The following is a 113,532-nucleotide window of genomic DNA, read 5'->3' on the forward strand; positions in this document are numbered from 1 at the left end:
GCCTCACCCAGTTCGGGGCCGACCAGTTCGTCGTCCAGTCGATGGCGACGCCGGGCATCGGCTGCGTCGTGACGAGCTCGGAGGACCCGCTCTTCGGCCCCGTCGTCACGTTCTCCGTCAGCGGCCCGCCCACCGACCTGCTCGACGACGTCGGCTACCGCATCCCTCCGCTCACAACGAGCGACGTCTCCGACCTCGTCAGCTCCATCAAGGCGTGGCCGCTGCTCGACGGCAGCCACGGCACCGCCGCCGATCGCGCCGCCATCGAAGATCTCGTCTCGCGCGTCGCGATCCTCGCCGACGAGAACCCCGAGATCGCACACCTCGAACTCAACCCGGTGAGCACCAACCCCACCGGCCTCGACGTTCTGGGCGCCCGCATCACTCTGGCGCCGCACTCGCTGCGCCAGGATTCCGGGCGCCGGGCCATGACGTGAGGTTCGGGCGTCCGACACGCGCCGGGGGCGACGAAGGTGGGATGATGGCACGCATGTCTGCCACCCTGCCCGCCGACCTCGTCCGCGACATCGAGAAGGCCGGTTACTTCCCGGCTCTCGTCAGCGACGTCGTCACCACGGCGCTCGCCGGTGACGAGGTGCGTCACCACCTCGTGCACCTCGAGACGACGTTCGACCAGGACGAATTCCACCGCCACATCACGGTTCTCGCGCTCACGCCGCACAAGCTCGTCATCGCGCACGCCGACGATCACGCCGACCCGCGCACCCACGGGCACGGCTCGGGTCACTCGGCCGTCACCGCGACGTCGGAGGCCGTGGCGCTGTCGTTCGTGCGCGGCGTGACGCTGACGCACGTCGTCGCCGACGCCGAGACCTACCGCCCGGGCACGCTCGGGCGCGAGGTGACGCTCACCGTTGGATGGGGGACCGTGAGCCGCGTCGATCTGCTGCCCGCCACGTGCGGCGACCCGCAGTGCGACGCCGACCACGGCTACGACGGCACGATCACCGGCGATGACATCAGCCTGCGTATCTCCGCTGACGCCGAGGGTGAAGGCAGCCTCAACCAGGCCATGAGCTTCGCCAACGCCCTGTCGGCCGTCGTCGGCCGACGCTGACCGGGCCCACTCCATGAAGGCACCCCGGTACGACACCGAAGGCCTTGCGTCCGTTCTGCCGTCGGTTGCGCGCACGCTCGCGCCCGCCGCGTTCGAGGGGGAGGGACGCAAGCTGCCGCAGGCGAAGGCGGGCATCGTCGTGCTCGCCGACGGACTCGGCGCGCGGCTCCTACGCAAGCGCAGCGCACACGCGCCGTTCCTCCACGAGCACCTCGACCACGTCCAGACGCTCGCCGCAGGCTTCCCGACGACGACCGCCACCTCCATGGGCACGTTCGGCACCGGCCTGCCGCCGGGGGCCCACGGCCTCGCGGGTTACCAGGTCGTCGACCCGGCCACCGGCATGCTCTTCAACGAGCTGACGTGGCAGCGCGGCCCCGAGCCGCGCGTCTGGCAGCCGAACGCCACCGTCTTCGAACGCGCCGACCAGGCCGACCTGCGCCCGGCGATGATTGGACCGGACTACTTCGAAGGCTCCGGCCTGACGAACGCCGCCCTGCGCGGCGCGGTGTTCTACGGCGCCGAGGCGCTCGAGGACCGCATCGACGCAGCGCTCGCCGCCGTCCGGCGTGGCCACCGGCTCGTCTACCTCTACTGGGGCGAGATCGACAAGGCCGGCCACGTGCACGGCATCGATTCGCCGCAGTGGGCCGCCGAACTCGAAGCGTTCGACCGCGGTTTCGAGCGCCTCGCCTCCCAGCGTCCGGTCGGCACGTCCCTCACGCTGACGGCCGACCACGGCATGGTCGACGTGCCGCTCGACGCCCGCGTCGACATCGCCAAAACCCCCTACCTGCGCGACGGCGTGCGCACCGTTGGCGGCGAGATGCGCGCGCTGCACCTCTACGTCGAGCCCGGCGCGCGCGACGACGTCCTCGCCGCCTGGCGCAAGGAGGTCGGCAGCGACGGCCACGTGCTCACCCGCGAGGAGCTGAGCGACCTCGGCTGGGTCGGCGCTCTCGACGCCGGCACGGCGGAACGCTTCGGCGACGTCGTCGTGTCGATGCGTGCGGCCCGCGGCTACGTCGACTCCCGGGTCATGAGCCAGCAGGTGCTCGCCCTCGTCGGCCAGCACGGCGCCATGACGCCGCAGGAACTCGACGTGCCCTTCCTCCACCTCCCGCCGCGCTAAGGTGACTGCCCGTGGCTGAGCTCGTTTTCTTCACCGGCACGATGGACTGCGGTAAGTCCACCCTCGCGCTGCAGATGGACCACAACCACGCGGCCCGCGGGCAGCGCGGCATCGTGCTGACCCAGCACGACCGCGCCGGTGAGGCCGTCATCTCCTCGCGCCTCGGCCTGCGTCACGAGGCCATCGAGGTGAGCAACGAGGTCGATCTGTGGGATCTCGCCGTCTCCGCGGGCGTGACGCTCGGGGGCCTCGACTACGTCATCGCCGACGAGGTGCAGTTCTACCTGCCCGAGCAGATCGACCAACTCGCGCGCGTCGTCGACGAACTCGACGTCGACGTCTTCGCGTTCGGCATCACTGCGGACTTCAAGACGCAGCTGTTCCCCGGCTCGCGGCGCCTGTTCGAACTCGCCGACCGCACGCAGCTGCTCCAGGTCGAGGCGCTGTGCTGGTGCGGCAAGCGCGCCACCCACAACGCCCGCGTCGTCGACGGCACCATGGTCGTCGAAGGCGAGCAGGTCGTCGTCGGTGACACCGGTGACCAGACCGAGACGCCGCTCGTGGAGTACGAGGTGCTGTGCCGTCGTCACTTCATGCGCCGCATGACGTCGCACGCCGCCCGCGCCATCGGCGCCGAGCAGATGCCGTTCGACCTCGACGTGTGCCCCGTGCCGCCCTCGACCTTCACCGATCATTCCCGCGGCGCGGCCGGCTGAGGCGAGCGATGAACGAACGGCACGAGCGAGAGGATCGGCGGGAGCGCGTCGGGGCAGCGCCCCACCGTGGACGCGCCGAACGCCTGCGCAGTGCCGGAGTCATGGGCGGGCGTGCAGCACGCGGCGCCTACCGCCTGAGCGCGGGTGCCACGAAGACGACGCTGCGCGCCGCCCGCCGGGCGAGCAACGCCCAGGGCGCGGGGGAGAGTGGCCTCGGGCGCCTCATCGAGGTGCACGCCCTCTCCAACGCCGGCGATGCCGCCGTCATGGTCGGGCTCGCCGGCACACTGTTCGTCTCCGCGCAGCCCGGCGAGGCGAAGGACCACGTCGCGCTGTTCCTCGTGCTCACGATGCTGCCCTTCGCCATCGTGGCGCCGCTCATCGGCCCGCTGCTCGACCGCTACCGGCACGGGCGCCGCTGGGCCATGGGCGGCACGCTCGCGCTGCGCGGCTTCCTCTGCTGGGTGCTCGCCGACGCCATCGAGAAGGGCTCCACCTGGCAGTTCCCTACGGCCCTGGCCATCCTCGTCTCGAGCAAGGCCTACCTCGTCACTCGATCATCGGCCACGCCACGGCTGCTTCCGTACGGCATGACGCTCGTCAAGGCCAACAGCCGCATGAGCCTCGCCGGCGTGGCGGGAGCGACGATCGGCGGTCCGCTCGCCGGTGGAGCCGCGGCCCTGTTCGGCGCGACGTGGGCCTTCCGTGCCGCGTTCCTGCTCTTCGTCGTCGGCACGGTGCTCGCCATTCTGTTGCCGCCTGACATCGATTCCGAACGCACCGACTCACTGCGCTCCGGACGCGCCCAGGTGCGCCTGCCGAGCGTCATCGTCTCTGCGCTGCGCGCCAACGTCGGTCTGCGCTGGATCAGCGGCTTCCTCACGATGTTCATGGCCTTCCTCATGAAGACCCATCCGCTACCTGGATGGGAGGATCGCGCCACGACACTACTGGCGCTCGTCGTCGGCGCCGCAGCGCTGGGTAACGCGCTCGGTACGGTGCTCGGTTCGCTCGTCAAGAACTTCGCGCCGCGCACCGTCGTCGTGGGCTCGCTGTTGGCCGACGCAGTGGCCATGGTGGTCTGTGCGGTGCACTTCACCCTCGTGACGGCCATCGTCGTCGGCCTCGTGGCCGGTCTCGGTCAGCAGTTGGGCAAGCTCGCCGTCGACTCGCTCATCCAGGATCACCTCGCCGAGGCCGTGCGCACGAGCGCCTTCGCGCGCTCCGAGACGGTGCTCCAGCTCGCCTGGGTCATCGGTGGCATCTACGCCTGCGTCGTGCCGACCGACGCGACGATCGGCCTGTACTCCGCCGCCGTGCTCCTCGTCGGGTGGGCCGTGCTCGTCATGCTGTGGAACGCCGGGCGCGGACCGACGTGGCCGCGACGTCGCGGCTACGGCAAGGACGATGACGGTCGTGGCGCCCGACGTGGTGGCGCCTTCGCCGACACCGTGACCGAGACCTCGGACGACGCCTTCACCCGAGCCCCTGACGACCTGCCGACGACTCCGCGCACGCGGCGCTGGCACCGCGACGAACCGGCAGAAAGCCCGCGAGGCGAGCGCTATCGCGACGATGATCGGTACAACCAGGACGACGACCGGTACGACGAGTTCGGCGGCAGTTCCCGCGGCGGATATGACCCGTACGACGCGTGGCAGGAGAACCGCCGGACGCTTCCGGTGCCGACGTCGGATTCCCGAAACACCGGGGAGCCGCGCGACGATCGCACGCGCCGCATGCCCGAGCAGGAGCGCCGATCGTCGTCCTACCGGCCGCAGTGGGATGGCGACGACGGCTGGGATCGCCGCGACCGCTGACGCCTCGCAACGACGAGCTACCGAACCTTCACGCCGACAGACACCGCTCGGTAAACCTCCACGCGAACGCCGAACGCCCGACCTCAGCGCACGGGGCGCGAGGTCGGGCGTTCTCCTGTCCGTCAGGTCTGGCGCAAAGGCTCAGCCCTGAAAGTCACTTCTTGGGGCCGCGGCCACCGAACATGATGTCGTCCCAGCTCGGAACGCTCGGGCGGCTGCTCTTGCGCGACTGGTTCGCACGCTCGGGCACCGAGGTGCGCTTCTGGGTGCTCTTCTTCGCGGGAGCCGAAGCCTCAGCGGGTTCATCGACCTCGTCGAAGAGCGAATCCGCCTGAACGACCTCGTCATCGGCGGCGGAGCCTGCGGCCTTCGTCTCAGCGCTGTCGTCGACTGCGTCCTCGACGTCGGCCTCGGCAACGTCGTCCGCGTCGTCGAGGTCGGCCTCGTCGAGCGCGTCGTCCTCGACGTCGTGCAGCTGGTGCACGTCGCCACCGTCGTGGAAGCCGGGCAGCTCGCCGAAGAGCGACTCGTCCTGCTCGGCGTCGTCGTCGTGCAACGCCGCGCGCACGGAAGCCTGCTCGAGGTTGGCGCGCGAGCGGCGGCTCTTGCGGCGACGCGAACTCGTCGACGTCGACTTCTCCGCCGCCACGTCGTCGGACTCGTCGGCAGCGTGACCATCGGCGTCGGGCTCGTCAGGCGAAGGCGCGTCGGCCGTCTTGCGCGTCGGCAGCGCCGCCACACCGGCCGTCGCGCGGCGCGTGGTGTCATCGTTCTTGTCGGCGTTCGCGTTGTCGGCGTCGCTGTCGGAGGCGGCGTGCAGTTCCTCCGGACGCGGGTGGCTCGGCGCCGGGGGAGGCGTCGTGCCGAGGTCGAGACGCTCGACGCGCGTGACGTCGGGGGAGCCGCTCGTGACGTTCGGCAGCGCCGTCGGGCGAGACGCGTTCGAGCGACCCGAACCCTTCGACCGGCTGCGGCTCGCCTGGCGCGCACGCATCGAGGCGGTGAGGTCGGCGGGCTTTCCGGCGTCGTCGCTTGAGCCGAGCGTCGCACCGAGGTGGGGAGCCTGCGCGTCGTCGAGACCGCCCTCGGCCTCGACGTCGTAGACGGACGCAGGGCGTGCGGCGCGAGCGGAGCCGCCGGCCTTCTTGCGTGCGACGGCCTTCTGACGCTCGGGAGCCTCCTCGTCAGCAGCGGCGATCTCGTCGCCACCGAGCCAACGGGCCTCGTCGTCGACGGTGCGCAGTGCGCGGTTCACCGGGTCGAACAGCCACGTGGCCTCACGCTGGCGACCACCGGCGGGGAAGCGCACGGTGACGGTCCAGTGGGCGTCGTCGTTCTTCCAGCTGTCCCACACGACGCGCTCGGCCTCGACGCCGCGCTCGGCGAGACGACGGTCGGCGCGCTCACGCAGCGTCGTCGTCTCACCGCGCCCGTACAGCTGAACACCCTGCGCCAGACCGGAGACGTAGTCGCGCTCGGCGCGGATCGGGCCTTCGTAGCGCTGCACCTTCTCGAGCGTCCACCCGGCACGCTCGGCGATCTCCTCGAGCGGCACCCCGCCGCGGATGAGGCCCTGCACGTCGCGCGGACGCAGCGGGTTCTCGGCCTTCGCCTGGCCGTCGGCGGACGCCGGCTCGCGGCGGTCACGTCGGATCGTGGTGCGCAGTTCGTCGGTGATGGGAAGGGTGAAGCGACCCCCGTCGTCGTCGGCGAGAAGGAGGCCGCTGCCGTCCTCCGAGACCCCGATCAAACGCAATTCCTGCACGACGCAACTCCATCCGTTACCAGTTGTGTAGCCGCTACTGTGCCATTATCGCCCGCCTGATGCAGGGACGGCGCGCCGCCCGCGGTAACGTGTCGCTGCCATGGTGCTCACGCAAAGCGGCTCTCTGCAGCTCCTCCTCGACCTCATCGGCGTGTTCGTCTTCGCGCTCTCCGGTGGGCTCGTCGCCGTACGCAAGAGGCTCGACATCCTCGGCGTCGTCATCCTCTCCGGAATGGCCGGACTCGGCGGCGGTGTGCTGCGCGATCTGCTCATCGGTCAAACGCCGCCCGTCGGCGTCAGCGACTGGCGCCTCATGGGCGTCTGCGTCCTCGCGGGCCTGTGTGCGTTCACGCTCCACCCCGAGATGAGCCGTATCGCTCGACTCGTGCGCCTCCTCGACGCCGCCGGCCTCGCGCTGTTCTGCGTCGCAGGCTCGATCAAGGCCCTCGCCTACGGCGCCGGTGCGACGACGGCGATCTTCGTCGGCGTCCTCACCGCCATCGGCGGCGGCCTCATGCGCGACGTCATCGTCGGGCAGGTGCCCGAGGTGCTGCGCCGAGAGCTCTATGTCGTGCCGGCTCTGCTCGGCAGTTCGCTCGTCGTCATCGCGCACGAGACGCCGTACTACACGGTGCCCGTGCTCTGGGGCTGCGTCTTCGTCGCCTTCGCCCTGCGCATGATCGCCGTGGTGCTCGACCTCAATGCCCCTCAGCCCCTTCGAACTGGAGACCGGTCATGACCGACGCCAACCCGCTCGAACCGTACGACGCCGTCCTGCTCGCGTCGTTCGGCGGACCCGAGAAGCCCGACGAGATCATGCCGTTCCTGCGCCGCGTGACGGCCGGGCGCGGCATCCCCGACGAGCGTCTCGCCGAGGTGGCCCACCACTACGAGGAGCTCGGCGGGCGCAGCCCGATCAACGACCAGAACCGGGCCCTCATCGCCGCGCTGCGCGCCGAACTCGACCGTCGTGACATCACGACGCCGATCCTGTGGGGCAACCGCAACAGCGAGCCCTTCCTCACCGACACCCTGCGCGACGCCCACGGCGAGGGCATGCGCCGCATCGTCACCGTGACGACGAGCGCGTACGCCTCCTACAGCTCGTGCCGTCAGTACCGCGAGGACCTCGCGGCCGCGGTCAACACCCTCGAGGACGAGGGCCTCACGGGCTTCGAGATCGACAAGATCCGCCAGTTCGCCACCCACCCGTCCTTCGCACGGGCAAACGTCCGCCTCGTCACCGACGCCCTGCGTGAGTTCGCCGGGGTGCCCGACGAGCAGGTGCAGGTCGTCTTCGTCACGCACTCGATTCCGCTCGGCATGGACGACACCTCCGGCCCCGGCGACGGTGACGGCAACCTCTACTGGCAGCAGCACGACGAGCTGGGCGCCGCCATCCTCTCGGAGGCGAACGCAACGCTCTCGCGTGACCTCGAGGGCGCGCTCGTCTACTGCTCGCGTTCCGGCCCGCCGTCGCAGCCGTGGCTCGAGCCCGACATCAACGACCACCTCGAGCATCTCGCGGAGCGCGGCGTGACGCACGTCGTCGTCGCGCCGATCGGCTTCGTCTCCGACCACGTGGAGGTCGTCTACGACCTCGATACCGAGGCCGCCGAAACCGCCGAACGCCTCGGGCTCGTCATGCGCCGCGTGCCGACCGTGGGCACGGACGACGAGTTCGTGCACGGCCTCGTCGACCTCGTCGAGGAGCGCGCGGCCGAGGCCCGTGACGAGTCGCCCGAGTGCCCCGCGTGGCCGGGCGAGGCCATGCCGTCGATCTGCGCCCCGGGCTGCTGCCCGAACCTGCGCGCCGCCAAGCCCGCTCTGTGCGGTCGCGACTGAGGTCGTACCGTCAAAGCGCACCTTTGCGAAGGAGAACCCGATGGAACGCGACACCGACGCACCGCTCGCCCTGCCCGAGTGGCTGGACGCCGAGGAGCTCACTCGTCTGCGCGATCTCGCGACGGCCATGGCTGACGACGCCGCGCGCCTCGTCGTGACGGAACGCCCGCGTTCCCTCGGGGTCGAAGCGACGAAGTCGAGCGAGGTCGACGTCGTCACCGTCATGGACCAGCGCAGCGAGCAGTTGCTGCGCGAGCGCATCGACGCCGAGCGTCCCGACGACGCGATCCTCGGTGAGGAGGGCGGCGCGAGCGAGGGCACCTCGGGTCTGACGTGGGTCGTCGACCCCATCGACGGCACCGTCAACTACCTCTACGGTCACCCGTTCTTCGCGGTGTCCGTGGCTGTCTGCATCGGCGACACGACGCGTGAGGGCGCCTGGCTGCCCGTTGCGGGCGCCGTCAGCGCACCGTTGCTGGGGGAGACCTACGCCGCGGCCCACGGCCAGGGTGCCCACCTCGTCACGGCCGACGGACGACGCGAACCCCTCGTCGTCAGCGACTGCGAGCGTCTCGAGCTCGCTCTCGTCGGCACCGGTTTCGGGTACGAAGCGGCCAAGCGTGAAGAGCAGGGCGCTGCCGTCGCGCAGCTGCTGCCCAAGGTGCGTGACATCCGACGCGGCGGGTCCGCGGCACTCGACCTGTGCTTCGTCGCGTCGGGCCGGCTCGACGGTTACTACGAGTCCGGAATCAACGCGTGGGACCAGGCCGCAGGGCAGGTCATCGCCACCGAAGCACGCGCTGCGATCGGGGGCGCACCGGGCGGCGAGATGGGCAAGGCGATGGCGATCGCGACGGCTCCCGGCATCTTTGCCGACCTCACGGATTGCCTTTTCCCCGAGGCGCGCTAGTATGCGGGCACAAATCGGGTCATCCGCGCGTTGCAGCGGGGGATCAGCGGTGAGCGCCACAAGCGCGACGCCGCACACTCATCGAAGAAAGAGTACTGATGGCAACTGACTACGATGCCCCGCGCAAGAACGAAGACGACGTCAGCGAAGACTCGATCGAGGAACTGAAGTCCCGTCGGGTCGACAAGTCCTCGAGCAGCGTCGACGTCGACGAGACCGAGCACGCCGAAGGCTTCGAGCTTCCCGGCGCCGATCTGTCGGGTGAGGAGCTCTCCGTGCGCGTTCTGCCGCGCCAGGAGGACGAGTTCACCTGCAGCAAGTGCTTCCTCGTTCACCACCGCAGCCAGCTCGCTGAAGAGGACGGCGGCCTTCCGGTCTGCCGCGACTGCGCCTAAGGCATGGACAACGCACCGAGCAGCGACGACGACGGACATCTCACCGTCCCCATCCGACGCCTCGATCCGGGGCTGGAGGTGCCGACGTACGCCCACGCGGGTGACGCCGGTGCGGATCTGCGGGCACGGGTCGGCCTGACGCTCGCGCCCGGTCACCGCGCGCTCGTTCCCACGGGTATCGCCGTCGCGATTCCTGAGGGATACGCCGGCTTCGTCCACCCCCGATCGGGGTTGGCCGCTCGCCACGGCATCACCATCGTCAACGCGCCCGGTGTCGTCGACGCCGGCTACCGAGGCGAGATCCAGGTCAACCTCGTCAACACCGACAGCCGCGAGTCGTTCACCGTCTCCAGGGGGGACCGCATCGCGCAACTCGTCGTGCAGCGGGTGGAGAAGGCGACGTTCGTCGTCGTCGACGACCTCGACGACTCGTCGCGTGGCGCCGGTGGGCACGGTTCGACCGGCGGATTCGCGGCCACGCAGGCTCGCGCCGAGAAGGAGACTGACTGATCATGGCCATGTTCCGACGTAAGAAGGACGACGCAGCCTCGCAGGTCGAGGGCGACGAGAAGGTCGACCTCAGCGAGGACACCGACGAGACGGCCACCGAGTCGGCGGACGTGACGTCCGAGGAGCTCACCCCCGAGGAGCGCCGCCGCCGTTCGCGCCTGCGCCCGCGTGAGGACGTCGACCTCTCCAACGGCCCGTTCGACGTCGACGACGCCCCCGAGGGCGATCGCATCGACTTCGGTGCGCTGCTGCTCGCGCCCGGTGAGGACGTCGAGCTTCGCCTCGACGTCGACGAGAGCACGCAGGTGCTCACCGGCATGACCGCCGTCATCGGTGAGGGCGGTGCCTCTGCGGTTCAGCTGCAGGTTTTCGCCGCGCCCAAGACGAGCGGCATCTGGTACGGCATCCGCCGCGAGATCGCCGAGTCGATCCTCGCCGGTGGCGGCACGGCCGACGAGGTCGACGGCGACCTCGGCACCGAGCTGCACGTGCGCATGCCCAGCCAGGGCCCCGACGGCCGCACCACCTTCTCGCCGGCACGCTTCATCGGCGTCGACGGCCCGCGCTGGTTCCTGCGCGCCGTGCTGTCGGGCCACGCGGCCCTCGACGACGACGCCGCGGAGCGCGCCATGGAGTTCGTGCGCACCGTCGTCGTGCGACGCGGCGGTGAGGCACGCGCGCCGCGCGAACTGCTCGAACTCACCCTGCCGCCGGAGCTGCTCGCCCAGGTGCGCGAGCAGGAGCAGTCCGCCGGTGAGAGCGATCCCGCCGTCAGCCCGCTGGAGCGTGGCCCGGAGATTACCGAGACGCGCTGATGGAGCAGATGCTCGCGAAGCTGCGCGCCCGTTTCCTCCCCGGCCCGTCGGGGGAGGAAGAGGCCGCGGCCCAGCGAGCACGAGAGGCCTCCCGCTACGCCCTCGCGCCTGCTCGACGCCGGGTGAGGATCGAAGGGCGCGTCAGCGAGGTCACCGTCAGGCCGCGCTCCGAGAGTGTGCCCGACCTCGTTGTCGATCTCGACCCGTTCGACACCTCGGTCCAGCCCGCGTCGCTCGTCATGCTCGGTCGCCGTGAGGTCGTCGGTATTCACGTCGGCGCCGCGCTTGCCGTCGAAGGGCTCCTGACGACCGTGAAGAACCGGCCCACGATCTTCAACCCCGCCTACGAGCTCCTGCTCGAGAACGAGGAATCCCAGTGACCGAGAACCACCAGCCCCCGGCGAACACGGTCGAGGCCGTCATCCGCGAGCGCCTCGCCGTCGCGGTCGGCGGGTGGCGCGGATCGCTCGAGGCGGCATTGCCGACGGTCGCGTTCGTCGCGGTGTGGACCGCGACGAAGAACCTCAACCAAGCGCTCATTGCCGCGGCGGTCGTGCTCGCCGTCGCGCTCGTGCTGCGCCTCGTGCAGCGTCAGACGGTGAAGTTCGTCGTCGCTGCGGCGTTCGCCACGGCCTTCGCTGCGTTTCTCGCGAAGCGTTCCGGCAATGCGTCCGACGTCTTCCTGCCCGGTCTCATCCAGGCGGGCGTCATGCTCGCCATCAGCATTGCGTCGATCGTCGTGCGCTGGCCGCTCGTCGGTTTCATCGTCGCGGGCGGCGACCCGAACCTCAAGGACGACCCCACCGCGTGGCAGCGCAGCCGCGCCATGGTGAAGGTCTGCACGCGCCTGACGTGGGTGTTCGCGGCCCTGTTCGCCGTGCGCCTGGCCGTCATGCTGCCGCTCTACCTGGCCGACCAGGTGACGATTCTCGGCGTCGCCAAGATCGCGCTCGGTTGGCCGCTGTACCTCGCCGCCCTCGCCCTCATGGCGCTGTTGCTCCTGCGCGGTGAGACCCCGCTGGACACCCACGACGCGCTACTGCACGACGACCGCGAAGGCCACGAACGTCTCGAGCACGAGGCGCGCGAGCACGGCGCCTGACGCCGCTCGCCCGCAGTGCTGAGCGACCTCAGAAGTTGCGGTCGCTCAGGACCGTCTGCACCTCGTCGCGACGCCGTCCCGTGAGCTTCGCCGCGAGGGTGCGCTCGGCGTCACGCGTGGCGAGGAAGAGCAGTTCGTCGAGTGCCTGGAGGCTCTCCTCGGGCACCGGCGCCATCGGCAGTTGGTCGCGGATGATGCCGACGAGCACGCACTCCGGCGGAAGGGCGAGATCGGCCACGCTACTGCCGCAGTAGGGGGAGTCGAGGGGGAGCGTGAGCTCCACCATCGTGGCCTTGCCCTGCTGGAACTCGAAGAGGCGCACGAGGTCGCCGACGCTGACGGCCTCCTCGACGAGCGCCGTCATGAGGCGCGGGGTGGAGACGGCGACGTCGACGCCCCAGCCCTCGTCGAACATCCACTCGTTGCGCGGGTTGTTGACGCGGGCCACGGTACGCGGCACGCCGAACTCCGTCTTCGCGAGCAGGGAGACGACGAGGTTGACCTTGTCGTCACCCGTGGCGCAGACGACGACGTCGGCGTGCTCGAGCTGTGCCTCCTCGAGCGTGGCCACCTCGCACGCGTCTGCGAGGAGCCACGTGGCGTCCGGGATGGCCTTGACGCGCTCCTCGCGGGCGTACTTGTCGATGACGAGCAGGCTGTGTTCGTTGCTCAGCAGTTCGCGGGTGATGGATCGGCCGACGCTTCCGGCCCCGACGACGACGATGCGCATGACGTGCCTCTCAGTGCTCGCGCGCGAGCGGGTTCGTGAGGTCGGTGTGAGGGCCCTGCGAGAGCAACGCCTCGACGAGCTCCCGGCGGGCCGATTCGACGACGAAGTGCACGATGTCGCCCTCCTGGTGGACGAGGCCGGCGCGGGGCAGGATGCCGGTGCTCAGGCGCGAGACGTACGCGACGCGCGAGGCGGTGACCTGCTCGAGTTCGTCGTAGGCGTGCCCGATCCACGCGGTGTGGACGGGGATCTCGAGGATGGCCAGGGTGCCCGACTGATCGTGGTGCACCGCGGTGCTCTCCTGCGGCGCGATGCGCCGCAACACCTGGTCGGCGGTCCAGCGAACGGTGGCGACCGTGGGGATGCCGAGGCGCTGGTAGATCTCGGCGCGGCCCGGGTCGTAGATGCGGGCGACGACGCGCTCGACGCCGTACGTCTCGCGTGCCACGCGGGCCGAGAGGATGTTCGAGTTGTCACCGCTGGAGACGGCGGCGAACGCGAACGCCTCTTCGATGCCGGCGGCGACGAGCGTCTCGCGGTCGAAGCCGACCCCGACGATGCGGCGTCCGAGGAACGAGCTCGGCAGGCGGCGGAAGGCGGATTCGTCGCGGTCGACGATGGCGACGCTGTGGCCGGTGTCCTCGAGCGTGCGTGCGAGGGAGGAACCGACGCGGCCGCAGCCCATGATGACGTAGTGCACGAGGTGACCCTATCGAAGGTGAGGCCCTGCTGCGTTGCGTGTTCCGGGGCATCCGGGGAGGGTGAACGACATGGCAACGTCACGTTCTGCACCCGGTCGCCGCTCTGGAATGAACCGTCGCAAGGTCCGCAAGGGCCGCCCGATGGAGGGCGAACGGCTGGAACTCGCCGTCGAGGGCGTCGCGCACGGCGGGCACTGCGTCGCCCGCCACGAGGGCCGCGTCGTCTTCGTGCGGCACACGCTGCCCGGCGAGCGCGTCGTCGCGCGGATCACCGAGGGCACGAGCGAGTCGAAGTTCCTTCGCGCCGACGCCGTCGAGGTGCTCGACGCCTCGCCCGATCGCGTCCCCGCGCCGTGCCCGTTCTCCGGCCCCGGCATGTGTGGCGGCTGCGACTGGCAGCACGTCGCCCTGCCCGCGCAGCGCGCGCTCAAGACGCAGGTGGTGCGCGAGCAACTGCAACGCATCGCCAAGATCGACCTCCACGAGGTGGCCCCCGACTTCACCGTCGAGGAACTGCCCGGCCACCCCGACGGGCTGCGCTGGCGCACCCGCCTCGAACTCGCCGTCGACGACGGTGTTGCGGGCCTGCGCGAACACCGCTCACACCGGCTCGTCGAGATCGACGACTGTGTCGTCTCGGACGAGGGTTTCACCGCGGCGCTGCGTGACCGCTTCGACTCCTCGGTCGCGGGCCTCGACCTCGTGCGCCCCTCCGTCGGCGACATCGTCGGCATCGAGCTGCCGCAGCCCAAGGGCGAGAAGACCCCCGCGGTGCGCGAGATTGTCGACACCGCCCACGGCAGCGCCGAGTTCGACGTCAGCGCCCGTGGGTTCTGGCAGGTGCACCCGGCGGCTGCCTCCACGTTCCTCGACGTCGTCCTCGACGCCACCGACCCCCAGGAGGGGGAGCGGGCCGTCGACCTGTACTGCGGCGTCGGCCTGTTCACGCGCGCCCTCGCCGACCTCGTGGGCCCGAGCGGTTCGGTGCTCGGCGTCGAGGCGGATGCCGAGGCGATCGAGTACGCCCGCACGAACATGGGCGGAGCCCGCCACGTCGACCTCCTTGCGTCCGACGTGGCGAAGGCCAACCTCGGAACCGGCGCCGACGTCGTCGTCCTCGACCCGCCCCGTGCAGGTGCGGGCCGCGACGTCGTGGCGACGATCGCCGACCTCGCGCCCCGCGTCGTCACCTACGTCGCGTGCGACCCGGCCGCGCTCGCGCGTGACCTCGGCTACTTCGCCGAACGCGGCTACGACGTCGACGCTCTTCGCGGCTTCGACGCGTTCCCCATGACGCAGCACGTCGAGTGCATCGCGGTGCTGCGACCCCGCGGTGAGGCGAACGCATCCTGAGATCGTCGACATCGGGCTCGCCCACTGGGGCGACATGACGGGCTCGGCGACCTACGATCAAGGCAGGAGAACGGCCTCGGCAAGGGCAGGTGGCAAAGTTAGGTTTGCCTTTGCTGAGGGGCGTTCCCAGCGTGTGATTAAGTTATCTTGACGTCAAGATAAATGACGCGGGACGCGGGCCCGAGGGGCGCGCTCCCAGGCAACAGACGAAGGAGTCGGCGTGAGTCAGAGCACGGACAGCTTCGGAGCAAAGGGCACCCTTGAGGTTGGCTCGAACAGCTACGAGATCTACCGCATCAACACGGTCGAGGGCCACGAGACCCTGCCGTACAGCCTCAAGGTTCTCCTCGAGAACCTGCTGCGCACCGAAGACGGCGCGAACGTCACCAAGGAGCAGATCTCCGCTCTCGGTGGCTGGAACGAGAAGGCCGACCCGGACACCGAGATCCAGTTCACGCCCGCGCGCGTGATCATGCAGGACTTCACCGGTGTTCCCTGTGTCGTCGACCTCGCCACGATGCGTGAGGCCGCCGGTGAACTCGGCGGTGACACCAACAAGGTCAACCCGCTCTCGCCGGCCGAGCTCGTCATCGACCACTCGGTCCAGATCGACGCCTTCGGCACGAACGACGCGTTCGAGAAGAACGTCGAGCTCGAGTACGAGCGCAACAACGAGCGTTACCAGTTCCTGCGCTGGGGCCAGGGCGCCTTCGACGACTTCAAGGTCGTCCCCCCGGGCACCGGCATCGTCCACCAGGTCAACATCGAGCACCTGGCGCGCGTCGTCATGGAGCGCGAGGGCGTGGCCTACCCCGACACCTGCATCGGTACCGACAGCCACACCACGATGGAGAACGGCCTCGGCGTCCTCGGTTGGGGCGTCGGCGGTATCGAGGCCGAGGCCGCGATGCTCGGCCAGTCCGTCTCGATGCTCATCCCGCGCGTCGTCGGCTTCAAGATCACCGGTGAGATCCCCTCGGGCGTCACCGCCACGGACGTCGTCCTCACGATCACGCAGATGCTGCGCGAGCACGGTGTCGTCGGCAAGTTCGTCGAGTTCCACGGTGAGGGCGTCGCCTCCATCCCGCTCGCGAACCGCGCCACGATCGGCAACATGAGCCCCGAGTTCGGCTCCACCTGTGCGATCTTCCCGATCGACGACGTCACGCTCGACTACCTGCGCCTCACGGGCCGCAGCGACGAGCAGGTCGCCCTCGCCGAGGCGTACGCCAAGGAGCAGGGCATGTGGCTCGACCCGAGCGTCGAGCTGCGCTTCTCCGAGGAGCTCGAGCTGGATCTGTCGACGGTCGTCCCGTCGATCGCCGGCCCGAAGCGCCCGCAGGACCGCATCCTGCTGTCCGAGGCCAAGCAGCAGTTCGTCGCCGATCTCGACAACTACGTCGTCAACGGCAACAGCATCGAGGACAGCTCGGTCGACGAGGAGCTCGAGGGCACCTTCCCGGCGTCCGACTCGGTGAACACGAGTGCCGACCAGGTCTCCGACCCGCGTTCGGCCCCGACGAACTCGCCGATCTCAGGCAAGAGCGAGCGCCCCTCCAAGCCGACCACGGTCAACCGTGACGGTGGCAGTTTCGAGATCGACCACGGTGATGTCGCCATCGCCTCGATCACGAGCTGCACCAACACCTCGAACCCGTCGGTCATGCTCGCGGCCGGTCTTCTCGCGAAGAACGCCGCCGACAAGGGCCTCAAGGTCAAGCCGTGGGTCAAGACGTCGATGGCCCCGGGCTCGAAGGTCGTCACCGAGTACTACGAGAAGGCGGGCCTGTGGCCGGCGCTCGAGGCTCTCGGCTACCACCTCGTCGGTTACGGCTGCACCACCTGCATCGGTAACTCCGGCCCGCTGCCGGAGGATGTCTCCGCTGCGGTCAACGAGAACGACCTCGCCGTCGTCTCCGTCCTTTCGGGTAACCGCAACTTCGAGGGTCGCATCAACCCCGACGTGAAGATGAACTACCTGGCCTCCCCGCCGCTCGTCATCGCCTACGCGCTGGCCGGCACGATGGACTTCGACTTCGAGAACGAAGCCCTGGGTCAGGACAAGGACGGCAACGACGTCTTCCTCAAGGACATCTGGCCGAGCGCGCAGGACGTCGACTCGACGATCGCCTCCTCGATCAACCGCGACATGTTCCTCGAGCAGTACAAGGACGTCTTCGCCGGTGACGAGCGCTGGCAGGGTCTCGAGACCCCGGCCGGTGGCACGTTCGACTGGGACGACCAGTCCACGTACGTTCGCAAGCCCCCGTACTTCGAGGGCATGAAGATGGAGCTGACCCCGGTCACCGACATCAAGGGCGCTCGCGTGCTCGCCAAGCTGGGCGACTCGGTCACCACCGACCACATCTCCCCGGCCGGCAACATCAAGGCCGACAGCCCCGCGGGCAAGTACCTCGCCGAGCACGGCGTCGACCGCAAGGACTTCAACTCCTACGGTTCGCGCCGCGGTAACCACGAGGTCATGGTGCGCGGTACGTTCGCGAACATCCGCCTGAAGAACCAGCTCCTCGACGGCGTAGAGGGTGGCTTCACGCGCGACTTCACTAACAACGGTGAGCAGAACACGATCTACGACGCCGCGATGAACTACGCCGAGGCCGGTACGCCGCTCGTCGTGCTCGCCGGCAAGGAGTACGGTTCGGGCTCGTCGCGTGACTGGGCTGCGAAGGGTACGCGTCTGCTGGGCGTCAAGGCCGTCATCGCCGAGTCGTTCGAGCGCATCCACCGTTCCAACCTCATCGGCATGGGCATCCTGCCGATGCAGTTCCCGGCCGGTAAGACGGCTGACGACCTGGGTCTGGACGGCACGGAGACCTTCGAGATCACCGGCATCGAGGCCCTCAACGAGGGCACGACGCCGAAGACGGTCAAGGTTGTCGCCACGAAGGACGGCGGCGAGACGGTGGAGTTCGACGCGGTCGTCCGCATCGACACCCCCGGCGAAGCCGACTACTACCGCAACGACGGCATCCTGCAGTACGTGCTGCGCAACATCGTCAAGAGTGCGTGACGCGGTTACAGCAGGTAGCTGAACACCGTCGGCCCGGTTCCCTTCAGGGAGCCGGGCCGACGGCGTTGTCGACTTTCTCGGGTGAAGGCCGACCGGGACGGCGCTTCGGAAGAATGTGCGCGGTCCGACCCATCCGATCGCAGCTGGGCTTCGAACGCCGGGCATGAGGAACAACCAACGTCAGCAGGGGGAGTGAGTGCGGTTCACGTCATCCGCGCGTGCGGCCCGTGCCGCGTCGCTCGCTCCTGTGCCGGATCCGTCAGGTGCTCCGACGCGTGCTGAGGAACTCGTCCAACGTTGCGCGCGAGGTGATGACACCGCGTTCGCGCAGCTGTACGACGACACGAGTGCCCGCGTCTTCGGTCTCATCGTGCGCGTGCTGCGCGACCCGGCGCAGTCCGAGGAGGTTCTCCAGGAGACCTACCTCGACATCTGGCGCCACTCGGCTCGCTGCGACGCGAAGCAGGCGTCCGCCATGTCCTGGATGATGACGATCGCGCACCGGCGGGCCGTCGACCGGGTGCGTCACGCCGAGACGGCGAGCGCCCGGGAAGGGCGCTACGCCGTCGAACAGCGCGAGGTCGCGTTCGACTCGACGAGCGAAGCCGTCGTGAGCAGCCTCGAGGCCGAGCGCGTGCGGCGCGCGATGGCGACCCTCACCCCGGTTCAGCGCGAGGCGCTCGAACTGGCCTACTTCGGCGGACACACCCACACCGAGGTGGCCGCCCTGCTCGACCTGCCGCTCGGAACGGCGAAGACACGCATCCGCGACGGACTCATCCGCCTGCGCGACACCATGGGAGGTGAACGATGAAGCGCGACGTTCGACCGGGCGACGCCTACGGACTCATCGGTGCGTACGCGGTGGACGCCGTGACGCCCGAGGAGCGTGAGGCCGTTGAGGCCTACCTGCGCGATCACCCCGAGGCGCGCGACGAGGTGCGCTCCCTCCAGGAAGCCGCGGCAACGCTGCCCGCTCCCGAGATGACACCGCCTGCTCACGTGCGCAGCGAGCTCCTCGCTCAGGTGGCTCGCACCCGTCCGCTGCCACCCGTCGTGCCCGTCGCCGCGGAGCGTGCGAAGACGCCGCACGCGGCCCGGCGAGCAATTCTGTGGCTCGGTGCTGCCGCCGCAGCCATCGTCATCGCGGTGGCCGGGGTACGGATCGCGAGCGACGACGCCGGCTCCATGCCGGCACCAGTCGCGGAGGTCATGCACGCCGACGACGCCCGTGAGTCGGTCATCGACATGGGCGAGCACAAGATCACCGTCACCCGTTCGATGGGTATGGACAAGGCCGTCGTCACGTCGACGACGATGGGGCGCGCCCCGGACGGCATGGCGTACCAGATGTGGGTCAAGGACTCCTCCGGGAAGATGGTCTCCGGTGGCCTGCTGCCCGAGCCGGAGAAGGACGGGCTCATCGCCATGCCGTTGCACGGTGACGCCGGCACCGCCCGCGAGGTCGCCGTGTCGATGGAACCGGCCGGCGGTTCGGCCCAGCCGACCTCGAAGATGCTGGGTTCGGTGCAGCTGTGACGGCCGCGCACCTCGGCAAGGGGCAAGCAGCGTTCGTCGGCCTGGCTTCGACGATCGCTGGCGCGGGGGCAGGACACCTCGTCGCGGCGATCACGGGGCCGAGCTCTTCGCCGCCGTTCGCGGTCGGTTCGGCCGTTGTCGATGCGGCTCCGACGTGGCTGAAGAACTTCGCCGTGGCGACCTTCGGCACCGCTAACAAACCCGTCCTGCTCGCTTCCGTGGCGGTGGTCACCGGCCTGCTCGGCGCGCTCGCGGGGCTGCTCGCTCGGACGCGGCTCGTGCGCGGCGTTGCGCTGCTCGGTGTCCTCGTCGCGCTCGCCGGCCTTGCCGCGTGGGCCCGGCCGGGCGGGGGAGTCTTCGCCGTCATCCCGTCGCTCGCGACGGCCTTCGTCGGGGTAGGAAGCTTCGTGGCGGTGATGTCGTCGGCGTCCGGTTCGTCGAACATCGCGCCTGGCGTGGCCTCCGGTGACGTGACGCGCCGGACGATGCTGAGCGCGGGAGCCCTTGCCGGGCTCGGAGCCGTGGCCGCGGGCATGGGACAGAAGATCGGCTCGCAGGTGACGCAGATGGTGCGCGCCCTGCCGCGCCCGAGCCACTCGCTGCCCGCCATGCCGGCCGGGCTGGAGCGCACCGTGAGGGGAGTGACGCCGCTCGTCACCCCGAATTCGAACTTCTATCGCATCGACACCGCGCTCGTCGTGCCCAACGTCGACGCGGGCGGGTGGCGACTCGTCATCGACGGCGACGTCGAGAAGGAACTCGAGTTCACCTACGACGACATCCTCGCCATGCCGCTCGTCGAGGCCGACGTCACCCTCACCTGCGTGAGCAACGAGGTGGGCGGCGAGTACGCGGGCGGCGCCCGCTGGCTCGGCGTCCCGGTGCGCGACCTGCTCGCCAAGGCGCGTCCGCGCAGCGGCGCCGACCAGGTGCTCTCCGTCTCCGACGACGGGTGGACCTGCTCGACGCCGATCGAGGCCTTCCAGGACAAGAACCGTCAGGCTCTCCTAACCGTCGGGATGAACGGGGAGCCGCTGCCGCGCGAGCACGGTTTCCCCGCGCGTCTCGTGACGCCGGGCCTCTACGGCTACGTCGGGGCGACGAAGTGGGTGACGAAGCTGACGGTCACCACCTACGCCGAGCACCGCGCGTACTGGACCGACCGCGGCTGGAGCGAGAAGGGTCCGATCAAGCCCTCGACGCGCATCGACACACCCCGCGCCGGCCGCACCATCGACGCCGGACGCGTGGCGATCGGCGGCGTCGCGTGGGCCCAGCACCAGGGCATCGTCGGGGTCGAGGTGCAGATCGACGACGGCGAATGGCAGACGGCGAAGCTCGGCCCGAATGTCGGTATCGACTACTGGCGGCAGTGGTGGCTGTCCTGGGACGCGCCCAAGGGGCAGCACACGATCAAGGCCCGTTGCCGGTACGCCGACGGCAAGGTGCAGACATCGCAGGAAGCCGAGGTGACGCCCGACGGCGCCTCGGGATGGCACACCGTCTCGGTCGGTGTGAGGTAGGCCACACCCCGTCTCCCATCCATTCGGGTGAGAGGGCCGAATGCCTCATGCACACCGTTTGCGAGAGAGAAGGAACCATCATGAAGCGCCTTGCCGCCATCACCCTGTCCGCCTGCGCCGTGTTCGGCGTTGCCGCCTGCAACAACGACGGCCAGGGCTCCGGCAACTCGTCGTCGAACATGCCGACGAGCACCGAGATGAAGAGCGACATGAAGAAGGACATGAAGAGCTCCGACTCCATGACGTCCTCGGCGAACTGACCTTCGCCCGCCGAACGACGGCCAACTTACTCGAAGTAGCGACGCGGATTGTCCACCAGGATCGTGTGGATGTCCGCGTCGCTCACGCCGCGCTCGCGCAGCGCAGGGAGCACGTCCTCGCTGATGTGCCGGAAGTTCCAGTTCGGTTGGGCCTGGGGGATGAGTCCCTCGGGGAACCAGTCGATGAGGCACGACGCGTCGTGGGCGATGACGACCTTCTCGGCGTAACCGCGACGGCACAGCTCGACGATCGTGTCGACGCGCTGCTCGAACGGCAGGAGAACGTCGATGCCGAAGCGGTCCATGCCGAGGTAGCTTCCGGCGTCGGCGAGCTTGCACAGGTAATCGAGGTCGGTCGAGTCGCCGCTGTGGCCGATGACGACGCGACCGAGGTCGACGCCCTCCTCGGCGAGCACACGCTGCGCCACGAGTCCGGATTCGCTGCCCGCGTGGGTGTGCACGGTGACCGGAGCCGACGTCTCGGCACTCGCCGCGCCGACCGCCCGCATGACGCGCTCGACACCGGGCGTCAGGCCCTTCTCCTCGATGGCGCACTTGAGGAACGCAGCGCGCACGCCCGTGTCGGCGATGCCCTCGCGCAGGTCCTTGAGGAACAGTTCGGTCATCGGCTCCGGACCGCCGAAGAGGGTCTTCGGGCCCGTGTAGTGGAACTGGAACGGCACGTCGTCGTAGGTGTAGACGCCCGTCGCGACGACGATGTTGAGGTCGGTTCCCTCGGCCACCTTCTGGATGCGCGGGATGTAGCGCCCGAGCCCGAGCACGGTCGGGTCGAGGATCGTGTCGATGCCGAGCTCTTTGAGCTCCTGCAACTGGCGGGACGCATCGGCGACGCGGGCGTCCTCGTCCCACTCGCTGTAGTTGACGCGGTACTCCTCGCCGAGCACGAAGACGTGCTCGTGGACGAGCGTCGCACCGAGGTCGCCGGAGTCGACGACCCCCTTGACGGTCTGGACGTCAGTCATCGTTCTTCTCCTCGTCGTGGGTCCACTCGATGGCGCGCTTGAGGATCTTTCCCGTCGCGCCCTTGGGCAGTTCGTCCGCGAACCGGTACAGGTGCGGCACCTTGTACGCGGAAAGCCGTTCCTTGAGCCACGCGCGCAACGCCTCCGGGTCGGGGTACGCGTCAGGTCGCAGCACGACGACGGCCCCGACCTCCTCGCCGTATGTGTCGTCGGGGATGCCGACGACGGCCGTCTCGACGACGTCCGGGTGCTCGTAGAGCACCTCCTCGACCTCGCGGGGGTAGACGTTGTAGCCGCCACGAATGATGAGGTCCTTCGCGCGATCGACGATGCGCAGATACCCGTCGGCGTCGAGCGCGCCGAGGTCTCCGGTGCGGAACCACCCGTCGACGAGGTCTGCCTCGGTGGCCTCGGGGCGGTTCCAGTACCCCTTCATCACCATGGGGCCGGTGATGAAGACCTCGCCGACCTCGTCCAGGGCGACGGGCTGCCCGTCAGCGCCGCGCACCTCGACCGCGCCACCTGGCAGAGCGATACCCGTCGTGCCGACGCGCTGCTCGATGAAGGGGGAGTGGTACGTCGCCGCGCCTGTGGTCTCCGTGAGGCCGTACCCCTCGAGGATCGTGCAGCCGAAGCGGGTCTCGAACGCGCGGATGACCTCCACCGGCAGGCTCGCGCCGCCGGAGGCAGCCAGGCGGAGATTGGCGAAGTCAGCGGGGCCGGAGTCGCCGGCGACGTGCAGGAGGTAGTTCCACATCGTCGGAACGCCCGCGACGATCGTCAGTTCGTGGTCGCGGATCATGCGGACCATGGCCTGCGGTTCGAACGGGCTCAGCAGGGAGAGACTCGCACCGCCGACGAGGATCGTGTTCATGCAGATGCACTGACCGAAGACGTGGAACAGCGGCAGGCCGGTGCCGAAGGCATCCGTCGGCTCCAGTTCGAGCTGGCGAATGAAGATCTCGGCCGTCTCGAGCAGGTTCGAGACGGTGAGCTGGACGCCCTTGGGCTTGCCGGTGGTGCCCGAGGTGTAGAGCAGCACCGCTGTCTCGGAGGCGTCGCGCTCGAGAGCCTCCCCGAGGGGCGTCTTGCAGGTGACCGGAGCGTCGGGTTCGAGGCGTCGCACCTCGATGCCGGCCTCGGCACCTGCCCGTTCAGCGGCTGTGGAGGCGCCATGCCAGGCGACGACGAGTCGGGCGCCGGAATCGTCGAGGACATAACGGATCTCGGCCGGAGTCGATATGACGTTGAGCGTCACGACGATGATGCCAGCGGCCTGGGCGCCGTAGTACACGGCAGCGAACTCGGGCACCGACGGCGCGATGAGGACAACGCGGTCGCCGCGCTCGAGGCCGGCCTCACGCAAGGCGCCGGCCCACTCAGCGACGTGGGAGCGAAGCTCCTCGTAGGACCAGCTCTTCTCGAGGCTTCGGACGGCGGGACGGTCAGGGTTGCGGGAAGCGTGTGTCCAGATGGACGCGGCGACGTTGGGCATGGAGCACCTCGTGATGGGCGGGGGTGATGCGGGTCACGCTACCCATTGCGAGGCGCCATGTGGGCTAAGGCGTCGCGGCGGTTTCCCGACCGGCCTCCGGCGCGACCTCCACCAATCCGTCCGTGGGTCTCCACTGCCATGGCGTGCCGAGTTGATCGCGAAAGCGGATGGTCGTGACGTCGTACTTTCGTGCGAACGTGAGCGGGAAGAATGCGCTTTCGTCGGTCACCAGCACCGGTCTGCCCCACGCCGATCCTCCTGTGACGGCGTTGCTTGGCACGAAGTAGAGCCCCGGCGGCACGGTGACGATTTCGATGTCCTCGCCGCTTGGATGGTTGTTGCCCACCGTGGCGATCCTGACGTCGTGGAAGACGGCGCTCGTCGATCCGCGGTTGGAGACCACGACGCCGTACACCTTCGCCCCGTTCGTGCTGATCGACGGGTCCTCGGTGTAGGCCCACCACGCCTGCAGGTGGCTTGCGAGTGCTCGTCGATCACGGTCGTCTTCCCGTGAGGCTGCGGTGCGTGCGGCGTCGATCGTCTCCGTGCGGGTGCGTTCTGCAGTGTCGTTCGCCGATTGCGCGACCTTGAGGGATCGGGCGCTGAGGGCCAGGCCCGCCAGTGCGGCCGCCGCGGCCGTGACATCCGCGACGCTTCCCAGTTCGATGTTCGCACTCATGGATCGAACGTAGGTCGGCGTAGCGCAGGCGTGGGGCGCGGCGGCGGTAAGGTTTTGGTCAGAAATCAGTAAGACTGGCCGGTTTGCTTCCCGCGGCAGGCGCCTCCTCTCGCGCATCGGTGGCTCACACGATGCGCGAGCTGATCTCCACTCCCGGGTTGACGGTTTCAAGAGCTTCGGTGAGCGCCGCCCGGACCTCGCGGGCTCGCTGCTCGCCGTCGCCTGGGTCGACGTCGAGAACGTCGCAGATGAATACGGCGTCGGTCGTCTGCTCCGTCAGGCGCGTGCGGTAACACTGGCGCCAGTTCCACCGGCGGCAGGTGACGCCGGCGTCGTCGCGCCAGACGACCTCGCCGGGCTCGGGGTGTTCGACCGTCTCGGCGCCCGAGGCGAGCGTGCCGAACTCCTCGTCCCCGGTCGCGCGTACGAGGCGCAGGGGCCCGTCGTAAGCGGCCAGGTTCTCGCCGCCGAGCGGCGTCTGGAAGCGGACGGAGACGGCGTTGTAGGCGTCTGTCAGCGCGTTGATGCGCGGTAGGGCGTCGGCGCGACGCATGAGCGCCTCCGCGGAGTTGCGGGTGCGTTGGGGCTTGGCACCGAAGGCGCGGAACGCCTCGCGCCATGCGGCGATGTGGGGGAGTTCCTCGACCTTCGTGTGCTCCAGGAGCGGGCGCACGTGTTCCTCAGCGGCGAACAGCAGCGTTTCGCTCGCCTCGTTCGACTCGCCCCCGCGCAACCCCTCGGCGACGACGAGCACTGCCCGGTAGTCCGGACGAAGATCGCGGACGGTGTCGTCGATGGAGGCCTGCTCGAGCCATGCGTCATAGGTACCCATGCGGCCATTGTGCACGCCCCCGCGCCAACGATCGCGGACGCAGACGTGGGGCGAACCGTCGGCAATGACGGTCCGCCCCACGTCAGGAGCTGCGCGAGTCAGGCGCGCGGCGTGAGCTTCAACGTGATGGTGTTGCCCGGTCCGCTGACCTGCTTCGTCACGAGCTTGTTGAGCGTTCCGCCGGTTCCGCAGCCGGTGAAGCTGGGAATGGTGAAGTTGCCGCTCAGGGTGATGGGGTCGAAGCCGCCCTTCATCGTGCCACTCACCGGGATCTCGACCGGCGCCGACGTCTTGCAGTTCTTGCCCACGAGGTTGATGAGGCCGTGACCGGCGGGGGAGAGATCCTTGATGTGCAGGTACGCCTTCTGCGTCTGCGTCACCTTGTGCGTCGTGGCGTCGATCGTGCCCGTCGCCTTGCCGACCGGCTCGACCGCAATCGTGGCGTAACCGATCTGGAGGCCGCCGAGCTTCACCGGCGTCTTGAGGTCCTTGAGCATGAGGTCGGAGCTCAGCGTGCCCTTCTCGACGTGAACGGTGGAGAAGCTGAAACCGGTCGTCGACGAGCTCTGGTTCATCTTCTTGACGTTCGTCGTGGCGGCGACGTCGTAGCCGAGGTTCCAGACGGTGTCCTTCGGCTGCGATTCGGCAGCCTGAGCGCCGGTGGACGTGAGGGTCGTCGCGCCTGCGAGAGCTGCTGCGGCAACGGCGACGGACGTGGTGCGGCGTGCGGAGAACATATTCTTCCTTCGGTTGACTATGTGGTCCACGCCTCAAGTTACCAATGCGTAAGTTGCCGCGTGGCGACTTCGGAGAATCGGGTGCGAATCGCCGTCGGCACCGCATTCGTGGACAGGCGCGAGCCGTCGGCGTGAAGCACTCGTACCCTGAGCCGATGACGATGGGGCGCGACGATCTGCAGGCCGTGACGGCCGGTCTCGCGTGCGCCGTCGTCGGCTTCACGAGTTCGTTCGCCGTCGTCCTCGCGGGCCTGCGGGCCGTCGGTGCGACGCAGGCGCAGGCGGCGAGTGGCCTGCTCGTCCTGTGTCTGACGATGGGGCTCGGCTGCATCGTGTTCAGCCTGCGCACGCGGATGCCCGTGACGATGGCGTGGTCGACTCCGGGCGCGGCGCTCCTCGCGACGACCGGCGCTGCCGCCGGCGGGTTCGCCGGAGCTGTCGGAGCATTCGCCGTCTGCGGCATGCTGCTCGCCCTGTGCGGTGCGGTGCCGTGGCTCGAGAAGCTCGTCGAACGCATCCCCGCTGCTCTCGCCAGCGCCATGCTCGCGGGCATCCTCCTCACGATCTGCGCGAAGCCGTTCGTCGACCTGCCCCGTGCTCCGTGGCAGATCGGCTGTGTCCTGCTTGCCTGGCTCGTCACGACGGCGTTCGCGCGGCGGTGGGCGGTGCTGGCCGCGCTCGCCGCGGCGCTCATCGTCATGGGCGTCGACGGAGCCTTCTCGCGAACGGGGGTGACGACGCTCGCGCCCCACCTTGAGTTCGTCGCGTCCCACCTCGACGCGACGGCGATGGTCGCCATCGCGCTGCCGCTCTTCCTCGTGACGATGACGAGCCAGAACCTGCCGGGCGTCGCAGTGCTCGCGTCGTTCGGGTACCGCCTCGGCCTGCGCAAACCGCTGCTCTACACGGGCGCGGCGGGCGTTGCCGGTTCGGTCGCCGGCGCTCACGCCATCAACCTGGCCGCCATCTCCGCGGCGCTCGCGTCAGGCCCCGAAGCGCATCCCGATCGGGATCGTCGGTGGATCGCGGGTGTCGCGTGCGGCGTGGTCTACGTTGCGTTGGCGCCGGCGTCGGCCGCCGTTGTCGCAGTGGCCCTCTTGGCGCCGCAGGGGTTGCTCGCGGCGGTTGCTGCGGTGGCGCTGTTCGGCACCTTCGCCGCAGCTGCTGCGTCGGCACTCGAGCCCGTCGCGACGCGCGAGGCGGCCGCGGTGACGCTCGTCGTCGCCGGTTCGGGCGTGACGCTGGGTGGCGTCGGCTCTGCCTTCTGGAGTGTGATCGCCGGCCTGCTCGTGCTCGGGGTGGGTGCGGTGGCGCGGCGTCGGGCCACTCCGAGCAGTTAGAACGTATGTTCGGAAAATGGCGTACGCTGACGCCATGTCCGATGTCGTGCAGGGCGGCCCTCCGGGGTGGCCGAGGGGAGTGCCGCCGCCAGGAGCGCCGGGGTGGGAGCAGGCTGCCACGCAGTGGCTCCTCGACCAGTGCCCGGCCGACTTCCGCGCCTACGACGCGTGGCGTCGGCATCCGGTGGCGCTCGCCTGGGTGGCCACGTGGCACGTCGACGCGCAGCTGAACGCGATGCGCGAATCGTACCGACGTATTCGGGTCGACCTGGCCGACGAGCTGCCCCCGCGCGCCGTTCCGCAGGTGATGGAGCACCTGTCGGCCGAGGGGCTGCGGCTGCGCGCCACGGCGCACGCCGTGCGTCTCGTCCACGAGGCGATGCGGGGCAAGACGTTCGTGCCGCGGTTGTGACGGGGAGGAGGTGACTCTTCGGTAACGTCCGAACGTCATGGGGGTGTGCTCGCATGGAACCTTGCAGGCGAACGACCTAGACTCAAGAGACTGCACTCTCGAAAGGCTGATTCAGACGTGACCCTGCTGGAAACCATCTCGGGGCCGGACGATCTCAAGCGCATCCCGGTCGACAAGCTCGATGACCTCGCGGCCGAGATCCGGCAGTTCCTCGTCGATTCCGTCTCCAAGACGGGCGGCCACCTCGGCCCCAACCTCGGCGTCGTCGAGCTGACGATCGCCATGCACCGCGTCTTCGACTCGCCGCGTGACACGTTCGTCTTCGACACGGGTCACCAGAGCTACGTGCACAAGCTGCTCACCGGACGTCACGACTTCAGCAAGCTCAAGAAGTCGGGTGGCCTTTCGGGTTACCCGAGCCGTGAGGAGTCCGAGCACGACGTCGTCGAGAACTCGCACGCCTCCACCTCGCTGTCGTGGGCCGAGGGCATCGCCAAGGCGCGCCGTCTGCGCGGCGAGGTCGACCGCCACACGGTCGCCGTCATCGGCGACGGCGCACTCACCGGCGGCATGGCCTGGGAGGCGCTCAACAACATCTCGGCCGACCCCGACCTGCCGCTCGTCATCGTGCTCAACGACAACGAGCGCTCGTACGCGCCGACGATCGGCGGCATGGCGCAGCACCTCGCGATGATGCGCACGATGCACACCTACGACCAGGTGCTCGACTGGGGCAAGAGCCGCCTGCAGAGCACCCCCAAGGTCGGTAACAAGATGTACGAGGCGCTGCACGGTGTGAAGCGCGGCCTCAAGGACATGGTCTACCCCGACACGGGCGTCTTCGAGAGCCTCGGCATCAAGTACCTCGGCCCCATCGACGGCCACGACGAGCAGGCCGTCGAGACGGCCCTTCGTCGGGCGCGCGACTACGGCCGCCCCACGCTCGTGCACGTCATCACGCAGAAGGGGCGCGGCTACAAGCCCGCCTACTCCGACGAAGCCGACCAGTGGCACGGCATCGGCAAGTTCAACCCCGAGACAGGGCTGCCGTTCGAGGTCTCCGGGCGCATCTGGACCGACGAGTTCAGCGACGAGATGGTGGCGCTCGGCGGCGAGCGTGACGACGTCGTCGCCATCACCGCGGCCATGCTCATTCCCGTCGGCCTCGACGACTTCGCGAAGAAGTACCCCGAGCGCGTCTTCGACGTCGGCATCGCCGAGCAGCACGCCGTGACGATGGCCTCCGGGCTCTCCTACGGCGGTCTGCACCCGGTCGTCGCCGTGTACGCCACGTTCCTCAACCGCGCGTTCGACCAGCTCCTCATGGACGCCGCGCTGCACAAGCAGGGTGTGACGTTCGTGCTCGACCGCGCGGGTGTCACCGGTTCCGACGGCGCCTCGCACAACGGCATGTGGGACATGTCGATCTGCTCGATCGTGCCCGGCCTGCACCTCGCCGCGCCGCGTGACGGCGCCCAGGTGCGCGAGCAATTGCGCGACGCCGTCGCGATCGACGATGCGCCGAGCGTCATCCGCTTCCCGAAGGGTGACGTCGGTGAGCCGCTCGTCGCCGAGCGTCGCATCGGGCGCCTCGACGTCATGAAGGACGCCGAGAACCCGGACGTGCTCGTCGTGGGTGTCGGTTCGATGGTCGGTGTCGCGCTCGACGTGGCGCAGACCCTGGAGTCGGACGGACTCGCCGTTCAGGTTGTCGACCCGCGGTGGGTTTTTCCGGTCGCCCCGGAGCTCGTCGAGTTGGCTGCTCGCGCGAAGCACGTCGTCGTCGTGGAGGACAACCTCGTCGAGGCCGGTGTCGGTTCGGCGTGTGCGCGCTCCTTCCGTGAGGCCGGCGTCGCTGCGGGCGTCGACACGTACGGCATCCCGAAGGAGTTCCTCCTGCACGCCTCGCGTGGTGAGGTGCTCACCGAGATCGGCCTGACGGCGGACGCGATCACCGCTGACCTGCGCCCCCGCCTGGCAAACGGCAAGGACGTCGCCTGAGTGGCACGGTACGACGACCTTCCGCCGCTTCCCGGCGCACTCGTCCCCGGCCCTGCCACCGAGGTGTGGGCGAGCAAGGATTGGATGTGGGACGCGAGCCGCTGGATGGACGAGGTGCTCGAGCGTCGCGGTGTCACGCGTGACGCGACGACGCCGAAGCAGCCGACACTGACGCCGTGGTTCACGCGCCTCGTGGCCGACACCGATCACGGGCGCGTGCGCATGGTGGCGGGCCTTCCGGAGACGACGTCGGAGTCGGTGCTCATGGGGCACCTGGCCACCGTTGTGCCCGACGCCGTGCCGTCGATCTGGGCCGCCGACCGAGAGCGTCGCTGGTTCCTTATGCCCGCCGAGAGTGGCAGCCTGCGTGAGGCGGAGACCGAGGAGTCACGCCTCAGCCTCATGTCGGGGGTGCTGCGCCGCTACGCCGGAATCCAACGGGCCTCGGCTGCCGTCGCCGACGACATGGTGCGCGACGGCGTCCTCAAGCTGACACCCGGCGACATCGTCAAGCAGTGGCGGCGGCTCGGGTTGTCGCCGAACCACTGGTCGGCGCTGTCGTCCACGGCGCGCCGCCTCGAAGAACTCGGTCTTCCGCTCACGGTTCAGCACGACGACCTGCGTTCCGGCACGGTTCTCGCCGACGGCACCACGGCGGGTCTGACGAAGGCCCGCATCACGGAGTGGATGCACGCGTACGTCGGTCATCCCTTGCTGTCGTTGTACGAGCCGCTGCGCGCCACGACCGAGGGCCTCGACGACGCCGCTGCCGCCGAGGCGCGGGCGCGATTGCTGCGGGCGTACTCCAGCGGGTGGGGCGATGCGCTCGGTTCGAGCGTCCTGCACCGCGCCGTCGACGACGCCCTGCTCCTGGGTCGCATGAGCCGCGTGCTCAGCTGGCGCCGGGCGCTGACGCGAGCGAGCGACGCCGAGTTGCGTTCGTGGGGCCGCACGGGTGCCGCACTCATCCGCGAGGTAGACGAGATCCTCGAGGGGCAGCGCCAGGCCTGACGCCCCGGCCGGAGGGATACCGCGGGCCATGGAGACGCAAGAGAGTGCGAAATCTTCCCTTCTTGTGCCCAAGCCGGGCCCTTATACGCAAGAAGGGAAGAATTCTTCCCCTCCTGCGCGACGGCCCTGGACCCCGCTCAGTTGGCGGGCACGCCGGGCCAGTCACCCCGCGCGACGAGGACGTCCTTGAGGGTGTCGGCTCGGTCGGTGACGAGGCCGTCGACGCCGAAGTCGAGCAGCCGCTCCATGTCGGAGCGCTCGTTGACGGTCCACACGTGCACCTCGACGCCGGCCGCGAGCGCGGCGTTGAGCAGCGCCCGGTCGAGCACGCGCACCCGTCCGTGGCGCTCGGGGATCTGCAGGGCGTCGATGCCCTTCGCGAGCCGCCTGAACAGCATCCGCCCCACGACGGGAACGTGGGCGCTCACCCACAGCGCCGTCATGAGTTCCTGCCCGGGCGAACTGCGTACCGCTCGGCTGAGGCCCGAGAGCACCGCCCGCCGGCGCTTCTCCGAGAACGACGCCACCCGCACCCGATCGTGCGCTCCGTGCTGCTCGATGCACGCGGTGAGTGGCTCGATCGCCCCGGCAGCCTTGACGTCGATGTTGACGCACAGCTGCGGGTGACGCGTGAACAGATCGTCGAGGCGGGGGATCGGCTCGACGCCGTTGATGCGAGCCTTCGAGACCACAGACCACGGGAGCTGCGCGATGACGCCGCGGGCGTCCGTCGTCCGGTCGAGCGTCTCGTCGTGGAACGCGAGCAGCACCCCGTCGGCGGTGGCGTGCACGTCGGTCTCCACCCAGCGATACCCGAGCCTCACGGCCGCGTCGAACGCGGACATCGAGTTCTCGAGGGTGTGATCGTCGCCGCCCGAGAAACCTCGGTGGGCCAGTGCTTCGGGGAATGCGTGCAGGGCCATGACGAGAGGCTATGCCATCGCCGACAGGCGAGAGCTGCCACATGAGACGAGCCCGCCCCGTCACCGAGTGGTGACGGGGCGGGCTCGTCGTCGAGGCGACTCAGCGCGTCAGGTTCAGTTGCTGAACTCGTCGTCGCGGAAGCTCGTGATGTCGGCGCCGAGCGCGTTGAGGCGCTCGTCGAGCTCCTCGTAGCCACGGTTGATGACATAGATGTTGCGCAGGATCGACGTGCCGGGGCACGCGAGCATGCCCAGCAGGATGACGACGCCCGGGCGAAGCGCAGGCGGGCACATCACCTCGGCCGCACGCCACTTGGCGGGACCTTCGATCATGACGCGGTGCGGGTCCATGAGGTGCACCGTGGCGCCGATCTTCGTCAGCTCGTTGAGGTAGATCGCGCGGTTCTCGTACACCCAGTCGTGGATGAGCGTCTGGCCCTCGGCGCACGCCGCAATGACGGCGAAGAACGGCAGGTTGTCGATGTTGAGGCCGGGGAAGGGCAGCGGGTGGATCTTGTCCGTCGGCGCCTTGAGCGGGCCCGGCTTCGTCGTGAGGTCGACGAGGCGCGTCTCGCCGTTGGCGGACGTGTACTCCTCGGTGATCTCGTAGCGGAAGCCCATCTCCTCGAGAATGGCGAGCTCGATCTCCATGAACTCGATCGGCACGCGCTTGATCGTGATCTCCGACTTCGTCACGATCGCCGCGGCGACGAGCGACATGGCCTCGATCGGGTCTTCGCTCGGGAAGTACTCGATGTCCTTGTTGATCTCGCCGACGCCCTGGATCTCGAGGGTCGTCGTGCCGACGCCCTCGATGGAGACACCGAGCTCGCGCAGGAAGAAGCACAGGTCCTGCACCATGTAGTTGCTCGAGGCGTTGCGGATGATCGTCTTGCCCTCGTAGCGAGCGGCGGCGAACAGCGCGTTCTCGGTGACGGTGTCGCCACGCTCGATGAGGACGATCGGCTTCGTCGGGCGCACCGAGTTTTCGACGGACACGTGGTAGTAGCCGTTCGACGCCTCGACGGACATGCCGAACGCGCGCAGCGCGTGCAGGTGGGGCTCGACGGTGCGCGCACCGAGGTCACAGCCGCCGGCGTTCGGCAGTTCGAACGTGTCGAACTCGTGCATGAGCGGGCCGAGGAACATGAGAATCGTGCGGGTGCGTCGCGCGGCGACCTCGTCGATCGTCGACAGGTCGATCTTCTCCGGCGGCGTGATCTCGAGGTCGCTCGAGTCCGGCAGCCAGCGCGTCTTCACACCGATGGAGTTGAGCACCTCGGTGATCCGGTTGACCTCTTCGATGCGAGCGAGGTTGCGCAGCGTCGTGCGTCCCTTGTTGAGCATGGCGGCACACAGGCAGGCGACCGCAGCGTTCTTGCTCGTGCGGACGTCGATCGAACCGGAGAGCTGCTTGCCGCCCTCGATGCGCATGTTCAGGGGGAGGTTGCTACTGGCCACGGTGATGATCTCCGAATCGAGTGCTCTGCTGATCTTGGTCAGCATTTCCATGCTGAGGTTCTGGCCGCCCTGCTCGATGCGGGCGACCGCGCTCTGCGAGGTGCCGACCTGCGCCGCGAGGGCGCTCTGCGTCAGACCGCGTTCGAGCCGGGCTTCACGGATGGTGCCACCGATCCGTACAAGCTGCTGTTGAACCATGCTCTCCATGCTATATCTCATGTATGAGATAAAGAACCGTCCACCGCGTGGCGTTCACCACGTGGCGTATTTCTCGACGATACCCGTTCACTCCTCGCGATCAACCGTCCGTCTTAGAACGGCGAGTCGCACGCGCTCGAGGACACACAGAACGCGCGGGGAGAGCATCTGTGCTCTCCCCGCGCGTTCTGTTGCGCGAAGCGGGATCAGCCGGCGACGCTGGCAGCGCCCTTCGGAAGGAAGCGCTGGCCGGTGACCTTCTCGGAGATGCCGAGGCGGTCGAGCAGCGGCGTCACGCCACCGTTCCAGAACGGGAAGCCCGCACCGGTGATCATCGCGAGGTCGATGTCCATCGGAGCCGCGACGACCTCCTCGTCGAGCATGCGACGCGTCTCGTCGGCGAGGGCCTCGAGGGCGCGGTCACGCACCTGCTCGGCGGTGAGCTCCGTGGAGCCGGTCTTCTCGAACTGAGCGAAGACCTCCTCGTTGAGCTTGCCGTCCTTGCCGTAGAAGCCCGGGATCTTCGCCTCGACGACCTTCGCCAGGTTCGGCGAGACGTAGAAGCGATCCGGGAACGCACCGTGAAGCGTCTCGCTGTTGTGCAGCGCGATCGCCGGGCCGACGAGCGACATGAGCATGAACGGCGGCATCGGCGTGATGCCCGCGAACGCCTTCTCGACGGTCTCGACCGGCGTGCCCTCGTCCGCGATCCTGCCCGCCTCGCCCATGAAGCGGCCCAGCAGGCGGTTGACGACGAACGACGGCGAGTTCTTCACGAGGATGCAGGTCTTCTTGAGCTGCTTGCCCGTGGCGAACGCGGTGGCGAGCGTCGCGTCGTCCGTCTTGTCACCGCGGATGATCTCCAGCAGCGGCATGACGGCGACCGGGTTGAAGAAGTGGAAGCCCACGACGCGCTCGGGGTGCGCGAGGTCCTCCGCCATCTCCGTCACCGACAGCGACGAGGTGTTCGTCGCGAGGACGCACTCGGGCGTGACGATGGCCTCGACCTCGGACCACACCTTCTTCTTGACGCCCATCTCCTCGAAGACGGCCTCGATGACGAAGTCGGCGTCGGCGAAGCCGTCCTTGCTCGTCGAACCCGTGACGAGACCCTTGAGGCGGTTGGCCTTGTCGGGGGAGACGCGCTTCTTCTCGAGGAGCTTGTCGATCTCGGCGTGCACGTACTCCACGCCCTTGTCGACGCGCGCCTGGTCGAGGTCGGTCATGATGACCGGCACGTCGAGGCGGCGGATGAACAGCAGCGCCAGCTGGCTGGCCATGAGGCCGGCACCGACGACGCCCACCTTCGTCACCTTGCGTGCGAGTGCCTTGTCCGGCGCACCGGCGGGACGCTTGGCGCGCTTCTGGACGAGGTCGAACGCGTACAGCCCGGCGCGCAGCTCGTCGCTCATGATGAGGTCGCCGAGGGCCTCGTTCTCGCCCTCGAAGCCCTGCTCGCGCGTGTTCGTGCGGGCAGCCTCCACGAGGTCGATCGCACGCAGCGGAGCGGGGGCAGCGCCACCCGTCTTCTGCATGGTGAAGGCGCGGGCCTTCTCACAGGCGGCCTTCCACGTCGACTCGTCCTTGTCGAGCTCAGGGCGCTCGACCTTCTTCTCGCCCGAGATGACGTCGGACGCGAAGCGCAGCGAGTCCTCGAGGAACGTGACCGGCGCGAGGAGCTCGTCGGCGACGCCCAACTCGAACGCCTGAGCACCCGTGGCCATCTTGTTGTTCGACAGCGGGTTGCTGATGATGAGCTGCAGCGCGTTCTCGACACCGATGAGGTTCGGCAGCAGGTACGTGCCGCCCCAGCCGGGCACGAGACCGAGGAAGCACTCCGGCAGCGAGTAAGCCGGAACGTCCGCGGACATCGTGCGGTAGTCGCAGTAGAGCCCGATCTCGACGCCGCCACCCATGGACGCGCCGTTGACGAACGCGAACGTCGGGATGTCGAGGTCGGCGATCTTCGAGAAGACGCGGTGGCCCTGCTCGGCGATCTCGACGGCCTGCTCGCGGCTCGTGATGGCGGGGATGCCCGTCAGGTCGGCGCCGACAGCCATGATGAACGGCTTGCCGGTGACACCGAGACCGACGATCTCGCCCTTGGCCGCACGCTCGGCGGCCGTGTCCAGCTGAGCCTCCAGCTCGGCGAGGCCGAGCGGGCCGAAGCTGTTCGGCTTCGTGTGGTCGAAGCCGTTGTCGAGCGTGATGAGGACGAAGGTGCCGGACGTTGTGCCGTCGTGACGCGGGAGCTGGATGTCCTGCGCGTGGGCGTGTGTGACGACCTCGTCGTGAGCCTGGTTCTTCGATGCGTCGTTCATCAGGCCACCTTCTCCTTGCCGTAGTCGGGGTGGTTCGGGTTCTCCCAGATGACAGCGCCACCCATGCCGATGCCGATGCACATGGCCGTGAGGCCGTAGCGGGCCTCGGGCTTCTCGGCGAACTGGCGCGACAGCTGCGTCATGAGGCGCACGCCGGAGCTGGCGAGCGGGTGACCCGTGGCGATGGCGCCACCGTAGGCGTTGACGCGCTCGTCGTCGGCGTCGATGCCGAAGTGGTCGAGGAAGGCGAGCACCTGGACGGCGAAGGCCTCGTTGAGCTCGAACAGGTCGATGTCGTCGATCGTGAGACCGGCCTGCTTGAGAGCCTTCTCCGTGGCCGGGACCGGGCCGATACCCATGACCTCGGGGTCGACGCCGACGAAGGAGTAGCCGACGAGGCGCATGCCGACGGGCAGGCCGAGTTCCTTGGCTTTCTCCTCGGAGGCGAGGATGCAGGCCGTGGCGCCGTCGTTGAGACCGGCGGCGTTACCGGCGGTCACGTTGCCGTGGGCGCGGAACGGCGTCTTGAGACCGGCGAGGTCCTCGACCGTGGTGCCCGGACGCGGCGGTTCGTCGGTGGTGGCCAGGCCCCAGCCCTTCTCGGCGTGACGCGTGGCGACGGGCACGAGGTCCTGCTGGATCTTGCCCTCGGCGTAGGCCTTGGCGAGCTTGTTCTGCGAGCCGACGGCGAACGCGTCGCAGCGCTCCTTGGTGATGGCCGGGAAACGGTCGTGCAGGTTCTCGGCCGTCTTGCCCATGACGAGGGCACTCGGGTCGACGAGCTTCTCGGCGACGATGCGCGGGTTCGGGTCGGTGCCCTCACCCATGGGGTGGTGGCCCATGTGCTCGACACCGCCGGCGATGGCGATGTCGTAGGCGCCGAACGCGATGCCGGACGCGGTCGTCGTCACGGCCGTCATGGCGCCGGCGCACATGCGGTCGATGGCGTAACCGGGAACGGACTTGGGCAGACCCGACAGGAGAGCGGCCATACGGCCGATCGTCAGGCCCTGGTCACCGATCTGCGTCGTGGCGGCGATGGCCACCTCGTCGACGCTCTCGGGCGGGAGGTTCGGCTGACGACGCATGAGTTCACGGATGCATTTGATGACCAGGTCGTCGGCGCGGGTCTGGGCGTACATGCCCTTCTCACCGGCCTTGCCGAACGGCGTACGAACACCGTCGACGAAGACGACCTCATGGAGCGTGCGGGGCACGTTGCCTCCCGAAGTTAGACAAAGCTGACTAGGCCAGGCTAACCCGTTCGGTTACCCGTGAGTACGCGGGTCGATCAATTCGTCGGGTGATCGAGCGCGGCTTCGGCGAGAAGCGGCGCGACGATGTCGCACTGCCAGGGGCGTGCGCCCCCGGCGGCGAGGGCTTCACGCCATCCGGCTTCGCTCTGATCGGCGGGGGGCGACCAGATGGTGCGACGCAGAAGATCGGGCGTCAGCAGGTTCTCGACGGGCACGTTGCGCTTCTCGCTGAACTGCTGGAGGCCGTAGCGGACGTCGTCGAGACGACCAGCGGCAGCTGGGTTGCGATCGGCCCACGCCCGGATCGGCGGGGGAGCGTTCGTACGCATCGTGAGGGGCGGCAGCTCGCGCTGCGGCAGGGCGTCGGCGTTCTTGAGCGCGTTGAGCCAGCGCTCGCCGTAGCGCGCGAGTCCACGGTGCGCGGGGCGCGGACGGCGGCGTCGGGCCGAGCCGTCACCGACGCGTGGGCGGATGGCGGGCGGGCCGACGAGACCGGCGAGGTCGTTGGGGTTGCGGCGGGCCAGATCGATGATGAGTGCGTCGGGCAGCACGCGACCCGGCGTCGTGTCGCGGCGCTGGGCGATGTCCTCGCGCGTCTGCCACAGCGAACGCACCCGGGCGACCTGGCGCGGATCGCGCAGCGCGTGTAGACCGGACGTGCGACGCCAGGGGTCCTTCTTCGGCGTCGGGCCCTCGAAGTCGAGCAGCGCCTCGAACTCCTGACGGGCCCATTCGCCCTTGCCCTGGGCTTCGAGGTCGGCGGCCAGGGCGTCACGCACCTCGACGAGGCGCTCGACGTCGAGCGCGGCGTAGACGAGCCAGTCGTGGGGCAGCGGACGCGTCGACCAGTCAACGGCCGAGTGCTCCTTGGCGAGCGTGACGCCGACGTAGTGCTCCGTGACGGCGGCGAGCCCGACGCGGGCGAGGCCGGCGAGGCGGCTGCCGAGTTCGGTGTCGAACAGCGACTTGGGGTAAAGACCGAGGGCCTTGAGGCAGGCAAGATCCTGCGTTGCGGCGTGAAGAACCCACTCGGCCTTGCCGATGGCGGCATTCAGGCTGCTGAGATCGCTGCACGGCACCGGGTCGATGAGCCAGGTGCCCGAACCCTTGCGCCGCAGCTGGACGAGGTAGGCGTCGTTTCCGTAGCGGAAGCCTGACGCGCGTTCGGCGTCGATGGCGACGGGCCCGGAGCCGGCGCGGATGGCGGCGCAGCACTCCTTGAGGCGCGCGGCCGTCGTCACGATCTCGGGAACGCCGTCAGCCGGTTCGGCGAGCAGGGGATAGCTCGGCTTGTCGTCGGTCGGCTGCGCGTCCTCGAGCGACGCGTTATCGCCGGCGGGGGAGTCGGACGTCATCAGAAGCGCCCCGGCAGGGCGGACACCCCTTCGGGCAGCGGCGGCAGGCCGGCGACCGTGCACATGAGCGTGGCCCAACCCTGCAGGTGGGCGGCGATGTCGTTGCCGTCCGGGGTCCACGACGCACGCACTTCGAGCTCGACGCTCGAGGGACGCTCGGCGAGGCCGGCGAAGCTCTCGTTGACGACGCGGGTGACGGTGCCGGCTTCCGCGGTATACGTGGCGCCGGCGTCCTTGAGGGACTCGACGAGCCAGGACCAGCCGACAGCGCCGAGCGCCGGGTCTGTGGCCATCTCGGATTCGAGTTCGGCGCGAGCGAACGTCACGACGCGCCAGGTGCCGTGCCAGGCCTCGGGGCCCGCGGGGTCGTGCAGAAGGACGAAACGTCCGGTGCCGAGAACGGCGTCGTCGTCACGCGGGTCGACGACCTCGGCGGAGAAAGCGACGGCGTGGGGAGCGATACGGCGCGGTGGGGGCACCTCGGTGAGGGAGAGTTCGGGACGCACCCGCGCGGCCTTGACGGCATCGACCACGTCGGCGAAGTGCTCGGCGTCGTCGCGCTTCAATGTCTGCATCCCCATGGCCAGAAGATTAGGCCGGAAAGGGGCGAATTCACGGGAGGCACGCCGCGCGTCCTACCCTGCGCATGTGGTGACGTTCCTGGCCCTTCTCTCCTCCGCCGTCTGGGGTAGCGCAGACTTCGCCGGAGGCGTTCTGACGAAGCGGATGCATCCGGTCAAGGTCGTCACCCTGTCTCAGCTCGGTGGCCTCGCTGCGGCGTTCGTGTTCTTCCTGTCCGTGAGTTTGTGGGGCTCGCACGGGGAATCGCCCGTCACGGCGTGGGCGCTCTGGGGCATCGCGGCGGGGCTCAGTGGCGCGGTGGGATTGCTGTGCCTGTACGCGGCGCTGTCGACCGGGACGATGGGCGTCGTCTCGCCCATCACGGCCCTCGGTGCCATCGTGCCCGTCACGCTCGGTCTCCTCCGTGGCGACGCGTGGACGACGATCGTCGGGGTGGGCCTTGTCGTCGCCCTCGTGGGTGCGGTGCTCGCGAGTGGCCCCGAACTATCGGGTGAGGTGGGCCGCAGGCCGGTGACGCTCGCCGCGATCGCCGCCGTCGCGTTCGGGCTGTCCCTGTACTTCATGGACGGAGGGGCGCGGCACGACCTGTCCGGCTCCATGCTCGCCATGCGGTGCGGCAGCCTGTCGCTGCTCATCCCCACGTTCCTCGTCCTGCGTTCACGGAACGCGGCCCGCGAACCTCTGACGCCTCGTCTCCTTCTTGCGTTGCCGCTGCTCGGCATCGGCGACCTCGTCGCGAACCTGTTGTTCGCCGCAGCCTCGGCCCAGGGGCAGGTCTCGATCGTCGCCGTGCTGGGCTCGCTCTACCCGGTCGCGACGCTCCTGCTCGCCCGCGGCTTCCTCGGCGAGCGACTGCGCGGGGTTCAGCTGGCGGGCGTGGCACTCACCGTCGTGGGCGTGTGCCTCGTGTCGATCTGACGGCTCAGGCCGACCGGTCGCTGCGCGCGACGAACAGTTCGAGCGACTCGTCGTAGTAGCGCTCGGTGCGTCCGAGGTGCGTCATGCCGAGACGCTCGGTCACCCGTCGTGAGGCGACGTTGGCCGGGTCGGTGACGGCGACAACCCGGTCGAGGCCACCGGCCAGCGCCGCGTCGAGAACGGCGCGGGCCGCTTCCGTGACGTAGCCGTGCCCGGTGGCTGTGCTCGTGGCGCGCCACCCGATCTCGACGTCCTCCGTCGCCGCGTTCGTGTACCCGGCGGAGAAAGGGATCGGTTTGAGCAGGATGGCCGCGACGGGCGCGCCCTCGGCCTCGACGCACCACCAGCCGCGTCCCGGGGCGGTGTTGCCGTCGATCCGGCGCAACCACGCGGCCGCGTCCTCGCGGGTGGTGAGAACGGCCGACGGGATGAACCGGGCCAGATCGGGGTTCGCATGGAGCTCGAGAGCGAACTCGAGGTCGGCGTCGTCATCGGGCACGAAGCGGCGAAGGACGAGGCGTTCGGTGTGCAGGGTTTCGGCGGGGGAGGCCATGGCTTCACCCTGTCAGATCGACCGGGGTCCTCCGGGTGGTTCGCCGCTGCCGAAGCCGGGTGCGCATGAGAGGATTTCGAGCGTGAGCGAAACGAATGTCGACCCGCGTAACTCCGTCCTCGTCAAGGCTGCCCGCGGCGAAGAAGTGCCCTACACGCCCGTGTGGTTCATGCGCCAGGCCGGCCGTTCGCTGCCCGAGTACCGCAAGGTGCGCGAGGGAGTCGGCATGCTCGAGTCGTGCCGCCGCCCCGACCTCGTCACCGAGATCACGATGCAGCCCGTGCGTCGTCACGACGTCGACGCCGCCATCTTCTTCAGTGACATCGTCGTGCCGCTCGCAGCTGTGGGCGTCGACCTCGACATCGTCGCGGGCGTGGGCCCGGTCGTCGCGCAGCCGATCCGCACGCGCGCCGACCTCGACCGCCTGCCCGAGCTGACGCCCGACGCCGTCCCGGACATCACCGACTCGGTCAAGCTGCTCACCGCCGAACTCGGCGGCACGCCACTCATCGGTTTCGCGGGTGCACCCTTCACGCTCGCCTCGTACCTCGTCGAGGGCGGGCCCTCGAAGAACCACGAGAACACCAAGGCGCTCATGTACGGCGACCCGGAGCTCTGGAACGACCTGTGCGCTCGTCTCGCCCAGATCTCCGGTGCGTTCCTGCGCGTGCAGGCCGAAGCCGGCGCCAGTGCCGTCCAGCTGTTCGACTCGTGGGTCGGCAACCTCCCGCTTGCCGACTACCTGCGCTTCGTCCAGCCGCACTCACGTCAGGCGCTCGCCGCCGTCGAGGGGCTCGACGTGCCGAAGATCCACTTCGGCGTCGGAACCGGTGAACTGCTCTCCGCCATGGGCGAGGCGGGTGCCGACGTCGTCGGTGTCGACTTCCGCGTCGACCTCGACGCCGCCCGCGAACGCACCGGCGGTCAGTACGCCCTCCAGGGCAACCTCGATCCTGCGCTGCTCTTCGCTCCCTGGGAGCCCCTCGAGGCCAAGGTCGACGAGATCGTCGCCGCGGGCCGTCGCGCGAAGGGCCACATCTTCAACCTCGGCCACGGCGTCCTGCCGAGCACCGACCCCGACGTCATCACGCGCGTCGTCGCCCGCGTTCACGAGATCTCCGCTCGCTGACGCTCCGGCACATGCGTGCTCCGACGTTGCCCGGCACCCTCGTCAGCCGGGGTGTGTGCGGCTCGGTGCTCCTGCTCCTCGCGGGGCTCGTTCTCAACGAGCTGCCGCCGAGCCCGGTGCGCTTCCTCGTCGCGCCGCTGCAGTGGTTGGGCACGAACGCGCCAGGACGCTTCCTCGCCCTCGTCGTCACGTTGATCGGCGTCGCCTTGCTCACGCACGCATGGGTGAGCCTCGTGCGGACCCCGGCGGAAGGATCGGCCGACGAACGCATCCGTCACGTACGGGGCGTGACGATGCGCTGGATGGCACCCCTGCTCATCGCGCCGCCGCTCTTCTCCCACGACGGGTGGAGCTACATGGCCCAGGGCGCCGTTGCGGCGTCCGGGCGTGACCCGTACACGATCTCCCCGGGCGAGATGCCCGAACTGCTCACCTCCATGGTCGACCCGATCTGGCGCTACACCCCCACGCCGTACGGGCCGATCCCCATCATCTGGGGTGCTCTGACGCGCGAGGTGTTCGGCGATCCCACGCTCCTGCTGTTGCTCCAGCGGGTGCCCGCCCTGATCGGGCTCGCCCTCACTGCGTGGGCCGTTCCGCGCCTCGCCCGCCACCTCGGCATCGACCCGGCGAGGGCGACGGCGCTCGCGATCGCGTCACCGTTCGTCCTCGTCCACGCCGTCGGCGGGCTGCACAACGACGCGCTCGTCATGGGCCTCGTGGCCGCGGCGCTCGTGTTCGCCGCCGAACGCCGGTGGGTGCTCGGCGTCGTGCTCGTCGGTCTTGCCGCTGCGGTGAAGTTCACGGCCGTCGTGGCGGTCGTTCCCGTCGTTCTCGTCTCCTTGCCCGGGGCGGTGCGGGCACCCGGACGATTCCTCAGGCTCGCTGCCGGCGGCCTCATCGCCGCCGCCACCGTCGCGGCAAGCGGCATTCCCTACGGGCTCGGGCTCGGATGGGTCAAGGTGCTCAGCGTGCCGGGCGTCGTCGTCACCCCGGCGTCCGCGCCCACCGCCGTCGGCGTCGTGCTCGAATGGCTGCTCGCACAGACCGGCAGCGGCCTCGAGATGTACGCCGTGCCCGTCGTGCGTGCGCTCGGCATGGCGCTCGCCGTCGCCTTGGTCATCGTCCTGGCGCTCACCAGGCCCACGGGTGACCTCACGTCGGGACTCGCAACGTGCATCGGGGTGTTCGCTGCGGTGGTGCTCCTCGCACCGGTCCTGCAGTCCTGGTACGCACTCGCCGTTGTGCCGGCCGCAGCGCTGTTGCTGCTCGAGCGTCGTCGCACCCGCAGGGCCATCTTCCTCGGAGCGGCGCTCGCGTTCCTCGCGCCCCTCGATTCGGAGATGGCCGGCGGATCTCTCCTCGCGGCCGGTCTCGTCGTCCTCGGACTGACGATCGTGCGGGGCGTCAGGGCCGGCGACTCGCGACCCGTCGCCGACGCCTGACGCCGTTCAGCTGCCTCGGTAAAGCTCAGTCACCCTCGGGGTATGTGGCGTTCTCTTTCCCCGGGCCCTCAGGCGCTTTGGCACCCTCGGCTCGGTGCCCGTCCAACTCGACCGTGAACCACGGGAGGAAGAACTGCACGAGCGGGCCGATCAGCAGCGCATAGAGCACCGTTCCGACGCCCACGCCACCGCCGAGCAGCCAGCCCGAAGTGAGGACGACAACCTCGATGCTCGTGCGCACGAGGCGGACGCTGAGGCCCGTGATGCGGTGCAGGCCCGTCATGAGACCGTCGCGGGGCCCGGGGCCGAGTTGGCTTCCGATGTACATCGCGCCGCCGATGGCGTTGACGAGCAGGCCGACGGCGAAGAGCGCCGAGCGCGCCACGATGGAGTTCGGCTCGGAGACGAGCGCCATCGTCGCATCGAGCACGAAACCGAGCCACACCGCGTTCGCCACGGTGCCGAGCCCGGGCCACTGACGCATGGGGATCCACAGCAGCAGCACGATGAACGACACGACGATCGTGACCGTGCCCATCGACCAGCCGGTGTGCAGGCTGGCGCCCTGGTGGAAGACGCCCCAGGGCTCGAGGCCGACGTTCGCTCGCACGAACAGGCCCATCGCGGCGCCGAAGAGCGTCAGGCCGAAGAAGAGTTGCGGCAGTCGACGACCGAGCTTGCCGGCACGCAGTTGACCCATCGGCGTCAGATTGGCCAGCTGGCGCGATCCACGCGAAGGACGCGCGGCCGCGTCGGGCTGAGGTTGGGTCGTCGACATGGTGCTCATGAAACCAGAGTGCAGCAGAAGTGGCCTTGTCTTGAATAGCCAATTCGGACACAGTGGCCCCATGGAACGCAGGATCGGGGCGAATGCCCTCGCGCGCCTCGTCGGCCCACCACCCGAGCGAGGTTCGGCGTACGCCTGGTTGAGCGACCGCATCGAACGTCTCGTGGCCGACGGCCGGTTGACGCACGACACCCGCCTGCCGAGCGAGCGAGATGCTGCCGTGGCGCTCGGCCTGTCGCGCACGACGGTCACTCACGGGTACGCACTGCTGCGCGAGCGTGGCTTCGCCGAAGCCCGCCGCGGCTCCGGAACGCGCGTGCGCATCCCCGGTGGCCCCGTCTCGGGCGGTGGCGAACCCGTGAGCGGCGTGCTCGGCGGGTTCGATGCGCAGGGAGGAATCAACCTCACCAACACAGCTCCGGCCGCAGTGGGCGGCCTCGCCGAACGGTTCGCGGAGGCCTCGCGGCACCTGGCGGCGTACACCCACGAAGGCGGGTACTTCCGCGACGGCGTGCCCGACCTTCGTGATGCCATCGCTGAGCGCTACACCGCGCGGGGCGTGCCGACGACGCCCCATCAGATCCTCGTGACGACGGGCGCTCTCGCGGGTGTGGCCGCTACGGCGTTGGCGTTTGTTTCGCCTGGTGACGCCGTGGCCGTCGAGCCGTCGGGCTACCCGAACTCGCTTGCGTCGCTGCGAAGCCGTGGCGCGCGGTTCGTACCCGCCGTCGAATCAGTCGACGAGCGTCGTCTCGATGTGCGGGCCACGGCCGAAACCTTCGCGCGCCGTGCGCCGAAGGCGATGCTCGTCATCCCGGACTTTCACAACCCGACGGGCCGGTTCATGGGGGAGGAAGACCGCCATGACCTCGCGCGCCTGTGGGCGAAGCACGGCACCGTCGGCATCGTCGACGAAACCCTGGCCGACCTGTGGCTCGACGCGGCGCCGCGCGTTCGCCCCATGGCGGCGTTTGCTCCCGAGTGCATCACGGTCGGGTCGGCGAGCAAAACGTACTGGGGCGGACTGCGCCTCGGATGGGTGCGCGCGCCGCGCCGCTACATCGGTGCCATCGCGTCGGCGCGCGTGACGCTCGATCTCGGAGCGCCGGTGCTCGAACAGATCGTTCTCGCCGGCCTGCTGCGTGATCAATCGGGCCTCGACGACGAGCGTCGCGCAGAGCTGGCCGGTCGACGAATTCTCCTGCGCGACGCCATAGCCCGGGCCTGCCCGGGGTGGAGTTGTGATCTTCCCGACGGCGGCCTGTCGCTGTGGTGGAGGCTGCCGGGTGCGCAGTCGAGCGAGATCGTGCGGCGAGCTGCCGCGCGCGGTCTCACCCTCACTCCGGGCAGTGCCTTCTCCCTCGACGGACGTGGCCTCGAAGGGCGACTTCGGACTCCGTTCACACTGGCCGAGGACGATCTGCGGCGCGCCGCAGACGTTCTCGGTGAGGTCAACGCCTCACTCGCCTCCCGCACGTAGGGTGACGTCGCTGCACGAGGAGAGCGGAGCGCCCGAGATGACAGGTGGTTCAGCGATGTCGGCTGACGAAAGGCGCTGGGCGCCGGTGCAGGGCGACGAGGTCGCCACGCTGCGCGGGATGCTCGAGCACCACCGCGACACGCTGCGGTGGAAGTGCTCCGGCCTCGACGACGAGCAGTTGCGTCGGGCCCTGCCCCCGACGGACATGACGCTCGCCGGGCTGATGCTGCACCTCACGATGGTGGAGGCAGGTTGGTTCAACCTCACCTTCGCGGGCGGCATCGAGCGCCCCGATTGGCTCGCGCACTCCCACGGAGCCGGTGTGGACTGGGCGTGGGAGCACGCGGCCGATCACTCCCAGAAACAGCTGTGGGAGTGGTTCGACGACGCCGTCGCGGTCAGTGACCGTATCGTCGACGAAGCCCTCGCCCACGACGCCGGTCTGGACGCTCTCGCCGTCAACCCTCGGGAGGACGAAGGAACAGTGAGCCTCCGTTGGATCCTCGTGCACATGATCGAGGAGTACGCGCGGCACAACGGTCACGCCGATCTCCTGCGTCAGGCCGTCGACGGAAGTACGGGGGAGTAGCCGCACCCGTCGCTCCCTGGTGGGTCGCTGCCGCCCGAGTCGGGACCAACGTCACGACTTGCCCCCAACGCGCCGCCCCGGCGACCCCCACCCGCGCTGGGAGTGGGAAACTGGGAGCATGAAGTCGGTCGCGATCGTCGGTGGTGGAGTGAGCGGTCTCGTCGCCGCGTGGCATCTCGCGACGACGGCGCCCTCGTGGAAGATCACCGTCTTCGAAGCCGACGAGCGCGTGGGCGGCAAATTGCGCCAGGAGGAGATCGCCGGGCACCGCGTCGACGTCGGTGCCGAGTCGGCCCTCTGGCGCCGCCCCGAGGTAGTCGACCTGCTCGCCGAGCTCGGCGTCGAGGCCGTTCACCCCCAACGTTTCCCGGCCCTCCTGTGGTCCCGCGGCTCGCTCGAGGCGCTACCTGCCGGCACACTCATGGGCATTCCGTCAGACCCCGAGTCGGCCCGCGGGCTGCTCTCCGACGACGAGGTGGCTCGTGCCGCCGACGAGCGTCCGGTCGAGATCTCGGTGCCCCGTTCCGAAGCCGGTGACAGCGCAGATGACCTGGCCGACATCAGCGTCGGTGACGCTGTCGAGCAGGCCCTCGGCGCCGCCGTCGTCGACCGCATGGTCGAGCCACTGCTCGGCGGGGTCTATGCAGGCAACGCCCGCGAGCTCTCGGCCCGTGCCTGTGTGCCTCCGCTCTTCAAGGCCCTGCGCCACGGCCAGCGCCTCACCGAGGCCGCCCGGGCCGCTTCGTCGGCGGTCTCGTCGAACGACACACGGCAGGTGTTCGGGGCGCCCACTGACGGCATGGGATCGCTGCCCGAAGCGCTTCGCGCCGGTCTCGCCGATCGCGGCGTGGACGTCGTCACCGGTGCGCGCGTCACCGAGCTGCGCCGCTCGCTCGGCCATCGCGGCACGTGGCACCTCGAAGTCGAACGGGACGGTCTGCCCGAACCGCACGAGGCCGACGGCGTCATCGTCACGACGGCGGCGCCCGCAGCCGCCCGCCTGCTCGCGGCCATCGCGCCCGAAGCCTCGGACGCGCTCGGCGGCATCGAGTACGCCACCATGGCGATCGTCACCTACGCCTTCCCGGCCTCCGTCCACGCGAGCCTTCCCGAGGGAACGGGCTTCCTCGTCCCTCCGGTGGACGGACGCACGATCAAGGCCTCGACCTTCTCCAGCGTCAAGTGGCCGTGGCTCGCCGAGGCCGCGCCGGACGTGGCCTACGTACGCGTGTCGATGGGGCGCCATCGCGACGAGGCCGTCCTCGATCATGCCGACGACGAACTCCTTGCCCTCGGCTTGGACGACCTAGGCGAGGCGACCGGTCTCGACCTTCCCGCCCCGCTCGACGCCCACGTCCAGCGCTGGGCGAACGGTCTGCCGCAGTACGCCCTCGGCCACGTCGAGCGTGTCCGACGCATCCGTGACGACCTCACGCGGCTGCCCGCCCTCGACGTCGCCGGGGCGGCCCTTGACGGCGTCGGCATCCCCGCCTGTGTCGCCACGGCGCGCGCCGCCGCCGACCGCGTCCTCGACGACCTCGCCGCTCAAGACGCGCTCGCCTGAGCCCCCGAACCTGTTCCGAACAAGCACGCACCCGAAGGAGAATCACGGTGACCACCCCGCAGCCGGAGAACCCGCAGAACCCCGAGAAGACGAGTTCGCGCCCCGAGCCGAAGCACGTCACGGTCGACCGCATCAACGCTTCCCGCATCTACGCGATGTGGTCGGTCTTCACCATCGTCGACAAGGTCGACGGCGACCGTGAGGCCATCGCGCGTGAGGCAGACGAGTACCTCGACTCGCTCGCGGGCAAGGGCGTGACCGTGCGCGGCACGTACAACCTCTCCGGCTTCCGCGCCGAGGCCGACCTCATGATCTGGTGGCACGGCGAGTCGATCGACGAGCTGCAGAAGGCCTACTCGGGCTTTCTCGCCACCGACCTCGGCCGTCACCTCGAGCCGTACTGGTCGAACGTCGCGATGCACCGGGTGGCCGAGTTCAACCGCGGCCACATTCCGGCGTTCATGGCCGAGGAGACGCCGCGCAAGTACATCTGCGTCTACCCGTTCGTGCGCAGCTACGACTGGTACCTGCTGCCCGACGAGGACCGCAAGAAGATGCTTCACGACCACGGCATGGCCGCCCGTGAGTACCCGGACGTGCGCGCCAACACGATCGCCTCGTTCGGCATGGGTGACTACGAGTGGATCCTCGCCTTCGAGGCAGACGAGATGTACCGCATCCTCGACCTCATGCGCGAGATGCGGTACACGGAGGCTCGTCGTCACGTGCGCGAGGAGACGCCGTTCTTCTCCGGCCCGCAGATCACGATGAGCGAGTTCGTCGCGCGCATGCGCTGACCCGCCGAGCCTGTTCAGCACGACAAAGGCGGCGGGTACCGGATCAGATCCGGTACCCGCCGCCTTCGTGCGTCAGCCGATGGTCACTCGGTTTCCTGGGCGACCGTGGCGTTCGTGTTCAGCCACCACGTGTAGTGGTCGAGCACGTCGTGCGCGATCTCTTCCTTGGAGTAGGTGAGCACGTCGTACGCGCCACCGCCGGGGACAACGACCTCGAGCTGGCACGAGATGTCGTCCGCCTCGATCATGCGCGCGCCGTAGGACGCGACCTTGATGCTGCGGATCTGGCTCGTGTAGTGGAAGTCCTCGGCGCGCGGGTCGGCCGCGTGCACGGTGAGGGTCACCGAACGGCGTAGCTGCTTGGTCGGCTGCGCCAGGTGCTCGAGCTCGGCGTTGACGCCTCGCTCACGCAGTTCGGCGACGACCTCCTCGAGAGCCGGGACGACGACCTCGTCCATGCGTTCCTCCGTGGCCTTCGCAGACACACTGCCGAACTGACGCGCGAGGCGGTTCTTCCACGAGCCGTTCGCGGTCGGCGGCGCACCGATCGTGCCCGAGCGCAGCGAGTCCAGCATCGCGCTGGCGTGCCGCTGTTCGCCGGTCAGCGCACGGTGGATACCGATCATCACGAGGATCATGACGAAGGCGAACGGCAGACCCATGACGATCGTCGCGTACTGCAGCGCGGTGATACCGCCGACGATGAGCATCGCGATGGTCAGCACGCCGGTCGCGGCGGCCCACAGGACACGCACCCACGGCTTGGCGTCGGTCTCGGCGTCCGGCAGGTCGGAGCTGAGGTTCGCCATAACGAGGGCGCCGGAGTCGGCGGACGTCACGTAGAACAGCAGGCCGACGAACGTGGCCAGACCGATGATGAACGTTGCCGCCGGGAACTGCTGGAGCAGCTGGTAGAAACCGGATTCCGGCGTGTTGACCGCGGCGTCGCCGAAGGCCTTGTCACCGTCCATGATCCGCTTGATCGCGGTGTTACCGAACATCGTCACCCACATGACGATGTAAAGGAACGGGATCGTCAGCGTGCCCACGACGAACTGGCCGATCGTGCGGCCCTTCGAGATGCGGGCCAGGAACATGCCGACGAAGCTTGCCCAGGCGATCCACCAGGCCCAGAAGAACAGGGTCCACAGGTTCATCCACTCGCCCGGGTAGTCGTACGCCATCGTGTCGAGCGTCATGCCCGGGAAGAGGTTGACGAAGTCACCGACGTTCATCGTCGCCGCGCGCAGGAGGAAGCGGGTGTCGCCGAAGACGAGCACCCAACCCGCGAGGAACAGCGCGAGGAGGACGTTGAGCTGGCTGAGGATGCGGATGCCCTTGTCGATGCCCGACGTCGCGGAGATCGTCGCGGTGACGACGGCGACGACGACGAGACCGATCTGAGCGGGCACGCCCTGGTCGATGCCGAACAGCAGGTCGAGACCGACGTTGAGCATGACGACGCCGATGCCGAGGCTGGTCGCCACACCGAAGATCGTGCCGAGCACCGTGGCGATGTCGACCGCGTTGCCGATGCCGCCGTTGATGCGCTTGCCGAACAGCGGGTAGAGCGCCGAACGCACCGCGAGCGGCAGGCCCTTGCGGTGGGCGAAGTAGCCGAGGGCGATACCCATGAGCGTGTACATGCCCCAGCCGGTGATGCCGTAGTGGAACAGGGTCCACACCGTGCCCTCACGCGCGGCGTCGAGCGTTTCGCCCTTGCCCTGCGGCGGTGCGAGGTACTGCGACGCAGGTTCGGCGACGGCGAAGAACATGAGGTCCGTGCCGATGCCGGCGGCGAACAGCATGCTCGCCCAGGCGAACGTCGAGTACTCGGGACGGTCGTGGTCGTGCCCGAGACGGATGCGACCAAAGCGCAGCGCCAGGTACACGACGAAGAACAGAACGATCGTCGCCAGGGCGATGTAGAACCAGCCGAACCAGCCACCCATCCACTCGACGACCGTGCCGAGCTGGCTCTCGGCCCCCTTCGGGTCGATGAGGGCCCACCCGGCCACGACCGCGATGAACACGGCCGTGGTCCACAGGACGACAGGCTTGATCCGGGCTTCGCCGGGTGTTTCGACCTCGGCGTCGGGGGCGGGCGTCACCGAGCTCATCGCGGCTCTCCCACGATGGCGGCAGCGCTCGGGATCTCGCTCTTGGCGTCCCAGGCGTCGTTGCGCGGGTCGCCCTCGGGGTAGAGCGGCATACCGGCCTTGGCACGGTAGGTGGGCGGGTTCTCCGGAGCGAGCATCGTGTTGCCGGCGATGAGGTCGGCGGCACGCTCGGCTACCATCATGACCGGCGCGTAGATGTTGCCGTTCGTGATGCTCGGGAAGACCGACGCGTCGGCGACCCGCAGGCCCTCGGTGCCGTGCACGCGCATCGAGTTCGGGTCGACGACGGACATCTCGTCGGTGCCCATCTTGGCCGAGCACGAGGGGTGCAGGGCCGTCTCGGCGTCCTTCGCGATCCAGTCGATGATCTCCTCGTCCGTCTGGACGGCGCTTCCGGGGGAGATCTCGCCACCGTCGAACGGCGAGAGCGCGGGCTGGCTGAGGATGTGGCGCGCGGCGCGCACGACCTCGACCCACTCGCGGCGGTCGCGCTCGGTCGACAGGTAGTTGAACAGGATGCTCGGGTGCTTCTTCGGGTCGTTGCTCGTGATGCGCACGTGGCCGCGCACGTCGGAGTTCATCGGGCCGATGTGCACCTGGTAGCCGTGCTCGTGACCGCCGCCCGTGCCGTCGTAACGCACTGCGACCGGCAGGAAGTGGAACATGAGGTTCGGGTACTGAACCTCTTCGTTCGTACGGATGAAGCCGCCCGCCTCGAAGTGGTTCGAGGCGCCGACACCGGCGTTGGCGAAGAGCCACTGCGCGCCGATGTAGGGCGCCTTCCACTTCTTGAGCCAGGGCTGGATGGAAACCGGCTGCACCGACTCGTGCTGGAGGTAGACCTCGAGGTGGTCCTGGAGGTTCTCGCCGACGCCCGGCAGGTCGACGCGGGTCTCGACGCCCGCGGCCGCGAGGACCTCGGGGTTGCCGACGCCCGAGAGCTGCAGCAGCTGCGGCGTGTTGAACGCGCCACCACACAGGATCACCTCGCCGGCTTCGACGGAGTGCTTGCGGCGACCGCCGCGCACGAAGTCGACGCCGGTGACGCGGTTGCCGTCCCAGCGCAGGTTCGTGACGAAGGCGAGCGTCGCGATGTCGAGATTCTTGCGGTTCTTGACCGGCCACAGGTAGGAGCGGGACGCGCTCATGCGCGAGCCGTTCTTCGTCGTGTGGTCGAAGGGTGCGAAGCCCTCCTGGCGGTAGCCGTTGACGTCATCCGTCGGGGCGTAGCCGGCCTGCTGGGTGGCCTCGAAGAAGGCCTGGAACAGGGGAGAGGTAGCCGGGCCGCGCTCGAGCGTGAGGGGACCGGAACCGCCGCGCCAGGCGTCGGCGCCCGCGAGCGTCGTCTCCATGCGCTTGAAGTAGGGCAGGCAGTGGGCGTAGTCCCAGTCCTCCATGCCGGCGAACGTGGCCCACTTGTCGTAGTCGCCTCGGTTGCCGCGCTGGAAGATCATGCCATTGATGGAGCTGGAGCCACCGAGCACCTTGCCGCGGGTGTGCGCGACGCGCCGACCACCCATGAAGGGCTCCGGGTCGCTCTCGTAGCGCCAGTCGTAGAGCGGGTTGCCGCTGGGGAACATGAGCGCGGCGGGCATGTGGATGAGCGGGTCGATCTTGAAGTCGGCGCGCCCGGCCTCGAGCACGAGAACGCTCGTGTTCGAGTCGGCCGAGAGGCGGTTGGCCAGCGCGGAGCCGGCCGAGCCGCCACCGACGATGACGTAGTCGTAACGCTTCTTCATCGAGATAAATCTCCTTGTGTTCTCACATGGTCGTCCTCGAACGAACCCTGCCCCACAGAGTTCGTTCGAGGACCTGAAAGCGGATGGTTGGTTCGACGGGGCGAACCTCACCGGGAGCGATATGTGTGCTGCTCGGCCCGAGGCGGGCGGGGCAGGTCAGCTCTCGCGGCCGCTGAACCAGTCGGCCGGTGCGGGGTCGATGTTGTGCCAGATGTGCTTGGTCTCGAGGTACTCGCCGAGTCCGTGCTCGCCGAGCTCGCGGCCGATACCGCTCTGCTTCATGCCGCCCCACTCGGCCTGCGGCACGTAGGGGTGGTAGTCGTTGATCCACACGGTTCCGTGACGCAGGCGGCGCGCCATGCGCTCGGCACGTCCGGCGTTCTGCGTCCAGACTGCGCCGGCCAGGCCGTAGATCGTGTCGTTCGCGATGGCGACGGCGGCGTCCTCGGTGGACTTGGCGTCGTCGCCGGAGAACGTCTCGACGGTGAGCACGGGGCCGAAGGACTCGTCGTGGACGCAGCGCATCGAGCTGTCGCAACCGTCGAGGATCGTCGGCAGGTAGTAGGAGCCCTTCGCGAGCTCGCCCTCGCCGCGCTTGCCGCCGGTGAGCAGCTTCGCGCCGTCCTCGATGGCTTCCTTGACGTAGGTGTCGACCTTCTCGAGGTGGGCTTCGCTGATGAGCGGCCCGGTCTCGGCGTTGTCGTCGAACGGGCCGCCGAGGCGGATGAGTTCGGCGCGGCGCACGAGTTCGGTGACCACCTCGTCGTGGATGGACTCCTCGACGACGAGGCGCGTTCCGGCCGAGCAGACCTGGCCGGAGTCGAGGAAGACTGCCGTCAGGGCGTTGTCGATGGCGGCCGGGATGTCGGCGTCGGCGAACAGGACGTTGGGGTTCTTGCCGCCGAGTTCGAGGGCGATCTTCTTGACGGTCGGTGCGGCCGCTGCCATGATCGCGCGGCCGGTGACGAGGCCGCCGGTGAAGCTGACGAGGTCGACGTCCTCGTTCGTCGTCATCTCGGATCCGACCGTGGCGCCGGGGCCGGTGACGAGGTTCGCGACGCCGGCGGGCAGGCCCGCCTCGGCGAGGGCGTCCATGAGCCACATCGAGCTCTGCGGCGTCAGCTCGGCGGGCTTGAGGACGAAGGTGTTGCCGGCAGCGATGGCCGGGGCGATCTTCCAGGCCGTCTGCAGCAGGGGGTAGTTCCACGGCGTGATGAGTGAGCAGACGCCGACCGGTTCGGTGACGACGCGGCTCGCGACGTTGGGCATGCCGGTGTCGACGACGCGGCCGGCCTCCTTGTCGGCCAGAGCGGCGAAGTGACGGAAGACGCCGATGATGTCGTCCATGTCGTACTGGGACTCGACGAAGCGCTTGCCGGTGTCCTGCGACTCGACTCGGGCGACCTTGTCCCTGTCGCGCTCGAGCAGGTCGGCGAGCTTGTCGAGAATGGCGCCGCGCTCCTTGGCGGGCGTCGCGGACCAGGCGCCGTCGTCGAACGTGCGGCGGGCGGCCGCGATGGCCTTCTGCGCGTCCGCCTCGGCGCCTTCGCTCACCGTGATGACGTGGGATCCGTCGGCGGGGCAGGTGATCTCACGGTTCTCGCCGGATGCGGCCTCGACCCACGCGCCATCGATGTAAATGCTGGGCACGGTCACTCCTTCACTGATCGTCGTGATGAACGCTCGTTCTAGACCAACGATAACGCACGTTATATTCTGGCACCGTGGAACCCCGCAAACCCGTTCGCGAGCGCCTGCTCGACGCTGCCGACGCGCTGCTGTTCGTCGAGGGTGCCTTCGCCACGCCCGTCGACACGATCCTCAAGGCCGCGGGGGCGTCGCCGCCCAGCCTCTACTCGCACTTCGGGAACAAGGAAGGCCTCATCGCGGCGGCTCTGCGTCGTCGGTACGAGGTGTGGAAGCAGGTCTGGGACGACGAGATCGCCGCAGCCCCGGACGACGCAGGGCGCGTGCTCGCGCTGTGGAACGCGTTGCGCACCTACCAGTCCGAGCGGATGACGGAGCGCTGGTGCGCTTTCACCGGTACGGCTGCGGCGTTCCCCGACCCGGCGCCGGAACTGCGGGAGATCCTCGACCTCGAGACGGCGCTGTTGCGTGACCGGCTGCTCGAGACGGCCACACCGATTGCCGGTGAACGAGCCGAAGCGTTGGCGTCTGCCCTCATGGTGACGTACGCAGGAACGATGGCGCTCATGCTGCGCGAGCCGTACGAGAAAGCGATCGACGAGGGGCGCGCCGGAGCGGCGTCCCTGTGCGCCGCCTTCGCCTGACGACGATGTCTGATTCTGTAGACGTTGCGCGTCGTTTGTGACGCCGAACGTCTACAAAATCGGCTGTTCGCGATCGACGTGGAGGGGATGGCTCAGCCTTTAGCGTGTGTGACGTGACACACGTGGAAGGGGACGGTGTGCCCGAGGAGAACCCGCTCGCCGCTGAACTCGACGAGCACCGCGCCCGGATCGCCGATGGGGCCCGCCCCGGGGCCATGGCCAAGCGCGCCGCAACCGGCCACCGCTCGGTGCGCGAGAACATTCGAGATTTCGTGGGCGCCGGAACGTTCCACGAGTACGGCTCGGCGACGATCGCCGCCCAACGCTCACGCCGCGACCTCGACGACCTCAAGGCGTCGACGCCCGCCGACGGCATGGTGACGGGTGTGGCGCGGGTACCGGTCGACGGCGGTGAGCTGACCTGCGTCGTGCTCGGGTACGACTACACCGTTCTCGCCGGAACGCAGGGCTACTTCAACCACAAGAAGACCGACCGCGCACTCGAGGTCGCGCGCGAGCGCCGACTGCCGGTCGTGCTCTTCGCCGAGGGCGGCGGCGGGCGTCCCGGTGACGTCGATGCGATGCTCGTCAGTGCCACGGGGCTCGACCTCGGCACCTTCGCGGCGCTCGGTGCGCTCAACGGCCTCGTCCCGACGGTCGCCGTCGTCACCGGCCGCTGCTTTGCCGGCAACGCAGCCATGGCGGGCACGTGCGACATCATCATCGCGACGGCCGACAGCTCGATCGGTATGGCGGGCCCCGCGATGATCGAGGGTGGCGGACTGGGCCGCGTCGCGGCAGACGAGGTCGGGCCGATGAGCGTCCAGGCCCCGAACGGGGTCGTCGACCTTGTCGTCGACGACGACGCGCAGGCCGTCGAAGCGGCGCGCGACTACCTCTGGTTGCTCTCCGGACTTCCTGGCACGGGCGAGGCGCCCGACCAACACGTGCTGACGACGCTCGTGCCCCAGCGCCGCAAGCTCGTCTACGACATCCGCACGGCCATCGAGACGCTCGCCGACGACGGCTTCGTCCTCGAATTGCGGCCCGAATTCGCGCCGAATGCTGTCACCGCGCTCGTCCAGATCGGCGGACGCACCTGTGGCGTCATGGCCAACGACTGCGGTGTGCTCGGCGGGGCCATCGACGCGGCGGCCGGCGACAAGTTCGCGCGCTTCATGCAGTTGTGCGAGGGCTACGGCATCCCGCTTGTCTCCCTCTGCGACACACCGGGATTCATGGTTGGCCCCGACGCCGAGCGCGAGGGAACGGTTCGGCACGTGAGCCGGATGTTCGTCGCAGGTGCGCGCCTCACGGTGCCGACGATCGTCGTCATCACCCGCAAGGGCTACGGCCTCGGCGCGATGGCGATGGCGTGCGGGGGCTTCCGACGAACGTCCGCCACACTCGCCTGGCCGACGGCGGAGATCGGAGCCATGGGACTCGAAGGAGCGGTGCGGCTCGGCTTCGCCAAGGAACTGGGCGCCATCGAAGACCCTGCGGCTCGTGAGGAGCGGTTCGAGGAACTCGTCGCGCAGCAGTACGAGCAGGGCAAGGCGCTCAACGCGGCACGCCTCGACGAGATCGACGAGATCATCCACCCCGCCGAGACCCGTGAGCGCATTCTTCAGCTCATCGGCGGATTCCCGGGCGAGCGCTCGACACGGCCGCACATCGACACCTGGTGAAGGAGCACAACATGGGGAAGAACACGATGACACTGGAGGCCTACCTTGACGACGTCAGGGCGCGGCAGTCACGCCACCGCGGGTCGGGGTGGAGCGACGAGGTCGACTACCCGATCGGTCGGGTGACCTTGCCCGCACACGTTGAGCACTGGGCGGGGGAGCGACCGGATCGGGTCGCCCTCGTCGAGGGCCCGACGACGATGACGTACCGCGAACTCGACGACGCCCATCGTCGTGTCGCCGGGTGGCTTCGGGAGCACGGCGTGACGAAGGGTGACCGAGTTGCAGTGCACCTGGGCAACCGACACGAATTCGTTGTCACGTTCCTCGCGGTGTTGCGTCTCGGCGCGGTGCACGTGCCGGTGAACCCGATGTTCAGCGCCCACGAGGTGGCCCACGAGCTGCGCGACAGCGAGGCACGGATCATCGTGACGTCGTCGGTCACCGAGAAGCCGGCGCGTGACGGTGCGGCGCAGGTGGAGCACGAGTGCGAGGTCGTGGTGGTCGACGATGGCTCGTCCCGGATGACCGATGGGCCGCGCGTGGATGAAGACGCAGGGGAGTGGAATGCCCTCGCGGCGCTCAACTACACCGGTGGCACGACGGGTCTGCCGAAGGGTTGTTGTCACTCGCAGGGGGACATGGTCTACACAGCGGCGAGCACCGCACAGGCGAACGGCCTCGATGCCCACGGTGACTTCACGGCGTTGTGCTACCTGCCGATCTTCTGGATCGCCGGGGAGGATCTCGGCATCCTGCTCCCTGTCGTCCTCGGCGGTACGAGCGTTCTCTTGTCGCGGTGGAACGCCGACGCCGTGCTCGATGCCATTGAAGAGCACCACGTCCAGGTCATGGTCGGCACGGTCGAGAACTATCTCGAACTCATGGCGCGCGACGACATCGGCTCGCGCGATCTGTCGTCGCTCACCGATCCGCAGGCCGTCTCGTTCGTTCGCAAGATGACTCCTGAGGTGCGTGCCTCATGGACGGCTGCCGTCCCGGACGGCGGTGTGCTTCGTGAGGCCGCCTACGGCATGACGGAGACGCACACGATGGACACGAGCCCCTACGGGCTGCACGCAGACGACATGGACCTGCGTGCCGAGCCCGTTTTCTGCGGCCTGCCCGTGCCGGGAACCGACATCGCCGTCGTCGAATTCGGCACGCAGACACCGGTGCCCGTGGGCGAGACGGGCGAGATCATCGTCCGCAGCCCGTCGGTCACGAGTGGCTACTGGCGCAACGAGGGAGCCACCCGACGTCAGCTTGTCGACGGATGGCTCCACACCGGCGACAACGGACGTATCGACGACGAGGGCTTCGTGCACTATCTCGGACGCGACAAGGAGATGATCAAGGTCAAGGGGATGAGCGTGTTCCCGGCCGAGGTCGAGATGGCGGTGGCGGCTCATCCTGCCGTCGTAGCGTGCGCCGTCGTTGCAAAGCCCGACGACGAGACGGGGGAGCGCCCGGTCGCGTTCGTCACGGTCACCGAGGCGGTCGATGCCGACCGGCTGCGTGAGTTCGCTGCTGAGCGCTTGGCTGCCTACAAGGTTCCCGAGATCCGCGTCATCGAGGCGATGCCCATGACGCCGACCGGCAAGATCCGCAAGAACGAGTTGGGCGCACAAGGCTGAACCATGCTCGCCCACACAGATCGGGCCCTTCCACTGTGCACGTGGAGGGGCCCGATGTGTCGTGGTTGTTCAGTTCTCGTCGGCGGGCTCCAGCGTCATGCTGATCGAGTTGATGCAGAAGCGCTCGTCGGTCGGCGTCGGGTAGCCCTCGCCGCGGAAGACGTGGCCGAGGTGGCTGTCGCAGTTCGCGCACCGCACTTCGGTACGCACCATCCCCATGCTGCGGTCCTCGAGGAGCGTGACGTTCTCGGCGTCCTCGGGCGCGTAGAAGGACGGCCATCCGCAGTGGCTGTGGAACTTCTCCTTGCTGGTGAACAGCGTTGCGCCACAGGCACGGCAGCGATACGTGCCCGCCGTCTCGGTGTCGGTGTACTCACCCACGAACGGACGCTCGGTGCCTCCCTGGCGCAGGACGGCGTACTCCTCGGGCGTCAGCTTCTCGCGCCACTGCTCGTCGGTGGTGTCGTTCATGGTGCGGGGCAGGTCGCTCATGTCGCTCCTTCGCGGGTGGGGTGCAAAGTTCAACGTCGGGCGCTGCCCAGACCTTCCCGATGTTGCCTGGGAAACGCGGCATCGGTGACGCGGCGACCGCTCATCATCGGCTTAGGGTGGCGAACATGAGCGCTGCAGCCGTCGTCCTCGAGGTTCCCGGACCGGACGACGAGGTCCGCAAGGTCAAGGTCTCGAGTCCCGATCGCCTCGTCTATCCCGACGACGGGGTGACGAAGCTCGACGTCGTCGAGTACCTGCTCGCCGTCGCGGAGCAGTTCCTGCGATGGAGCGGTGACCGGCCCATCGCATTGGAGCGCTACCCGAAGGGCCTCGGGGAGAAGCCGTTCTTCTCGAAGAACCCGCCGAAGGGCGCACCCGCCTACGCGCGTTCGGTGATGTGCACCTACCCCAGCGCGCGGGCGCACGAGCAACTCGTGCTCGACGAACCGGCGATGCTCGCGTGGTGTGCGCAGATGAACACGGTGACGTTCCACCCGTGGCCGGTGAAGGCCGAGGACAACGACAACCCGGACGAGTTGCGCATCGACCTCGACCCGCAGCCGGGTCGTGACTTCACGGACGCCGTCGAAGCGGCGTTCGCGCTCAAGGAACTCATGGAGTCGCTCGGGTGCACTCCGTTCGTCAAGACGTCCGGCAACCGCGGTGTCCACGTCTACTCGCGCATCGCGCCGACGCACGAGTTCCTCGACGTTCGCCACGGCGTCATCGGAATAGCACGGGAGCTAGAACGGCGTTTGCCTGACCTCGTGACGACCGAGTGGTGGAAGGAGTTGCGCGGCGAGAAGGTGTTCGTCGATTTCAACCAGGCCAACCGCGACCGCACGATCGCCGCCGCCTACTCGCCGCGCCCGCTCGCCGGGGCGCCGGTGTCGATGCCGGTGATGTGGTCCGAGCTTCGCGACGTGAGGCCGAGCGACTTCACGGTCCGAACCGTGCCGGAGATCGTCGCCGAACGCGGGGATGCGTGGGCGCCCACCGGCGGCGCCTCGATGAACGATCACGTCGGCGATGTGGCGGCTGCCATCGCGCTGTGGGACGCCGACGTCGAGCGTGGCCTGCCCGAGATGCCGTTCCCACCCGACTACCCGAAGATGCCCGGTGAGCCTCCGCGCGTCCAGCCGAGCCGCGCGAAGAAGGCGCCCACCACCGACGCCTGATGCGGCGCCACGACTGTTGGGCAGGGTTTCCTGCGGTTGGGTAGTGACCGCCTCGGCCCAGCCGCAGGGAACTCTGCCCAACGCGGTTGCGCGGCCCGTCGGGCACCGCCCAGCCGCGCGAATCAGCCGATCGTCATGTCAAGCCAAATTGACATCTACGTGACGTGGCTCCTACCATTATTGGATGCCGAAGATCAGCAAGCCGTTGCCGCAGGAGCTTCGCGGCATCTCCGAGAAGTCCGTCGAAGAGGCCGCAGCCCGCATCATGGAGGGCTTCCGGGTGCAGACGCACCTGTTCACCAAGGACGAGCTCGAGGGCCTCGCGATGCTAAACAACCTCATGAGCGACACCATCAAGTGGGTCGTCGCCGAGCGTCGCGCCAAGGGCGACTCCTGGTCGCAGATCGGCTCCAGCCTCGGCATCAGCAAGCAGGCCGCGCAGCAGCGCTTCGGCAAGAAGGCGCCGGCGCCCGTCGTCGACGAGGATGTCGCCATCAGCGCCTGACGGCGTCGCCTCTCAGGACGAGCGCAGCACCCGTCCCAGGTCATACGCGGGTGCGCGGTCGACCTGCTCCATCGTGCACGACTCCGGCTCACGGTCCGGGCGCCAGCGCAGGAACGACACGGCGTGACGGAAGCGGTGGCCCTCCAACTGATCGAACGCCACCTCGACGACGCGTTCCGGACGTACCGTGACGAACGACACGTCCTTCGACGCGCTGAAGCGTGAACGGTCCGTCTCACCCGTCACCGCGTCACCCTCCTCGTCGCGCACGACGAGCGGCTCCAACTCCTCGACGAGTTCTTCGCGCCGCTTGGCGGTGAAGGCGCTGATGCCTCCGACGTTGTAGAGCTTGCCGTCGTCCGCGTAGAGGCCGAGCAACAGCGACCCCACGCCGGACCCGCTCTTGTGCACGCGGTAGCCCACGAGCACCGCCTCCGCAGTGCGCTTGTGCTTCACCTTGATCATCGTGCGCTTGTTCTGCTCGTACGCACCGTCGTCGGCCTTTGCCACGACGCCGTCGAGTCCGGCGCCCTCGAACTCCTCGAACCAACGCTGCGCCTCGGCAGGGTCGTCGGTCGTGCGGGTGAGGAACAGCGAATCCGAGTCCGGCAGGTCGGCGAACACCGCCTCGAGCCGTGCGCGGCGCTCGGTGTAGGGCAGGGCAGTGAGATCCTCGTCGCCCAGTGCGAGCAGGTCGAAAGCGATCACCTGCGCGGGCGTCTCGGTGGACAGCTTCTCGATGCGCGAGGCCGCAGGGTGAATCCGCTGACCGAGCGCGTCCCAGTTGAGGCGCTGCGCGCCCGGCTCGCCGCTCGTCACGACGATCTCCGCGTCGAGAACGATCCGCTCCGGCAGAACCCCGAGCAGGTGCTCCACCACCTCGGGGAAGTAGCGCGTGAGCGACTTCGTGCCGCGTGACTGCAACTCGACCTCGTCGCCGTCCCGCGCCACGATGCAACGGAATCCGTCCCACTTGGGCTCGTACGTGTAGCCGGCGTCGGTGGGCACGCGCGTCGCCGCCTTGGCCAGCATCGGCGCGACGGGGAGATCGAGAGGCAGATCCATGCCGACCATTCTCGCGCGCCGGTGAAAGGATGGGAACGTGCAACGTCCATCTGCTCGCCGTTCCCTGGCCATCGGCGCGATCGTCGGTGGCTCCCTCGCTGCCACGACCTCGCTCGCGTCCGTGGCCGTTGCCGCGTTCTTCGCGCGCAAACTCGTCACGCCGGAGCGCGAACGTCCGGATGACGCAACGGTGCTCACCGTCAGACACGGACGCGACGGACGTGTCACCTCCGCGGTCTTCGCCCCGACCGTCGAGTCCCGGGCCCCGGGCCGCTATGGGCTGTTCTGGGACAACGAACGCGGTCACGCCCGAATCGGCGAGGTGCTCGGCGAGACCGAGCACGGCGACATCATCCGTCGCGTCGACTCGGTCACCCGCGGCGACCTCGAACCCGGGCGCGCCCGGTGGAGCGGCTGGTACGTCGACGGGTCACCCCAGGACGCCTACGGCATCGAGACCGAAGACGTCGTCCTCGAAACCGAGTACGGGCCCGCGCCCGCATGGGTGACACACGCCGGGGACGGTCAGCGCTGGGCCGTTCTCGTCCACGGGCGTGGCGCGCGTCGCGGCGAAACCCTGCGTGCCGTACCGGTGCTTCACGACCTCGGTATCACCTGCGTTGTCACGAGCTACCGCAACGACTTCGAGGGCCCGCCGAGCCTCGACGGGCGTTACGGCCTCGGACTCACCGAGTGGAAGGACGTCGAGACCGCCGTTCAGTACGCCCTCGCGCACGACGCCACGAGCGTCGATCTGCTCGGGTGGTCCATGGGTGGCGCCATCACCATGCAGTTCCTCGCGCGCTCCGATTTTGCGCCGTTCGTACACAAGGTCGTTCTCGACGGTCCGGTGCTCGACTGGGCTGATGTCATGCTCCACCACGCGCGTGCCAATCGCGTGCACCCCAGCCTCGCGACGCTGTCCGGGTTCCTCCTCGGAAGCCGCACGAGCCGGCACACCATCGGGGTGAGCGAGGCCGTCGACATCAAGCTGACGAACTGGGTCGAGCGCGCCGACGAACTCGTCAAGCCGATGCTCGTCATCCACTCCGTCGACGACGAGTTCGTGCCGTACGGGCCGAGCGCGGCCGTCGCTGCGGCGCGCCCGGATCTCGTGCGCTGGGAACGTTGGGAGGTCGCGCGACACGTGCGCGAGTGGAACACCGACCCGGAGCGCTGGGAGAGCGTCGTTCGCGACTACCTCGCCTGACGAGCCAGGGCTCTGCCCACCTCAACGGACGCCGAGGCCTTCTGCGCGCGAACGAGAGTCGGCGAATCACCGCACGAGGACGACGCCGGTTGAGCGCCGAACCATAGCGCGACACGTCGCGTTCTGTGATGATGACAACCATGGGCAAGAACAAGGACAAGGCGTCCGCCGACGCCGACACGAAGTCGAAGAAGCGTGACGACGAACTGACCTCGAGCGACAAGAAGAAGGTCGCCGATCAGGCATCGGAGAAGGCCGCGAAGGCCAAGGCGAAGGCCGAAAAGGCTCCTGCCAAGAAGAAGGGCAGCGCCAAGAAGGCCTCGTCGAAGCCCGCCGCCGAAGCCGCGAAGAAGGCCAAGAAGGACGAGGCAGTCAAGGCCGCGAAGAAGGTCGGCAAGGACAAGTCGACGAAGAAGTCGAAGAAGAAGCACAAGGCGCAGCTGAGCGACTTCACCTCGGCGCTCAAGGTGACGCCCGGCTTCTCCCTGGCCGACCTCGACGCGAGCAGCACCCCCGCGTTCGACGGCGACCAGAAGAAGGCCGAGAAGCTCATGCGCAAGACCGGCGAGGAACTCGCCGACCTGCAAGAGCGTCTCTACGCCAGTGAGCGTCACCCCGACGGTCGGAGCGTCCTCCTCGTCGTTCAGGGCATGGACACCTCGGGCAAGGGCGGCATCATGCGCCACGTCATCGGCAGCATCGACCCGCAGGGCGTTGAGCTCACGTCGTTCAAGGCACCGACGAAGGAGGAGCAGGCTCACCCGTTCCTCTGGCGCATCCGCAACGCTCTGCCGAAGCCCGGCTACATCGGCGTCTTCGACCGCAGCCAGTACGAGGACGTGCTCATCGTGCGTGTCCACGACCTCGTCTCGCGCCCGGTCTGGATGCGCCGTTACGGCCAGATCAACGCGTTCGAGGAGTCGACCGTCGCCAAGAACACGACGATCATCAAAGTGATGCTCCACATCGACGCCGACGAGCAGAAGGCGCGCCTGGCCGAGCGCCTCGACAACCCGGAGAAGTTCTACAAGTTCAATCCTGGCGACCTCAAGGAACGCGCCTACTGGCCGGAGTACCAGGACGCCTACCAGGCTGTGCTCGAGCGCACGTCGACGGACATCGCGCCCTGGTTCGTCGTTCCGGCGAACAACAAGTGGTATGCGCGCCTGGCCGTGCAGCAGCTGCTTCTCGAGCACCTGCGCTCGCTCGACCTCACGTGGCCCGAGGCGACGTTCGACGTCGAGGAGCAGAAGGCCGCGCTCGCGCAGCTCTGAGGGCGGACACCGGTCAGCGCCGAAACGACGAAGGCCGTCGCCGCCCGAAGTGGACGGTGACGGCCTTCGTCATGTTCAGCTCGACGAGCGAACGCTCACTCGGCTTCGCGGGGTGCTTGCAGCACGGCCACGGTGCGCGCCGGCAGCTTCACCTTCTCGCCCTCGTTCCACTCGCTGTCCTCCTGCTCGTCGTCCTGCGAGCTCGTGATGGCGAAGTTCCAGTCCGCCTCGCGCACGACGTCGGGAATGGTGAACTCCGCTTCCTCGTGTCCGGGGTTGAAAAACATGAGGAAGTGGTCGTCGACGACCGGCTGACCCTTGGCGTCGTTCGTGTGGATGGCGTCGCCGTTGAGGTAGACCATGAGGGTGCCGGCGCCGGAGGTCCAATCCTCGTCCTGCATCTCCTCGCCGCTCGCGCGGAACCACACGATGTCCCCCCACTCGCTGCGTCCGCCGTGCTGCGCCTCACCGGCGAAGAAGCGACGACGCTGGAACGAGGGGTGCTCACGGCGCAGCGCGATGAGTTGCTTGGTGAACTCGAGCAGTGAGCTGCGGCGCTCGTCGAGATCCCAGTCGATCCAGGAGAGCTCGTTGTCCTGGCAGTAGGTGTTGTTGTTGCCGTCCTGGGTGCGGCCGAGCTCGTCCCCGTGCAGCACCATCGGCACACCCTGCGACAGGAGCAGCGTCGTGAGGTGGTTGCGGATCTGACGCTCGCGCAGCGCGAGCACGCCTTCGTCGTCTGTCTCGCCCTCGACGCCGCAGTTCCAGGACCGGTTGTGGCTCTCGCCGTCGTTGTTGTCCTCACCGTTGGCGTCGTTGTGCTTCTCGTTGTACGACACGAGGTCGCGCATGGTGAAGCCGTCGTGCGCCGTGACGAAGTTGATCGACGCGATCGGGCGGCGACCCGAGTGGGCGTACAGGTCGCTCGAACCCGTGAGGCGTGAGGCGAACTCGCCGAGTGAACCCGGTTCACCGCGCCAGTAGTCGCGCACGGTGTCGCGGTACTTGCCGTTCCACTCCGTCCACAGGGGCGGGAAGTTACCGACCTGGTAGCCGCCGTCACCGACGTCCCACGGCTCGGCGATGAGCTTGACCTGGCTGATCACCGGGTCCTGCTGGATGATGTCGAAGAACGCGCTCAGACGGTCGACCTCGTGGAACTGACGCGCAAGGGTGGCGGCGAGGTCGAAGCGGAACCCGTCGACGTGCATCTCGTTCACCCAGTAGCGCAGCGAGTCCATGATGAGCTGCAGCACGTGCGGGCTGCGCATGAGCAGCGAGTTACCCGTGCCGGTGGTGTCGAAGTAGTGCGCCTTGTTGTCGTCGACGAGGCGGTAGTACGCCTCGTTGTCGAGACCGCGGAAGCCGAGCGTCGGGCCGTTCTCGTTGCCCTCGGCGGTGTGGTTATAGACGACGTCGAGGATGACCTCGATGCCGGCCTCGTGCAGGGCCTTGACCATCGCCTTGAACTCGGTGACCTGCTGGCCGCGCGACCCCGAGGCCGAGTAGGAGTTGTGCGGCGCGAGGAAGCCGATCGTGTTGTAACCCCAGTAGTTCGTCAGGCCCTTCTCCTGCAGCGTCGTGTCCTGCACGAACTGGTGCACGGGCATGAGCTCGATGGCCGTGATGCCGAGGTCGACGAGATGGCCCACGATCGCGGGGTGACCGATGGCGGCGTACGTGCCACGAATCTCCTCGGGCACGTCCGGGTGCGTCATCGTCAGGCCCTTGACGTGGGCTTCGTAGATGACGCTCTCGTGGTACTCGTGCTGCGGCGGGTGGTCGTGACCCCAGTCGAAGTACGGGTTGATGACGACGCTCAACATCGTGTGGCCGAGCGAGTCCTCGTCGTTGCGCTTCTCCGGTGAGAGGAAGTAGTAGCTGAACAGCGACTCGTCGCCGTCGATCTGGCCGTCGATGGCCTTGGCGTAGGGATCGAGCAGCAGCTTGTTGACGTTGCAACGCTGGCCGTCCTCGGGGGAGTAGGGGCCCTCGACGCGGTAGCCGTAACGCTGACCGGGCTGAACGCCGGGCAGGTAGGCGTGCCAGACGTGGCCGTCGACCTCAGTCAGTTCGATGCGCTGCTCATTGAGATCTTCGTCGATGAGGCAGAGGTACATCTTCTCCGCGACCTCGGAGAAGATCGCGAAGTTGACGCCGGTGCCATCGAACGTGGCACCGAGGGGGTAGGGCTTGCCCGGCCAGATATCCATGGGCTTTACCTAACCACGAGCAGGGGACAACCCTCGATTCGACTACTTTCGGGTGGACGCTCGGGCGTGGCAGCACGGATTCGGGCCGTTGGGTCGCTAATTTTGCGGCGTGAGTGAGCAACCGGTCGTGGAGGAGCCCTCCCGATTCCGCACGTTCGCTCGCACCTGGGCCCGCCGTGTGCCGGGCCTCTACGCACTCATCCGCCTCGTGCTCGTCACCGTGCGCCAGTGCATGCGCTACCGCGTGACGGGTCTCGCCTCGGAGGCCGGCTTCTTCGCCCTGTTGTCGTTCCCGCCCCTCGTCTACGGGCTGCTCGGCGTCATGGGTTACGTCGGTCAGGCGCTCGGTGGGCGCACGGTCGACGAGATCACCGGCTCCATCGAGGCGTCCATGGCGAGCGTGCTGTCGGGCGAGGCATTGCAGAACGTCCTCATGCCGACCCTGCAGGACGCCCTCGACGGTGGCCGCCCCGATGTCGTCTCGATCGGGTTCCTCATCTCGCTGTGGTCCGGTTCGCGCATGGTGAACGTCATCATCGACACCGTCTCGATCATGTACGGCCAGGGTGGGGAGCGCGGCATCGTGCGGACGCGCATGCTCTCGGTCGCCCTCTATTTCTGCGCGCTGCTCGTCATGGGTGTCGTGTTGCCGCTCATCGTGCTCGGCCCGGACCTGCTCGGACGCCTCCTGCCGCCGGGCTTCCTGTTCATTCTGTCGTTGTACTGGCCGGTGGTCGGCGGTCTGACGATCGTGGCATTCGCGACGCTCTACTACATCGCCACGCCGATCCGGACGCCGTGGGTGCGCGACCTGCCCGGAGCCGCCTTCACGCTCGTCGCGTGGGTCGTCATCTCGGTCTTCCTGCGTAACTGGCTGTCGGCTTCGGTGGGCGGCATCTCGATCTACGGGCCCCTCGCCGCGACGATCATCGTGCTCATCTGGTTGTACTTCCTCGCGATCTCGGTGCTCATCGGCGCGGCCCTCAACTCGGCCGTCGCGCGCCTGTGGCCGGTTGCCTCGGCGCCCAAGGGCGTGCGTGCGCGCACGAAGGGCCTCATCGAGGAGCAGGTGGCCAAGGTCCGCTCCCGCGTCCTCGAGACGAGTGATCGCCCGTACGACCAGGAGGACCTCGACTCCCTCGGCGCGAGCCACGTGCGTCCCGAGGGGGAGCGGACCCCCGCGCGGCTCACGGCGGCCGACGGTGCCCATGACGAGGCCGCAGGCACTGAAACGCAGGACGACGCGGAGCGTCGCTCGGCCTGAGCTGCCGGTGAGTGCGGGCGGTGGACGAGTCGATCTCGTGCCCACGGCGGTGCCTACCCTGGGCCGAGTCCCCTGTGCCTGCGACAAGTTGGCGCCCGCGACAGGGATGGGTTAGAGTTTCACCTCGTTGCGACGCGCACTGCGCGAAGCTTCAGGCGGACATAGCTCAGTTGGTAGAGCGCAACCTTGCCAAGGTTGAGGTCGCCGGTTCGAGCCCGGTTGTCCGCTCTGTGTCTTCTTGGACACGTGCGAGATTTTACTCGCGTGGTGGAGTGGCCGAGAGGCGAGGCAACGGCCTGCAAAGCCGTCTACACGGGTTCAAATCCCGTCTCCACCTCGGGCGATTGGCGCAGCGGTAGCGCGCTTCCTTGACACGGAAGAGGTCACTGGTTCAAACCCAGTATCGCCCACCAGTTCGATGACGATCCCCGTAGCCCTTCCGCTGCGGGGATCGTTCGCGTTTCGGTCCGGCTCCCACGTCGATTCGCCGGAGCCGCCTGTCATGATGGCCCCATGACTAACCACGAAGACGAAGGCACCCTGAGCGAATTCGCCGACCAGGCTTCGGCGGCGGACGACATGAGCGGCCGCGAGTACGAAGAGGCCCTCGACGCCGGCATCACGGCCCCTGAGAAGCAGCCCCGCTGGGCCGACCACGGCGGCACCGAGACCCTCGACGAGCGCCTGGCCGAGGAAACGCCGGACGTCGACCCCGACTCCGCGTACGGCAACCCCGACGGTGTCTCGGAGGAGGTGGACGCACGCGAGGCCGGTCGTCTCGTCGCCCCGGACGAGGGCGAACGAGAGGACGAGGAGAAGGACCTCGTCGCGTCCGACGAGGGTTACGCCGGCGGTGACGAGAGCGCCGAGGAGTCGGCGATCCACGTCGTCGAGGAGTGAGCGAAGCCGCCTGAGCGCTGCGCACATCCGCGATTTGGTGAACGATCGATGAACCGGGTAACGTTCTCGTCGTTGCCGAGACCGCGAGGTCGAGGAAACAGGCGGACATAGCTCAGTTGGTAGAGCGCAACCTTGCCAAGGTTGAGGTCGCCGGTTCGAGCCCGGTTGTCCGCTCCAATCCCGTTCTCGGGCGATTGGCGCAGCGGTAGCGCGCTTCCTTGACACGGAAGAGGTCACTGGTTCAAACCCAGTATCGCCCACCACCTCGAAACACCCCCGGCCGAGCGCCGGGGGTGTTTTCGTATGTTCTAGCCTTGCGGCGTGATGGACGGTATCGAGCAGGCGCACGGCGAACGCGCCCGGTTCCGCACGGTGAGTGCGTGGGGTGTGGAGTCCGTCCACGACGACCTCGCCGTGCTGGACGAGCCGGCGTTTCATGCGCTCGTCGTCACCTTCGAGGGCCGGGTCACGGCGGCGCGGTTGCGTCACGTCGTCCACCACGAAGATCGCGCGTGGGCAGGGGCTCTCGAGGCGCGACTGGGAAGCGATGAGCCCGATCACCAGGCATCGACGGTGGCGCAAGGCGCCTGGAGCACGAGCCTCGACCGCGGGGCATACGAACGCGGCGTCGCTGCGATCCGGGACGACATCGCACGGGGTCGCGTTTACCAGGTCAATCTCTGCCGTGTTCTCGAGCGGGACGGCGCAGACGGTGCCGAACGCGACGATCTCGATCGCCTCTTCGCAGACCTCCTCGTCGATAATCCGGCGCCCTACGCGTGCCGCATCGACGTCGAGGGGCACGTCGACATCGCAAGCGCCTCGCCCGAGCTCTTCCTGGCGCGTGAGGGGAGCGCGCTGACGTCGGCACCGATCAAGGGCACCGCCTCGACGCTCGAGCGCATGCTGGCGAAGGACGCCACGGAGAACATCATGATCACCGACCTCGTGCGCAACGATCTGCAGCGCGTCTGTCGGCCGGGAACGGTCAGCGTCGACGGTCTGCTCGAGGCCCAGCACCACCCGGGGCTCGTTCATCTCGTGTCGACCGTGCGTGGGCAGATGCGCGACGGTGTCCGCTGGCCCGAGGTCTTCGACGCCACCTTCCCGCCAGGGTCGGTCTCGGGCGCTCCGAAGAGCAGTGCGCTGGACGTCATCGCCGAACTGGAGACCGCCCCGCGCGGCCCCTACTGCGGCGCGATCGGGTGGGTTGACGGCACAACCGGGCAGGCTGAACTCGCCGTCGCAATCCGGACGTTTTGGCGCGAGAACGGTCGCGAAATACACCGAAACGAATCGGCCTCCGGGCCGATAGTCTCTGGTGGAGTGTCGTTCGGTGCGGGTGCGGGAATCACCTGGGATTCCGACCCCGGCACCGAGTGGCACGAGACCGAACTTAAGGCACGTCGACTGTTGGGCATCGCTGATGGCCGACACACTGGGAGGAATGCATGAGCGTCCGAATCTGGGTCGAAGGTCGACGCGTTGACGACGGTGCCGCCATCTCGCCGATCGATCACGGCGTGACGGTCGGGGACGGCGTCTTCGAGACCGCCAAGGTGGAGAACGGCCGTGTCTTCGCGCTGGAGATGCACCACGACCGCATGGACCGCTCGCTCGCCGGCCTGGGGCTGCCCAAGCTCGACCGAGCCAAGGTCGACGACGGCATCGCCGCCGTGCTCGAAGGTGACCAGATCGATTTCGGGCGTCTGCGCTACACGGTGACGGGCGGCGTCGGGCCGCTCGGTTCCGACCGCGGCGATGCCCCGCCGACCCACATCGTCACCGCTTCCGCCGTACCGCGCCCGGCGCCGACGACCAAGGTCGCGACCGTGCGTTGGACGCGAAACGAGAACTCGGCGGTCGCCGGACTCAAGACGACCTCGTACGCAGAGAACGTCGTCGCACTGGCCGCCGCGAAGCAGAACGGTGGCAGCGAGGCGATCTTCGCGAACACCCTCGGGAACCTGTGTGAGGGCACGGGCTCCAACATTTTCGTCGTGCTGGGGGAGCGCGTCGTCACGCCGCCGCTCGAGGACGGCCCCCTCGCAGGCATCACCCGTGACCTCGCCATCCGCTGGGGCCGTGAGGCCGGCATCGAGATCGTCGAGAAGCCGCTGAGCTTCGATGTCCTCACGGAATGCGATGAGGCGTTCCTCACGTCCTCGACGCGAAACGTGCAGGGGATTCACGCCATCAACGAACGGCAGTTGAGCGAGGAGGGCACGCCGGGCCGCGTCACCGCACGACTTGCCGAGGTGTTCTCCGAGCGTCAGGACGAGCTCCTCGCCTGACACGCTGTTCACCCGTCAAGGTGCACGAAGGCGCTGCGCCTCGTAGGCTTCCTTGCCATGCACGAGGAGCAGGCACACGGGGCGACGCCCGTCGACGGAGGCGATCGCGATCGCTGGGAGTGGCGACGACGCATCCGCGCCAACCCGCGAAGCGCGCAGATCTACCGGATGGCGGTGGCCATCTTCGGTCTCATCGTCGTCCTCATCGGCATCATCCTGCTGCCGTTCCCGGGGCCCGGCTGGGTCATCATCTTCATCGGGCTGGGTATCTGGGCGAGTGAGTTCGAGTGGGCCCAGAACCTGCTCAAGTGGGTGCGTGGCACCGTCGAGGCCTGGTGGGACTGGCTCGAAGAGAAGGGCTGGTGGGCCAAGGCCATCGCGGGCCTGCTGACGTTCGCGCTCGTCCTGGCCATCTTCTGGGCGATGTTCGCCGTGTCCGGCGTGCCGGGTTGGTTCCCGGACTTCGCCAAGGACCTCCTCGCGAAGGTGCCCGGCCTGGGCTGAGCGGCCCGTGGCCGGTTTGGTGTCGGGCAGGAGTTCGACTAATGTTTCCCGCGCACCACCTCGGATGTATAGCTCAGTTGGTTAGAGCGTTCGCTTCACACGCGAGAGGTCAGGGGTTCGAGTCCCTTTACATCCACCATAGATAACGCGGAATCCTTCGGGTTCCGCGTTTTTGGTACCCATCGCTTACCCAGGTGTGGGCCACCGGGCGTTGAACTGGCTGGGATAGCCTGACGCAATGCGTTGTCACCGTTCGAGCATCTTTGGCGGCGGGCGCTGATGCCGGTCCTCATCGCCGACGTCGTCGACGCGCCGCTCGATCTGCAGGCCCACCTAGACGCCGTAGAGGACGCCCGTCAGGGAGCCACCGCGAGCTTCGTCGGAGCGGTCCGCAACCACGACCCGCAGATCGACGGTGAGGTCACGCACCTCGACTACTCGGCCCACCCCAGCGCCAGCGAGACGATGGCGCACATCGCGTCCGACGTAGCCGCGCGGCTCGACCCTGACGGTGTCGCCCGCATCGCCGTCACGCACCGGGTCGGACGCCTCGGCGTCGGGGACATCGCGATCGTCGCAGCGGTGTCGTCACCGCACCGGGCCCTGGCGTTCGCGCTGTGCAACGAACTCGTCGAAGAGGTGAAGCGCTCCCTGCCGATCTGGAAGCACCAGTACAACACCGACGGCGACGACGTCTGGTCGGGCCTGACATGACCCACGGGCTGGTCGATTCCTTCGGACGCGTCCACCGCGACCTGCGCATCTCGCTCACGGACAAGTGCAACCTGCGCTGCACCTACTGCATGCCGGCGGACGGTGTGCCGCTCGCACCGAAACCGACGCTGCTCACCCTCGAGGAGATGCTCACCATCGCGCGCGTTGCGGTGGAGGCCGGCATCGCCGAGATCCGGCTCACCGGGGGAGAGCCGCTTCTGCGCCCCGACATCGTCGCCATCGTCGAAGGTCTCGCGGCACTCGAGGGGCCGGAGGGGCACCCCGAGATCTCGATGACGACGAACGGCATCGGCCTTGCCCGTCTCGCGGAACCGCTTCGGGAAGCGGGACTTGCGCGGCTCAACGTCAGCCTCGACACCCTCGACCCGGAGCGCTTCAAGACGATGACCCGTCGGGGCCGCTTTGACGACGTCATGGCCGGTCTCGACGCCGCCCGCGCTACCGGTTTCGAGCCGATCAAGGTCAACACCGTGCTGCTGCGCAGTGAGAACGACGACGAAGCGAACGACCTGCTCGAGTGGGCGATCCGTGAAGGCTACGAACTGCGCTTCATCGAGCAGATGCCGCTCGACGGCGGGCACATCTGGTCGCGGACCGAGATGATCACGGGCGCCGAGATCCTCGATGCCCTGCGCGCGCACCACACGCTCACGGAGGTGCCTGGCCGCGGTGCCGCACCGGCCGAACTGTTCGAGGTCGACGGCGGACCCGCCCGCGTCGGCGTCGTCGCGAGCGTCACCATGCCGTTCTGCGGGGCGTGCGACCGCCTGCGCCTCACCTCCGACGGCCAGCTGCGCTCGTGCCTGTTCTCGCGCACGGAGACGAACCTGCGCGACATCCTGCGCTCCGGCGCGAGCGACGACGACATCACCGCGAAGATCCACGAGTGCCTCGCAAGCAAGCTGCCCGGACACGGCATCAACGAGCCAGGCTTCCTGCAGCCGCCACGCCCGATGAGTGCCATCGGCGGCTGAGTCGATCAGCGCACGACGTCAGTCGGTGAGCGGAACCCGGTCCGCGATTTCGCGCTGAGCCGCGGCGTCCACGGGCTCGCCCCGCTCGAGGCGTCGCCCGACGGCGATGCCGAGGAGGTAGCTCGAGACCGGCGCCAGTGGCCGCGTCACCTCGTGCGAGACGTTCTTCGACAGCTCGTGGACGAGATCGATGTCGATATCTGCCGGGTCGAGGTCCAGCGCGGTGCAGGCCTTCTCGACCCAGCGGGTCCACTGCTCGGGGTGGGTGCTCATGGGTCACCATGATGTCAGCGCACTGTCGTCATCCCGGTGGGCAGACTTCGACGCGGTTGGGCCGAGGCCGAGTCGGCCCAAGCGCAGGAGAGTCGGCCCAAGCGACCGCCGCGACATCGGGACGGGAGTCAGGCCGGCCGCTGCGGGTCGAGGTGTTCGGTCCAGGCGGCGTGGTCGGCCCACGTGTCGACGTCGTGCCACTCTCTGCCGGCCGGGGGCACGCGGACGAGGTCGAGCCCGGCGAACAGCGTACGCATCGAGAGGTTCGTCGCGGCGGAAGCGTCGACGGCGACCCGAACCGAGGCTGTCCGGTAGAGCCCGAGCATCCACTGCGCGCGCCCGTCGGCGTCGGTGAGGACGAACCCGTCAACATCAGCGACGGCACCAGCGGCGCTGGCGTTGAGCAGGCGACGCACCGCGTCGCCAGCCCCCGGCACGTCGCAGCCAAGGAGCAGTGTCCAGGAGGCCGGGTCGGTAATCGATGTCAGGCCTCGGGCGAACCCGGCTGCGGGGCCCGATCCGGCCGGTTCCTCCTGGGTGAGGACCGCGCGTGAGGGGAGTGGCGCCGAGGTTCGACCGACGACGACGAGCGTCCGCGCGCCCCGAGCAGCGTTCAGCGAGGCGTCGACGAGTGGGTGCCCTCCGAGGTCGAGAGCGGCCTTGTCGACGCCGCCGAGACGCGAACCGCGGCCGCCGACGAGGACGACCGCGTCGAAGCTCGTTCCGGCCTGTCCCGCAGCGGTATCCATGCCCCCATCATGCCCGCAAGCGCCGGCGCCCCCGATAGTCTGGAACGCGCGAATGAGTAGGTATGCGATCGTTTTGCATAACTAGTCATTGGGCCGATAGAGTCGGCGGCATGTCCAAGGTTCTGACTTCACTGCCGACCGGCGAGCGCGTCGGCATCGCGTTCTCCGGTGGCCTCGACACGTCCGTCGCTGTGGCGTGGATGCGCGACAAGGGCGCCGTTCCCTGCACCTACACGGCCGACCTCGGCCAGTACGACGAGGACGACATCGAGGGCATCCCCGGCCGCGCCGGGCAGTACGGTGCCGAGCTCTCGCGTCTCGTCGACTGCAAGAAGGCCCTCGTCGAGGAGGGTCTTGCCGCCATCGCGTGCGGTGCCTTCCACATCCGCTCGGGCGGTCGCACCTACTTCAACACGACGCCGCTGGGCCGCGCCGTGACGGGCACGCTCCTCGTGCGCGCCATGCAGGAGGACGGTGTCTCCATCTGGGGTGACGGCTCCACCTTCAAGGGCAACGACATCGAGCGTTTCTACCGCTACGGTCTGCTCGCGAACCCGGGGCTGCGCATCTACAAGCCGTGGCTGGACGCCGACTTCGTCACCGAGCTCGGTGGCCGTCAGGAGATGTCCGAGTGGCTCACCGAGCACGGTCTGCCCTACCGCGACTCGGCCGAGAAGGCCTACTCCACGGACGCCAACATCCTCGGCGCCACGCATGAGGCCAAGACCCTCGAGCACCTCGACGAGTCGATGGAGATCGTCTCGCCGATCATGGGTGTGGCCCACTGGGATCCGTCCGTCGAGATCGAGACCGAGGACGTCACCGTTCGCTTCGAACGCGGCCTGCCCGTCGCCATCAACGGCGACGACTTCGGCGGCGACGTCGTCGCGCTGTTCCAGGAAGCCAACGCCGTCGGTGGTCGTCACGGCCTCGGTATGAGCGACCAGATCGAGAACCGCATCATCGAGGCCAAGTCGCGCGGCATCTACGAAGCCCCCGGTATGGCGCTCATCTTCACGGCCTTCGAGCGACTGCTCAACGCCGTGCACAACGAGGACACCATCGCTGCGTACCACAACGACGGTCGTCGCCTCGGCCGCCTGCTCTACGAAGGTCGTTGGTTCGACCCGCAGTCGCTCATGATCCGCGAGGGTCTGCTGCGCTGGGTCGCCACCGCCGTCACCGGTGAGGTGACGCTGCGCCTGCGTCGCGGTGAGGACTACTCCATCGTCAACACCGTCGGCGAGAACTTCAGCTACCACCCGGAGAAGCTGTCGATGGAGCGCACCGAGAACGCGGCGTTCGGTCCCGTCGACCGCATCGGTCAGCTCACGATGCGCAACCTCGACATCGCCGACACCCGCGAGAAGCTCGAGTTCTACGCCGCCTCGGGCGGCCTGGGCCGCGCGCAGACCGACCTCGTCGGCCAACTCGAGCCGGGCGGCGCGAAGCAGATCGCGTCCAACCCCAACGCGGACGCCGAGGCGATCGCCCTCGACGAAGCGGCGATGGAGTTCGGAACCGACTGACCCGCGAACGAGTCGAAGCGAACGCCGGGTCACCCGCAAGTAGGGGGTGACCCGGCGTTCGGCGCGTACACGCGAGGCGAAGCAGGACGAGACCGTAAGGTTGGCCTCGCCGCGAGAAAGGGGAGGTGTCCGCGTGCAACACCTAGGACCGTACGAACTGCTCGACGTCATCGGGCAGGGCGGCATGGGGCGTGTCTGGCGGGCCCGCGACACGCGCTACGACCGTGTCGTCGCGCTCAAGGTGATTGCCGACCAGGAGGCCGACGAGGCCGACTACCTCAAGCTCTTCCGCCGCGAGGCCGACCTCGTGGGGCGTATGAACTCGCCGCACATCGTGCCGATCCACAACTACGGCGAGATCGACGACCAGGCCTACCTCGACATGCGTTACGTCGACGGGCACTCCCTCTCGGGCGTCGTGCGGCAGTTCGGGCCGGCATCGCTCGGTACGGCCATCGAGATCGTCGAGCAGGCTGCCTCGGCCCTCGACGACGCGCACGCCGCGGGCGTCGTCCACCGCGACGTGAAGCCCGCCAACCTCCTCGTCGACCGCAAGGGATTCGTCTACCTCGCCGACTTCGGCATCGCCGTCGTCGACCGGCACAAGGTAGCCGCCGGTTCCCAAATTCTCGGGTCGTGGGCCTACATGGCGCCCGAGCGCTTCACCGCATCATCCGAGGACGGGCCCGCGGTGGACGTCTACGCCCTCGGCTGCGTCCTCTACTACGCGCTCACGGGTGAACCGCCCTTCGCGGGGCGGGAACTGGAGGAGCTGCGCCAGGCCCACCGCCACGCGAAGGCCCCGTCGCTCGTCGGACGCGTCGACGGGGTGACGCCGCGCGTGGACGCCGCTATTCGGTGGGCGCTGCGCAAGGACCCTGCCGAGCGTCCGCCGTCGGCGGGCGAATGGATCGCCGCTATCAAGAAGGAACGCCGTCGTGCTGCGGCCGGCGGCTCCGGACGCCCCGCACCGGCGCCGTCGCGACCCAGTGCCCCGCCGCGCGCGCATCAGGCGTCCCCTGCACGTGTCGCCAGCGCCAGACCGGCGCCGCGTCCCGCGCCGAGCGGCGGTGGCATGTCGACGTTCCTCGTCGCGGTCCTCGTCGTCCTGGTCCTCGTGGCGAGCGGCCTCGCCGCCGTCATCGTCAACAGCCTCTGATCGCGCGGCAAACCGGCTCGCCCGGCACTTCGGGGAGCCGGTAACCTTGCATCGGGTCGGCGCAGGTGCGCCACCATCCCGACTTCCAAGGAGACCTCCCGTGTCCGAACAGATCACCCTGACCGTCGCCGGTGCCCAGCGCGAGGTGGAGGCCGGGACGACGGGCACGGACCTGTTCGGCGACGACAAGGCCGTCCTCGTCATGCGGGTCGACGGCGACCTGTGGGATCTGCACCGCGAGGTGCCGGCCAGCGCCGTCGTCGAGCCCGTCACGGCACAGGAGCCCGAGGGCCTCGCCGTGCTGCGTCACTCTGCCGCACACGTGCTCGCCCAGGCCGTGCAGCAGGCCAACCCCGACGCCAAGCTCGGCATCGGTCCGCCCATCACCGACGGGTTCTACTACGACTTCGACGTCGCCGAGGCGTTCACCCCCGACGACCTCAAGAAGCTCGAGAAGGCGATGCTCAAGATCGTCAACGAGGGCCAGACCTTCCGTCGTCGCGTCATCACCGACGCCGAGGGCCTCGAGGAGCTCAAGGACGAGCCGTACAAGTGCGAGCTCATCGGTCTCAAGGGCAACGCGGCCGATGCTGCCGAGGGCGCCGAGGCCGAGGTCGGCGGCGGCGAACTGACGATCTACGACAACGTGCGTCGTGACGGCAGCGTCGCCTGGGGCGATCTGTGCCGCGGCCCGCACGTGCCGTCGACGAAGGTGCTCGGCAACGCGTTCAAGCTGATGCGTTCAGCTGCGGCCTACTGGCGCGGCAGCGAGAAGAACCCGCAGCTGCAGCGCGTCTACGGCACCGCGTGGCCCACGAAGGACGAGCTCAAGGCCTACCTCGAGCGCCTCGCCGAGGCCGAGAAGCGCGACCACCGCAAGCTCGGCGCGGAGATGGATCTGTTCAGCTTCCCCGAGAACATCGGCCCCGGCCTGCCCGTGTTCCACCCCAAGGGCGGCATCATCAAGCGCGAGATGGAGGACTACGTCCGCCGTCGCCACATCGAAGAGGGCTTCAGCTACGTCGGCACGCCGCACGTGTCGAAGGAAGACCTCTTCTACACCTCGGGTCACCTGCCCTACTACGCCGACGGCATGTTCCCGCCGCTGGACCTCGACGGGCAGAAGTACCGCCTCAAGGCGATGAACTGCCCGATGCACAACGAGATCTTCCGTTCGCGCGGACGCTCCTACCGCGAGCTGCCGCTGCGCTTCTTCGAGTTCGGCACGGTCTACCGCGACGAGAAGTCCGGCGTTCTCTCGGGCCTCACGCGCGTGCGCATGATCACCCAGGACGACTCCCACTCCTACGTGACGCCGGAGCAGGCGCCGGGCGAGATCAAGCACCTGCTCGACTTCATCCTCGGGCTGCTGCGTGACTTCGGGCTGAACGACTTCTACCTCGAGCTGTCGACGCGTGACGAGGCCGGCGACAAGAAGGACAAGTTCATCGGCACCGACGAGCAGTGGGAGGTCGCGACGCAGGTGCTCGCCGACGTCGCGAACGCCTCGGGCCTCGAGCTCGTGCCCGACCCGGGCGGCGCAGCCTTCTACGGCCCGAAGATCTCCGTGCAGGCACGTGACGCCATCGGCCGTACGTGGCAGATGTCGACGATCCAGTACGACTTCAACATGCCCGAGCGCTTCGGCCTCGAGTTCCAGGCTCAGGACGGCACGCGTCAGCAGCCGGTCATGATCCACTCGGCGAAGTTCGGTTCGATCGAGCGCTTCCTTGGTGTGCTCCTCGAGCACTACGCGGGGCAGTTCCCGGCGTGGCTCGCACCGGTTCAGGTGCTCGGGGTTCCGGTCGCGGAGGAGTACTACGACTACCTCGGCGAGGTGGGTGAGAAGCTGCGTCGGGCCGGCGTACGCGTCGAGATCGACACGAGCGACGACCGCTTCCCGAAGAAGATCCGCAACGCCTCGAAGTCGAAAGCGCCGTTCATCCTCATCGCCGGCGAGGAGGACCGCGACAACGGAGCCGTGAGCTTCCGTTACCGCGACGGCTCGCAGAAGAACGGCGTGCCGGTCGACGAGGCCGTGGCCGAGATCGCCGCGTACATCGCCTCGCGCAACAACACGTCGCCCACGGCGGCCGAGGCACCTGCCGAGGCCTGATCCACATACGACGAAGCCGCCGCCCCGATTTGGGGTGGCGGCTTCGTCGTAGTCTCCGCGGTGCGGGCGATCAGGCGGAGGCAGCCTTCGCGGCTGCGAAGCCCTTGTCGAGGTCGGCGATGATGTCGTTCGCGTTCTCGATGCCGACCGACAGGCGCACGAGGCCGGGCGTGACGCCGGCGCCGCGGCGGTCGTCGTCACTGCCCTGGCTGTGCGTCGTCGTCGCCGGGTGGATGGCGAGCGAGCGGACGTCACCGATGTTGGCCACGTGCGAGTGCAGCTCGAGGGCGTCGACGAACGCCTTGCCCGCGTCGATGCCGCCGGCGATCTCGAAGGAGAACACTGCACCGGAACCGGTGGGCAGGTAGCGGTCGGCCAGCTCCTTGTACGGGCTGTCGTCCTTCGAGGCGTAGAAGACCTTTTCGACCTGCGCGTGCTCGCTCAGGTAAGCGACGACCTTCTTAGCGTTCTCCACGTGACGCTCGACGCGCAGCGACAGCGTCTCGAGGCCCTGGGCGATGAGGAAGGCGTTGAACGGCGACACGGCGGAGCCGAGGTCGCGCAGCAGTTCGACGCGCGCCTTGAGAATGAATGCGAGGTTCGCGCCGAGCGCCGAACCGACGCCGAGATCGCGGGCGAAGACGAGGCCGTGGTAGCTCTCGCTCGGCTCGTTGAACTGCGGGAACTTCTCCGGCTCCTTGGCGTAGTCGAACGTTCCGGCGTCCACGAGCACGCCGGCGATCGACGTGCCGTGGCCGCCGAGGTACTTCGTCGCCGAGTGGATGACGACGTCCGCGCCGTGCTCGATCGGGCGCAGCAGGTACGGCGTCGCGACGGTGTTGTCGACGAACAGCGGCAGGCCGGCGTCGTGGGCGACAGCGGCAACACCCGCGACGTCGAGGACCTTCTGGTCGGGGTTGCTCAGCGTCTCACCGAAGAGGAGCTTGGTGTTCGGTCGGATGGCGTTCTTCCACGCGTCGAGGTCACCGATGTCCTCGACGAAGGTGGTCTCCACACCGAGACGCTTGAGCGTGTACTTGAGCAGGTTGTACGTACCGCCGTAGAGAGCGGCCGACGCGACGACGTGGTCGCCTGCCTGCGCGACGTTGAGGATGGCGAACGTCGTCGCGGCCTGGCCGGAGGCCAGCAGCAGGGCGCCGACGCCACCCTCGAGCGCCGCGATGCGCTCCTCGACGGCCTGCGACGTCGGGTTGCCGATGCGGGTGTAGATGGGGCCGAGGTCGGACAGGCCGAAGCGGTTGGCCGCCGTCTCGGCGGAGTCGAAGACGAACGAGGTCGTCTGGTAGATCGGCAGCGCGCGCGATCCGGTGTCCCCGTCCGGCACCTGGCCGGCGTGGATCTGCTTGGTCTCGAAAGCCCAGTCCTGAGCGCTCATGACAACTCCTCGAAAGGTCGCTACCCGTGCGCGAACCTCGCACGCGGGGTGCGCCGGAAGCTCTGCTTCCGCGCTTGCCCGGGCGTATCCGACGCCGGGCCAGGTCGTCACCCGGAGCACCCCGCCGCGGTGGGAGGGTTGCCGGCCAGCAAACCGGGGTTTGACGCTGGCGCTCGTGACCTGGTCCGAGGATATCCCGGGCGGTATCGAGGGGCGGGACTCGTGTCTCACATCGTGGTTTGCCGTGCGGCGCGGGGCGTTTGCCGAAGGGTCAAGCCGTGGTTGACTGGCGCCATGACGATCACCATCGCCCGGGCCAGGCGTGACGACGCCTTCGCCTGTGCAGCGCTTCGGTTGCGCTCGGACCTCGAGGAGGGGCACCCGAATCGGGCCGGTTTCGTGACCGAGTACGCGGACGACTTCCTCTCGGCCTTCGACGAGGTACCCACGTGGATCGCCACCCGTTCCGACGGCACCGTCGTCGGCATCGTGCAGTGCGCCCTCGTCCACCGGATGCCGACGCTCGCGCGCGGCGCCAAGCCGTGGTTGTACGTCGCGTTCGTCTTCGTCGTGCCCGACGAGCGTGGCGCGGGACTCGGCGAACGCATGCTCCGCACCGTCGACGCCTGGGCGGACGCGCGCGGCGTCGAGCGGATGCTGCTCAACACGCGTCCGAAGGCGCGCCCGTTGTACGAGCGTCTCGGATTCGGTGCCCCGGAGGAGCGACACATGCACCGCGACGCACCGTTCGCGGCCACGAAGGAGCAGCGATGAGCGACATCATCTGGGCCCTCGACCAGCGCGAGCGCTGCATCGCCTGCCCGTCGAAGCCGGCGGCGAACGCCGTCGTGCTCTACCTCGGTGAGGACGGCTCGCTGCCGCGCGAGAGCGTCGGATCGCTGGCCGAACGTGGCGTCATGGCCGCGGGCGTCGTGTGGGCGGGTGTGACAGCGGAACTCACCGACGACGACTGGCTCGACCTCGAGGACGCCGCAAGCGGCCTCGGCGGACTCGCGAGCGCCGTCGCCGTCGTGGGTGAAGGCGATGCCGCAGCCGTCGCACAGAAAGTGGCAGAGCGCGTGGGCGGCCTGGCCCACGCGGGCGCTGCGAGCGACGAGCGGCTCGTGGAGAAACTCGCCGAGATCGCTCCGGTCTGACCCGGCGCGCGGGTTTCCCTAGGATGGGGCGCATGGTCACGCAGAACGAGGACTTCACTCCCGAGCACGCCGAGTCCGAGCACGACTTCGCGGGGGAGCCCGACGGGTTCGGCCGACTGTGGACGCCTCACCGCATGGCCTACATCGAGGCCGACCGCCCCTCGAGGGACGCCGGCGACGGCTGTCCGTTCTGCGCGGCGCCGGGCAAGGACGACGCCGAGGGCCTCATCGTGCACCGCGGTGAGCACTGCTTCGTCGTGATGAACCTCTTCCCGTACAACCCGGGCCACCTGCTCGTGTGCCCCTACCGTCACGTGCCGCACTACATCGACCTCACGGACGCGGAGACCGAGGAGTTCACGAAGCTGACGAAGCAGGGCATTCGCGCGCTCAAGGCGGCGTCGAACCCGGCCGGATTCAACCTCGGCATGAACCAGGGCGATGTCGCGGGCGCCGGCGTGGCTGCGCACCTGCATCAGCACATCGTGCCCCGCTGGGGTGGCGACATGAACTTCATGCCGATCGTCGGCCAGACGAAGGCTCTCCCGGTGCTTCTCGAGGACAGCCGTCAGCGCATCGCGGCGTCCTGGCCAACCGACTGACGGCCTCGACCTCGCGGGGCGTGCGGCTCGTGAACGCGGGGTGAGATGTGACTCGTCCGGCGCGGCGCGCACCTCGGCTCGACGTATCGAACCGCTACAGTTGAGTCACCATGCTGAACAAGTACGCGCGCGCCTTCTTCTCCGCGATCTTCCGCCCCCTGGCGCAGCTGCTCCTGCGCCTCGGCATCAGCCCTGACGTCGTCACGATCGTCGGCACGCTCGGTGTCTCGTTCGGCGCGCTGTGGTTCTACCCGCGCGGCGAGTTCCTCGTCGGCACGCTGTTCATCACGGCCTTCGTCTTCTCCGACATGCTCGACGGCAACATGGCCCGCCTGTCGGGTCGCTCGTCGGTGTGGGGCGCCTACCTCGACTCCACGCTCGACCGCGTCGGTGACGCCGCCATCTTCGGTGGCCTCGTGCTCTACTTCGCCGGCCAGGGCGACAACTTCCTCATGGCCTGCCTCGCGCTCGCCTGCCTCGTGCTCGGTTCCGTCGTCTCGTACGCGAAGGCTCGCGCCGAAGGCCTCGGCATGGAGGCGAACGTCGGCATCGCCGAACGCGCGGACCGTCTCGTCGCGGTTCTCGTCACCACCGGCCTCACGGGCCTGTTCGACCTGCCGTACATCGTCCTGACGATCGTCCTCGCCCTGCTCGCAGTCGCCTCCTTCATTACCGTGCTGCAGCGCATGCTCATGGTGCGTGGCCAGGCGCTCGGCAAGGCTCTCGCGAAGTGATGGCTCGGCCCGCTCTCTCCCGTAAGCGAGCGCAGGACGCCGCCACCGTTCTCGCCTTCAAGGCCGGATGGCGTGCCGTGCGCGCCCTGCCCGAGCCGGCTGCGTACGCGCTCTTTGAGAAGATCGCGGACGTCCTTCACCGTCGCGGCGGCAAGGACGTCGAGCGGATGCGCTCGAACTACGCCCGGGTCCGCCCGGAACTCGACGCCGCAGCCCTGGACGACCTCACCCGTGAGGGCCTGCGCTCCTACTTCCGTTACTGGTGCGACGCGTTCCGCCTCCAGTCGCTCTCGCATGACGATCTGCGCTCGCTCGTGCGCACCACCGGTGCCATCGACCAGGTGCGGGCGGACCTTGCGGCGGGGGAGTCGATCGTCCTCTACCTCGGCCACCTCGGTAACTGGGATCTCGCCGGCGCATGGTCCGCCACCGAGCTCGCGCACGTCACGACCGTTGCCGAACGTCTCGAACCCGACGAGCTCTTCCGCGCGTTCCTCGAGTTCCGTGAGGGCCTCGGCATGACGATTATCCCGTTGACGCAGGGCGTCGACGTCATGGGTCAGGTCGAGGCGGCGCTGCGGGTGCCGGGCGCCTTTGCGCCGCTGCTGTCGGACCGTGACCTCACGCAGCGTGGCGTCACCGTGAAGCTCGCCGGACACGACGCGCGGGTCGCCGCCGGGCCCGCGATTCTGGCCCGACGCACGGGTGCTCGCCTGTACCCCGTCACGATCGCCTACGACCCTCCGAGGGGTCGCGCGATGCGAGGCATCGAGATCCGCTTCCACGACCCTGTCGATGCCGGTTCGTCGCCGGACATGCGCGCCGACGTCCTCGCGGCCACGCAGCAGTGCGTCGATGCGTTGTCGACGGCGATCGTCGAGCGCACCGAGGACTGGCACATGATGCAGCGCGTCTTCGTCGACGACCTCGGCAACCGCGCGCCGCGAGGGAACTGACACGATGCGCGTCGGTCTCGTCAGCCCGTACTCGTTCGACGTGCCCGGCGGCGTGCAGCTGCACGTGCGCGACCTCGCCGAGTACCTCATCGGCGCCGGCCACGACGTGAGCGTCCTCGCGCCCGCGGACGACGAGACGCACATGCCCGACTACTTCGTCAGCGCCGGGCGTGCCGTGCCGATTCGCTACAACGGCTCCGTGGCGCGCCTCGCCTTCGGCCCACTGACGGCTGCCCGCGTCAACCGCTGGTTGGAGCGCGGTCAGTTCGACGTCCTGCACGCGCACGAGCCGGTCAGCCCCAGCGTGTCGATGCTCGCCCTGTGGGCGTATGACGGACCCGTCGTGGCGACGTTCCACACCTCCAACGTGCGTTCTCGCGCGCTGCACGCCGCGCACCCGCTGCTTCGTCCTGGCCTGGAGAAGATCACGGGCCGCATCGCGGTGTCGCAGGCAGCGCGTGAGACGGTGGCGCGTCACCTCGGTGGTGACGCGGTCGTCGTCCCGAACGGTGTGTACGTCGACCAATTTGCGCAGGCACCCCAGAACCCTGCGTGGCGCGGCACGGACGAGCGCCCGACGATCGCGTTCCTCGGGCGGATGAACGAACCGCGCAAGGGTCTCGACGTCCTCGTGCGCGCTCTGCCGCAGATCGCCCGCAGCTACCCGGGTGTGCGGCTGCTCGTCGCCGGGCCGGGGGAGCGCGACGAGGTGATCAAGGCCGTTCCCGAGCAGATGCGTGAGCGCATCGAGTTCCTCGGCATGATCTCCGACGCGGAGAAGGCGTCGCTGTTCCGCTCGGTCGACCTCTACGTCGCGCCGAACACCGGCGGTGAGAGTTTCGGCATCATCCTCGTGGAGGCATTGAGTGCCGGGGTGCCGGTTGTGGCCAGCGACCTCGAGGCGTTCGCGCGCGTGTTGGACGGTGGACGCTGCGGCGTCCTGTTCCGCACGGGCGACGAGGGCGACCTCGCACGCCGTGTGACGGCGTTGCTCGACGACCCCCACCGCCGCGCAGACCTGGCGCGTCGGGGCGCGGAGCGCGCCCGAATCTACGACTGGAGCACCGTCGCACGCCACATCCTCACGGCCTACGAGACGGTGGCGAGCTCGCACGAGGTGAGTGAGCGGACGTTGCGCATCGCGAGGAGGTTGTAGTCGTGCAGGAGTGGACCGTTGTTGCGTTGCTCCTCGCGGGAGCGCTCGCCATCGCGTGGTACCTGAGCTACACGGCTGCCCGGCTCGACCGTTTGCACGCACGGGTCGAGGGGTCGCTCGCGGCGCTCGACGCCCAGTTGGTGCGGCGCGCGGAGGTGGCCTTGGAACTGGCGAACGGCGCCGACCTCGATGCTGCGAGTGCGTTTCTCCTGGCGTCGGCGGCGAGTGCGTCGCTCGAGGCGTCTGAAGGCGCTCAGATCACCGCGGAGGTGCAGGAGGTGGGCGTGCCCGAGGAACGGGCGCTCATCGAGGGGGAGCTGACGGCGGCCCTCGGCGCGGTGGTCGAGGACTGGGCTCCGGCGTCGGCGGCGGGCACGCAGGTTCGGCGCCGGTTGGCTGACGCGTGTGAGCGGGTGGAGTTGGCGCACCGGTTCCACAACGAGGCGGTGACGGATGTCCGTCGGGTGCGTGCGAAGCCGGTGGTGCGGGCGTTGCACTTGGCGGGCCGCACCCACTTGCCGCGCCCGGTGGAGTTCGACGACCACGTCGAGGGCCTGACGACGACATCCGCCTGGCGCTGAGCACTCCCGTTCCTCGAAAACCCAACCCAGAAATCGCCGCCTGAAAAGCCAGGCAAGCACCCAAGCCACAACGCTCTTCAAGAACCGAACCCGGCTGGAAGCGGACGCCCCCGAAGCGCTGTCGCACCGAGCGTCGGTCCTCGCAAGCTCGGACCGGCGCTCGGTGCGACAGCGCAAGGGAAAAGACAGGCAGATCCTTTTGTAGGGCGCGAGCGCCCTACAAAAGGATCTGCGCTCCCATCATCACCGTCCGCTCCTTGGGGAGGCGGAAGTAGTCGGCGGGGACGGCGGCGTTGTGGGTCATGGCGATGAAGAGCAGTTTGCGCAGTTTGTTCATGCCGGGGCGGCCGGTGTCGAGGAGGCCGATTTCGGAGACGAAGTAGTAGGCGGTGTCGGGGTCGATGTCGACGCCTTGTTCCTTGGCGATGCGCAGTGCGGCGGGGACGTCTTGGTCGTCCTGGAAGCCGTACTTGAGGGTGAGGTGGGTGATGCGGTCGTAGTCGTTGCCGAGTTGGTCGAGGGTGACGGTGTCTTCGGGGGCGATGTGGGGCACGTTGGCGCTGAGGGTGCTGACGATGAAGACGTTCTCGTGGATGACGTGGTTGAAGTTGGCGTTCTCGCGCAGGGCGAGGGGCGTCGTGTCCTTGTCGGGGTGGAGGAACACGGCGGTGCCGGGCACTTCGCACAGGTCGCCGCTGCGGGCTGTTTCGACGAAGGTGGCGAGGGGACCTTCGATGCTCTGGCGACGGGTGGCGACGATGGCGCGCCCCTTCTGCCAGGTGAGCATGGACATGCCGATGCCGAGTGCGATGACGACGGGTAGCCAACCGCCGTGCAGCAGTTTGGCGACGTTGGCGAGGAAGAAGATGCCTTCGAAGAGGTAGAGCGCGACGCCGAGGGTGACGATGCGCCAGGTGCGCCACTTGAGCGTGCTGTGGGCGTAGACGAGGAACAGCGTCGTCGTCATGAGGAATGTGCCGGTGACGGCGAGGCCGTAGGCGACGGCGAGTTTCTCGGAACTGCGGAAGGCGAAGAGCAGAAGCATGACGCCGATGAAGAGCACCCAGTTGACCCCGGGGATGTAGATCTGGCCCTCTTCCTCCTGGCCGGTGTGACGCACGGTCATGCGGGGCAGGTAACCGGTTCGTTCGGCCTGTCGTGCCACGGAGAACGCGCCGGAGATGACGGCCTGGGAGGCGATGACGGTGGCCATGGTCGCGAGGATGACGAGCGGTAGCTTCGCCCATTCGGGGGCGAGGAGGAAGAACGGGTTCGCGATCTTGTCCGGGTTGGTGAGGATGAGCGAGCCCTGGCCCATGTAGTTGAGGACGAGCGAGGGGAACACGAGGAGGAACCAGGCTCGGGTGATGGGGGCGCGCCCGAAGTGACCCATGTCGGCGTAGAGGGCCTCGGCGCCGGTGACGCACAGGACGATCGAGCCCGCGGCGATGAACGCGATGAAGGGATGCTCGACGACGAACAGCGTGGCGTAGTTCGGCAGGAACGCCTTGAGGATGTGCGGGTCGCGCACGATCTGGCCGATGCCGAGGGCGGCGATGGTGACGAACCACAGGATCATGATGGGGCCGAAGAACTTGCCGACGACCTCGGTGCCCTTGCGCTGCACGAGGAACAGGATCGTGATGATGACGGCGCCGATCGGTACGACGTACCGGTTGAGTCCGGGCCGCACGACTTCGAGGCCTTCGACGGCCGACATGACGGAGATGGCGGGGGTGATCACGCTGTCGCCGAAGAACAGCGATGCTCCGATGACGCCGAGAAGCATGACGACGCTCCAGCGCTTGCCGCCCTTGGGCACTCCCTGGCGCACGAGCGCCGCGAGCGCCATGATGCCGCCCTCGCCGTCGTTGTCGGCGCGGAGCACGAAGAGCACGTACTTGATCGTCACGATGATGGTGAGCGACCAGAACATCCAGGAGATCGTTCCGTAGATGTCTGCCTCGTTGGCGATGACGGCGTTGTGGCTGGCGTTGAACACGCTCTGCACGGAGTACAGGGGGCTCGTGCCGATGTCGCCGAAGACGACACCGAGCGCGCCGAGCACGAGCGCGCCGGCACCCTTCTTCCGGTGCCCGCCGGCCCGCTCGTCAGTTTCCGCAGTGACCGACGCGGACCCGTTCGAAGATGTCACGTCTGAAAGTATGAACCTGCAGTGCCGTGTCGCGGCAACTGTGGTTCACCTGAGCAGATGTGAGGCGAGGAGCGCACCCCGTTAGACTGCCGACAGATCTGACGGGTGGACGCGCGTGTCGTCGTGAGCCGCCCCGCGGGCCTTCGGCGAAGGAGCACCGCGACAGAACCCCAGAGGAACGGCACGACGGACCAGCGAGAGGGAGACATGAGCGGCCACTCCAAATGGGCGACGACGAAGCACAAGAAGGCTGCGATCGACGCCAAGCGCGGCAAGCTGTTCGCCAAGCTCATCAAGAACATCGAGGTTGCGGCCCGTTCCGGTGGTGGCGACCCGGCCGGTAACCCGACGCTGTACGACGCCATCCAGAAGGCGAAGAAGTCGTCGGTCCCTAACGACAACATCGACCGGGCCGTCAAGCGCGGTTCGGGCGCAGAGGCCGGTGGAGCCGAGTACCAGGCCCTCATGTACGAGGGTTATGCCCCTGGCGGCGTCGCCGTGCTCATCGAGTGCCTGACGGACAACAAGAACCGCGCCGTCGCCGAGGTTCGTACCGCTCTGCAGAAGAACGGCGGCTCGATGGCCGACTCCGGTTCGGTCGCCTACCTGTTCAACCGCAAGGGCGTCGTCATCGTGCCCAAGGACCAGGGAGACAAGGACGACGCGACGGAGGACGGCGTCCTTGAGATCGTCCTCGAGGCCGGTGCCGAGGAGGTCAACGACCTCGGTGAGTCCTTCGAGATCGTCTCCGAAGCGGGCGACTTCGTGGGTGTGCGTGAGGCGTTGCAGTCGGCCGGTATCGACTACGACTCCGCCGAGGCCTCGTGGATGCCGTCGATGGAGGTTCCCCTCGACAAGGACGGCGCGAAGAAGATGTTCCGTGTCATCGAGGCACTCGAGGACAGCGACGACGTGCAGAACGTCTTCGCCAACGGTCAGGTCTCGGACGAGGTTCTCGCCGAACTCGACGCCGAGGACTGATCGGCAAGCACGTCACCAGCGGAAGGCGGCTCGACCCTCGGCGGGTCGGGTCGCCTTCGGCGTGTGCGACGGTAGAGTGATCGGGTGCGAACAGGTGTTCGCATCGACTCATCGTCTTGTCATCTTGTTGGTCAGGTGCCGGGGCGGTCCCGTCAGCGGAAGGAGCGTTGCGCATGCGTGTGCTCGCCGTTGACCCCGGTCTGACGCGCTGCGGCGTCGGAGTGGTTCAGGGCGCTCCCGGCGGTCGCCTGCAGATCGTCACGGTCGGCGTGATCCGCACCGGTGCGGACACCCCACTGCACGAGCGTCTTCACGAGTTGCAGGTGGAACTCGAGGCCGTCTTCGAACGCACCAGGCCGGACGCCGTCGCCGTCGAGCGCATGTTCGCCCGAAACGACGTCTCGACCATCATGGGCACCGCCCAGGCCTCCGCCGTTCCGATGCTCGCTGCTGCGTCGCGCGGGTTGCCGCTCGGTCTGCACACGCCGTCCGAGGTGAAGGCAGCTGTCACGGGCAACGGGCGGGCCGACAAGGCTCAGGTGACGGCCATGGTGACGCGCATCCTCGGTCTCGAGAGCGTCCCCAAGCCTGCTGACGCCGCCGACGCTCTGGCTCTTGCCATCTGTCACCACTGGCGTGGTGCGGGTGCCGCCCGTCGGGCCAACACCGACGGCGAGCGTCCACTCGCCCCGGCGGCAGCCCAGTACCGTGCCGCAGAAGCTGCTGCGGCGCGTCGATCCCGTTCGGCGGCCAAGCAGTATCGTGAGCCGCTGCGCTCGTCCGCCTCCCGCGACGCCACCACCCGAGGAGCCCGTCCATGATCTCCAGCCTCACCGGCGCCGTCGCAGCAGCGACGCTCGACACCGTCGTCCTCGAGGTCGGGGGAGTCGGGCTGCTCGTCCACACCACGCCTACGACGGCCGCCTCGGCGCGCCCGGGGGAGTCGATGCGCCTGGCGACGTCGCTGGTAGTGCGTGAGGACTCGCTCACCCTCTTCGGCTTCGGCGGTGACGACGAACGCGCCCTGTTCGAGCAGGTGCAGACCGTCAGCGGGGTGGGGCCGCGCCTCGCGCTCGCGATGCTGGCCGTTCACGACCCGGTGCAGCTGTCGTCGGCGATCGCCACGGGCAACGTCACGGCTCTGACGAAGGTGCCCGGCATCGGAAAGAAGGGCGCGGAGCGCATCGTCCTCGAACTGCGCGACAAGGTCGTGCCCGTCGGTACGGGCGAAACAGAGGCCACGCCCGAGGTACCTGCCGCGACGACACCGGGTGACTCGCAGGTGGCAGAGGCGCTCGTGGGGCTCGGCTGGAGCGCCAAGCAGGCCGATGACGCCGTGGCCAAGGTCGCCAAGCTGCCCGAGGCCGACGGCGCCACGACGCCCGTCCTGTTGCGCCTGGCCCTACGGGAGCTCGGCCGATGAGTCCGGCACACTTCGAGGACCACAGCGCCGACATCTCGCCGCGCCTCGTCGACCCGAACGGTTCCGAGGACGAGCAGCAGCTCGAAGCGGCCCTGAGACCGAAGAAGCTGGCCGACTTCCCCGGTCAGGAGCGGGTGCGTGATCAGCTCGGGCTCGTGCTCGAGGCGGCGCGCCGACGCGGTGCTCCGCCGGACCACGTCCTCCTCTCAGGCCCTCCCGGGCTCGGCAAGACGACGCTCGCCATGATCGTGGCGAGCGAGCTCGAGGCCCCTATTCGCATCACGAGCGGACCAGCCATCCAGCACGCGGGTGACCTGGCGGCCATCCTCAGCTCTCTCACCGAGGGCGAGGTGCTCTTCCTCGACGAGATCCACCGCATGGCCCGCCCGGCGGAGGAGATGCTCTACCTCGCGATGGAAGACTTCCGAGTCGACGTCATCGTCGGCAAGGGGCCGGGCGCGACGGCCATCCCGCTCGAACTGCCGCCGTTCACCGTCGTCGGCGCCACCACGCGTGCGGGGCTGCTGCCCGCGCCGCTGCGTGACCGCTTCGGCTTCACCGGCCACCTCGACTACTACAAGGCGAGCGATCTTGCTGCCATCCTCGCGCGCAACGCCGACCTGCTCGGCGTGCCCGCGACGCGCGAGGGCATCGAGGAGATCGCCGGTCGCTCGCGCGGTACCCCGCGCATCGCGAACCGACTCCTGCGCCGCGTCCGTGACTACGCGCAGGTGCACGGCCGTCAGGTCGTCGACCTGGGGTCGGCCCGAGCCGCGCTCGACCTCTTCGATGTCGACGCGAGCGGTCTCGACAGGCTCGACCGTGCCGTGCTCGAGGCCCTGTGCCGCCGGTTCGGTGGTGGGCCTGTGGGCCTGTCGACACTCGCCGTCGCCGTCGGTGAGGAGCCCGACACCGTCGAGACCGTGGCTGAGCCGTACCTCGTGCGCGAGGGCTACATGATCCGCACGCCGCGAGGGCGCGCTGCGGCGCCCCTCGCGTGGAGTCACCTCGGGCTCACCCCACCGGAATCGTCCCTGGGCGGCGCGCTGTTCGACCCGGCCGAGGGTGGGGACGGGCGCTTCACCGGGTAGGGTGGTGCGGCCAGTGGTCCGGCACCTGACGTGGATGCGGGCCCCGGCAGACCCGAGAACTACGTGAGGACCTTCATGCCGAACATGGTTGCCGCATCGCAGTCGGGAGGCTCCGGCTTCTCGATGCTCCTGCTGCTCCTGCCCTTCCTCCTCATTGCGCTGATGTTCTTCAGCCAGCGCAAGCGAGCCCAGGCGACCCAGAGGGCGCAGGCTGCGCTGAGCGTGGGCGACGAGGTCTGCACGACGAGTGGAATGTACGGCACGCTGCGTCGCCTCGACGACGCCACGGGCGAGGTCGAGGTGGCGCCCGGCACGGTGATCCGCTTCGACCGCCGCGCCCTGCTGCCGGCCAATGTCGACCCGGTCTCCGGTCGGGTTCAGGACGAGAACCGAGGCGACGACGCCGCAGGCGCCGAGGGCGACGCACGATGAGCACGCCGACCGGCGCGCCGCACAACATCGACTCGAACCGCCCGAACCGCGTGAAGGCGAAGAAGACTCCGCCGTCCAGCCCGAAGAAGAGCCTCGCCGGCCTCCTCATCGTGTTCCTGGCTCTCATCGGCGGAATCGCGGCAACGGACAGCTGGCTGCCGAAGCTCGGTCTCGACCTCGAGGGTGGCCGTGAGGTCGTCCTCGAACCTGTCGTCACCGGCGGTTCGTCCGTCAACGAGTCGCAGGTCAAGCAGGCCGTCGACATCATCCGCAACCGCGTCGACGCGTCCGGCACCGCCGAGGCCGAGGTGACGACGCTCGGTGCGCGCAACATCGTCGTGTCGATTCCGGGCAACCCGAGCCGTCAGGTGCTCGACTCCCTGTCGCGCTCCTCGCAGCTCGACTTCCGCGCCGTCGTCGCGACGGCCCAGGGCTCGAAGCAGGGACAGTCGCCCTACCGCCTGCCCGAGGTCATCAAGAGCTCCGGCGCGAACCAGGCGACGCCCTCGGCTTCGGCGTCGGCCTCCCCGTCGGCGAGCTCCTCGGGCGGATCGTCGTCGCCTGCACCGTCGAGTTCCAGCTCGTCGAAGGACGTCCTGCCCTCGGCCTACAAGCAGGCCGGCCCGGAGAACGCCAGCGACACCGCGTGGGGCGAGCAGAAGGTCGACGCCGCCTGGGTCAAGGCCGGCATCGCCTCGTCGAACATGACGTACAACCAGCTGCTCCAGGTCTATGCCTGCACGCCCTCCTACCAGGAGGTCGCGGCGAGCATCCCGGCGAACAAGCCGGTTGTCGTCTGTTCGAAGGAGGGCAACGAGAAGCTGCTGCTCGGACCGGTCGAGGTCAAGGGCGCCGATCTCACGGACGCGAGCAGCGGTATGGCCACGAACCAGCAGGGCAACCAGACGGGCGAGATCGCCGTCGACCTCAAGCTCAACGGTGAGGGCAAGACGGCCTTCGCCAACGTGACGCGCCGAGTGGCGCTCCTCCAGGAGCCGCGCAACCGCTTCGCCATCACGGTCGACGGTCAGTCGATCTCGGCCCCGAACGTCCGTGAGCCGCTCACGTCGGGCCAGGCCCAGATCACGGGTGGGTTCACAGCCGAGAGCGGCAAGCTGCTCGCTGACTCCCTCAAGTTCGGTGCGCTGCCGATGTCGTTCAAGGAACTCACGTCCGATCAGCTGAGCCCGGAGCTCGGCTCCGACCAGCTGACGAAGGGCATCATCGCCGGCGCCATCGGTCTCGGCCTCGTCGTCCTGTACTCGCTCTTCCAGTACCGTGCGCTCGGCCTCGTGACGGTCGCGTCCCTGCTCGTCGCAGCGGCCATGACCTACCTCGCCGTGACGCTGCTGGGTTCGGTCAACAACTTCCGTCTGTCCATGGCGGGTGTCACGGGCCTCATCGTCGCGATCGGTATCACCGCCGACTCGTTCATCGTGTACTTCGAACGCGTGAGAGACGAAGTGCGCTCGGGACGGCCACTACGAGCCGCGGTCGACACCGGTTGGGCCCGGGCCAAGCGCACGATCATCATCTCGGACGCGGTGAACTTCCTCGCGGCCGCCGTGCTGTACGTCCTGTCGGAGAGCACGGTCAAGGCCTTCGCGTTCACGCTCGGCCTCACGACGCTCATCGACCTCCTGGTCGTCATGCTGTTCACCCACCCCGTAGTGGCACTTCTCGCCCGTACGAAGTTCTTCGGTAACGGCCACCCGGCCTCGGGTCTCGACCCGGAGCGTCTCGGTGCGCGCACCGCCACGTACGCGGGTCGCGGCCGCGTGACGCTGGCCGACCGTCGCCGCGCAGCTCAGGAGGGCACCGCCTGATGGCCAGCTTCGCAACGTTCGGAAACGACCTCTACACGGGTCGTCGTCAGTTCGACTTCATCGGCAAGCGCAAGCGCTGGTACGCCCTGACCGCCGTGCTGCTCGTCCTCGCCGCAGCCGGTCTGTTCGGTCGTGGCCTCAACTTCGGCCTCGAGTTCACCGGCGGCTCCGAGATCCGCGTTCCCGGTATCTCGAACACGGCCAGCTACGACACGCGTGCTGCCGACGCCGTCACGTCGGTGACGAAGACCGAATCGAACCTGCGTGTTTCGAAGCTCGGTGAGGGCACGGTCCGCGTGCAGGCCGAGAAGCTCGGCGACGGCACCCCGGCCACCACGGAGGCCGTCAAGAACGCCCTGGCCAAGGAGTTCGACGTTCCGGCCACGAGCGCCGAGACCTCGTTCATCGGCCCTTCCTGGGGTGAAAGCGTGACGAACAAGGCCATCGTCGCCCTGTTCGTCTTCCTCGCCTTCGTGTCGGTCGTGCTCGCGCTGTACTTCCGCACGTGGAAGATGGCGGCTGCTGCGCTCATCGCCCTCATCCACGACCTGTTCTTCACCGTCGGTATCTACGCCCTTACGGGTCTCGAGGTGACGCCGGCGACGATGATCGGCTTCCTCACGATCCTCGGTTACTCGATCTACGACACCGTCGTCGTCTTCGACAAGGTGCGCGAGAACGCGTCCGAGGCCTTCGCGACGGGACGCCGCAGCTTCGACCAAGCCGCGAACTACGCCGTCAACCAGATGCTCGTGCGTTCGATCAACACCTCGGTCGTGGCCCTCCTGCCGATCGCGGCGATCCTCGTCGTCGGTGTCTTCTTCATCGGCCCGAGCACGCTGCTCGACATCGCGGTCGCCCTGTTCATCGGTGTGGCCGTCGGTACGTTCTCCTCGATCTTCATCGCGACGCCGGCGCTCACCGACCTGCGTCGCCGTGAGAAGGGCGTGCAGGAGCTGGCGCGTCGCGCCAAGGCCTACCAGAAGCGGGCCGCGGGTGACAGTGACGAGGAAGCCGGCCACGGCGCCGACTCCTCGGGTGTGCTGACGAGCCGGGCTGCCTCCGGTGCAGCGAGCGGCGCTTCGGCGACGATGCGTCGTCGTGGTGCACACCCGGCTGCTCAGCGAGACGAGTGATGACGGACTACCAGCAGCGGGTGGCCGGCCTCGTCGCTCGGCACACTCGGGACGTCGCTGACTTCCCGACGCCGGGCGTGGTGTTCAAGGACATCACGCCGCTGTTCGCGAACGCCGCGGCTTTCGGTTCGGTGCTCGATCTCCTCGCGGAGCGTCACGAGGGCGGCGTCGACGTCGTCGCGGGCGTCGAGGCGCGTGGGTTCGTCATCGGGGCACCGCTGGCCCAGCGCATGGGCGTCGGATTCGTCCCGATTCGCAAGAAGGGCAAGCTGCCCGGTGAGGTCGTCGCGCAGTCGTACGACCTCGAGTACGGCTCGGCGACCATCGAGATGCACACCGACGCCGTGAAGCCGGGCGCGCGAGTGCTCGTCATCGACGACGTCCTCGCCACCGGTGGCACGGCTGTGGCGTCGTGCGAGCTCGTCGAAAAGGTCGGCGGAAGCGTCGTCGGGTTCGACGTCCTGGTCGAACTGGCCTTCCTCGACGGCCGAGCACGCCTGGAGCGTTGGCCCGTTCACACGGGCCTCGTCGTCGGCTGAGTGGCGTTTGCCACTACTATCGGCCCATGGTTGAGCAGTCCGGTTCGAGTTCGTCGTCGCGAGTGCGCCAGAGGCTGGTGCGCTTCGGCGGTCCGCGCCCGAGCAACAACCGCGTTCTCGAACCGCTGCTTCGCACCGTTCGCGAGACCCACCCCAAGGCCGACACCGCGCTAATCGTGCGGGCGTACGAGGTCGCGGAGCGCTGCCACCGTCACCAGGTGCGCAAGAGCGGCGACCCGTACATCACGCACCCGCTCGCCGTCGCGACGATCCTTGCCGAACTCGGCATGACGCCGCCGACGCTGGCCGCCGCGCTGCTGCACGACACCGTCGAGGACACGGACTACTCCCTCGACCAGCTGACGAAGGATTTCGGCCCCGAGATCGCCCGCCTCGTCGACGGCGTGACGAAGCTCGACAAGGTCACCTACGGCGACGCTGCGCAGGCCGAAACGGTGCGCAAGATGGTCGTCGCGATGGCGCAGGACATCCGGGTGCTCGTCATCAAGCTCGCCGACCGTCTCCACAACGCGCGCACGTGGCGCTACGTCTCGCAAGCCTCGGCCCAGCGCAAGGCCACCGAGACGCTCGAGATCTACGCTCCGCTGGCTCACCGCCTCGGGATGAACACGATCAAGTGGGAGCTCGAGGACCTGTCGTTCTCGACGCTGTACCCACAGATCTACGACGAGATCGTGCGTCTCGTGGCGGATCGTTCGCCGGCTCGCGAGTCCTACCTGCGCACCGTGAAGGAGCAGGTCGCGAGCGATCTGCGCGCGGCGCGCATCAAGGGTGAGGTCACCGGACGCCCGAAGCACTACTACTCCGTGTACCAGAAGATGATCGTGCGGGGGCGCGACTTCGAGGACATCTACGACCTTGTCGCCGTGCGCGTGCTCGTCGAGTCGGTACGCGACTGTTACGCAGTGCTCGGCACCCTGCACACGCGATGGACGCCCATTCAGGGGCGGTTCAAGGACTACATCGCGATGCCGAAGTTCAACATGTACCAGTCGTTGCACACGACGGTCGTGGGTCCCGGCGGCAAGCCGGTGGAGATCCAGATCCGTACGTACGACATGCACCGTCGCGCCGAGTACGGTGTCGCCGCGCACTGGAAGTACAAGGACGACGCGAAGCGTGGCGTCGAGAACGCCGGCCATGCGGCGTCGACGGCTGCCGGAACGAACGACATGGCCTGGTTGCGGCAGCTGCTCGAGTGGCAGCGCGACACGGAGGATCCGGGGGAGTTCCTCGAGTCGCTGCGCTTCGAGGTCGGCAGCCGCGAGCTGTACGTCTTCACGCCCAAGGGCGGCATCATCGCGCTGCCGGCGGGTTCGACGCCCGTCGACTTCGCGTACGCCGTGCACACCGAGGTGGGGCACCACTGCATCGGTGCCCGGGTCAACGGACGCCTCGCCACGCTGGAGACGACACTCGCCACGGGTGACGTCGTCGAGGTGCTCACGTCCAAGGCCGATGGCGCGGGTCCGAGCCGCGACTGGCTCGGCTTCGTCAAGTCGCCGCGAGCCAAGAGCAAGATCAAGCAGTGGTTCAGCAAGGAGCGCCGCGAGGAGGCCATCGAGAAGGGCAAGGACGCCCTCGCGAAGACGCTGCGCAAGCAGGGTCTGCCGCTGCAGCGGCTCATGTCGCACGACAGCCTGACGGACGTCGCCACGCGCCTCAACCACGCCGACATCGACGCGCTCTACGCCGCGATCGGTGACGGGCACATCTCCACCGAGGCGGTCGTGCGCTCGCTCGTCTCGGCGCTCGGTGGGGAAGAGGCGACCACCGAGGACATGGCGGAGGCGGCGACGCCGCGCACCGGCCGCCCGCGGATGAAGGCCGACCCGGGCGTCACCGTCGTCGGCACGGACGACGTGTGGGTGAAGCTCGCGCGCTGCTGCATGCCTGTGCCGGGCGACGACATCGTCGGCTTCGTGACGACGGGTCGCGGCGTGTCGGTACACCGCAGCGACTGCACGAACATCGACGACCTCAAGCGTCAACCGGAGCGCCTCATCAAGGTGGCCTGGGCGCCGGGACAGGCGAGCGTCTTCCTCGTCCAGTTGCAGGTGGAGGCGCTCGACCGCAACGGTCTGCTCTCGGACATCACACGCGCCCTGAGCGACCAGCACGTCAACATCCTGTCGGCGGCCCTCACGACGGCGAGCAACCGCGTCGCCGTCAGCAAGTTCACGTTCGAGATGGGCGATGCGAGCCACCTCGACCACGTCATGCGTGCCGTCCGGCGCGTCAGCGGCGTCTTCGACGTCTACCGACTGACGGGCACGGGAGCGAAGGCCAAGGACCAGCCGGGGGAGCCGGGCGACAGTGCCGACGAGACCGGGGTAGCGACACAGAAGAACTGACCCGTTCGACCTGGGCGCGCAGAGAGCTTCAGTCAACCTCGCGTTGGTTCGGGAGTCGTGCCCTTCCACAGGGTCTCGCCGTCGATCGTGATGTCGGCCGGCTCCATCGCAAGCCGCTGCGCGATCCGCTGTGACGCCGTGTGGTCGGGATGGATGTGAGCGATCACGTCGGTGATGCCTCGTTCTCGAAGCTGCTCCATGAGGAGCGAGGCTGCGCGGTGGCCGTAACCGTTTCCCTGCCAGGGGACTCCGATCACCCAGGCGATCTCTGTGGGCCCGGTGTCGACAGGGATGGTGGCCTGAACGAAGCCCACTGGCCGCTCGCCGCTGTCAGTCCGGGCGAAGACGAGTTCGTTGATCCAGATCTCGAGGCCGGCGGGGGAGCCATCTCGGGTTTGAACCGCGTAGCGGCGTTCCAGTTCGCCCGTCGTTGGGGGATGACCGCCCGTGAACCGATAGAGCTCGGGATCCGGCAGCACCTCGGACATGTCGGCTGCGTCGCTGACCTGGAGCGGACGAAGTGCGAGGTGCTCAAACATCGTCCCAGTTGATGCCGGTGCGCCAATTCGACGCAACCGAATTAAGCCCGCTCGATGACTGATGAACAAAGTGCAGGTTGTTCGTGAAATATCACGCACAACCTGCACTTTCCTCGTCAGTCGAGCAGCAGCCCGCGTCTCACGCACCTCGTGGGGCGAGGAAGGCCGCGAGCGCGGCCGCGTACATCGCCTGGTCGGCCGCGCCGACGAGTTCACGAATCGAGTGCATCGAGAGGGTCGGGGCGCCGAAGTCGACCGTTGTCGCACCGGAGAGGGCCGCCGTCATCGGGCCGACCGTCGAGCCGCACGGCAGGTCCGAGCGCACGACGAACTCCTGCATGGGCACGCCCGCCTGACGGCATGCGGCGGCGAAGTGCGCCGCCCCGACGGCGTCCGTCGCGTAGCGCAGGTTCGTGTTCACCTTGAGCACCGGGCCGCCGTTCATCGCGATGTGGTGCGCCGGCTCGTGACGATCGGCGTAGTTCGGGTGCGTGGCGTGCGCCATGTCGCCCGAGGCGATGACGGTGCGCGCCAGGGAACGGTGCAGGGCGTCGCGTGACCCGCCGAGGGCCGAGACGATGCGCTCGAGAACGGTGGGCAGGTACGCCGAGAACGCGCCCCGCTCCGACATCGAGCCGATCTCCTCGTGGTCGAACAGCACGATGAGGGGGATGACCGGCTCGTCCGCCGGGTTCTCCACCGCGTCGAGGAGCGCCGTCGTCGCTGCGAAGCTCGTGGCCAGGTTGTCCATACGGGCGCCGGCGACGAACTCGTGGTGCAGCCCCGTGCGAGCCGGGGCCTGCGTGTCGTGCGTCATCGCGTCCCACGCGAGGACGTCGAGGGGCTCGACGCCCACCTGGTCGGCGAGCCACTCGCCGAACGTGGGCACCTGAGAGAGCGCCCAGTGCGGCTCCATGTGAGCCTGCTTGTTGAGCGTCAGGCCGTCATTCGTGGAACGGTCGAGGTGGATGGCGAGCTGGGAGACGCGCAGCAGCGGCTCGTCGCACTGGAACAGGCGCGTGCCGACCGAACCGTCGGCCTCGCGAACGGAGACGCGCCCCGAAAGACCGAGGTCGCGATCGAGCCACGAGTTGAGCAGCAGGCCGCCGTACGGCTCGACACCGAGCATCTGCCATCCGGCGCGCTCGTGATCGGGGCGCGGCTTGATGCGCAGGTTGGGGGAGTCGGTGTGCGCACCGACGATGCGGAAGCCGGGCACCGCCTCCGCCGAAGCCTTCGTGAAGGCGCCTTCACCCACCTGCTCGCTCGACCACGCGACGAGCGAACCGCCCCGCGTCGTGACGTAGCGCCCTGGCGCCGTGGGCCACACGTCGACCTCGTCGAGACGCACGAAGCCCGCCTCCTCGAGCAGACGTACCGTGGACTCGACCGCGTGGAACGGCGAAGGGCTGGTGCTCAGGTAAGCGACCAGCCCTTCGGCGGCCGAATCCGTCGTGAACCGACCGGATCCGAACATCAGATCAAACCTCTCAGCCGTCGAGCTCGCTGGCGGTGGAACGCACCTGGTCGAGCCAGGACTGCTTCGCGTTCAGCTCCTGACGCAGCTTGTTGGCCTTGTTGGAGTTGCCCGACGCCTCGGCGGCGTCGACGTCGGCCTGCAGGTCGGCGATGGCCGACTCCAACTGCGCGACCATCGAGTTGGCGCGGGCGCTCACCTCGGGGTCGGACTTCTTCCACTGCGCCTGCTCGGCGTCACGCACGGCGTTCTCGATGCGGCGCATGCCCTTCTCGAGCCGGTCCATGTCCTTGCGCGGCACCTTGCCCGCGGCGTCCCACTTCTCCTGGAGCGCGCGCAGCTGCGCCTTGGCGGCGCCGAGTTCCTTGACCGGCAGGATCTTCTGACCCTCGGCCAGCAGCTCCTCCTTGACCTTGGCGTTCGCCTCGAACTCCTTGTTCTCCTCGGCGACGACCTCGTCCTTGGCCGCGAAGAACGCGTCCTGCGCGGCCTTGAAGCGCTGCCACAGCGCGTCGTCGTCGGCGCGCGACGCGCGGCCGGCGGCACGCCAATCACCCATGAGGCGCTTGAACGCGGACGCCGTCGAACCCCAGTCGGTGGAGTTCTGGAGCTTCTCGGCTTCGGCGACGAGGCGCTCCTTCTCCTTCTTCGCCGCACCGTGCTGTTCGTCGAGCTTGCTGAAGTGCGCGCGTCGCGTCTTGTCGAAGCCGTTGCGGGCCGCGGAGAAGCGCTGCCAGAGCGTCGACTCGACGTCACGGTCGAGGCGCGCGCCGCCCTTCTGGTGGGTCTTCCACTCGTCGAGGAGCTCACGCATGCGGGTGGTGGACTTCTTCCACTGCACCTTCTCCGGGTCCTGCGCGGCGATCTGCTCGGCCTCGGCGACGAGAGCCTCACGCTGCTTGAGCGCCTCGGCTTTCGCGGCGGCGCGCTGCTCGCCCTCGACCTGCGCCTTGACGCGCAGCGCCGTCGCGATGTCCTCGACGATGCCGTCGAGCGCCGGCAGGTCACCGACGACGTTCGCCTCGCCGACCTGCTTGCGCAGGTTCTTCAGCGACTCGGTGGCGTCGTGGGCCGAAACGTCAGTCTGCGTGACGCGCTGCAGGAGCAGGGCTGCGCTGGCGTGCAGTTCGTCGTACTTGCGCGCGAAGTAGGCGAGCGCCTCGTCCTCACTCTTGCCGGGGTAGGAACCGACAGCCTTCTCACCGTCTGGGGTCTTGACGTAGACCGTGCCGTCCTCGCCGACACGGCCGAACGACGCCGCGTTGGACGTGGACTCGGCAACGGGGGCGATGGGCGCTGCAGGAGCGGCAGCGGGCATCCCGGACGCTTCGGCGGCGGCCGGAACCGCGGTGGGCTTCGGCATTGCGCTCGGCTTGATGGAACCGGGCGTCGGGGTGGGAGTGGTGGAGTCCTCGGACACGTTCATGCCTTTTTCTCGACGTAGCCGGGGAATCGGTCATGCGTCACCCCGGCAGCAACCCGATCAGTCTAGGTGGGATGCGGCCAATGTCACGCCCGGACGGGCAACACACTTCACGGCACTGAGGTACGCACGAAAGCCGAGTGGCCGCGGCCAGTAGGCTTGGGCGGGTGCTGACCGTTTCCTTCCCTGCTGCCGCGATGGGCACGAACTGCTACGTCGTCGCGCGTGAGCGCGGCTCCGAGTGTGTGGTCGTCGACCCGGGCATCGGCGTCACCGACCAGCTCGAGCACGTGCTCGCCGAACTCGACCTCAAGCCGACCGCGGTACTGCTCACGCACGGCCATCTCGACCACACCTTCTCCGTGACGCCGGTGTGCGGCGGCACGATCGCGGCGCACATCCACGAGGACGACCGCTACCGCCTCGTCGATCCGTACGCCCAGCTCGGCCCGCAGCTTCGCGGCATGCTCGAGCAGTCGTTCGGCAAGGCCGCCACGTGGCAGGAGCCCGAGAAGGTCGTCTCGATCCACGAGGGCGCCCCACTGGAGCTCGCCGGCCTGACGTTCGGCGTCACCCATGCACCGGGGCACACGGAGGGTTCGGTCATGTTCACGATCGACGACGTTCCCCAGGGGCTCGACGACGCCACGGCGGCGTCGGTGACGAGCACCGTCGTCACCGGTGACGTCCTGTTCGCCGGCTCGATCGGCCGCACCGACCTCATCGGCGGCAGCGCCGAAGCCATGCAGCGCAGCCTGCGCGACAAGGTGCTTCCGCTGCCCGATTCCTCCCTCGTTCTTCCCGGGCACGGCCCGGCTACCACGATCGCGCGTGAGCGCGCCACCAACCCGTATCTCCAAGGACTCACCTCATGAGCAAGGTCACGCCGATCTCCGGCTTCCTCGAATGGCTTCCCGCACAGCGTTACGCCGAGCAGATGGTGCTCGACGTCATCGCTGAGGTCTTCGAGCTCCACGGCTTCGAGCCGATCAACACGCGGGCCGTGGAGCCCGTCGAGCGTCTGGTCGGCAAGGGCGGTGACGCGGACAAGGAGATCTACGCCGTCTCCCGCCTGGCTGCCGACGAGAGCGACGCGAAGGAGGCCGGACTCGGCCTGCACTTCGACCTCACGGTGCCCTTCGCCCGGTACGTGCTCGAGAACTCCGGCAAGCTGACGTTCCCGTTCCGCCGCTACCAGATCCAGCCGGTCTGGCGCGGCGAGCGCCCGCAGGCGGGGCGCTACCGCGAGTTCGTTCAGGCCGACATCGACATCGTCGACGCGGGGGAGTTGCCCTTCCACTACGAGGTCGAGCTCCCGCTCGTCATCGCCGACGTGTTCAAGCGCCTGCCCATCGGTGACTTCCGCATCCAGGTGAACAACCGCAAGATCCCCGAGGGCTTCTACCGCGGCCTCGGCATCGACGACATCACCGGCACGCTGCGCATCGTCGACAAGCTCGACAAGATCGGACCGGCGAAGGTCAAGGAACTGCTCGTCGCCGAAGGCGTCAGCGACGAGAACGCCGACAAGGTGCTCGCCCTCGCCGCGATCTCGACGAGCGACTCCAGCTTCGTCGAGAAGGTGCGCGCTCTCGGCGTCGAGCACGAGATTCTCGACGAGGGGCTGGCGCAGCTCAAGGCCGTCATCGACACCGCGGCCGAGCACGCGCCCGGTCTGCTCGTCGCGGAACTCAAGATCGCGCGCGGTCTCGACTACTACACCGGCACGGTCTACGAAACGCAGCTCGTCGGTGACGAGGTGTACGGCTCGATCTGCTCCGGTGGCCGCTACGACGCGCTCGCCAGCGACGGCAAGAAGACCTACCCGGGTGTGGGCCTCTCGATCGGTGTTTCACGCCTGCTCGCGAAGCTCATCGGTGAGCGCGGCCTCGCCGCCACGCGCCCGACGCCCACCGCGGTGCTCGTCGCCGTGACGGACGAGGCATCGCGTGACGAGAGCATGCGCGTGGCGGCCGCACTGCGCGCTCGTGGCATCCCGACGCTCGTCTCGCCGAAGGCAGCCAAGTTCGGCAAACAGATCCAGTTCGCCGACCGTCGCGGCATCCCCTTCGTGTGGTTCCTCGGCGGCGAGAGCGACGGCGTTCCCAACGCCGATCAGGTGAAGGATCTGCGCTCCGGCGACCAGAGCGACGCCGATCGCCACACGTGGACGCTCCCGGCCGAGGACGCGCAGCCGACGCTGCACCTGCCCGGCTGAGGAACGAACGAGGCGACATGAACGAGGCGCCCGCCGCGCTGCGTGACGCCGCGACGGCGTGGCTGCACCACCTCCAGGTCGAGCGGGGCGTCTCGGCGAACACACTGGCCGCGTATCGCCGGGACGTCGCCCGTTACCTCGCCTTCCTCGCCGCCGACGGTGTGAACTCGCCCGAGGGCATCGAGGAGAAGCACGTCGAGGCCTTCCTTCGTCACCTGCGTGAGGGGGACGCGGAGCACAAGCCGCTTGCTGCGAGTTCGGCTGCCCGCACCCTCGTGGCCGTGCGCGGCTTCCACACCTTCACGTCGCTGGAGACGGGCAGCGACGACGCGGCGGCCGACGTCGCACCACCCACGCCGGCGCGCAAGCTGCCGAAGGCTATTCCCGTCAGCGACGTCGAGCGGCTTCTCGAGGCCACGGGGGGAGAGGGCCACCCCGGCGGTCTGCGTGATCGTGCCCTGCTCGAAGTTCTCTACGGTGTGGGCGCGCGCGTCAGCGAACTCGTCGGCCTCGACGTCGACGACGTGGACCTCACGACGAAGTCGGTGCGCCTGTTCGGCAAGGGCAGTAAGGAACGCATCGTCCCGCTCGGCTCGTACGCGGCTGACGCCCTCACCGCGTACCTCACCCGCGAGCGGCCGAGCTTCGCCCAGAAGGGCAAGGGAACGCCGGCCGTGTTCATCAACCAGCGCGGTTCGCGCCTCACGCGCCAGAGCGTGTTCGATGTCATTCGTCGCAGCGCCGAGACCGCCGGGCTCACGGGGGAGATCTCGCCGCACACCCTGCGTCACTCGTTCGCCACGCATCTGCTCGAGGGCGGCGCCGACGTCCGGGTCGTGCAGGAACTGCTCGGGCATGCGTCGGTCACGACAACGCAGATCTACACCATGGTCTCGGTGCAACAGCTGCGCGAGACGTTCGCCGCGGCGCACCCGCGTGCCCGCTGATCCGCAGCTCGTTTGGGCATGGCGCGAGGCCGCGCGCTAATCTTGAGGAGATTGGCGAGATGCCAAACGTTCAACTATCACTGGAGGCTTGCGAGTGACGTCCGACGGCACGCCCAAGGCGGCGAATCCTCAAGGTCAACTTGACCGTTTGCCCGGAATCGACGCGACGGGGCAGTGGGGACCGACCGGTCGACCCCTGCCCGGCTTCCCGACGCCTCCGATGCTCGACTCGCACGGCCCGGCGCGCATCATCTCGATGTGCAACCAGAAGGGCGGCGTCGGCAAGACGACGTCGACCATCAACCTCGGCGCGGCGCTGTCCGAGTACGGCCGCAAGGTGCTGCTCGTCGACTTCGACCCGCAGGGTGCGCTCTCCGTCGGTCTCGGCGTGCGCTCACACGATCTCGATGTGACGATCTACAACCTTCTCGTCGAGAAGGACCACGACATTCACGACGTCATCCAGCACACCCGGATGGCGGGCCTCGACGTTCTGCCCGCCAACATCGACCTGTCGGCCGCCGAGGTGCAGCTCGTCGGTGAGGTGGCCCGCGAGATGGTTCTCGCTCGCGTGCTGCGCGCCGTCGAGGACGAGTACGACGTCATCCTCATCGACTGCCAGCCGTCGCTCGGACTGCTCACCGTCAATGCGCTCACCGCCTCGCACGGCGTCGTCATTCCGCTCGAGGCCGAGTTCTTCGCGATGCGCGGAGTGGCCCTGCTCGTCGAGACGATCGAGAAGGTTCAGGATCGACTCAACCCGCGTCTCGAGATCGACGGCATCCTTGCCACGATGTACGACGGACGCACGCTCCACAGCCGCGACGTCGTGCGCTCGGTCGTCGACCACTTCGGTGACCAGGTCTTCCACACCGTCATCTCGCGCACCGTGAAGTTCCCCGACGCCACGCTCGCCGCGGAGCCGATCACGCAGTACGCCTCGAACCACGGTGCGGCCGAGTCCTACCGTCAGCTGGCGCGTGAGCTCATCTCGCGCGGCGGCGCACCCTGACCGAGACGCCGGTGAGCGACGAGGCGCCGACCGCGTCGGCACCTGAGGCGCAGGAGACGCAGGAGACACCCGGCGGAGTTCTCACGAGGCGGGCCGCGACGACGCCGTTCCACGTCCACCTCGGTGAGGTCTTCGACGGCCCGTTCGACCTCCTGCTCGGCCTCATCTCAAAGCACCGTCTCGACGTCACGGAGATCTCGCTCTCGCAGGTCACCGACGAGTTCGTCGCGCACATTCGTCGTGCGCGCGCCGCGAGCGACGAGTGGGATCTGTCCGAGGCGAGCGAGTTCCTCCTCGTCGCAGCGACCCTGCTCGAGATCAAGGCCGCGCGGCTCGTGCCGAGCCTCACCGCCGACGAGGACGACTTCGAACTCATCGAGGCCCGCGATCTGCTCTTCGCCCGGCTGCTGCAGTACCGGGCGTTCAAGGACATGGCGACGTTCCTCAACGAGCGGATGCAGACCCACGGCCGCCTCGTCGCGCGTCAGGCCGGACTCGAGGCGCGCTTCGCGGGGCTCCTGCCCGAACTCGTCATGACGGCGACGCCGGAGCAACTCGCCGTCGTCGCGGCGCGGGCACTGACGCCGAAGGTGCCTCCGACTGTGGCGGTGGATCACCTCCACGCCGTGCAGGTGAGCGTGCGCGAGCAGGCCACGATCGTCACGTCGAAACTGCGACGCAGTGAGCAGCTGACGTTCGCGCAGCTCGTCGCCGACGCGGACAACACGCTCGTCGTCGTGGCGCGCTTCCTCGCGGTGCTCGAACTGTTCAAGGAATCCGCCGTGACGTTCGAGCAGGAGGCCCATCTCGAGCCGCTCAGCGTGCGCTGGAGCGCGGCCCCCGACGCGCGCATCGTCGTCTCGGACGAGTTCGACGGTGAGCCCTGGGACAATGAAGGAGTGAACGGAGGTGGAGATGACTGAGATGCCGCAGGAGCAGCCCGACCGGGCGGCACCGCGCGACGGTGGCGAACCCCTTGTCGTGCACCACCTTCCGGGCGGTCTGCGCTCGACGTTGGAAGCCGTTCTCATGGTCGTCGACGAGCCCGTCTCGGTGCCCGATCTCGCGTCCGCGTTCGGTGTGGGCGAGAGCGAGATCCGCGCCAACCTCGAAGGCCTGGAGGTCGAGTACCGCGCCCAGCAGCGCGGCTTCACCCTGCGTGAGGTCGACGGCTCGTGGCGGATGTACTCCCGCCCGGTCTACGCCGACGCCGTCGAGAAGTTCCTTCTCGGCAACCAGCAGGCGAAGCTCACACAGGCTGCCCTGGAGACCCTCGCCGTCATCGCGTATCGCCAGCCGATCTCGCGTTCGCGCGTGGGCGCGACCCGCGGTGTCAACGTCGACGGCGTCACGCGCACGCTCGTCACGCGCGGCCTCATCACCGAGGTCGGCTCCGACGCCGAGGGCGGCGCCACGCTCTACGGCACCACCCCGTACTTCCTGCAGCGTCTCGGCATCGGCTCGCTCGACGAGCTCCCGCCGCTGGCGCCCTACCTGCCGGACGCTGCGATCATCGACGAACTAGTGGAACAAGGACACGGATGAACAACAAGAAGCCCCGCCCCGGTGCGCGCGACAAGCGCAGCACCCGCGTCAACCGCGGCTCCGGCGGCAAGGTCAGCCGCTACGAGGCCGACGTGCTCGGCATCGGCACGACGAAGGACGGCCAGCCGGTCGCTCCGCCGCGCGAGCGTCAGCCCAAGAAGGCTGCGCAGCGCGACGTGCACGTCGACGAGGGAACGCGCCTGCAGAAGGTGCTCGCGCAGGCCGGCGTCGGCTCGCGCCGTCACTGCGAGAACCTCATCGCCGAAGGGCGCGTCGAGGTCGACGGTCAGATCGTGAGCGAGCTCGGCACGCGTGTCGACCCCGAGACCTCGGTCATCCACGTCGACGGTGCGCGCATCCAGCTCGACGACACGCTCGTCTACATCGCGTTCAACAAGCCCACCGGCGTCGTCTCCACGATGGAGGACGACATGGGTCGCCCGTCCGTGGGGGAGTACCTCGAAGGACGCACCGAGCGCCTCTTCCACGTCGGACGCCTCGACCAGGACACCGAGGGCCTGCTCCTACTGACGAACGACGGTGACCTCGCCAACCGTCTGCAGCACCCGCGCTACGGCGTCGAGAAGGTCTACCTCGCCACGATCCAGGGCCCGGTGCCGCGCGACCTGGGCAAGCGCCTGCGCGAGGGCATCGAGCTGGAGGACGGGCCGGTCAAGGTCGACTCGTTCAAGGTCGTCGACAGTCAGCCGGGTATGGCGCTCGTCGAGGTCGTCATCCACGAGGGCCGCAACCACATCGTGCGTCGCATGCTCGAGGCCGTCGGCCACCCGGTCATCGCCCTCGCCCGCCCGCAGGTCGGCCCCGTCAAGGTCGGCGACCTTCGCCCGGGCAAGATGCGCCCGCTCAACAAGCGCGAGGTCGCGGCGCTGTACAAGACCGCCGGGCTGTGAGCGTTCCGCAGCGTGTACGCGTCGTCGGCGCCGGGCTGCTCGGTACGTCGATCGCGCTCGCGCTGCGGGTGCGGGGTGTCGACGTCACGCTGACCGACACCTCGCCGGTTTCCGCGGCTCTGGCCGCCGACATGGGCGGCGGTCGTCTCGCGTCGGATGACGATGCAGCGCCCGATGTCGTCGTGGTCGCGGCCCCACCGGACGTCACGGCCGATGTCATTACGGCCGAACTCGAACGCTGGCCGGAAGCCACGGTCACCGACGTCGCGAGCGTGAAGAACGCGGTCGTCGTCGCGGTGCGAGAGCTCGCCGGCGCCGACGCCGCTGCCCGTTACGTTCCTGGGCACCCGATGGCGGGACGTGAGCGAAGCGGCGCCGTCGCCGCGCGCAGCGACCTCTTCGAGGGCCGCACCTGGGTCGTGTGCCCCGACGGTGCCGAGGCGGAGCGGGTGCGTGATGTCATCTCGCTCGCGGAGTCCGTCGGCGCGCGCGTCGTGACGATGGCGCCCGAGGAGCACGACACCGCCGTCGCGGCCGTCTCACACGTGCCGCAGCTGGCCGCCAGCCTCGTCGCGGCGCAACTGCGCGAGCTCTCGGAACCCGCTGTCGGGCTGAGCGGCCAGGGCGTCCGTGACGTCACACGCATCGCCGCGAGCGACCCGCTCCTGTGGACGCAGATCCTCGCGGGTAACGCGCGCGCCGTGCGCCCCGTCGTGGACCGCTTCATCGAGGAACTCACCGCAGTGCGCGACGCATTGCGTGCCGTCGAGCAGCCCGACTCGCCTGCGGCGGGTGACGGCCTCGGGCCGGGCCCCCGTGCTGTGCTCGCAGGCACGATCGCGGCGGGCCAGGACGGGCAGGCGCGCATTCCCGGCAAGCACGGCACGCCCCCGACGACCTACGCGACCGTTGCCGTCGTCGTCCCTGACGAGCCGGGTGCTCTCGGGAGACTCTTCGTCGTCGTCGGGGAGAGCGGCGTCAGCGTCGAGGACCTGCGCCTCGAGCACGACGCCTCGGTCGCCGCAGGTCTGCTGGAGATCGACGTGCTGCCGGTCCGGGCCGAGGTGCTGCGCGAGGCCCTGGCGGCCAAGGGCTGGTCGGTTCATGTGCTCGAGACGCACTAGAATCCCCGCATGACGAGTACGAGCAGCGGTTTCCGGGTCGCCATCGATGGGCCCTCGGGCTCCGGCAAGTCGAGCGTGAGCAAGAAGGTCGCAGCGCACCTGGGCATCGGTTATCTCGACACGGGCGCCATGTACCGGGCCCTCACGTGGTACTGCCTCGACGCGGGCATCGACCTCGACGACACCGAGGCCGTCGCCGACGCCGTCGCCGCGATGCCACTCGAGATGGGCACCGATCCGAAGGCTCCCAGCATCTCCATGGGCGGAAACCCCATCGATTCCGACATCCGCACCACGCGCATCGCCGAGGTGGTCTCCAAGGTCGCGACGAACCTCGCGGTGCGCCCCAAGCTGCAGCAGCGTCAGCGCGAGCTCATGGCGCAGATCGCCGCCGACCAAGGGGGAGTGGTGGCCGAGGGCCGCGACATCACCACGGTCGTCGCGCCGGACGCGGAGGTGCGAATCCTCATGGTGGCGAGCGAGGAAGCCCGCCTGGCTCGTCGCTCCAAGGAGGTGCACGGTGGTGCCGACGAGTCGATGATCGCCGCAACGCGCGCCCAGATCGTCGACCGCGACAAGGCAGACTCGACCGTTTCCCAGTTCATGACCGCCGCTGACGGTGTCGTCACCCTCGACACGAGCGAACTGACGTTCCAGCAGTCCGTCGAAGCTGTGCTGACCCTCGTCGAGCGTGCAACCGCCTGAGCGTCTGCGCAGCGCTGCGCAACACCTGGACGAGCGGCTGGCCTCTCGGCTGCCGCGTCCCGTGGACGCTGATCGAGGCGTACGAGTAGGCCAACGTTTGGGCGTCGGGCTGCTGCGGCCCCTGTACCGCGCACGGGTGACGGGTCAAGCGCACGTGCCTTCGCGTGGGCCGGTCATTCTCGTCGCGAACCACGTCGGCTTCATCGACGGGCCGCTGGGGTTCATCACGTCCCCGCGACCGGTGCACTTCCTCGTCAAGCGGGCGTACTTCGTCGGGCCGGTCGGTTGGCTCCTGCGCGGCGTCGGGCAGATCCCGATCACGCAGCGCAGCGCCGACCGTGAGGCGCTCACCAGCGCACGGGAGGTCCTGCGCGCAGGCGGGGTCGTCGGCGTGTTCCCCGAAGGAACGCGCGGCAGTGGCGACGTGGCGAGCGCCCAGCAGGGAGCCGCGTTCCTTGCCCTGGGAACGAAGGCGGTCGTCGTTCCGGTTGCCTTGTCGGGAACGGCGGGTCGCTCGAAGGGTGCGTTGCCGCGCGTGCGTTCACGCCTGTCGGTGACGTTCGGCGAACCGTTCGACCTCGCAGGCGTGCCCGAGGTCGCTGCCGTCACCGGTCGCGAGCGCGTTGCCGTGGCCACCGAGGCGCTGCGTATGCGCCTCGCGGAGCACGTGCGCGCTGCCCGAATCTGACTTTTCGCCCAAGTGCGCGAGAATGGTGTCTGACGCCCGTTCGGCGTCATGGCGCGGCGCGACACGGATCAGACTCCGATCGACGAGCGAACCGCGCAGAACTTTCCGACATTCGAAGGTATGACGCGTGAGCGACGAGCAGAACTTCCCAGGCGACGAGTCCGTCGAGCAGGCCCTCCGGGTCGGGCTCGAGGACTTCGACCTCAGCGACGAGGACCGCGCCCTCCTCAGCGGCGAGGGCGGTGACGACGAGGGCTTCAGTGAGGCCGACCTGCGCCCTGTTGTTGCCGTCGTCGGACGCCCCAACGTCGGCAAGTCGACTCTCGTCAACCGCATCCTCGGCCGCCGTGAGGCCGTCGTCGAGGACGTTCCGGGTGTGACGCGTGACCGTGTGGCCTATGACGCCGAGTGGGTCGGGCGCCGCTTCACGCTCGTCGACACCGGCGGCTGGGAGGTCGACGCCACGGGCATTCACCTGCGTGTCGCCGAGCAGGCCGAGGTGGCTGTCGAACTCGCCGACGCCGTGATGTTCGTCGTCGACGCCACCGTCGGTGCCACCGACACCGACGAGGCCGTCGTCAAGCTGCTGCGCCGCTCGAAGAAGCCGGTCGTGCTCGTGGCCAACAAGGTCGACGACAACCGCACCGAGGCGGACGCCGCGATGCTGTGGTCGCTCGGTCTCGGCGAGCCCTACCCGGTCTCGGCCCTTCACGGGCGCGGCACGGGTGACGCCCTCGACGCCATCATCAACGAGCTTCCGGACAAGTCGGCCGTCGCCGGCGCCTACCCGCGCGGCGGCCCCCGTCGCGTCGCGCTGCTCGGGCGCCCGAACGTCGGCAAGTCGTCGCTGCTCAACAAGCTCGCCGGCTCCGAGCGTGTCGTTGTCGACAACGTCGCGGGCACGACGCGTGACCCGGTCGACGAATACATCGAACTCGGTGACAAGACGTGGCGCTTCGTCGACACCGCCGGTATCCGCCGACGCGTTCACCAGACCCGCGGCGCCGACTTCTACGCGTCCCTGCGCACGCAGACGGCGTTGGAGAAGGCGGAGGTCGCCGTCGTCCTCATCGACGCGGAGCAGAGCATCGCCGAGCAGGACGTCCGTGTCGTCCAGCAGGTCATCGACGCAGGCCGCGCCCTCGTCGTCGCGTACAACAAGTGGGATCTGCTCGACGAGGAGCGCCGCTACTACCTGGAGAAGGAGATCGAGCGCGAGCTCGTGCAGGTGCCGTGGGCGCCGCGCGTCAACATCTCCGCCGCCACGGGGCGTCACACGGACCGTCTCGTCCCGGCGCTCGAGGTAGCTCTCGACTCGTGGGACCAGCGCATCCCGACGGGCCGTCTCAACGCGTTCCTCGGCGAGGTCGTGGCAGCCCACCCGCACCCCGTGCGTGGTGGTAAGCAGCCGCGCATCCTGTTCGCGACGCAGGCCTCGACGCGTCCGCCGCGCTTCGTCATCTTCGCGAGCGGCTTCATCGAGGCCGGCTACCGCCGCTTCATCGAGCGTCGCCTGCGCGAGGAGTTCGGTTTCGACGGCACGCCCATCGAGATCTCGGTGCGCGTGCGCGAGAAGCGCAAGCAGCGCTGATCCAGCTGTGGCCACGACCGGCCGCCGTCTCTGTTCGAGACGGCGGCCGTCGCCTATGGCGAGCCAGCACACACACTCAAACGGGGTCGCCATGTTCAGCCGCTCGCACAAGGACCAGCCGTCGCAGGACGCCAACCAGACGGCCTCGGGTGTGCCGGATGTCCATCGGGAGGCGCAGGTGGTGCGTTTCGACCCGCCACGGGGGCTTCGTGCCCCCTACGTCGGAGCGCTGCTCGACGGCAAGCTCGGCACGTGCGGGGTGAGCGCCATGCTGATCGACCTGTCACTGCGCGGTTGGTTCGCCATCGAGCAGGAGGGTAAAGACTGGGCACTCGTCTCTGCGACGCAACTGCCGCCCCGCGGCGACACCGCGAGCCGCGCTGAGGAACTGCTCATGGATGCCCTCTTCCGGCCCGGCCTGACGCAGACGCCCGGTGACGCCGTGCCGCGTCAGTACGTGTCTCCGTCGTCGCTCAAGCACCGCCTCCAGGGGCATGTCGAGGGGGTGGCGACGGCGCTGGGCGACGAGATGGTGGCCCACGGCGTCGCAACCCGCAATCCGGCGTTCCGCGGGATGCTGGGGCGCCGGGGGTCATGGCTGAGCTCCGACGGCGAGCGTCTCAAGCGGGAGGCGGCGTCGTTCGAGCACTACCTCGCGAAGGTCGAAAGCAAGCAGCTCGCGAACGATCAGAGCGAGGGCTTCGTGGGCGGCTACCTCGCCTAGGCGGTGGCGTTCGAACTCGTCGGTGCGTGGTCCAAGGAACTCGACACCGCCCAGACGGGACGTCCGACGTCCGCGGCTGGGCAGATGCTCGCCGAGATGCACCGCAACCCGATGCTGGTCGGCATGGCTGCTGCGTCATCGGGCGGTTTCTCGCTTGACGATCTTGTATGTGCTCGCCGTGGCGCGAAACTACGGCGCGAAGTTTTTCGGAGATCGCTGAGCCGGTCTGCCAGAGGCTCGGCGCGGTGGCTAGGCTGTGAGCGCCCCGCGAACGAAAGGTCATCGATGTTCGGTTGGAACCACGATTACGAGTACGTCGGCGTCACGCCCGGTCTCACTCCGGCTGACGGCACGGGGGAGGTCCGTCGCGTCAAGGGGCGCAAGGAGTGGGCCGGCGAGGCAGCCGTGCAGTTCGCGCCGCCCAAGGGCGTCAGCGCGGCTCTCGCGGGCACCGTGGTCGACGGCAAGGTGGACCCGCGTGACATCGGGGCCATGATGATCGATCTGTCCCTTCGCGGGTGGTTTCGCATCGACAAGCAGGATGACTCGTGGTTGTTCGTGCAGAACGAGTTCCCGCGCGACGACATCATCACGCAGGTGGAGGCCGACTTCCTCAACGCGCTTTTCCCGCCCGGCGTGAAGTACGTCGGGTTGGAGCAGATGAAGCGCCAGCTGCGGGGGCCACTGCGGCACATCACGGACTCGCTGTACCGCGAGACGATGGAGCGCGGCTGGTACGAGCGTGACCCGCGCAGCAAGGGTTTCCTCGGCCTCGCGGGCCGTTCGCCGCGCACGGCCGACGGCACGGCTGTTCGCATCCAGACGCTCGGTTTCCGCAAGTACATCGCGACGGCGGAGGCCAGTCAGATCAAGTACGAAGAGGCAGCAGGGTTGTTCAGCCGCTACCTGCCGTACGCCATGATCTTCGGGCTGACAGAGCGCTGGGCGTCGGTCATCGGCGACGTCGCCAAGGCGGCCCAACTCGAGGGCTACGGCAACATCATGGGCGGCCTGGCATCCGACCCCTTCTTCTGGCTGTTCTTCGGTGACGACATTGCGTATCTCGGCATCGAGGCCATCGGCGGACTGGCTGATCTGCTCGGCGACGGTGCGGGCCTGTTCGACCTCGGCGACATGGCCGGCGGCCTCGGCGACGTATTCGGTTCCGTCGGTGACGCCATCGGCGACATCGCGGGGGACATCTTCGACTTCTGAGCCTCGCTGACCCCTGCGAGTGGGGCGCGCGTCACCCGATTGTGAGGCGCCCGCCACCGTGGGGTAAGGTTCATTTCGCCCTTCGGGGCTTGCGCCCTCGGGCGCAACGGGCTGTGGCGCAGTTTGGTAGCGCACTTGACTGGGGGTTAAGGGGTTTACCCCGCTCTAGTCGGCCCGAACAACTGAAAATCCATGCCACGGGCTGTGGCGCAGCTTGGTAGCGCACCTGACTGGGGGTCAGGGGGTCGCAGGTTCAAATCCTGTCAGCCCGACGTAAAAGCCCTGGTGAGAGTAGGTTTCTCACCGGGGCTTCTTCATGTCCGAGGGTGGTTTTCGGTGGTCCCCCTCTGGTCCCCTCGGTGTCGCGCCGGGCGGGCGCCTGTGGACAGCGAGACCGCCTCGACCCGCTCCCCTGTGGAGAAGGGGACCAAAAGGGGACCAGAACGACTGCGAGGCTGCTCGCGCGGACGCGGGCGCACATCACAGGCCCCTGGCCGAGGGGCCGCTGCGCCGTGCCTGCTTGCGCTGTCCGGCGGCGGAGAGGAAGGCGTTGGCCTGCTCGGCTGCTGAGGCGAGATGCCGGTCGTCGGGGTGGAGGTAGCCGCGGGTAGTTTCCATCGACGCGTGGCCGAGGATGTCTTGCAGTACGTGCAGTGGGACGCCGGCGTCGGCCATCCAGGTTGCTCCGGTGTGGCGCAGGCCGTGCCGGGTGAGGTCGGGCAGGCCGAGCTTCGCGACGATGCTGTCCCAGTTGGTGGCGCCGCGGACGGTCGCGGTGGTGAGGTAGCCGCCCTTCGGGCCGACGAGGAGTTGGTCTTCGGGTTCCTTGCCTTCGGTGAGGCGTTCCAGGACGGGGCGGAGCGGTTCGAGGATCGGCACCCGGCGTTCTTT

General features: G+C 68.5%; 106 protein-coding genes, 7 tRNA genes and 1 riboswitch (2 of these 114 only partly in view). Of the genes, 83 read left to right on the forward strand and 30 right to left on the reverse strand.

Annotated features, from left to right (window positions below; all coding sequences use genetic code 11):
• The 5 genes in view from AA983_RS07000 to AA983_RS07020 are tightly spaced (at most 44 nt apart) and all read left to right on the forward strand, a layout consistent with a single transcriptional unit that may run on beyond the window.
• Positions 1-437, forward strand: the 3' portion of a protein-coding gene (locus AA983_RS07000) for a GNAT family N-acetyltransferase (protein WP_047311508.1). It extends 2,239 nt beyond the left edge of the window; the window shows 437 of its 2,676 coding nt (coding positions 2,240-2,676); the start codon falls outside the window, past its left edge; its stop codon occupies positions 435-437.
• 44 nt (positions 438-481) lie between these two features.
• A complete protein-coding gene (locus AA983_RS07005) occupies positions 482-1,078 on the forward strand; it encodes a DUF5998 family protein (protein ID WP_047311718.1) in 597 nt (198 codons plus the stop codon).
• Positions 1,079-1,091: 13 nt separating this feature from the next.
• A complete protein-coding gene (locus AA983_RS07010; RefSeq protein ID WP_047311509.1) occupies positions 1,092-2,210 on the forward strand; it encodes an alkaline phosphatase family protein in 1,119 nt (372 codons plus the stop codon).
• A gap of 11 nt (positions 2,211-2,221) precedes the next feature.
• The gene (locus AA983_RS07015; protein ID WP_047311510.1) at positions 2,222-2,926 is read left to right on the forward strand and encodes a thymidine kinase; all 705 of its coding nucleotides are present in this window, start codon (positions 2,222-2,224) and stop codon (positions 2,924-2,926) included.
• 8 nt (positions 2,927-2,934) lie between these two features.
• Complete coding sequence (locus tag AA983_RS07020; RefSeq protein WP_082128779.1) at positions 2,935-4,746, forward strand: MFS transporter; 1,812 nt, start codon at positions 2,935-2,937, stop codon at positions 4,744-4,746.
• Positions 4,747-4,900: 154 nt separating this feature from the next.
• Here the strand turns inward: AA983_RS07020 and sepH are convergent, their stop codons facing one another.
• Complete coding sequence (gene sepH, locus AA983_RS14795; RefSeq protein WP_082128780.1) at positions 4,901-6,511, reverse strand: septation protein SepH; 1,611 nt, start codon at positions 6,509-6,511, stop codon at positions 4,901-4,903.
• Positions 6,512-6,611: 100 nt separating this feature from the next.
• On the opposite strand from sepH, the gene AA983_RS07030 reads away from it, so the two are divergent.
• The 8 genes from AA983_RS07030 to AA983_RS07065 all read left to right on the forward strand — a co-directional run bounded on the left by AA983_RS07030 (position 6,612) and on the right by AA983_RS07065 (position 12,088).
• Complete coding sequence (locus AA983_RS07030; RefSeq protein WP_047311511.1) at positions 6,612-7,250, forward strand: trimeric intracellular cation channel family protein; 639 nt, start codon at positions 6,612-6,614, stop codon at positions 7,248-7,250.
• A complete protein-coding gene (locus AA983_RS07035) occupies positions 7,247-8,356 on the forward strand; it encodes a ferrochelatase (protein WP_047311512.1) in 1,110 nt (369 codons plus the stop codon). Before AA983_RS07030 ends, AA983_RS07035 begins: the two co-directional genes overlap by 4 nt.
• 40 nt (positions 8,357-8,396) lie before the next feature.
• Positions 8,397-9,266 carry an inositol monophosphatase family protein gene (locus tag AA983_RS07040; RefSeq protein ID WP_047311513.1) on the forward strand — a complete coding sequence of 290 codons (870 nt, stop codon included), beginning with the start codon at positions 8,397-8,399 and terminating at the stop codon, positions 9,264-9,266.
• A gap of 98 nt (positions 9,267-9,364) precedes the next feature.
• Entirely contained in the window at positions 9,365-9,661 is a 297-nt protein-coding gene (locus AA983_RS07045) for a DUF4193 domain-containing protein (RefSeq protein WP_047311514.1), read from the forward strand.
• A gap of 3 nt (positions 9,662-9,664) precedes the next feature.
• A complete protein-coding gene (dut, locus tag AA983_RS07050) occupies positions 9,665-10,171 on the forward strand; it encodes a dUTP diphosphatase (protein WP_047311515.1) in 507 nt (168 codons plus the stop codon).
• Between the two features lie 2 nt (positions 10,172-10,173).
• Entirely contained in the window at positions 10,174-10,986 is an 813-nt protein-coding gene (locus AA983_RS07055; protein ID WP_047311516.1) for a DUF3710 domain-containing protein, read from the forward strand.
• Entirely contained in the window at positions 10,986-11,366 is a 381-nt protein-coding gene (locus tag AA983_RS07060; RefSeq protein WP_047311517.1) for a hypothetical protein, read from the forward strand. The genes AA983_RS07055 and AA983_RS07060 overlap by 1 nt, the downstream gene beginning before the upstream one ends.
• Positions 11,363-12,088: a DUF3159 domain-containing protein gene (locus tag AA983_RS07065; protein WP_082128781.1), complete on the forward strand. Its 726-nt coding sequence runs from the start codon at positions 11,363-11,365 to the stop codon at positions 12,086-12,088. Before AA983_RS07060 ends, AA983_RS07065 begins: the two co-directional genes overlap by 4 nt.
• A 28-nt stretch (positions 12,089-12,116) precedes the next feature.
• On the opposite strand, the gene AA983_RS07070 is transcribed toward AA983_RS07065, so the two are convergent.
• Together AA983_RS07070 and AA983_RS07075 are read right to left on the reverse strand one after the other, a co-directional pair.
• The gene (locus tag AA983_RS07070; protein ID WP_047311519.1) at positions 12,117-12,818 is read right to left on the reverse strand and encodes a TrkA family potassium uptake protein; all 702 of its coding nucleotides are present in this window, start codon (positions 12,816-12,818) and stop codon (positions 12,117-12,119) included.
• A 10-nt stretch (positions 12,819-12,828) separates the two neighbouring features.
• Positions 12,829-13,518 carry a TrkA family potassium uptake protein gene (locus AA983_RS07075; protein WP_231579555.1) on the reverse strand — a complete coding sequence of 230 codons (690 nt, stop codon included), beginning with the start codon at positions 13,516-13,518 and terminating at the stop codon, positions 12,829-12,831.
• A 70-nt stretch (positions 13,519-13,588) separates the two neighbouring features.
• On the opposite strand from AA983_RS07075, the gene AA983_RS07080 reads away from it, so the two are divergent.
• The 6 genes from AA983_RS07080 to AA983_RS07105 all read left to right on the forward strand — a co-directional run bounded on the left by AA983_RS07080 (position 13,589) and on the right by AA983_RS07105 (position 21,225).
• Positions 13,589-14,872, forward strand: coding sequence for a class I SAM-dependent RNA methyltransferase (locus AA983_RS07080; RefSeq protein ID WP_082128782.1), 1,284 nt, complete (start codon positions 13,589-13,591; stop codon positions 14,870-14,872).
• Between the two features lie 220 nt (positions 14,873-15,092).
• Positions 15,093-17,903 carry an aconitate hydratase AcnA gene (gene acnA / locus AA983_RS07085; RefSeq protein ID WP_047311521.1) on the forward strand — a complete coding sequence of 937 codons (2,811 nt, stop codon included), beginning with the start codon at positions 15,093-15,095 and terminating at the stop codon, positions 17,901-17,903.
• Between the two features lie 196 nt (positions 17,904-18,099).
• Positions 18,100-18,717, forward strand: a complete 618-nt coding sequence (gene sigK, locus AA983_RS07090) for an ECF RNA polymerase sigma factor SigK (protein WP_369798768.1) — start codon at positions 18,100-18,102, stop codon at positions 18,715-18,717.
• On the forward strand, positions 18,714-19,442 hold the full coding sequence (locus AA983_RS07095) for an anti-sigma factor domain-containing protein (protein ID WP_047311522.1): 729 nt from the start codon (positions 18,714-18,716) through the stop codon (positions 19,440-19,442). Before sigK ends, AA983_RS07095 begins: the two co-directional genes overlap by 4 nt.
• Positions 19,439-20,965: a molybdopterin-dependent oxidoreductase gene (locus tag AA983_RS07100; protein ID WP_047311523.1), complete on the forward strand. Its 1,527-nt coding sequence runs from the start codon at positions 19,439-19,441 to the stop codon at positions 20,963-20,965. The genes AA983_RS07095 and AA983_RS07100 overlap by 4 nt, the downstream gene beginning before the upstream one ends.
• Before the next feature lie 80 nt (positions 20,966-21,045).
• Positions 21,046-21,225: a hypothetical protein gene (locus AA983_RS07105; protein ID WP_047311524.1), complete on the forward strand. Its 180-nt coding sequence runs from the start codon at positions 21,046-21,048 to the stop codon at positions 21,223-21,225.
• Between the two features lie 26 nt (positions 21,226-21,251).
• Here the strand turns inward: AA983_RS07105 and AA983_RS07110 are convergent, their stop codons facing one another.
• The 5 genes from AA983_RS07110 to AA983_RS07130 all read right to left on the reverse strand — a co-directional run bounded on the left by AA983_RS07110 (position 21,252) and on the right by AA983_RS07130 (position 25,951).
• Positions 21,252-22,208, reverse strand: coding sequence for a phosphotriesterase (locus AA983_RS07110; protein ID WP_047311525.1), 957 nt, complete (start codon positions 22,206-22,208; stop codon positions 21,252-21,254).
• Entirely contained in the window at positions 22,201-23,703 is a 1,503-nt protein-coding gene (locus tag AA983_RS07115) for a long-chain fatty acid--CoA ligase (RefSeq protein WP_047311526.1), read from the reverse strand. Before AA983_RS07115 ends, AA983_RS07110 begins: the two co-directional genes overlap by 8 nt.
• Positions 23,704-23,767: 64 nt before the next feature.
• Complete coding sequence (locus AA983_RS07120; protein ID WP_156170278.1) at positions 23,768-24,499, reverse strand: hypothetical protein; 732 nt, start codon at positions 24,497-24,499, stop codon at positions 23,768-23,770.
• Between the two features lie 7 nt (positions 24,500-24,506).
• Complete coding sequence (locus AA983_RS07125) at positions 24,507-25,214, reverse strand: B3/4 domain-containing protein (protein WP_047311528.1); 708 nt, start codon at positions 25,212-25,214, stop codon at positions 24,507-24,509.
• Between the two features lie 98 nt (positions 25,215-25,312).
• Entirely contained in the window at positions 25,313-25,951 is a 639-nt protein-coding gene (locus AA983_RS07130) for a hypothetical protein (RefSeq protein ID WP_047311529.1), read from the reverse strand.
• 155 nt (positions 25,952-26,106) lie between these two features.
• Here AA983_RS07130 and AA983_RS07135 point away from each other — a divergent pair, with 155 nt between their 5' ends.
• The 4 genes from AA983_RS07135 to AA983_RS07150 all read left to right on the forward strand — a co-directional run bounded on the left by AA983_RS07135 (position 26,107) and on the right by AA983_RS07150 (position 30,715).
• Complete coding sequence (locus AA983_RS07135; RefSeq protein ID WP_052946988.1) at positions 26,107-27,291, forward strand: benzoate/H(+) symporter BenE family transporter; 1,185 nt, start codon at positions 26,107-26,109, stop codon at positions 27,289-27,291.
• Positions 27,292-27,325: 34 nt separating this feature from the next.
• Positions 27,326-27,703, forward strand: a complete 378-nt coding sequence (locus AA983_RS07140) for a hypothetical protein (RefSeq protein WP_047311724.1) — start codon at positions 27,326-27,328, stop codon at positions 27,701-27,703.
• 117 nt (positions 27,704-27,820) lie between these two features.
• A complete protein-coding gene (dxs, locus tag AA983_RS07145) occupies positions 27,821-29,704 on the forward strand; it encodes a 1-deoxy-D-xylulose-5-phosphate synthase (RefSeq protein ID WP_047311530.1) in 1,884 nt (627 codons plus the stop codon).
• Positions 29,705-30,715, forward strand: a complete 1,011-nt coding sequence (locus AA983_RS07150; protein ID WP_047311531.1) for a hypothetical protein — start codon at positions 29,705-29,707, stop codon at positions 30,713-30,715.
• 137 nt (positions 30,716-30,852) lie between these two features.
• Here AA983_RS07150 and AA983_RS07155 read toward each other — a convergent pair whose 3' ends face one another.
• The 6 genes from AA983_RS07155 to AA983_RS07180 all read right to left on the reverse strand — a co-directional run bounded on the left by AA983_RS07155 (position 30,853) and on the right by AA983_RS07180 (position 38,810).
• Positions 30,853-31,638: a glycerophosphodiester phosphodiesterase family protein gene (locus AA983_RS07155; RefSeq protein ID WP_047311532.1), complete on the reverse strand. Its 786-nt coding sequence runs from the start codon at positions 31,636-31,638 to the stop codon at positions 30,853-30,855.
• Positions 31,639-31,752: 114 nt separating this feature from the next.
• A complete protein-coding gene (locus tag AA983_RS07160) occupies positions 31,753-33,297 on the reverse strand; it encodes a UDP-N-acetylglucosamine 1-carboxyvinyltransferase (RefSeq protein ID WP_047311725.1) in 1,545 nt (514 codons plus the stop codon).
• A gap of 206 nt (positions 33,298-33,503) precedes the next feature.
• Positions 33,504-35,618, reverse strand: a complete 2,115-nt coding sequence (locus AA983_RS07165) for a 3-hydroxyacyl-CoA dehydrogenase NAD-binding domain-containing protein (protein ID WP_052946968.1) — start codon at positions 35,616-35,618, stop codon at positions 33,504-33,506.
• Complete coding sequence (locus tag AA983_RS07170; protein WP_047311533.1) at positions 35,618-36,835, reverse strand: thiolase family protein; 1,218 nt, start codon at positions 36,833-36,835, stop codon at positions 35,618-35,620. Before AA983_RS07170 ends, AA983_RS07165 begins: the two co-directional genes overlap by 1 nt.
• A 74-nt stretch (positions 36,836-36,909) precedes the next feature.
• Positions 36,910-38,229, reverse strand: coding sequence for a ribonuclease D (locus AA983_RS07175; protein ID WP_047311534.1), 1,320 nt, complete (start codon positions 38,227-38,229; stop codon positions 36,910-36,912).
• Positions 38,229-38,810, reverse strand: coding sequence for a DUF3000 domain-containing protein (locus AA983_RS07180; protein ID WP_047311535.1), 582 nt, complete (start codon positions 38,808-38,810; stop codon positions 38,229-38,231). The genes AA983_RS07175 and AA983_RS07180 overlap by 1 nt, the downstream gene beginning before the upstream one ends.
• Before the next feature lie 67 nt (positions 38,811-38,877).
• Here AA983_RS07180 and AA983_RS07185 point away from each other — a divergent pair, with 67 nt between their 5' ends.
• Entirely contained in the window at positions 38,878-39,729 is an 852-nt protein-coding gene (locus tag AA983_RS07185; RefSeq protein WP_047311536.1) for a DMT family transporter, read from the forward strand.
• A 4-nt stretch (positions 39,730-39,733) separates the two neighbouring features.
• Here the strand turns inward: AA983_RS07185 and AA983_RS07190 are convergent, their stop codons facing one another.
• The gene (locus tag AA983_RS07190) at positions 39,734-40,282 is read right to left on the reverse strand and encodes a GNAT family N-acetyltransferase (protein WP_047311537.1); all 549 of its coding nucleotides are present in this window, start codon (positions 40,280-40,282) and stop codon (positions 39,734-39,736) included.
• On the opposite strand from AA983_RS07190, the gene hemE reads away from it, so the two are divergent.
• Positions 40,281-41,411: a uroporphyrinogen decarboxylase gene (gene hemE / locus AA983_RS07195; protein ID WP_082128783.1), complete on the forward strand. Its 1,131-nt coding sequence runs from the start codon at positions 40,281-40,283 to the stop codon at positions 41,409-41,411. The genes AA983_RS07190 and hemE overlap by 2 nt on opposite strands.
• Before the next feature lie 11 nt (positions 41,412-41,422).
• Positions 41,423-42,856: a polyprenol phosphomannose-dependent alpha 1,6 mannosyltransferase MptB gene (gene mptB, locus AA983_RS07200; protein WP_052946969.1), complete on the forward strand. Its 1,434-nt coding sequence runs from the start codon at positions 41,423-41,425 to the stop codon at positions 42,854-42,856.
• A 25-nt stretch (positions 42,857-42,881) separates the two neighbouring features.
• On the opposite strand, the gene AA983_RS07205 is transcribed toward mptB, so the two are convergent.
• Positions 42,882-43,643, reverse strand: a complete 762-nt coding sequence (locus AA983_RS07205; RefSeq protein WP_369798769.1) for a YitT family protein — start codon at positions 43,641-43,643, stop codon at positions 42,882-42,884.
• A 61-nt stretch (positions 43,644-43,704) separates the two neighbouring features.
• On the opposite strand from AA983_RS07205, the gene AA983_RS07210 reads away from it, so the two are divergent.
• The 4 genes from AA983_RS07210 (at position 43,705) to hemQ (ending at position 48,073) form a co-directional block, all read left to right on the forward strand.
• Entirely contained in the window at positions 43,705-45,123 is a 1,419-nt protein-coding gene (locus tag AA983_RS07210; RefSeq protein WP_047311539.1) for a PLP-dependent aminotransferase family protein, read from the forward strand.
• Positions 45,124-45,178: 55 nt separating this feature from the next.
• The gene (locus tag AA983_RS07215) at positions 45,179-45,712 is read left to right on the forward strand and encodes a DinB family protein (protein WP_047311729.1); all 534 of its coding nucleotides are present in this window, start codon (positions 45,179-45,181) and stop codon (positions 45,710-45,712) included.
• Between the two features lie 118 nt (positions 45,713-45,830).
• Positions 45,831-47,276: a protoporphyrinogen oxidase gene (hemG, locus tag AA983_RS07220; protein ID WP_047311540.1), complete on the forward strand. Its 1,446-nt coding sequence runs from the start codon at positions 45,831-45,833 to the stop codon at positions 47,274-47,276.
• 155 nt (positions 47,277-47,431) lie between these two features.
• Positions 47,432-48,073: a hydrogen peroxide-dependent heme synthase gene (hemQ, locus tag AA983_RS07225; RefSeq protein ID WP_082128793.1), complete on the forward strand. Its 642-nt coding sequence runs from the start codon at positions 47,432-47,434 to the stop codon at positions 48,071-48,073.
• Between the two features lie 83 nt (positions 48,074-48,156).
• Here the strand turns inward: hemQ and betT are convergent, their stop codons facing one another.
• From betT to AA983_RS07240, 3 genes are all read right to left on the reverse strand, one after another.
• Positions 48,157-50,193, reverse strand: a complete 2,037-nt coding sequence (gene betT / locus AA983_RS07230) for a choline BCCT transporter BetT (protein ID WP_047311541.1) — start codon at positions 50,191-50,193, stop codon at positions 48,157-48,159.
• A complete protein-coding gene (gene betA / locus AA983_RS07235) occupies positions 50,190-51,932 on the reverse strand; it encodes a choline dehydrogenase (protein WP_047311542.1) in 1,743 nt (580 codons plus the stop codon). Before betA ends, betT begins: the two co-directional genes overlap by 4 nt.
• Before the next feature lie 156 nt (positions 51,933-52,088).
• Positions 52,089-53,582, reverse strand: a complete 1,494-nt coding sequence (locus tag AA983_RS07240) for an aldehyde dehydrogenase family protein (protein WP_047311731.1) — start codon at positions 53,580-53,582, stop codon at positions 52,089-52,091.
• 74 nt (positions 53,583-53,656) lie between these two features.
• Here AA983_RS07240 and AA983_RS07245 point away from each other — a divergent pair, with 74 nt between their 5' ends.
• The 3 genes from AA983_RS07245 (at position 53,657) to AA983_RS07255 (ending at position 57,548) form a co-directional block, all read left to right on the forward strand.
• Positions 53,657-54,223, forward strand: coding sequence for a TetR/AcrR family transcriptional regulator (locus AA983_RS07245; RefSeq protein WP_047311543.1), 567 nt, complete (start codon positions 53,657-53,659; stop codon positions 54,221-54,223).
• Positions 54,224-54,336: 113 nt separating this feature from the next.
• Positions 54,337-55,911, forward strand: coding sequence for an acyl-CoA carboxylase subunit beta (locus AA983_RS07250; protein ID WP_047311544.1), 1,575 nt, complete (start codon positions 54,337-54,339; stop codon positions 55,909-55,911).
• A gap of 11 nt (positions 55,912-55,922) precedes the next feature.
• The gene (locus AA983_RS07255; RefSeq protein ID WP_047311732.1) at positions 55,923-57,548 is read left to right on the forward strand and encodes an AMP-binding protein; all 1,626 of its coding nucleotides are present in this window, start codon (positions 55,923-55,925) and stop codon (positions 57,546-57,548) included.
• Positions 57,549-57,617: 69 nt separating this feature from the next.
• Here AA983_RS07255 and msrB read toward each other — a convergent pair whose 3' ends face one another.
• Positions 57,618-58,040 (reverse strand): peptide-methionine (R)-S-oxide reductase MsrB, encoded by a 423-nt coding sequence (gene msrB, locus AA983_RS07260; protein WP_047311545.1) that lies wholly within the window; start codon positions 58,038-58,040, stop codon positions 57,618-57,620.
• A 125-nt stretch (positions 58,041-58,165) separates the two neighbouring features.
• On the opposite strand from msrB, the gene ligD reads away from it, so the two are divergent.
• A complete protein-coding gene (gene ligD / locus AA983_RS07265; RefSeq protein WP_047311546.1) occupies positions 58,166-59,218 on the forward strand; it encodes a non-homologous end-joining DNA ligase in 1,053 nt (350 codons plus the stop codon).
• Between the two features lie 184 nt (positions 59,219-59,402).
• Positions 59,403-59,723: a hypothetical protein gene (locus AA983_RS07270; protein WP_047311547.1), complete on the forward strand. Its 321-nt coding sequence runs from the start codon at positions 59,403-59,405 to the stop codon at positions 59,721-59,723.
• Between the two features lie 12 nt (positions 59,724-59,735).
• On the opposite strand, the gene AA983_RS07275 is transcribed toward AA983_RS07270, so the two are convergent.
• Positions 59,736-60,788, reverse strand: coding sequence for an ATP-dependent DNA ligase (locus AA983_RS07275; protein WP_047311733.1), 1,053 nt, complete (start codon positions 60,786-60,788; stop codon positions 59,736-59,738).
• Between the two features lie 37 nt (positions 60,789-60,825).
• Between AA983_RS07275 and AA983_RS07280 the strand changes: the two genes are divergently transcribed.
• A complete protein-coding gene (locus AA983_RS07280) occupies positions 60,826-61,998 on the forward strand; it encodes an alpha/beta hydrolase (RefSeq protein WP_052946972.1) in 1,173 nt (390 codons plus the stop codon).
• A gap of 140 nt (positions 61,999-62,138) precedes the next feature.
• Complete coding sequence (locus AA983_RS07285; RefSeq protein ID WP_047311548.1) at positions 62,139-63,272, forward strand: PPK2 family polyphosphate kinase; 1,134 nt, start codon at positions 62,139-62,141, stop codon at positions 63,270-63,272.
• Positions 63,273-63,367: 95 nt separating this feature from the next.
• On the opposite strand, the gene glgX is transcribed toward AA983_RS07285, so the two are convergent.
• Positions 63,368-65,485, reverse strand: a complete 2,118-nt coding sequence (gene glgX / locus AA983_RS07290; protein ID WP_047311549.1) for a glycogen debranching protein GlgX — start codon at positions 65,483-65,485, stop codon at positions 63,368-63,370.
• A gap of 109 nt (positions 65,486-65,594) precedes the next feature.
• Between glgX and AA983_RS07295 the strand changes: the two genes are divergently transcribed.
• The 13 genes from AA983_RS07295 to moaA all read left to right on the forward strand — a co-directional run bounded on the left by AA983_RS07295 (position 65,595) and on the right by moaA (position 72,156).
• Positions 65,595-66,749 carry a YihY/virulence factor BrkB family protein gene (locus AA983_RS07295; protein ID WP_082128785.1) on the forward strand — a complete coding sequence of 385 codons (1,155 nt, stop codon included), beginning with the start codon at positions 65,595-65,597 and terminating at the stop codon, positions 66,747-66,749.
• A gap of 155 nt (positions 66,750-66,904) precedes the next feature.
• A tRNA-Gly gene (locus tag AA983_RS07300) sits at positions 66,905-66,977 on the forward strand.
• Between the two features lie 38 nt (positions 66,978-67,015).
• A tRNA-Cys gene (locus tag AA983_RS07305) sits at positions 67,016-67,086 on the forward strand.
• A gap of 1 nt (position 67,087) precedes the next feature.
• A tRNA-Val gene (locus tag AA983_RS07310) sits at positions 67,088-67,162 on the forward strand.
• Positions 67,163-67,262: 100 nt separating this feature from the next.
• Positions 67,263-67,649: a DUF5709 domain-containing protein gene (locus tag AA983_RS07315; protein WP_047311550.1), complete on the forward strand. Its 387-nt coding sequence runs from the start codon at positions 67,263-67,265 to the stop codon at positions 67,647-67,649.
• Between the two features lie 101 nt (positions 67,650-67,750).
• Positions 67,751-67,826: transfer RNA gene (locus AA983_RS07320), tRNA-Gly, on the forward strand.
• 11 nt (positions 67,827-67,837) lie between these two features.
• Positions 67,838-67,912, forward strand: a tRNA-Val gene (locus tag AA983_RS07325).
• Between the two features lie 61 nt (positions 67,913-67,973).
• Positions 67,974-69,104: a chorismate-binding protein gene (locus tag AA983_RS07330; RefSeq protein WP_052946973.1), complete on the forward strand. Its 1,131-nt coding sequence runs from the start codon at positions 67,974-67,976 to the stop codon at positions 69,102-69,104.
• Entirely contained in the window at positions 69,101-69,943 is an 843-nt protein-coding gene (locus AA983_RS07335) for an aminotransferase class IV (RefSeq protein ID WP_047311551.1), read from the forward strand. The genes AA983_RS07330 and AA983_RS07335 overlap by 4 nt, the downstream gene beginning before the upstream one ends.
• Positions 69,944-70,000: 57 nt before the next feature.
• Complete coding sequence (locus AA983_RS07340) at positions 70,001-70,447, forward strand: TIGR02611 family protein (protein WP_052946974.1); 447 nt, start codon at positions 70,001-70,003, stop codon at positions 70,445-70,447.
• A 62-nt stretch (positions 70,448-70,509) separates the two neighbouring features.
• Positions 70,510-70,586: transfer RNA gene (locus AA983_RS07345), tRNA-Val, on the forward strand.
• Positions 70,587-70,726: 140 nt separating this feature from the next.
• The gene (locus tag AA983_RS07350) at positions 70,727-71,161 is read left to right on the forward strand and encodes a molybdenum cofactor biosynthesis protein MoaE (protein ID WP_047311552.1); all 435 of its coding nucleotides are present in this window, start codon (positions 70,727-70,729) and stop codon (positions 71,159-71,161) included.
• A complete protein-coding gene (gene moaA / locus AA983_RS07355) occupies positions 71,158-72,156 on the forward strand; it encodes a GTP 3',8-cyclase MoaA (protein ID WP_047311553.1) in 999 nt (332 codons plus the stop codon). Before AA983_RS07350 ends, moaA begins: the two co-directional genes overlap by 4 nt.
• An 18-nt stretch (positions 72,157-72,174) precedes the next feature.
• On the opposite strand, the gene AA983_RS07360 is transcribed toward moaA, so the two are convergent.
• Positions 72,175-72,429: a DUF6457 domain-containing protein gene (locus tag AA983_RS07360; protein ID WP_047311554.1), complete on the reverse strand. Its 255-nt coding sequence runs from the start codon at positions 72,427-72,429 to the stop codon at positions 72,175-72,177.
• Positions 72,430-72,557: 128 nt separating this feature from the next.
• Positions 72,558-73,178, reverse strand: coding sequence for a molybdenum cofactor guanylyltransferase (locus AA983_RS07365; RefSeq protein WP_047311555.1), 621 nt, complete (start codon positions 73,176-73,178; stop codon positions 72,558-72,560).
• A gap of 110 nt (positions 73,179-73,288) precedes the next feature.
• Here AA983_RS07365 and argG point away from each other — a divergent pair, with 110 nt between their 5' ends.
• From argG to thrS, 3 genes are all read left to right on the forward strand, one after another.
• Positions 73,289-74,707: an argininosuccinate synthase gene (argG, locus tag AA983_RS07370; protein WP_047311556.1), complete on the forward strand. Its 1,419-nt coding sequence runs from the start codon at positions 73,289-73,291 to the stop codon at positions 74,705-74,707.
• Between the two features lie 133 nt (positions 74,708-74,840).
• Positions 74,841-75,866 (forward strand): serine/threonine-protein kinase, encoded by a 1,026-nt coding sequence (locus AA983_RS07375; protein WP_052946975.1) that lies wholly within the window; start codon positions 74,841-74,843, stop codon positions 75,864-75,866.
• A gap of 100 nt (positions 75,867-75,966) precedes the next feature.
• Positions 75,967-77,982, forward strand: coding sequence for a threonine--tRNA ligase (gene thrS, locus AA983_RS07380; RefSeq protein WP_047311557.1), 2,016 nt, complete (start codon positions 75,967-75,969; stop codon positions 77,980-77,982).
• A gap of 70 nt (positions 77,983-78,052) precedes the next feature.
• On the opposite strand, the gene AA983_RS07385 is transcribed toward thrS, so the two are convergent.
• Positions 78,053-79,378, reverse strand: coding sequence for a bifunctional o-acetylhomoserine/o-acetylserine sulfhydrylase (locus AA983_RS07385; protein WP_047311558.1), 1,326 nt, complete (start codon positions 79,376-79,378; stop codon positions 78,053-78,055).
• A 65-nt stretch (positions 79,379-79,443) separates the two neighbouring features.
• Positions 79,444-79,559, reverse strand: a riboswitch (SAM riboswitch).
• A 113-nt stretch (positions 79,560-79,672) separates the two neighbouring features.
• On the opposite strand from AA983_RS07385, the gene AA983_RS07390 reads away from it, so the two are divergent.
• The 7 genes from AA983_RS07390 to AA983_RS07420 all read left to right on the forward strand — a co-directional run bounded on the left by AA983_RS07390 (position 79,673) and on the right by AA983_RS07420 (position 84,564).
• Positions 79,673-80,152: a GNAT family N-acetyltransferase gene (locus AA983_RS07390; RefSeq protein WP_052946976.1), complete on the forward strand. Its 480-nt coding sequence runs from the start codon at positions 79,673-79,675 to the stop codon at positions 80,150-80,152.
• Entirely contained in the window at positions 80,149-80,535 is a 387-nt protein-coding gene (locus tag AA983_RS07395; protein WP_047311559.1) for a hypothetical protein, read from the forward strand. Before AA983_RS07390 ends, AA983_RS07395 begins: the two co-directional genes overlap by 4 nt.
• 32 nt (positions 80,536-80,567) lie before the next feature.
• Positions 80,568-81,137 carry an HIT domain-containing protein gene (locus AA983_RS07400; RefSeq protein WP_047311560.1) on the forward strand — a complete coding sequence of 190 codons (570 nt, stop codon included), beginning with the start codon at positions 80,568-80,570 and terminating at the stop codon, positions 81,135-81,137.
• A gap of 110 nt (positions 81,138-81,247) precedes the next feature.
• Positions 81,248-81,871 carry a phosphatidylinositol phosphate synthase gene (gene pgsA, locus AA983_RS07405; protein ID WP_047311561.1) on the forward strand — a complete coding sequence of 208 codons (624 nt, stop codon included), beginning with the start codon at positions 81,248-81,250 and terminating at the stop codon, positions 81,869-81,871.
• On the forward strand, positions 81,871-82,827 hold the full coding sequence (locus AA983_RS07410) for a phosphatidylinositol mannoside acyltransferase (protein WP_047311562.1): 957 nt from the start codon (positions 81,871-81,873) through the stop codon (positions 82,825-82,827). The genes pgsA and AA983_RS07410 overlap by 1 nt, the downstream gene beginning before the upstream one ends.
• Before the next feature lie 4 nt (positions 82,828-82,831).
• The gene (locus AA983_RS07415) at positions 82,832-83,983 is read left to right on the forward strand and encodes a glycosyltransferase family 4 protein (RefSeq protein WP_047311563.1); all 1,152 of its coding nucleotides are present in this window, start codon (positions 82,832-82,834) and stop codon (positions 83,981-83,983) included.
• 2 nt (positions 83,984-83,985) lie between these two features.
• The gene (locus AA983_RS07420; RefSeq protein WP_047311564.1) at positions 83,986-84,564 is read left to right on the forward strand and encodes a hypothetical protein; all 579 of its coding nucleotides are present in this window, start codon (positions 83,986-83,988) and stop codon (positions 84,562-84,564) included.
• Positions 84,565-84,781: 217 nt separating this feature from the next.
• Here AA983_RS07420 and AA983_RS07425 read toward each other — a convergent pair whose 3' ends face one another.
• Positions 84,782-86,719, reverse strand: coding sequence for a potassium transporter Kup (locus AA983_RS07425; RefSeq protein WP_047311565.1), 1,938 nt, complete (start codon positions 86,717-86,719; stop codon positions 84,782-84,784).
• A 207-nt stretch (positions 86,720-86,926) separates the two neighbouring features.
• Between AA983_RS07425 and AA983_RS07430 the strand changes: the two genes are divergently transcribed.
• From AA983_RS07430 to AA983_RS07470, 9 genes are all read left to right on the forward strand, one after another.
• On the forward strand, positions 86,927-87,700 hold the full coding sequence (locus AA983_RS07430; RefSeq protein ID WP_047311566.1) for a YebC/PmpR family DNA-binding transcriptional regulator: 774 nt from the start codon (positions 86,927-86,929) through the stop codon (positions 87,698-87,700).
• A gap of 173 nt (positions 87,701-87,873) precedes the next feature.
• Positions 87,874-88,521, forward strand: a complete 648-nt coding sequence (ruvC, locus tag AA983_RS07435) for a crossover junction endodeoxyribonuclease RuvC (protein WP_047311567.1) — start codon at positions 87,874-87,876, stop codon at positions 88,519-88,521.
• A complete protein-coding gene (gene ruvA / locus AA983_RS07440) occupies positions 88,518-89,123 on the forward strand; it encodes a Holliday junction branch migration protein RuvA (protein ID WP_047311568.1) in 606 nt (201 codons plus the stop codon). The genes ruvC and ruvA overlap by 4 nt, the downstream gene beginning before the upstream one ends.
• Complete coding sequence (ruvB, locus tag AA983_RS07445; RefSeq protein WP_047311569.1) at positions 89,120-90,214, forward strand: Holliday junction branch migration DNA helicase RuvB; 1,095 nt, start codon at positions 89,120-89,122, stop codon at positions 90,212-90,214. The genes ruvA and ruvB overlap by 4 nt, the downstream gene beginning before the upstream one ends.
• Positions 90,215-90,289: 75 nt before the next feature.
• Positions 90,290-90,646, forward strand: coding sequence for a preprotein translocase subunit YajC (gene yajC / locus AA983_RS07450; protein WP_047311570.1), 357 nt, complete (start codon positions 90,290-90,292; stop codon positions 90,644-90,646).
• Positions 90,643-92,472 carry a protein translocase subunit SecD gene (gene secD, locus AA983_RS07455; protein WP_047311571.1) on the forward strand — a complete coding sequence of 610 codons (1,830 nt, stop codon included), beginning with the start codon at positions 90,643-90,645 and terminating at the stop codon, positions 92,470-92,472. The genes yajC and secD overlap by 4 nt, the downstream gene beginning before the upstream one ends.
• Positions 92,472-93,608, forward strand: coding sequence for a protein translocase subunit SecF (gene secF / locus AA983_RS07460; RefSeq protein ID WP_047311572.1), 1,137 nt, complete (start codon positions 92,472-92,474; stop codon positions 93,606-93,608). The genes secD and secF overlap by 1 nt, the downstream gene beginning before the upstream one ends.
• Positions 93,608-94,147, forward strand: a complete 540-nt coding sequence (locus tag AA983_RS07465) for an adenine phosphoribosyltransferase (RefSeq protein WP_047311573.1) — start codon at positions 93,608-93,610, stop codon at positions 94,145-94,147. Before secF ends, AA983_RS07465 begins: the two co-directional genes overlap by 1 nt.
• 26 nt (positions 94,148-94,173) lie before the next feature.
• On the forward strand, positions 94,174-96,522 hold the full coding sequence (locus tag AA983_RS07470) for a bifunctional (p)ppGpp synthetase/guanosine-3',5'-bis(diphosphate) 3'-pyrophosphohydrolase (protein ID WP_047311574.1): 2,349 nt from the start codon (positions 94,174-94,176) through the stop codon (positions 96,520-96,522).
• Between the two features lie 32 nt (positions 96,523-96,554).
• On the opposite strand, the gene AA983_RS07475 is transcribed toward AA983_RS07470, so the two are convergent.
• The 3 genes from AA983_RS07475 to AA983_RS07485 all read right to left on the reverse strand — a co-directional run bounded on the left by AA983_RS07475 (position 96,555) and on the right by AA983_RS07485 (position 99,964).
• Positions 96,555-97,061 (reverse strand): GNAT family N-acetyltransferase, encoded by a 507-nt coding sequence (locus tag AA983_RS07475; RefSeq protein WP_047311575.1) that lies wholly within the window; start codon positions 97,059-97,061, stop codon positions 96,555-96,557.
• Between the two features lie 139 nt (positions 97,062-97,200).
• Complete coding sequence (locus AA983_RS07480; protein WP_047311576.1) at positions 97,201-98,538, reverse strand: M18 family aminopeptidase; 1,338 nt, start codon at positions 98,536-98,538, stop codon at positions 97,201-97,203.
• Positions 98,539-98,551: 13 nt separating this feature from the next.
• Positions 98,552-99,964 (reverse strand): DUF349 domain-containing protein, encoded by a 1,413-nt coding sequence (locus AA983_RS07485; RefSeq protein WP_231579557.1) that lies wholly within the window; start codon positions 99,962-99,964, stop codon positions 98,552-98,554.
• Between the two features lie 164 nt (positions 99,965-100,128).
• On the opposite strand from AA983_RS07485, the gene AA983_RS07490 reads away from it, so the two are divergent.
• From AA983_RS07490 to AA983_RS07555, 14 genes are all read left to right on the forward strand, one after another.
• Entirely contained in the window at positions 100,129-100,836 is a 708-nt protein-coding gene (locus AA983_RS07490; protein ID WP_047311577.1) for an MBL fold metallo-hydrolase, read from the forward strand.
• On the forward strand, positions 100,833-102,179 hold the full coding sequence (gene hisS, locus AA983_RS07495) for a histidine--tRNA ligase (protein WP_047311578.1): 1,347 nt from the start codon (positions 100,833-100,835) through the stop codon (positions 102,177-102,179). The genes AA983_RS07490 and hisS overlap by 4 nt, the downstream gene beginning before the upstream one ends.
• A gap of 17 nt (positions 102,180-102,196) precedes the next feature.
• Positions 102,197-103,126: a site-specific tyrosine recombinase XerD gene (gene xerD, locus AA983_RS07500; RefSeq protein ID WP_047311579.1), complete on the forward strand. Its 930-nt coding sequence runs from the start codon at positions 102,197-102,199 to the stop codon at positions 103,124-103,126.
• Between the two features lie 148 nt (positions 103,127-103,274).
• The gene (locus AA983_RS07505; protein ID WP_197078981.1) at positions 103,275-104,138 is read left to right on the forward strand and encodes a ParA family protein; all 864 of its coding nucleotides are present in this window, start codon (positions 103,275-103,277) and stop codon (positions 104,136-104,138) included.
• A gap of 11 nt (positions 104,139-104,149) precedes the next feature.
• Positions 104,150-105,061: a ScpA family protein gene (locus AA983_RS07510; RefSeq protein WP_047311581.1), complete on the forward strand. Its 912-nt coding sequence runs from the start codon at positions 104,150-104,152 to the stop codon at positions 105,059-105,061.
• A 1-nt stretch (position 105,062) separates the two neighbouring features.
• On the forward strand, positions 105,063-105,683 hold the full coding sequence (gene scpB, locus AA983_RS07515) for an SMC-Scp complex subunit ScpB (protein ID WP_047311582.1): 621 nt from the start codon (positions 105,063-105,065) through the stop codon (positions 105,681-105,683).
• Positions 105,680-106,594 (forward strand): pseudouridine synthase, encoded by a 915-nt coding sequence (locus tag AA983_RS07520; protein ID WP_047311583.1) that lies wholly within the window; start codon positions 105,680-105,682, stop codon positions 106,592-106,594. Before scpB ends, AA983_RS07520 begins: the two co-directional genes overlap by 4 nt.
• Entirely contained in the window at positions 106,591-107,718 is a 1,128-nt protein-coding gene (locus AA983_RS07525; RefSeq protein ID WP_047311584.1) for a prephenate dehydrogenase, read from the forward strand. Before AA983_RS07520 ends, AA983_RS07525 begins: the two co-directional genes overlap by 4 nt.
• 9 nt (positions 107,719-107,727) lie before the next feature.
• Positions 107,728-108,423 carry a (d)CMP kinase gene (gene cmk, locus AA983_RS07530; RefSeq protein WP_047311585.1) on the forward strand — a complete coding sequence of 232 codons (696 nt, stop codon included), beginning with the start codon at positions 107,728-107,730 and terminating at the stop codon, positions 108,421-108,423.
• A 61-nt stretch (positions 108,424-108,484) separates the two neighbouring features.
• Positions 108,485-109,111: a 1-acyl-sn-glycerol-3-phosphate acyltransferase gene (locus tag AA983_RS07535; RefSeq protein WP_255352619.1), complete on the forward strand. Its 627-nt coding sequence runs from the start codon at positions 108,485-108,487 to the stop codon at positions 109,109-109,111.
• A 127-nt stretch (positions 109,112-109,238) separates the two neighbouring features.
• Complete coding sequence (gene der / locus AA983_RS07540; protein WP_047311586.1) at positions 109,239-110,702, forward strand: ribosome biogenesis GTPase Der; 1,464 nt, start codon at positions 109,239-109,241, stop codon at positions 110,700-110,702.
• Between the two features lie 91 nt (positions 110,703-110,793).
• Positions 110,794-111,426: a hypothetical protein gene (locus AA983_RS07545; protein ID WP_047311587.1), complete on the forward strand. Its 633-nt coding sequence runs from the start codon at positions 110,794-110,796 to the stop codon at positions 111,424-111,426.
• Between the two features lie 285 nt (positions 111,427-111,711).
• Complete coding sequence (locus AA983_RS07550; protein ID WP_047311588.1) at positions 111,712-112,641, forward strand: DUF2207 family protein; 930 nt, start codon at positions 111,712-111,714, stop codon at positions 112,639-112,641.
• A 198-nt stretch (positions 112,642-112,839) separates the two neighbouring features.
• Positions 112,840-112,913 (forward strand) — tRNA-Pro (locus tag AA983_RS07555).
• Positions 112,914-113,121: 208 nt separating this feature from the next.
• Here the strand turns inward: AA983_RS07555 and AA983_RS15785 are convergent.
• On the reverse strand, positions 113,122-113,532 hold the 3' portion of the coding sequence (locus AA983_RS15785; protein ID WP_231579566.1) for a site-specific integrase. Its footprint extends 147 nt past the window's final position; 411 of the gene's 558 nt are visible here — the last part of the coding sequence; the start codon falls outside the window, past its right edge; the stop codon is at positions 113,122-113,124.

It is taken from the genome of Dermacoccus sp. PE3, assembly GCF_001021715.1.
GTDB classification, from domain to species: Bacteria; Actinomycetota; Actinomycetes; order Actinomycetales; family Dermatophilaceae; genus Dermacoccus; species Dermacoccus abyssi.

Coding starts and splice junctions, on each gene's coding strand:
- AA983_RS07005 (WP_047311718.1), top strand. CDS start 482: ATGGCACGCATGTCTGCCACCCTGCCCGCCGACCTCGTCCGCGACATC.
- AA983_RS07010 (WP_047311509.1), top strand. CDS start 1,092: ATGAAGGCACCCCGGTACGACACCGAAGGCCTTGCGTCCGTTCTGCCG.
- AA983_RS07020 (WP_082128779.1), top strand. CDS start 2,935: ATGAACGAACGGCACGAGCGAGAGGATCGGCGGGAGCGCGTCGGGGCA.
- AA983_RS07030 (WP_047311511.1), top strand. CDS start 6,612: ATGGTGCTCACGCAAAGCGGCTCTCTGCAGCTCCTCCTCGACCTCATC.
- AA983_RS07035 (WP_047311512.1), top strand. CDS start 7,247: ATGACCGACGCCAACCCGCTCGAACCGTACGACGCCGTCCTGCTCGCG.
- AA983_RS07040 (WP_047311513.1), top strand. CDS start 8,397: ATGGAACGCGACACCGACGCACCGCTCGCCCTGCCCGAGTGGCTGGAC.
- AA983_RS07045 (WP_047311514.1), top strand. CDS start 9,365: ATGGCAACTGACTACGATGCCCCGCGCAAGAACGAAGACGACGTCAGC.
- dut (WP_047311515.1), top strand. CDS start 9,665: ATGGACAACGCACCGAGCAGCGACGACGACGGACATCTCACCGTCCCC.
- AA983_RS07055 (WP_047311516.1), top strand. CDS start 10,174: ATGGCCATGTTCCGACGTAAGAAGGACGACGCAGCCTCGCAGGTCGAG.
- AA983_RS07060 (WP_047311517.1), top strand. CDS start 10,986: ATGGAGCAGATGCTCGCGAAGCTGCGCGCCCGTTTCCTCCCCGGCCCG.
- AA983_RS07070 (WP_047311519.1), bottom strand. CDS start 12,818: ATGCGCATCGTCGTCGTCGGGGCCGGAAGCGTCGGCCGATCCATCACC.
- AA983_RS07080 (WP_082128782.1), top strand. CDS start 13,589: ATGGCAACGTCACGTTCTGCACCCGGTCGCCGCTCTGGAATGAACCGT.
- AA983_RS07095 (WP_047311522.1), top strand. CDS start 18,714: ATGAAGCGCGACGTTCGACCGGGCGACGCCTACGGACTCATCGGTGCG.
- AA983_RS07105 (WP_047311524.1), top strand. CDS start 21,046: ATGAAGCGCCTTGCCGCCATCACCCTGTCCGCCTGCGCCGTGTTCGGC.
- AA983_RS07110 (WP_047311525.1), bottom strand. CDS start 22,208: ATGACTGACGTCCAGACCGTCAAGGGGGTCGTCGACTCCGGCGACCTC.
- AA983_RS07115 (WP_047311526.1), bottom strand. CDS start 23,703: ATGCCCAACGTCGCCGCGTCCATCTGGACACACGCTTCCCGCAACCCT.
- AA983_RS07120 (WP_156170278.1), bottom strand. CDS start 24,499: ATGCGCGAGAGGAGGCGCCTGCCGCGGGAAGCAAACCGGCCAGTCTTA.
- AA983_RS07125 (WP_047311528.1), bottom strand. CDS start 25,214: ATGGGTACCTATGACGCATGGCTCGAGCAGGCCTCCATCGACGACACC.
- AA983_RS07130 (WP_047311529.1), bottom strand. CDS start 25,951: ATGTTCTCCGCACGCCGCACCACGTCCGTCGCCGTTGCCGCAGCAGCT.
- AA983_RS07135 (WP_052946988.1), top strand. CDS start 26,107: ATGACGATGGGGCGCGACGATCTGCAGGCCGTGACGGCCGGTCTCGCG.
- AA983_RS07140 (WP_047311724.1), top strand. CDS start 27,326: ATGTCCGATGTCGTGCAGGGCGGCCCTCCGGGGTGGCCGAGGGGAGTG.
- AA983_RS07155 (WP_047311532.1), bottom strand. CDS start 31,638: ATGGCCCTGCACGCATTCCCCGAAGCACTGGCCCACCGAGGTTTCTCG.
- AA983_RS07160 (WP_047311725.1), bottom strand. CDS start 33,297: ATGGTTCAACAGCAGCTTGTACGGATCGGTGGCACCATCCGTGAAGCC.
- AA983_RS07165 (WP_052946968.1), bottom strand. CDS start 35,618: ATGAACGACGCATCGAAGAACCAGGCTCACGACGAGGTCGTCACACAC.
- AA983_RS07175 (WP_047311534.1), bottom strand. CDS start 38,229: ATGACGTCCGACTCCCCCGCCGGCGATAACGCGTCGCTCGAGGACGCG.
- AA983_RS07180 (WP_047311535.1), bottom strand. CDS start 38,810: ATGGGGATGCAGACATTGAAGCGCGACGACGCCGAGCACTTCGCCGAC.
- hemE (WP_082128783.1), top strand. CDS start 40,281: ATGGCTTCACCCTGTCAGATCGACCGGGGTCCTCCGGGTGGTTCGCCG.
- AA983_RS07190 (WP_047311537.1), bottom strand. CDS start 40,282: ATGGCCTCCCCCGCCGAAACCCTGCACACCGAACGCCTCGTCCTTCGC.
- mptB (WP_052946969.1), top strand. CDS start 41,423: ATGCGTGCTCCGACGTTGCCCGGCACCCTCGTCAGCCGGGGTGTGTGC.
- AA983_RS07205 (WP_369798769.1), bottom strand. CDS start 43,643: ATGAGCACCATGTCGACGACCCAACCTCAGCCCGACGCGGCCGCGCGT.
- AA983_RS07210 (WP_047311539.1), top strand. CDS start 43,705: ATGGAACGCAGGATCGGGGCGAATGCCCTCGCGCGCCTCGTCGGCCCA.
- AA983_RS07215 (WP_047311729.1), top strand. CDS start 45,179: ATGTCGGCTGACGAAAGGCGCTGGGCGCCGGTGCAGGGCGACGAGGTC.
- hemG (WP_047311540.1), top strand. CDS start 45,831: ATGAAGTCGGTCGCGATCGTCGGTGGTGGAGTGAGCGGTCTCGTCGCC.
- hemQ (WP_082128793.1), top strand. CDS start 47,432: ATGTGGTCGGTCTTCACCATCGTCGACAAGGTCGACGGCGACCGTGAG.
- betT (WP_047311541.1), bottom strand. CDS start 50,193: ATGAGCTCGGTGACGCCCGCCCCCGACGCCGAGGTCGAAACACCCGGC.
- betA (WP_047311542.1), bottom strand. CDS start 51,932: ATGAAGAAGCGTTACGACTACGTCATCGTCGGTGGCGGCTCGGCCGGC.
- AA983_RS07255 (WP_047311732.1), top strand. CDS start 55,923: ATGGGGAAGAACACGATGACACTGGAGGCCTACCTTGACGACGTCAGG.
- msrB (WP_047311545.1), bottom strand. CDS start 58,040: ATGAGCGACCTGCCCCGCACCATGAACGACACCACCGACGAGCAGTGG.
- ligD (WP_047311546.1), top strand. CDS start 58,166: ATGAGCGCTGCAGCCGTCGTCCTCGAGGTTCCCGGACCGGACGACGAG.
- AA983_RS07270 (WP_047311547.1), top strand. CDS start 59,403: ATGCCGAAGATCAGCAAGCCGTTGCCGCAGGAGCTTCGCGGCATCTCC.
- AA983_RS07275 (WP_047311733.1), bottom strand. CDS start 60,788: ATGGATCTGCCTCTCGATCTCCCCGTCGCGCCGATGCTGGCCAAGGCG.
- AA983_RS07285 (WP_047311548.1), top strand. CDS start 62,139: ATGGGCAAGAACAAGGACAAGGCGTCCGCCGACGCCGACACGAAGTCG.
- glgX (WP_047311549.1), bottom strand. CDS start 65,485: ATGGATATCTGGCCGGGCAAGCCCTACCCCCTCGGTGCCACGTTCGAT.
- AA983_RS07315 (WP_047311550.1), top strand. CDS start 67,263: ATGACTAACCACGAAGACGAAGGCACCCTGAGCGAATTCGCCGACCAG.
- AA983_RS07330 (WP_052946973.1), top strand. CDS start 67,974: ATGGACGGTATCGAGCAGGCGCACGGCGAACGCGCCCGGTTCCGCACG.
- AA983_RS07335 (WP_047311551.1), top strand. CDS start 69,101: ATGAGCGTCCGAATCTGGGTCGAAGGTCGACGCGTTGACGACGGTGCC.
- AA983_RS07340 (WP_052946974.1), top strand. CDS start 70,001: ATGCACGAGGAGCAGGCACACGGGGCGACGCCCGTCGACGGAGGCGAT.
- AA983_RS07350 (WP_047311552.1), top strand. CDS start 70,727: ATGCCGGTCCTCATCGCCGACGTCGTCGACGCGCCGCTCGATCTGCAG.
- moaA (WP_047311553.1), top strand. CDS start 71,158: ATGACCCACGGGCTGGTCGATTCCTTCGGACGCGTCCACCGCGACCTG.
- AA983_RS07360 (WP_047311554.1), bottom strand. CDS start 72,429: ATGAGCACCCACCCCGAGCAGTGGACCCGCTGGGTCGAGAAGGCCTGC.
- AA983_RS07365 (WP_047311555.1), bottom strand. CDS start 73,178: ATGGATACCGCTGCGGGACAGGCCGGAACGAGCTTCGACGCGGTCGTC.
- argG (WP_047311556.1), top strand. CDS start 73,289: ATGTCCAAGGTTCTGACTTCACTGCCGACCGGCGAGCGCGTCGGCATC.
- AA983_RS07385 (WP_047311558.1), bottom strand. CDS start 79,378: ATGAGCGCTCAGGACTGGGCTTTCGAGACCAAGCAGATCCACGCCGGC.
- AA983_RS07390 (WP_052946976.1), top strand. CDS start 79,673: ATGACGATCACCATCGCCCGGGCCAGGCGTGACGACGCCTTCGCCTGT.
- AA983_RS07395 (WP_047311559.1), top strand. CDS start 80,149: ATGAGCGACATCATCTGGGCCCTCGACCAGCGCGAGCGCTGCATCGCC.
- AA983_RS07400 (WP_047311560.1), top strand. CDS start 80,568: ATGGTCACGCAGAACGAGGACTTCACTCCCGAGCACGCCGAGTCCGAG.
- pgsA (WP_047311561.1), top strand. CDS start 81,248: ATGCTGAACAAGTACGCGCGCGCCTTCTTCTCCGCGATCTTCCGCCCC.
- AA983_RS07410 (WP_047311562.1), top strand. CDS start 81,871: ATGGCTCGGCCCGCTCTCTCCCGTAAGCGAGCGCAGGACGCCGCCACC.
- AA983_RS07415 (WP_047311563.1), top strand. CDS start 82,832: ATGCGCGTCGGTCTCGTCAGCCCGTACTCGTTCGACGTGCCCGGCGGC.
- AA983_RS07430 (WP_047311566.1), top strand. CDS start 86,927: ATGAGCGGCCACTCCAAATGGGCGACGACGAAGCACAAGAAGGCTGCG.
- ruvC (WP_047311567.1), top strand. CDS start 87,874: ATGCGTGTGCTCGCCGTTGACCCCGGTCTGACGCGCTGCGGCGTCGGA.
- ruvA (WP_047311568.1), top strand. CDS start 88,518: ATGATCTCCAGCCTCACCGGCGCCGTCGCAGCAGCGACGCTCGACACC.
- ruvB (WP_047311569.1), top strand. CDS start 89,120: ATGAGTCCGGCACACTTCGAGGACCACAGCGCCGACATCTCGCCGCGC.
- yajC (WP_047311570.1), top strand. CDS start 90,290: ATGCCGAACATGGTTGCCGCATCGCAGTCGGGAGGCTCCGGCTTCTCG.
- secD (WP_047311571.1), top strand. CDS start 90,643: ATGAGCACGCCGACCGGCGCGCCGCACAACATCGACTCGAACCGCCCG.
- secF (WP_047311572.1), top strand. CDS start 92,472: ATGGCCAGCTTCGCAACGTTCGGAAACGACCTCTACACGGGTCGTCGT.
- AA983_RS07465 (WP_047311573.1), top strand. CDS start 93,608: ATGACGGACTACCAGCAGCGGGTGGCCGGCCTCGTCGCTCGGCACACT.
- AA983_RS07470 (WP_047311574.1), top strand. CDS start 94,174: ATGGTTGAGCAGTCCGGTTCGAGTTCGTCGTCGCGAGTGCGCCAGAGG.
- AA983_RS07475 (WP_047311575.1), bottom strand. CDS start 97,061: ATGTTTGAGCACCTCGCACTTCGTCCGCTCCAGGTCAGCGACGCAGCC.
- AA983_RS07480 (WP_047311576.1), bottom strand. CDS start 98,538: ATGTTCGGATCCGGTCGGTTCACGACGGATTCGGCCGCCGAAGGGCTG.
- AA983_RS07485 (WP_231579557.1), bottom strand. CDS start 99,964: ATGAACGTGTCCGAGGACTCCACCACTCCCACCCCGACGCCCGGTTCC.
- hisS (WP_047311578.1), top strand. CDS start 100,833: ATGAGCAAGGTCACGCCGATCTCCGGCTTCCTCGAATGGCTTCCCGCA.
- xerD (WP_047311579.1), top strand. CDS start 102,197: ATGAACGAGGCGCCCGCCGCGCTGCGTGACGCCGCGACGGCGTGGCTG.
- scpB (WP_047311582.1), top strand. CDS start 105,063: ATGCCGCAGGAGCAGCCCGACCGGGCGGCACCGCGCGACGGTGGCGAA.
- AA983_RS07520 (WP_047311583.1), top strand. CDS start 105,680: ATGAACAACAAGAAGCCCCGCCCCGGTGCGCGCGACAAGCGCAGCACC.
- cmk (WP_047311585.1), top strand. CDS start 107,728: ATGACGAGTACGAGCAGCGGTTTCCGGGTCGCCATCGATGGGCCCTCG.
- AA983_RS07545 (WP_047311587.1), top strand. CDS start 110,794: ATGTTCAGCCGCTCGCACAAGGACCAGCCGTCGCAGGACGCCAACCAG.
- AA983_RS07550 (WP_047311588.1), top strand. CDS start 111,712: ATGTTCGGTTGGAACCACGATTACGAGTACGTCGGCGTCACGCCCGGT.